Raw genomic sequence first — 101,365 nt, 5'->3', positions numbered from 1 at the left:
GTAGTTGTAGTTGTAGTTGTAGTTGTAGTTGTAGTTGTAGTTGTAGTTGTAGTTGTAGTTGTAGTTGTAGTTGTAGTTGTAGTTGTAGTTGTAGTTGTAGTTGTAGTTGTACTTGTACTTGTATAAACCGTATCGGTTACAACTCGTCAATCGCAAAAGGAGGTTAATCATATGGATACATTGCGTTACCCAAACGGATTGTTCGAACACGAAGGCGAAGTGATGGAGTCTCAGCTCCGTCAGTGGATGGCCGACATTGAGCTGGCGCCAAGCAAGCTGCGTGAGGCTGTGGCTGGGCTCTCAGAAGAGCAGCTGGACACGCCGTATCGTCCTGGAGGGTGGACGCTTCGACAGGTGGTGCATCACGTCGCAGACAGCCATATGAACTGCTACATACGGTTCAAATTGGCACTAACAGAAGACGAACCGACGATTCGGCCGTATTATGAGGAGCGCTGGGCGGAGCTTAGCGATGGGATATCCGCGCCAGTAGAGCTCTCGCTTGCACTGCTAGATGCGTTGCACAGCCGTTGGATGATCCTTCTGCGTGATATGCAGCACGAGCAGTTTGCACGTTCTTTCGTGCATCCAGAGTCGGGGAATACGATTCGTCTGGATTGGCATGTAGGCAACTACGCATGGCATGGCCATCATCACATTGCTCATATCACAAGCTTGCGAGATCGCAAAGGCTGGTAATCACTAGCAAATACAAAACCACGAAAAACCCGCTCTGTCCAAGAGGACGCAGCGGGTTTTCACAGTTTCTATCGAGTCTTGCTATACTCCTCCATTGGCAGTCCCGCTGCAGATCCTCTAGCACTCACGATCCCAGCGTCAGCAGATAAATAGCGACCGACCTTGTCGATCCACTCCTGGACGTAGTGATCAGTGGCCCATTGCGCCATGACGAGTTGTTCGCCAGGCTGTAGATCTATGGTTAGCTGCGGAATACTGCCGGGCGCTTGCCCGTAGGAGTAGAATTTGAGGGTGTTCCCCTCGAAGATGACGAGCATATCATCCATCGGAGAGGTTAAGGCATCCGTAGCTTCCGGCCACGAGGACTTGATATTGCTCCAAGAACAGCAGATATCGTCATGATTGACGACTTTATCCGGCAAGTCGCGTGGGAAATCACGAAGCACATAAGAATCGGGTCTAGATAAACTTGCTTTCGGTGTTTCAGCAACTTTACCAACCCACTGGCCTGGCTCTCGTTTTACTGTCCAGCTCTGCCCAGAAACCTCACCCAACGCATTGTCTCCGACGTTCGTCATCGAGGCAAGTTCATTACTTAAACTAGTGCCAAACACGTCCATAATGGACACATGATTCTTGTCCAATGGCTTTTTGTAGAACTGCATGGTGCGTGCTTCCTTGAGCTGTGGGAGTGTACGCACCCAGAGGCGATCCGCATGATAAGGGGCATTACCATTCCAAGCTGCCTCAGATTCGGCAACGGAGACATATTGGTTGCCTGCAAACAACAGGGTCTCCACACGATTGAACTCTTGGTCCTCTGGCTCTGCGAAGCGTTCTGTCTTGACAGGCTGATCAGCAAGATGAGCTGATAAATAGTAGGACTCCCCCTTGCTCGTTGTATGTTTGAGGGAGTCGATTTTCCAGAAATTTTGCTTGTACGGCATCAAAATGCCTGTTCCTTCGGAAGTTTTCTGCAATTGTCCGCGAACGGGTGCTATAAGCATCGTTCGATAGGTGCTGTAACGAAGCGGCGATAGCGCGCGTCCTTGACCGCTGTTGGCAGGCTCGTGCTCCGTGCGAAGCCCAATAAGCAGCGCTGTGCTGATGGGAGCAGGAGGCGGCGTTGAGACAGTTACAGCCGCCGGCATCAGTTTCCCCTCGAGAGCTGCAGCCTCGCTTTGGGTATGCAAGGTGTGCCAGGGGAATAGAAGTACGACAGCCAAGACAGTTCCCAAACCAGCGACGCAGAGAAATGGCTTTGCCTTGGACTTGTTTCTCTCCTTGTGTCGAATCGTTTCCTCGATGTCATGCTGCAGCTTGGAGGTAAACCCCTTCTGCTGAAGGGGTCCTTCTTCCAATTGCTTCTGGAAGTCATCCGGATCAGGAGTTTTCAAGCGCTTCACGCTCCTTCAGACTAAGAACCTTAAGTCTGGCGTGGTGAAGCCTGGATTTAACCGTTCCTTCCGAAATGGCGAGAATAGCGGCCATTTCCTTGGTGGTCATCTGATAATGCGCGTGAAGAATTAAAATTTCTCTATATTTTGAGGATAAAGACATAACTTTTTGCCAAATCTCACTTGCATATAAATTTTCAACCGCTTCTGTTTCAGCGGAGTTTGCAGTACCACCCGTTTGGACGAAGCCGACGAGGGTTACCTTGCGCCAAAATGCTTTGCGCATATAATCATAAGCGGTGTTGCGGGTTATCGTAAGCAACCAAGTTTTTACCGCAGCTTCGCCACGGAAAGTCGTCAGATTGCGATATACTTTTAAGAAAGCATCCTGTGCAATGTCGTCGGCAGCATCTTTATTGCGACAAATGCTAAATGCGTAATTCCACACATCATTCCCGTAGGTTTCCATCAAATTACGAAGGATCACCTTCTGATCTGTTGTTTCTGCGATGTACTTCAAATAATCAAATACATGGACACCGGTCGTTTCCAATTCTCTCACCTCTCCTATATAGACGCATTCATTCCTGAAAAGTTCATCATTCGAAAAAAATACTTTTACTCACAGCATTCGTAAGCCGCCGACCATTTGAGCCTTATGAGAAAATATTCCACCATCGGTCAGTTCATACCATCATCCAAATAACGATTTTGCTCTAGAGCTAGGTCGTGATTGGCAGGAACTTATGCATAGGAAAGAGAAAAGGTGGGGTAGAAACAGGGAACGTTGCCAGCAGAGATTTAAGAGAAGCGGAACGTATACGGACTAGCTTGACAACGAAGCGCATTAGCACGCAATATTGAAGGAAGGACTAGATCCTTCGGAGAGGAAGAACAGCATGAATTTCGTTGAGCATATAGCAGATCATTTGCGGACCGGACAGATCAGTAATTATCCGCAGCCAATTGCTCTGAACTTAGGTTTAGTGTACACGGTGAAGCTAGAAGACAAGAAGACGAATTTAATTTGGCTTCCTTTTGAATATACAGGTTTAGCTTATATCGATATGGGCCTGCAGGTGAATGTTTACCCTTACTATCGCGGCACCATTATTGAAGAAATTGAACTTTCCCGAGGAACGGATCTTTACAAGCCCCAAACGGAAGAAGCATTCATGAAGACGCTATATGCCAAGGGGTACGAGCTGCACCAACTGCTGCAAGAAGAGCAATACAGTCATTTATATGGGAGTGCACCAGATTATCTAGCTAAAATGATGTACATCGTCGACTGGATGCGGTATTACAACTCTGTCAAAACAGTAGCAGGTACGAAAAGATAAGAATAGAACGTTCGAGATCATGGATCTTGCTTTCTACCTAGTAGAGGGCAGGGTCTTTTTGGCATTTCATATGGCTATAGTCCCAGTTTATGGGGGCACATCCTGCATGGATGAATGGGCTTTTCAGCATGTTCTCAAAGGCTAGTAGAAGGCTTATCCTAGAGAATGGTGAAAGTAAGTGCCGAAAATTTGGATAGAAGTGGAGAAATTGGCGATGATACGATGGAATAAATGGCTGACAATTGCGACGATCGGTTGCCTATTAACAATAGGCAGCTTGCAAAGTAGAAGCGAAGCAGCGGGGTTTAAGGATATTGGCGGACATTGGGCGGAGCAAACGATCGTTCAAATGGTACAGCAGGGCTTATTGGATGGTTTTCCAGATGGAACCTTTCGGCCAGATGAGACCGTAACGGCAGATCAATTTGTGAAAATTGTCCTGCTAGCCTTCACAGATAAGTTCCCGAATGGTGAACGGAAGTGGAAGACAAGCTTTCTACAAACATTAAGTGCGAGCAATCAAAATATTTTACAGCAGGATTACCGGGATTTCACGTTTAAGCCGAACACGGTTGGTTACTGGGCAAAACCTTATTTGGATCTAGCAAGTGACCTTCACTTTATTAGCAAAGGACAGTTCACGGATTACAAAGCTTCCTTGAAGCGGGAAGATGTTGCGGAGATTTTGTACTATTTATTGAAGGAAACCGAATATTTGGAGGATGAGACATATAGTCTTGCTGCTGCATCCCATTTCGGCGATTTGCAGAGCGCAACGAGCAGACAGCAGAAGTTTATCGGGGAGTCGATGACGAAGGGGATCATGGAAGGGTATCCGAATGGTTACTTCGGTGTAGGTCAATATGTGACACGTGCGGAAGCGTTGCAAATTATTACGCGTCTACAGACGAAATCGAAGCGCATAAGCGTAAAGAACGATAACGATGCGTTCATTAAAGTCGTGCCTACCAAGGATGGCAGTTACAAGAAGCTCGTTTTCCCAGATCAACGCATGCTGCAAGCGTATGAAGTGATGGAGGAAGCGGGCAAGCTGCGTGGGACGAATTACGATTTAGAAGAGACGACACTTCGGCTATTTAAGAGTGCTGAAGCCAAAGCACAAGCATTGAGCGGGGCGACGGCGGAAGCGCGTAACAGCAACGAAGCTTCTCTCTGGTTGGATCCACAGTTTGCAACTTATGGAGTCACAGTTCGATTGGAAGATGGGGTGCTTGCCCGGAATACGGAAAGCATTCGCAAGTTCACGGACTTCCTTTTCGGATATGATGCGGACATTTTCAATCGTCAATTTACGGATGCATGCGCGCGTGCTGCAGCGAAAGGTGTTCTTGAAACGACAACGACACAAATCGGCAACTACTCCGTAGAAACCCGGTTGGAGTCGGATGGCAAGACGATCGTCTTCTCGATCATTCATTCTTAAAAAGTTGCAAAAAATGCTGTACATACAAGTTGGATTGCATGTCCAGTAATTGCGAAACGTCTAGCTAACATGTACGTACAAGTGTATAATAAGGGTATCCTATATACATTTTATCGGAAGGTGTTGAGCTCAGGTGCTAGAGAAATTGAGACAGCAAGTATTGGAAGCCAATTTGGATTTGCCCAAATATCGGCTAGTTACGTTCACATGGGGCAATGTCAGCGGAATTGATCGGGAACAAGGACTCGTAGTGATTAAGCCGAGTGGTGTACCTTATGAGGATTTGAAAGCCGAAGACCTTGTGGTCGTTGATCTCCAGGGTAACCTTGTGGAAGGCACAATGAAGCCATCCTCCGATACGCCAACGCATCTGGCGTTGTATCGTGCGTTTCCAACGATTGGCGGCATCGTTCACACGCATTCGCCTTGGGCTACGAGTTGGGCGCAGGCTGGCCGATCCATTCCGGCTTTGGGTACAACTCACGCCGATTACTTCTATGGCGAAGTGCCATGCACGCGTTTGATGACGGAGGCAGAGATTCAAGGGGCTTACGAGCTGGAGACAGGCCATGTGATCATCGAAACGTTCCGCGAGTTGGATCCAGCAATGGTTCCAAGCGTGCTTGTGAACTGTCATGCGCCATTCAGTTGGGGCAAGGACGCACATAATGCGGTTCATAATGCTGTTGTATTGGAAGAAGTTGCGAAGATCGCGTATCGTACGTACAACTTGAATCCATCGATTCAACCTATGGACCAAACGTTGTTGGACCGCCATTTCCTGAGAAAGCATGGTTCGAACGCGTATTACGGGCAAAAATAACATGTTTCGAGGGCAATCAGCTGAATAAGCTGATTGTTCTTTTTTGTTACAGGTCAGTTAGTCCTTGCGAGTGGTTGATCTTCTTTCGCACCCTTTGGCGGGAAGCCCTTCATTTGGTATGATGAAGATAGACTAGGAAGAAGAGGATGATGACACATGTTTGCGAAATCGAGCTACAGTGGGACGAGAGAAGAACAATATACCTTGCTGATTGGGCAAGTCCACGCTTTGATACAGGATGAACCGAACCGTATTGCGAATCTGGCGAATGCATCTGCCTTGCTCGGGCAGTTTCTGGTAGACATAAACTGGGTAGGGTTCTATTTGGTCGATGAGCAGCTTGAACGAAAGGAGCTCGTGCTCGGACCTTTTCAGGGATTGCCGGCTTGTGTGCGAATTCCTTTTGGTAAAGGGGTTTGCGGTACGTCTGCCGAGCGCAGGGAAACCGTTCTTGTGCCTGATGTCCACGCATTTCCGGGACATATTGCCTGCGACGCCGCTTCGCAATCAGAGATCGTGATCCCGATTGTGGTGGGAGGCGAGCTTGTTGGTGTGCTAGACATCGACAGCCCGAGTCTTAATCGGTTCGACGATGTCGATCAACGCTTCCTAGAGCAGTTCGTGCTGAAGCTTGCTGCGGCGATGTAGGATAGGCGTTCCAAGAGCAGTACCAACGTGAGTAAATTTTACGAAGAGTCCCGCGCGACAAATAACTGGAAAAAATCCAGCTAATTATCGCAGTTTTTTCAATATGAGCAGAATAACTGGATTACTTACAGCTAATTTTCCACATTCAGCTCACAAATTGCGGGAATAGGCAGATTACCTGTAGGTTTTCCAGTTGTTTCACGTTTTCTGCCTGAAATAACTGAATTAGCTGTAGGTTTTCCAGTTAGTCGCGGTGTCCACGTACGCAAGCAAGATGGGCTGGCTTGAAGGGTTGATCTCAACTCAGCACTCAATAGCAAAAAGAAACGCCAGCTGCAAAAGCAACTGGCGTTTCTTTTTTTCATTATGAAGGGTAAGCGTCGGTGCTGATAATAGCCGATAGAAGCTTTCGCATCGATCGCGTTCCGACTTTATCCATGATTTTCTCGATGTGTACTTTCACTGTTTTCTCACTGATAAAGCAATGATCTGCGATTTCTTTGTTGCTATAACCCCGCAAAGCGATAAGACTAATGATTTCAGCTTCACGCGTTGTAAGGACATGTCGAGATGCAAAGTGTGTGATAACAGAAGGTAGTTTGGTAGGAAGAAGATTTCTAACAAGGTTCTCTTGAACAGGGGGCATGCTTAAACGACCTCAATATCTCAATAAATGTCTAGCCTATCCTTTATTGTAACAGGGTTAGCTGCCATATGGTGAATGAGGGCGTGTCGAATTTCCAAATTTTTATGCAATTTTGTCGCAGTGCAGGCGCTCCTTAGTCCTTGCTTTGAATGACAAGCATTAGGCCGGATGAGAGCTCGATGAGACCTTCTGGCTCGAGGAGAATGTTACTGATACCAAGCGACATCCCGATTTCAAGCGTTGCCTGCTGAAGGGGATATTGGAAGCCATGCAGGGTGATCCCCTTGACCTCCAGGCTAAGTGGAAGCAGGGAAATATGTGAGTAGGGCCCTCTCCGCACGTGTGTAGCTTGATCAATCACCATAATGAGATTATTGGCGTCCATAATCGCACAAGGAATCCCTTGCGACATGCCCTTGCGCAGCAAATGCACATTGGCAAGCGAGTGATCGAACCGCGTACCTAGCGCGCCAACGAGCAGGATCTGGCTTGGATGTTGAACCAGCGCCCAATTAAAAGCCATCTCCGTATCTGTTAGATCCTTGTATATCGGATCACAGTCTATGAACGCTTTACTAGAAGCTTTAATAAGAGTGAGCTCCTCCGGTGTGACGGAGTCGAAATCCCCCATCGAAATATGAGGTTGAAAGCCGTGTTGAATGAGATAAAGCGCCCCGCGATCAGAGCCCACGAGAATATCATCCGCGCGAATCTCCTCTAAAGCCCAATCGCCAAGTGTGCCGCCTGTAATTATCATTATGCGTGTCATTTCCGTATCCCCCAGGGCCTAATAACCAATATATTCCCCTTAGTATAGCATAGATGAGGGAAAAACCGAGCAGCCCTAGAGGTTGCTCGGTTTCTCTTTGTATCTACCAGAAGTGATGCAAGCTCAGCAAAGCTTATGTGCGTGCATCTACACGCTTGCGCATAGGGTTAAGCTCTGACTGATCATGATCAATCTCCGCCTCATCGGCAAAGCCTTGCAGCTCATATGTGCTGCGCCCAAGAACAAGATCGGCTGGAAACTGATCACCTCGTTTAAGAGTAACCTCTTGCCCAGCCTCATTGGCATAAATACCATCGGTTTCGACAGTATCGCCTGTCATGGGATCCATTGTTTTATCTTTCGACATTCAACCATGCCTCCTTTCCTGTTGCTTATCCTTACCATTTCCAACCGTGCAGGAAATTATGAGGAGAATCATGTAGAATGAGAAGGTCATCATAGCTTGTACACAGAGAGGAATGAAAGGCATGGCTTTATGGGGGACGATCGTGAATGCAGTGGCCATTATTATCGGAGGATTACTTGGCATGCTGCTGCCCCGCATTTCAGAAGGTATGAAAAACACAGTCATGCAGGGCCTAGGGCTCGCAATAACTGTGTTGGGTATTACCATGGCACTCAAATCAGATCAAATCGTGATCGTCATCATGAGTATTGTCATTGGCGGCATTCTCGGAGAGTTGATGCGGATCGAAGCCAATCTAACGAGACTTGGGGACTGGCTTCAGCACAAGATGAGCAAGCCATCGACATCTTCGTATCCCGCGGCGCCTACGAGCATCTCGGAAGGCTTCGTCACCTGTACACTCATCTACTGCATCGGCGCCATGGCGATACTGGGGCCTTTGGATGGCGGCCTGCGGCATAACCACGATATTCTATACACCAAGTCGCTGCTCGACGGGTTCTTATCCATCATTTTCGCATCGACCTTGGGGATCGGCGTTGTCTTCTCAGCGGCATCTGTTTTTGTGATGCAAGGAACGATCGCACTGCTAGCAACAGTGATCGCGATGGCGTTCAGTCAAGCATCGCTGGATGCCATGATTGTACAGATCACCGCGGTAGGTGGCGTTTTGGTGATTGGTGTAGGAATTAATATTTTACAAATCAGAAAAATCAATGTAGCGAACATGCTGCCTGCACTTGTCATTGCCGCGGCTGCGGTGCCTCTTCAGCAACTTATAACCGATTGGTTGAGTCGTTAACGTTAGACGGCTGATCCGTTAAATTTATAGCCAACGCCTCGTACCGTAATGATGTAGCGGGGCTCGGCTGGATTAAGTTCAATTTTTTTGCGTAGATTGCTGATATGTACAATAAGTGTACGCGGGTCGCCCATGCTGTCCAAGCTCCAGATAAGCTCGAAGAGGTGCTCGATTTTATAAACGCGATTAGGTGTCTTAGCCATGAGGGAGAGCAAATCAAATTCTTTGGCAGAAAGGGAGATCGTTTGACCATTTGCTCGTACAATGTGGCTCACTAGATCGATTTCTAGCCCTGGGAATTTAACCAGTTGCGGGTCATCTTGATGCTGCTCACGAATCGAGTTTCGGCGAAGATGGGCTTTGACACGAGCCACAAGCTGACTTGGGCTGAATGGCTTAGTCATATAGTCATCGCCGCCCATGCTGAGACCAAGAATGATGTCAATATCCTCGCTTTTACACGAAATGAATAGGATAGGCGTATTGCTCGTTTTACGGAGCTGTCGACACACCTCTATACCATCAAGTCCTGGCAGCAAAATATCCAGAATAATTAGATCAGGCCTATGTTCTCTTACAATGCCAAACACATCATGTCCATTATTAGCACTGATGACTTTGTAGCCTTCGCGTGCCAGATAGAGTTGAATTAACTGGACAATTTCTTGCTCGTCATCAACGACTAAAATTGTTTCTCCTGCCATGTCTGAAATCCCCCTCAGTAATGAAACAACTCCTAAAGTAAGAAGGGTGTTCCTTCTCTCAAATATTACAGATATTACCTACATTATAGAACGATTCTCTTGGAAATTTCTATCCTTTTATTGCCAAATAGCGAGTTCAGGCTTGTTTTGTTTATGTATGTAGGTACAAAGTTGGTATGGAGTAGGTACGAAGTAGGTGGTAAATAGTTGGTGAATTAGCGAAAGAAAAGTTCATGTTTTTCAAATTACGCATAAAATGACAACAATCGCTATTTTACGACTTTTTGTTGATATAAATTTAGGCATGATTTTATATGATTTTTATGTAATCGTGCTACGCTACCAAAGTCTCTATGTAAGGCATAAGAGAGGGCGGCAGAAGCGATGTGCAATGAAATAGATTCAGATTTTATCCATCAATCCAAGGTATCGAAGGCGTCGCTCGCACGTCAAATCATTGAGCAAGCCTGGGATTTGTATTGTCAGCTAGATGCGCAGGGAAATTTGATTTTTGCTTCACGCGGATTTCACGAAATGATTGGCTATGTACCCGAACATGTAGAGCAAATCATCGAAGCGGTTGATTCCGAGTTTCGCCTAGATGTGTATAAATTGTTTGTGCATACCTTACATACGAAGACTAGCCGTAAATTAGAGTTTCGTGCGAAAGGAGCGGGGGAGGCTCCGCTGTGGATGGAGTGCACGGCGATCCCTTTTTGTGATGAAAAGGGTGAGCTCCTTGAGATTGCTTTCGCTCTTCAAGATCGTACGCGGCACAAAAATCAGGAGAGTCGCCTCCTTGCGATGGCTATGCATGACCCCCTGACGGGCTTGCCGAATCGCCGTTTGTTCAAAGAACAGCTGCATCGGCTGCTGCAGCAGGCCAAACGAAAGAATCGCACGTTTGCGCTCCTTTATGTCGATATCGATGATTTCAAAATCATTAATGATACGATGGGACACGATATCGGGGATGCATTTTTGCAGGAGTTTGTCAGCCGGATACAGGGATGTCTACGAGAAATTGATATGTTCGCACGCATGGGGGGAGACGAGTTTACGATCTTATTGCCGGCTGTAGACTGCCGGGAGCATGTAGAAAGGATTGCTAGGCGCATCCTTGCGAGCGTCGAGCGGACGTGGGAAGTGGAGGGGCAATCTTTTGGATCAACCGTCAGCATGGGCATTACGATGTATCGTTCTGATCAAACAGATGCAACTCAAATGATGAAGGAAGTCGACATCGCCTTATACCAAGTGAAAGGCAAGGGGCGGAATCACTATCAATTTTACAGTCCTGACATAGCGAAAGACACACGATAAATATACCGTTATGCACGAGTCTCACCCTTGTGCCGTAGCGGTTTTTGGCGTTTCACCAGTATTTACTCGTAGCGATTTTGGTAGCTTTCTAGGATGATAGAAGGAATCAAAACGGTAGAATAGGGGATGAGACAAGGTGAGATCCAAAAGTGGATGGCGAAGGCTTGGTGTTACCCTAATCGTAGTCGGTGCGATGTGTCAGGTAACATTCATGCAGAAGCAAGAGGTACTAGCTGGTGGGACGGCAGCTCAAGGGAAATTTAATATGTCTTACTTGTTCTCTGGAGCGCCTAGCTCTTATACGTCACAAGTCAATAAAAGCGGTGAAACCTTAGATGTGGTGTCGCCGAGTTATTATCATATTAACGAAGATGGTAGTTTGGACGTGATCGATCTACAAGCTTCTTTCATCACGGAGATGCACAAACAGGGAAAGCGAGTTGTTCCTTTTCTAAGCAATGATTTCGACCGAGAACTAGGTGAAAAAGCAATCGATCAACGCGACGCACTAGTGAAAGAACTAGTAGCGAGTATCGAGGCAAATCAGCTGGATGGCATCCAGTTGGATATTGAAAATGTAGGTGAGGCCTACCGTGATAAGTATACGGATTTCGTTAGAAAGCTGCGCGAACAGCTGCCGAATACGAAGGAGGTTTCTGTTGCAGTAGCTGCAAATCCAACGGGCACGACGACGAGCTGGATCGGCCTGTATGACTATAAAGCGCTGGCGGCAACCAGTGATTATCTGATGGTGATGACCTACGATGAGAGCTATCCTGGCGATCCTACACCGGGTCCTGTTGCTAGCTTACCCTTCGTCGAGAAATCCATTCAATATGCGCTCTCTCAAGCGCCTGCCAATAAAATCGTGTTGGGAATCCCGTTATATGGTCGTTATTGGAACCAGGATCCCGCATCCAATGGGGCAGGAATCGCTGCTAGAAGCGTTCAGAAGCTAGTAGATCAGTATAAGGGGACAGTGCGTTACGATGCAGCAAGCCAGTCGCCTGTAGCTACGTTCACGATTCAAGCAACGGATGCGAAAGCAAGTGTGAATGGCAAAGAGTTAGTCACTGGTACTTATACGGTTTGGTTCGACAACGAGCAATCTTTGAAAGCTAAGCTGAAGTTAGTTGGGAAATATCAGTTAAAAGGGACCGGAAGCTGGAGCTTGAATCAAGAGACTGACGATACCTGGAGTTATTATCAGCTATGGTCGGATGGTTTTTACTTCACGGATATGCAAAAGCACTGGGCGCAGGCCGACGTCCTGGACGCCGCGAATCGCGGCTGGATGCTCGGCGTAGCCGCAGACCAGTTCGCGCCCGACGCGGCGCTCACAAGGGCGCAAGCCGCGACGATTATCGTGCGCGCGCTCGGCTTAAAGAGCGTGGCGGCTGCTAGCGCCGCCACGTACCATGACGTACCTGCGACCCACTGGGCGTCGCAGGAAATCGGGATCGCGCAGCAGAACGGGCTGATGCAAGGCATCAGCGGCGATAGCTTCGCGCCCGATCAGAGCATGACGCGGGAGCAGATGAGTGTGCTGCTCTCCCGCGCCTTAAAGCTGACCACGCCGGCTAGCGGCGGGGCGAAGAAGTTCACGGACGTGCCAGCGGACAGCTGGTCGGCAGAGGCCATTGCTGCGATGAGCAGCAGGGGCCTTGTCGACGGCTTCGAGGGCGGCACGTTCCGCCCGCTCGCGTCTCTGACGCGAGCGCAGATGGCGGCGCTGCTAAGCCGCGCACAGCCGCTGCTCACGAAGTGAGCCGTACAAAAAGAGGGGCCCGAAAGCCAAGTATGTGGCGGGGGCCCCTCTTCTGCAGTTGTGACATGAAGGCCTTGTTCATGTCGTCAATAACTATGAAGCAAGTGTGAAAGTGCAAAAGTGCAACCTTTTTTAGTGCATTAACCTCTCGATTAGAAATGCTTGCAAAAGTGCAACTATTTCTGCAAGAATCACCTCATTTTGTAGCTTTTAGTGCTAAAGGATGTACTTTTGCACTTTTTCATCTATGTTGAGCTGTTTACCCCAAAAATGAGTGTATTTTAGCATCTTTGACCATTTACGCTTACCCACGCTGTGTTTACTTATCTCTTCCAGACCATTAGGTTGTTGTAGATGTCTGCTGGGTGACAAACACGATACGTGGCGGTTTGTTTTCTGTAGTTGCTGCAGGCTTGGTAGGGATATCTCCAATGACGTCCTCTGTCCCTGTGTAGACGAACGTCGTTTGTCCCTTAGGCCCTGGTTTATTAGTTACGAATTGACGAATGTTCTTGATTCGAGTTTCGGCGGTCGTAACGCGGTTGCTGCCGATTTGAAAGAGGGATGATGCGGCAACCCCAAGAAGACGGACGTTACGAACGGTAATATAGCTTCCTAAGTTATCCACACACATTGTGAAGGGTTCTGGAGGCTGAGAGATAGGGAAGGGGCGTTGGTAGAAAGGGTAAGCTGCAAAGCTGCCCTCATTTCCAAAATAAATAGGCACTTCGCGTTGTACCGCAAAGACCCTATTCTGTAGGTTTGTATACCGATTGTCCCCTACATGCATCGTACTTGCCGAACCCAAGGTATTCATATATACGTTGCCAACGATAGATAAACGAGCCATTGATTATTCCTCCGGAGGAAGTGGAACGAATGGCGAGATGATAACAGATTCAGGCGGCGTATCAAACATTGAAGATAAGGAGATAACCTCCGTATCACCAATCAGGAAGATGGAAGCACTCGCTACCCCGACAATACGGACATCACCTACACAGATTTGTTTGTTTTCCACATGCAAATTAAACATCGCTTACCCTTCTTTCCCTAAAAGATAGAATATGAGGTGCCAGCCATTTATTTGGGCAGACTCGCTATGTAAGTCTCAATCGCGGTAAGGATGTCTTGCTTCGTTTTGTCCATAATGTTATTTGTTACAGCCTCCAACGGTTCTTTGAACCCAACGCCGCGGTATTGATTTACATAGTGCTGAATACGCGTATCCAACTGCTTCCGAATATCATCGATGATCAAATCTTTGTAATCCTCATCGAGAGGATGCTGATATTTATGTTCAAGGTTGTTGATATCGCCCTGTACACCGAACTGTAAATACTGCTCAATGCCGCTAGCGACATCCGCTTGAATGTCTTTTCCTTGCTTTGTGGCTGCTCCGCGCGTCGGCTCTTGACCCGCACCGGCGCCAGCATTGGGCACTGTCCCTTGATATTGCCCGCCTTGGTAAAAAGGATTCATATCCATGGGACCCATGCCGCCACCATTTTCATTTTTGTTCAACGAGTTGCCGTTCACACTGAGATCCTCAATTTGATCGAGTGCGCTTGGGCTGATGCCGATCGTAAGTGTTCCATCCAGCTTTTCAACCTTAAGTTGGTCAAAATTATATTCTATTTTATCAATATGGATTCGTTTCTCATCCTTCATTGCTTTCAGATCCGCCTGCAGCTTATTAACGGTTTGCTCTAACTTATCGATGCGCTGCTTCTGCATCTCGAGGCAGGCGGTGATCTGCTGGGCCCATTGCTGCCACGTGATCGCGTTATTCATCTGGATAAGCACCTCCTTCCGGGTTGCTCAGATATGCTTAGGACGCAGGACACCTTCCTAGCCTGGCTAATCTTGAAGCGTCATAAATAAGCCTCGTTAGAATCTTGTCGCAGGCGGCAAAGGAACAAGGGCTACAGGATTAACTTCACTCGTTCCAAGCTCAGGAGCTGGCTCTACGAAACCGCCTGTATTGTATAGATTAGACAAGGATCGAATGGATCCAGCTGTGCCAATCTGGAGGACGGATGAGTTGGCGACAGAGTTTACTTTTAACTGTTGAATCATAATAGTTTGATGGATGGTCCAGTTCATTTCCGTGGAACACCTCGCTCTAGGCTGACGTTTGTCAGAGGATATTGCCGCTTGCATTCGCATCAATAAAGTCAGAATCGTTGGTTACGGTCGTGCTGTAAGTATTGTAGACCCGTGGAAAATCACCGGTATTAAATGAACCTGCTCCAGCAAATGTTTTGGAGGAACTGGTTGGTGAGATGATGAAGGAATCGCCGAAATGAACGACAGAGCTGGAACCGACACTAATAATTTTCACATTCCCGACGATAGCTGGCATAATCCGATCCCCCTTGCGTTATCACACCTACAGTATATGAGGTATCCGCCTAGAGGTGCTCTGAATTTTCGGAAGGGTGTCACATCGGGATGTAGGCACATATACTGTTAGCAAAATGAGGTGATGGGCTTGAGCGGATTTAATCGCCATCCTTGGCTGAAGTGGGAACAAGTTGAGAAGTTTCTTGGACAAAAGCTGCCGTTCGCCGAAAAAGGGCAGACCTTTCTAGATAATATGACGTGGGCTGAAGGATATGTACAGGACATGCTGAAAAAAGCGATGCCGGGCATGGATGCCAGCATTTCATCCTCTGGAACCATCGGTACAGAAATTTTTGAGACGCATGAGCATGTCATTATTAAGGTGAAAATTGGGAAGGAAGAAGATCCAAGGGCGCTCCAAGTGTTCGTTAAATCAAATCAAATTAAGCTGACAGGATTTTCGAATGGGAAGAATCGTATTGTGAAGGTGCCTACGCTTGTACTACCTAGAACTGCAAATGTAAGCTACAGGCAGCGATTGTTGGAAATTAAGGTTCGTAAGCGCGGTCTGAAGGAGAGCTACCATGAGGCGTACATTCGTTACTAGAGACCGTATTGAAACCAAAGAACCCTCTTGGACCTGAATGGGCTGAGAGGGTTCTGTTTTATTTTATAGCCCCCGGCTACTTCCGCTACGCATCAACTCACAGCGCCGCCGTTGGCTGCCAAACTCATCCACCCCATATACATCCCTACGTCTCTTAAACAAATTAGATGGATTTTAGGTGGTTATTTGAGCGCAATTTGGCATGTTTGTAGGAATAAATGGATTATATGCAGCTAATTTTTGTTGTTCACCCCGAATATGCGATTAATCGAAATTACAACTGAAGAAAATCTAGTTATTTCTATCACGCAAAAAGAGCCCAATTAGATGGATACTTTCCATCTAATCGGACTCTCAGATCATTTGCTAGTTACTACAACACGCGACGTGCTGTCATATAACGGGAAGACCACGTACCGCTGTAAAGATCGGTAACTCGTACGCCACCCGCGCCATAAGTTTGAAGGATTTTGTTATTACCTGCATAAATCCCTACGTGGTGAATAACGCCCGGCTTACCTGGGATCGAGAAGAACACCAAATCGCCAACGCGCAGGTTACCGCGGGATACATACTTACCTACACGAGCTTGTTGTTGGGATGTACGCGGCAGACTTACGCCAACCTTTTTGAATACATATTGCGTGAAGGAAGAGCAGTCAAAGTTACGTGTTTGACCTGCAGTTGCACCAAATTTATAAGGTGTTCCTAGGTATCTTTTACCGATGGAAATAACCTGGCTGCCTCTCGAAGTCGACGTTGCTGACGCTGTAAGCGCTGTAGCATTGGTTACTTCTGCAGATGTAGCCGCTTCAGCTTTACCAGGTGCACCTGTTGCAATTACTGATAATCCTATAGATAGGGACAATGCCGTAACGACTAATTTTTTGTACCAAGTTTTTTGTGGGTTTTTCATGGGGTTTGCCTCCTTAGAGTTTTCGCTGAGTTTTCGCCAAGCTATCTTGCATTGAAGAATAGAAGATACTTCAAATGAATGTTCGCAAGAATCTTGATCAGTTGACTCTTAATTGAGTAACCTTGCGAGGTGGTTGTCCACCTGAGACTCAGTATAGCAGATGAAAATTGCCCTATTATTTACCATGCAACCCTGTAATTCGTGCTATAACAAGGGGAAAGCCCAATTCTGAGAGAATGATGAGAATCCCCTTATAATGTTCTTATTGACAGGATTGTGGAAGCGCTACAATGGCTGTGGAGCCTTGGCCTAGACTACTTTGAAGCTCGATAGTTCCCTGATGTTTTTGCACAATGTGTTGAGCAATAGCGAGCCCAAGACCCGCCCCTCCTTGCTTACGGTTCCTAGCTTTATCGGATCGATAGAAGCGGTCAAAGACGTGCGGGAGATCCTCTTCAGCGATGCCAATGCCTTGATCCATGACTTTGAGAATGACCCGCTTATCCTGCAAACTGATGCGAATATCAACGTGCTTCTGACTATATTTCAAAGCATTGTCTATCAAAATAATAAGCAACTGTCGGATCTGATAGGGATCGCTAGTCATCGGAAGCTCTTTCATATCGAGCTCTGTTTGAACGCGAATCTCGCGTGAGGAAGTTACGCGTAGGGACGCGGCGGTTTGCTCCACGAGTGGAATGAGATCGAAGTCCGTATTCTGCTCACAATTTTCTCGGTTCCTATCGGTGAGCGACAGCAGATTTTGCGTGAGCAGCTTCAATTGGGCGGACTCGGACACGATCGCTTCTAGTGCTTCTTCGCGTAATTGATCATTGCTGGAAGCCCATCTCCGCAAGAGGCTGGCATAACTTTCAATAATCGTGAGCGGTGTTCTAAGCTCATGGGAAGCATCGGCGATGAATTGCTCCTGTTTACGAAACATCTCCTGCAATCTATCAATCATGCGATTGAAGGTCGTGCCAAGCCTCATCAATTCATCATTCCCCTGCTTAGCGGGTAGTGTAATATGACGGAAAGAACCGCTGTTCTCAATGTTTTGCATCGTTGCGATGAATTGATGAAGCGGTCGAAACAGGACATTGGTATAAAAATAACCCCCGGTTAGAGCCAAGATGAGCGCTCCAATGGAAGTCAAGACAAGAATAGAGATCAACATTTCGGAGTACATGCCAAGCCTACGCAGGTTACGGCCGATTTCTAAAAGAGCAACCTGCTTCCCGTCTTTAAACACGGGGGTTCGAACGAAAAGAATGATGCCATCGGCATCGGTTATTAAGGCTTCTGAGGCCTCGGTTGCATAGATGGCTGGATAACTAACAAGATCTGTATCGGAATAGATTTGATGAGCGACCTTCGAGTCAGGTGTAATGTATCGCAGCATTTCTTGCGGGATGAGAAGCTCATCCATTTGCATATTGTTTTTCCAATACTCGGGATGGTTAGGTAGATCCTTCAGCAGCAAGGCGCTAGCTTTATCCTTCAAGAGGTCAATTTCACCCTTCGTTGTCACACGGATAAACATGTAATAAACGAAGGTAAAGCTGAAGAATAAGATCACCATTAATCCAATCGATACCCATAGCGTAATTTTCAGTCTTAGGCTCATACAGACTCCTGCCCATCCGAAGTGGTGGAACTGCCTTCGGATACGGCCTCTTTCGTTTTAATTAAATAGCCGATGCCGCGAATCGTCTGAATCAGCTTTGTGGTGAAGGGCTTGTCCACTTTTTGACGTAAATAGCGGATATACACATCGACAACATTCGTATCCCCGATAAAATCATAGCCCCATACCTCTGTGATAATTTGCTCGCGCGTCATCACCTCATTCTGATGCTGAATCAGGAAGCGCAGCAAATCAAACTCTGTTGGTGTCAGCTCAATAGCCGTGCCCTCACGCGAGACTGCGCGGCTCTTCAAATCCATCGTAAGGTCATCGATTTTCAACAAATGATCCTGCTCGGGTACTTGCTCTTGCAGGCTTTTCTGCCGGAGCAGACTACGAATGCGGGCTAACAGCTCTACAGTTGCAAAAGGCTTCGTGACATAATCATTAGCGCCTAGATCAAGCCCGCTGACACGATCAGGAATGGCATCGCGTGCCGTCAGTAGAATGACAGGCAGGGAGGCATTTACCAGCCTAAGCCGCCTTAGAACTTCAAGTCCGTTGAGTTCTGGGAGCATAACATCAAGAAGGATGAGATCCCATCCTTCTTCACTTAAGGCAGCTTCAAGACCTGACCGTCCATCCCCACAGATAAGCACCTCATAGCCTTCATGCTCAAGCTCTAGCTGCAGCACACGGGCAATACGTTCTTCATCTTCAACCAACAATATGCGGCTCATAGCGGTTCATGTTCACTCCCAAAGCCACTGCTTAGAGGCAGTAGTATTTATTTGTACAAATTCGGTATCCAGAAAACTTCTTCGCATTTGATAAAAGATTGCAGAAATTCCGGTTCAACGGGAATCTGCGATCGATAAGCTAGTAAGGCTTGCCACTTGCAAAAGGATTTAGCCCGTGTCATAGGTCGGCGGATCGGCGGAGGCCAAGCGACATGCAAGGGGTACCTATGTCCCTCAGCAATGTGCGCCTCGAATGGCAGCTCCGGCGTGATGCCGCGTGGCCACGGCCACTGAGATTCCGCACCGCTATGGATCAAATACGTATAGATTGCCCCCGTATAACCAAGTTGTGAGACAGCTTCCATGACGAAAGCATGGGTGGCCGCATGGTCGAGATGGGTATCGGCAGCATCTGTGACATAAATCTCTTTTGGCTGCAGCATCGCGATTAACGCCTTCGTATCGCCGAGTACACATGCTTTACGATAAGGTGCGGGACAGCCGTAAATCTGTGAGTGAAAATCAGGTACAAGCGCACTGTAGGTCGCCTGCCGCTGTGTAAAATGCTGCTGGAAAGGAGGCATCGCTCCAGTTGTGGCGTACACACGACCCAACCCGGCATCGGGATAACTGAGGAATGTTAGATCCTGTGGTCGGAGCCCAATCAGCGCCGCGGCTGTCATAGCTTCATGCTGGCGTATGCGTGCCAGCTCCCAGTAATGCGCCGGCCCGAGCTCCTCTGGAGGCTTATTGAATAAGAGGGTAGCCGCTTCTGGGTAGCCATCTCCATTGGTGAAGAACACAACATGAACCCTTTTGCCGCAGGCAATGGCATCCATGATCGTGCCAGCCGTCCCGAGGATTTCATCATCAGGATGCGGGGCAAATATAAGCAAATCAACGGGATATAGCCCTACTGGTAAGGGGGCACCGTCCCAATTATCCATCTTCAACGCAATTCCTCCCTACATCGCATCAACTAAATGATATCAATGTATGTAGGCAAGGGCGGAAGCGTGAGGAGGTGCAAATGGGATTAATCCATTTCTACTTCCACTCAGGGAATATCGGTTTCGTAGGCTCGGGAAGCCGGAGTCCGCCGATAAAGGCACAGCCGATCCCCCAAGCGATGATCATCCAGATCAGGAGAACAATCGCTTGTTTACGGCTTCCCTTTTTCGACCAATAGGACATTTGCTGGATGGTGAGCAGGATGGATGAAATCGTAAGAGCGGTCATTTTGAGCCACATTATTGACTAATCTCATCCTCTCTTAAGTAATAGGGAGCTCCCTGTACGCCGATTTGTGAGATATTGGCAGTAACCTTCATCTGAACGTCCACTTCAGGAAAAAGATCAGGCCAATCCTTCTCAATTTTTTTCCATAGTTTTGGATATTTGCGATAGACGGATTGTCCAAGACCTACGCTGTCTGTCTTGTAGGTAGTTTGCAGGGTGTGGAAAAGCTGCTGGTAGATCTTCGTTATATGCTCTTGGAAGGACGCGTTGATCTGCTCCATAACAGCCGGATCACTTGGGTCCACCTTTGAGCGACTATCCATGATACGGCCAGTAGCTTTAATATCCAATATAAAATGGGGGTGCTCGTTAGTGACTTCCACGCGTTTCTTAGCTTGTAACGTAGTAACTTTAACAGACAATTCACTTTGCTGATCGGGAAGTGCAATATTCGTGTCGCCAAAGGGCTTCCTTCCTAGCAGACTTGTAAGAGCGACAGCTTGCATATCATCCACATAGCCAACCAAAGTAGTTTTATTAAATAAAGCAATGCTGTTCAGTAGAATTTTACCGTCTATGTCCTTAGAGAAAGCCGCTGCAATGGGCTCAATACCCGTAGCCGCGGAGGCGGCATAGAAATTGCGCAGCATGGAAGGTACCTGCATTTTTCTAACAATCATTTCACGTAAGGCTTCTTCCTTCGTTGCCTCTAAGGGATACTCGGTTTCGATGAGACTTTTGGCATCAATATCCCGAGCAATTACCAAGTAGGTACGCAATCGGTTCTTGGGATTTCTCGAAATATAATCTAACAAGGGAGCCATGCCTTGACGAGCTAATGCTTCTCCGACCATGAAAATTCGCCGATGTGAAGGTAACTCATCCCTTGAAAGCTTACGCTCAAGCTTCATTGTTATAGCCTCTATATTTTTTCCATAATCGACAACCGGCATGTAAGTCTTTTGTTTAGTACCTCCACTTGTGGTCAATTGGCCTGCACCGATCGATTTGGGTATCGCAATTTGAACATAGCCACGGTACATGCCTGTATCCGCCATGAGATCAAATGCAGAAAGCTGCAAGATGGCGATATCATTAATTTCCTTACGATCCCAGCACCCGGTCAATAGGAAAAGAACCATGGTGTACGTTACGAGTAGATTCACTTTTCTTCTCATCATTCGTGCCTCTTTTTATTGGCCTCAGGCGGCGTCGAGACGATGTCGCGATCAATGAGCCAGTGTGGAGCACGGATCAGGAAATCCCTTAGTCCTTTTAATCGCAAGGGTGCAATTGGGGCTAAGTAAGGAACACCCACAGATCGGATCCCCGTTAGATATAGGGCTAGTGTGAACAAGCCGAGTAGGATGCCGACGAAGCCTAGCGTGCCAGCGAGCAAGAGCAGCAGTAAGCGCATAATTCGAATGGAAAAGGTCATGTTATAGCGCGGAATCATGAAGGAGGCAATTCCCGTCACAGAAACGACGATGACCATAGGAGTCGATACGATACCTGCTTGCACGACCGCTTGTCCGATGACGAGGGCGCCGACGATGCTGACCGTTTGTCCCATTACACGAGGTAAGCGAAGTATCGCTTCGCGGAGTGCTTCGAACGTAATTTCCATGATGAGCGCCTCGACCACTGCAGGGAATGGGGAGGCTTCACGGGCCCCAGCAACAGCAAGCAATAAATTCGTCGGCAGCATTTCAGGATGGAAGGTTGTAATGGCCACATAAAGAGAAGGCAATAGAAGAGCCAGAATGATAGACAACGAGCGAATAAACCTGATGAAGGTTGCACTGGAGAACATCAAATAGTAGTCTTCACTCGACTGAAAGGCCGACCAGAATTGAAACGGAGCAATTAAAACGAAAGGGGTATTATTGGTGAAAATGGATACCTTCCCTTCTAAGAGAGCTCCTGCTACTACATCTGGCCTTTCTGTGTACTCCATGGTAGGGAAAATACTGAAGGGGTTATCCCGGATCATTTCTTCGATATAGCTGCTCTCCAGCACCGCATCAATATGAATAGCGGATAATCGCTGGGTAATTTCATCGATAATTTCTTGATCCGCAATGCCTTCCAAATAAATGAGGCGTACTTCCGTTTGGCTAAGCGTACCGATTTCCCAGGTTTTGATTCGCATTTTGTCCGTTTTCAATCGACGACGCAGTAAGGCAACATTCGTCTCCAAATGCTCTGTAAAGCCCTCTCTTGGACCACGTACACCTGATTCTGTTTCAGGCTGCTCAATATTGCGGTGTGGCAGGCAGGCCAAGTTGGCTAGGAGCACCTGCCTCTCCCCTTGCTCGGCGATCATAACAAAGCCAATGAGCAGACTTTCAATCAACGATTCAAAGTGATCGGTATGTTTGACTTCTGGAGCCAGTATGTGAGAGGACAGGGTTTCTGATGTTGGCTGTGCTTGTGTTAAGGGTTTGGTTATTTCTCGTTCTATTCGTTCAACTTCAACCAAACCGCAGATGTAAGCAATAAGTGTAGAGCGTATGTGTATAAATACCAAGTCGGGATCGTGATCAAGCTGTTGATTGATATCAGCTTGTAGCTGAGTTATATCGATGGCTTCATCAACAGGAGTCCGTTGCATCCTATTCTACCTCCTTAGCTCTCTACGCCGCGCTTTCTGAATACGCTATTTAGGATGAACACAAGCAATGGGACTACGACGAATAACGGGAGTTCAATAATCCAAGGGACAACCTTCAGGCCAACAAAAATATGGCTTGCTAAGTTCTTGGCGGTGTAAATAGAAATAAACCAAATGAGGATCGCAACGGGTATAATCACGACGCGATGATTCTCCGTTTTCCACTGTGTGGTGATCATGGAGCAAGCCGCGTAGGCGTACAGAATGATTTTGAACAAACCGCCTGTAATGAAGGTTGTTACTACAAAAGGATCCAAATTGTCGATGAAATCCGCGATTCGGATCAACTGAAAGCTGGTGAGCAGCGGATAGAAGGAACGGTAGAACAGGTCTGGTCCTAGCGTACTAACGGCAATGAGATCAAGTAGGACAAAAACACCGCCGACCAGAAGAGAGGAGTAGAGCGCAGCCTTGCGAAACTTGCTAGGACTGACAGTCAATTTCCAGAATGCGGTGAAGACAATAATTTCACCGAAGGTCGTTGTTAAGCCTAGAGGGAATACCGTTACACCAATGCTTTTCCAATCCGATGCAACAGGCAGCAGCCACGAGAAGTCAATGACATTCGAGAAGATCAGCAGGATGAGCTGGATGCATGTAAACAAAAGAACGATGATTATACTGAGCTCAGCTAACCGAGCAATCCGTTCAATACCGGCATAACAAGCATAAGCAACCAATAGGACTAGAAGCAGCATTAAGAATGGAGCTGGTGTACTTGGGAGTAAAAACGTTCCCATCAACTCGCCCAAATCCCTTAGAATGCGCCCTGCTTCGTAAATAAAGACAAAAATATAAAGTGTGGTTAACAGGTGTCCTACATACTTGCCGAAGGTTATCTGGAGCAGGGAAACTAAGGTTTCACCTGGATTGCGTTCATATATACGTGTAAACATCCAGACTATGCTTATTCCGAGCATGGCACTGATTAAGGCAGCTAACCAAGCGTCCTGCTTAGCACCGCCAGCGAAGCCAAATACAATCGTTGTACCTAACTGGAATAAAAACAAAAGGCAGAATGTTTGCCATGTCGAGAGCACTTGAATCACGCAGAACCCCCCTGACGTGCTAATGCTCTTACTATTTTCAAATTTGGGAAAAAATATCCTTCTATGCCTTAAATCACCTGAAGTCTAAACGAATTGAGGGGGTTAAAATGTCCATTAGCCTAGTCCACCTTACCCAGTTGTGACATAAAATATCCCATAGACGAATGAAGGAGTAGAACCTATGAGTATATCTACGAAAAAGAAGGTGCGCATCAAAGTCAAGCATAAGGTAGCGATTTTACTCAAAGATCACGATGCTACTGCAAAAGTCTATGTGGAGATTTTTGGGGATTTGAAGTCAAGGGAAGTCATGGTGGAAGCCATAAAACGCTTAGAATCTGGACTGATTTATACGGATGAGAAATGCACGATGCTAATTGAGAATGATTATATCGAGGTGTATCCAAAAAAGAATTTCAACCGAAGAGATGGGGAGGACTTCATTTTTCTCATCGATCGGGCCTACGCAGAAAACTATGTGATCTCTGCAAAGATTATCAAGTAATAGTTACAATGCCAAAAACACCCCCTAATCGCACAATCAGGAGATAGATCTTCCTGATCTGGCGAATAGGGGGTGTTGAATTAATCTTGATTATTTTTTGCTTGCTGCTGGGAACGTTTCTACGGAAGTTAAGCGATCATAGAAGTCAGTAAAATTATTTCTTTCTGGTGAATCAAGCAATGCCATTGCTGTGCGAGGGTGCTCATCTAATGCACCAACGATCATGTAAGGAATCAGGTAGCCCCAATCCCATTTCTCGCGCATACCGATCATATGCTTCTCAATAAGTCCAAGAACAGGACGTACATCGTAGCGAGCTCCCTTGAGGTAGCTTAGCAACAATTCTGTTGTACAGTTACCAGCAGCGCGACCCATGCCGTATACGGAAGAATCTAAGAAAGTTACACCTTTGTTAGCTCCTGTAATCGTGTTAGCGAAAGCAAGCTGCATGTTGTTGTGCATATGCAAGCCTAGCTCTTTCTCAGGAAGCAAGCGTTGGAATTTGGATACGAGATAGTCGATATCTTTGCTGTCCATGCTGCCGTAAGAGTCTACGACATAGACAACGTCTACAGCACTTTTGTTGATTTCTTCAAAGGCTTCTGTCAGCTCGTTCTCCATTACGTGGGAAAGCGCCATGATGTTCAGGGACGTCTCGTAACCCATGTCATGGAATTTTTGTACAAGCTCAAGACCTTTATCTACATCCTTGATGTAACAAGCAACGCGGATCAAATCAAGTAAGCTGTCCTCACGAGGCAAAATGTCTTTCTCATCCACACGTCCGATATCAACAAGAGCGGATAGCTTCGTATCTGTTTTTTTGGTAATTACATCACGTAAGAAGGACTCGTTAAGGAATCTCCAAGGGCCAGATGCTCCGCCTTTTAATAGTTTTTCTGAGTTTTTGTAACCAATTTCCATATATTCAACGCCGGCAGCGCTCAAGCCGCGATACATGTCTTGGACAAACTCCACGCTAAAATCCCAATCGTTAACTAAACCGCCGTCTCGAATCGTACAATCCAAAATCTTGTGCTGATGATGCTTTACCATACTCGTATTGCCCCTTTCGACAGCTCTTGTCGCCTTCTGATTTTGCTATATTATCACTTATGAAGAGGTGGCTTGTCAATGCAAGTGTAGGCTTTCAAGCAACTTTCCTAGGTAGGATATGGTAATATAGAAAGGACAGAAGTGATCACGTAAGGGGGATGAACGGCATGAACCGGAACGAATGGACTTTAGCAAGAGAAGTGGCTATAGGTGCAGCTGTAAAAGCAGGTGAATTGGCCAAGAAACGTTTCGGTGGTCAATTCCTCCTTCAGCATAAGGATGAACGCGGTGATCTAGTGACGGAAGTGGATGTGCAGGCGGATCGACTCATCGTGGATGACATCCTGAGCGTGTTTCCAACGCATCGCATCTATAGTGAAGAAGCAGGCGAGGGGGGAGCGGCGAGTGATTGGGTGTGGCACGTCGATCCCTTGGATGGGACGAACAATTTCGCGTTGGGCATTCCCTTGTACGGGGTTTCAATTTCTTTGAGCTACCAAGGACGGATTGTGCTGGGTGTCGTTCATGATTCGGCCATGGAACTCACTTATGTGGCAGTTCAAGATGAAGGAGCTTGGCAAGGTGACAGGCGACTGCTGGCGAGGCCGAGTGGTGCACTGGTGAAGTCTACCGTTTCATGGATTCAGGGACATGCCGTCACGAAGGACGATCAGCGGGCATTAGCGCTTCGACATCATCTGGAGTATTCGGTCAAAAGAGTGATGCGCGTATGGGCCCCTTCGATTGTGTGGGCGATGTTGGCCCGAGGGGATCTGCATGGCGTTGTCTTGTACAATTCGGAAGGGGAAGATTTATACGCTGGGTTATTGCTTGCGCAGGAGGCCGGTGTGACCGTGACGGATTTCGCGGGCAATCCAGTTGCATTGCTCGGAGGCAAGGCAGTCATCCCTGAAGCGGGAACGGACAACGCGATCTATTTGGTCGCTGCTGCGCCGGCCTACCATGCCGAGTTGCTTCAACTCGTTCAGGAAGCGCTGAGAACGGCGGAATAGGTTTTCGAATAGGATAGGAACAATTGGTCAAACCTAATGGCAGACTTTCCATTTGAAGGAAGAAAGGGTGCTGTTAGATGAAGGACTTTGTTCCTATCTTTTTTGAATTCAATCAAACGCGGGATGCGTTGCTTGCATTAGACACGTTAGAAGAGCTCGGTTACAAGCCAGAGCTGCTGGAAGGGGAGCGTGCAACGCTGCACATTCATCTAGATGAGCAGGAGGTTACCTCGGCCATCGAAATTGCCCAGTCGCACGGTGGACGGCTCATAGATCGGCCACAGATGTCCGAACAAGCCACCTTCGCGATGGCGTATGATCTGGAGGGCTCAATCCGCATTCCGGCACACACTGTGAATGAGGATTGGTCTGACAGCTATGCGGCATCTGCCGTGGCAACAGATCGCGATGCGCTGCCTAGTGATGATGAGGCGGCATTCGATCCTTCGGCGGATGACTATAATCACTTTAGCGCCGGCATCCGGATTTAATACGGCATTGGCTGCTTAGCTGCAGCTGGCCAAGGAACTATAGAACTTGAGGTGGGTGTCAGCCTCGGGTTCTTTTGGTTTTTCTAACTTTATTTTGAGCGTAGAGGAATCGGTTGGAACCTTTCGCATCCGACATGCGTTTGGTGTAATAAGGAAACAATTGAAGAAGGAGTGGTTCTCATGGGAAGTAGGAGGAAGATTGCCATTGCTTTGGTTATAGTCAGTTTGGTCAGCGCACTAGCAGGTTGCAGTGCGAAACCAGCCAATCAGGGGGGCACAAGCAGCCCAAGCCCCACGGCGCAACCAACCGCGAGCGTTACTTCGTCGCCATCCCCAGAGCCAACATTGACAGAGTCACCTGTACCCACAACGGTTCCAGCAACAGCTAGCCCGAAGCCCTCGCCAGCAGCAACGCCGCCAAGCTTCACTAGCTCGGCAGATGCCAAGAAAGTCATCGAAGCTCGAGCCCAAGAAGTGGTAGCCGCGCTGAAAGAGCATAATATAACGAAGCTTACCAGTCTCGTGCATCCGCAGAAAGGTGTACAATTCTCTCCCTATTCTTACGTTCACACTGCGACAGACATTCAAGTACAAGGCAGCAATCTTGCTGCTTTATGGGCTAGCCCAAGTCTCACACATTGGGGTACCTTAGATGGATCAGGCGATCCCATTGACCTCACCTTTCCTAATTACTGGGCTAAATTTGTGTATAACGCTAACTTTGCTGCTGCGCCGCAGATCAGCTATAACACGATTATTGGCAAAGGGAATATGATCAACAATGTATTCAGTGTGTATCCCACGACTTCCTATATTACCGTTGAATATCATTTCCCTGGTTTTGATCCGCAGTATCAAGGCATGGATTGGACCAGTTTACGACTTGTTTTTGAGTATTCAGGCTCACAATGGTATGTGGTCGCTATCGTGCATGACCAGCACACGATTTAGGCAATTTGCCAAGGACTTTATATGTAAAATGCCAAAAACCGAATTGTATTCTCCTAAAAAAGGGGAATTGTTCGGTTCTTTGCCATTTCTCAAAAATTAACCATTGACAGTCAATGTGAGTTGTCATATATTTATCACAATTAAACCAAGTAACTTCGTAGGAATAGGGGATGATGAACGTGGAAAACAACCTAGTAACCGCATTTCAAACGAACTGGGTAAGCTTAGTCGTATCAATCGTAATTATTGGTTTCCTTGCTTTTCTAGGGAAAAAGAGAGTCAGTTTTGGTAACCGTGTATTTATCGGTTTGGGTCTTGGTATCATCGCAGGGGTCATTTTCAATCAGGCAGGTCTGCAATTTAAAAGTGTTAGCACGATCGGAACGATTTACGTCAATTTGATCAAAATGCTTGTTATGCCACTGGTATTTATTCTAGTTATTAATAGTATTTCGTCGTTGTCGAACATGGCTCAACTTCGTAAACTGGGTTTCAAAACAATTGGTTGGTTCCTACTTACAACGGGGATCGCAGCTTTGATCGGTCTACTAGTCGCATTGGCGATTGATCCAGGTAATGGTATCGCACAAGCGGTTCCGAAAGATTTCAAAGCGAAAGAAATTCCGACATTCTCCCAAGTTATTTTGGATCTGGTGCCGTCCAATCCAATTAGCGACATGGCGAGTGGTAAAGTTGTACCGGTTCTAATCTTCGCAATTTTCGTTGCAGTAGCTATCGTTTCAGTAGGTTCCAAAAAACCTGAGGCTGTAGCATCCGTGAAGGCGTTCATCTCTTCAGCTGCTGCTGTTATGCACCAAGTAGTTAAGTATGTTATTCGTTTGACACCTTATGGGGTGTACGCGTTGATCGCGGCGATGGCTGCTAAATATGGTTGGGAAACGTTGGAGCCGTTAGCTAAAATTATTCTGACTTCTTACGTGGCCTTAATTATTCACTTTGTAGTGGTATTCGGTGGACTTGTGCTCCTAGTGGCGAAAGTTAACCCGATTAAATTCTTCAAAAAGGCGTATCCGACGATCGCTGTTGCGTTCACAACGCGTAGTAGTTATGCAACGCTTCCTGTGAATTTAGAAGTTATTACGAAACGTCTTCGCGTATCACCGCGTATCGCTAGCTTCGTGGCACCACTTGGGGCAACGATGAACTTCAACGGCTGTGGTGGTGTTTGGCCGGCGGTTGTAGCGATTTTCGTAGCGAAGGTTTACAATCTTCCATTAGGTATTTCTGAGTATTTCTTGTTGATTCTAGTAGCAGTTATTTCCTCCATCGGGGTAGCTGGTGTACCAGGTCCTGCATCAATTTCAACAACAGTAGTATTAACAGCACTTGGCTTGCCGCTTGAAGGTATGGGTCTTGTACTTGGTGTTGAAGCGTTGATCGACATGGGTCGTACAGCAGTAAACGCAACAGGTACAACAGTAACAGCATTGCTTGTAGCAGAGTCCGAAGGTGAATTCGACCGCGCTTCGTTCGATCGTGACGAAGAAGATGAATTGGAATTAGCGACTGCTTAATCGCAGGCGATTAGAAGAGAAAAGACGAGCGACACCGCGGGGTGGCGTTCGTCTTTTTTGTTTAACGAGGTTAAGCAATCCGCACCTACTCCCACATCCAACCACCCTAGGCGTCTTCGAGGAAAATTCGATGCCCATCCAACCGCCTTTGAGGAAAATAAGATCCCCATTCAACGCCCTAGGCGCCTTCGAGGAAAATTCGATGCCCATCCAACCACCCTGGGCACCTTCGAGGAAAATTCGATGCCCATCCAACCACCCTAGGCACCTTCGAGGAAAATTAGATGGAAAACTTACAGTTAATCTAACGAATCTTATACGAAATCACCGTTTAAATGGAAAACCTCCAGCTATTTCCGCAACAATCATCCGATTCGACGGAAATGCGCGAAATTAGCTGGAGGAAATCCAGTTAATCTATTTAAAGGTAACTATTTTAGAAAATTAACTGTAGTTAATGTAGTTAATGACATTTGCGAGTCCAAGACCCACACCGCAAACCCCAAACCCCAAACCCCAAACCCCAAACCCCAAACCCCAAACCCCAAACCCCAAACCCCAAACCCCAAACCCAACACGCTTCCGAAGGGGGGAGGGCAGCCGAACTTGCTTAGTACATTTCCTGCAGAGCAGCATGCGTACCCGCCATGTATCCCGTTGAGAAAGCTGCGGTAATATTGTACCCACCTGTGTAGCCATGGATATCGAGGATTTCTCCGCAGAAGTAGAGACCTTGAACCAGCTTAGATTGCATCGTGCTCGGATCGACTTCTTTGAGCTGAATGCCGCCGCCGGTCACGAAGGCTTCTTCTAAGGATAGCGTCCCTTTGACGATAACAGGGAAGGCCTTCATGAGCTTACATAGCTCGAGCCACTTCTGCTTCGGAATGTTGTCATACGTCAGCTGCTCGTCCAGCTCAGACTTCGCGAGCAGCAGCGGAATGAGCCGCTCGGAAAGCAGGGTCTTGAGCACGTTTTTGATCGCTTTCTTCGCATCGCTTCTCGCAAGCGCCATGCTCTCGTTGTACACCTCGTCGGTGCTTAGATCAGGGAACAAATCCACCGTGACGAGCACTTCCTTACGCTCGGATTTGTTCAGCTCCTTCACCACGAACTGGCTGCAGCGTAGCGCGATCGGTCCTGACAGGCCGAAGTGGGTGAACAGCATATCGCCGCGATGCGCGATGATCGGCTTCCCCTTCGCGTTCAGCACGCTGAGCGTCACGTCGCGCAAGGACAGTCCTTGCAGCTCGCGGCTGCGGATGAAAGCCTCCTTCGAGGTTAACGGAACCTCGGTCGGAAAAAGCGGCGTGATGGTATGACCCCCCGCCTCAGCCCACGCATAACCGTCTCCCGTGGAGCCGGTGTGCGGCACCGAGCATCCGCCGGAGGCGACGATTACAGCGCGGCTACTGATCGTCTCTCCGCCTTGCAGCTGAACGGCGCTTACGCGGTCGTCCGCGTACAACACCTTTTTGACCGGACTGTTGGTCCGGATCTCCACACCCTGGCGCCGTACTTGACCGATTAACGCGTCGACGACGGTTTTGGCCTTGTCGCTGATGGGGAACATCCGACCATTGTCCTCTTCTTTGAGGTGGATGCCGAGATTTTCAAAGAAAGCGATAATATCTTTATTCCCGAAATGGGTGAATGCACTATAAAGAAATCGCCCGTTGCCGGGGATATGCTTAATTAATTCATCCATGTCTTTGTTGTTCGTCACGTTGCATCTGCCGCCGCCAGAAATGCCAAGCTTACGTCCCAGCTTATCGCCTTTATCGACGAGCAGCACTTTTGCGCCGTCCCTGCTTGCGGCAATACTAGCCATGAGGCCAGCAGAACCTCCGCCAATTACGATTACATCATATGTCATTCAATAAAGCCCCTGCCTCGCGTATTTTCTCATATCATAGCATGTAAAGAGCTAGATATTCAAAAGATACACACAGCACGTGGATAACTTGTTGATAAAATAGGTGTTTTTGTGGGTAAGTAATAGTTGGTCTGTGGACAAACCATAGTGAAATGTGGATAACATACGTTTTTTCTAATTTCATCCACAAACGGTCTTCAAATCCAATTTTTTAAGCGAAGCTATCAACATCATCCCTACCATGTCTTTCACTAAAATGAAAATGATCCACACAAAGGTCATGCCATTTCGTATCGAGAGAGGACTTCTGCCCATAGTAGTGAAGCTCATCTTGCGTAGAAAGCACAATAGCTTCACAGGCTGCACTGCGTTTTGCGAGTAGAGACAGTCCAGCCTCCAGCCCGAGTGAGCCTAATAATCGCGCCCAGACGTGGCATTCCACGAGATCTTGGCCAGTAACCGTACATTGCAGCACATCGCTGCTTGCATCAACATGACTGCGATCCTTAAGCGGGCTGTAAGTAGCGAGCGCGCCTTCCATCATGACAACCGCACCTAACTTGGCGTTTTCGTGCCATGGATTTTGGATCCCGATCCGCCATGGCTTCTGCCGCGGGCTGGATTGCCCCCATACCGTCACATCACCCTCGGACAGCATGAGCCCTTGTGGGAACGAAAAGGTTTTCTTCAAATAGTCAGTCAAACGTTTCAGCGACCAGCTTTTCTCGAGTCCTTGCAAATGAATATGCGTATGCTTAGGCAATGTCACGGATTTGGTTAGCGGATTAACCTTCCAACCCTGCGTGGCAGGCACTGGTGTATGCGGTGGAGCTGCCCCCTCTTTATATAGAAGAGGCGTGTAGTTACCATCCGTGATGGCTTGGTACATTTCGGCGAGGAAGAGCACCTCTAGCATGGTATTGGAAACAAGGCAGCTTTCTCCGGCCAATGTATTTAAAAGGTTGATTTCACTGTCAGCGAGCCTAAGACTAAAGCGCCTTTCCTCACGCCCAAACCATTCACGCCCGATCTTTTGAATTCGCAACTGCTGGCGCTCTTCACAGGGGAGCAAGAGTTCAGTGGTTGAATCAAACGTTTGAAAATGAAAAGGGAGGAAGGTATTGTTTGTCATTGTCATCAGGAATTCCTCTTTTCTGTCGAATCCTTACTTATATGCAATCAGTATAGGGGAGCTAACTGAGATTGAAATGATCGTTAGCTGAAAAATGGCTGAAGATTCCGCAACTTTCAGCTAGCTTTCAGCCACTGCTCAGATTGCTTTTAGGCAGGATATGGGATACTGATTGTAGAAGTCGTGTACGAAATGATACTCGGGGGAGACGATACAAGATGCGTCAGCTAAAAGGGATTAAAATTTTACTCGTCGATGACGAGCCACATATCTTAGAATTTTTAGAGCTAGGGCTAACGAACGAAGGCTTCGAAGTCATGACGGCACAGGATGGCATCAGTGCGATCACAGCTTGTAATAAATTTCAGCCGCACATCGCAATTCTGGATGTCATGATGCCGGGTATGGATGGTTTCGAGGTGTGCCGCATGATTAAGAAGACGGACAATATCGCGGTTATTATGCTGACGGCCAAAGATGAAATTGATGATCGGGTAAAAGGGCTCACGCTTGGAGCCGATGATTACATGATCAAACCGTTTAGCTTTGAGGAGCTACTGGCGAGGATCTATGCGCGGATTCGTAACCATTTTCCAAACTTGTTCGGGGAAGTCGTCATTGGACCTCTTCGCATGGACGATCGCCGCAAAGAGATAAGCATGCATGATCGGATCTTAGAGCTGTCGCCAACGGAATACGAGTTGCTTAAATTTATGGCCATCAATCACGGCCTTGTGCTAAGTAAGACGATGATTTTGGATAAAGTGTGGGGCTATGATTTTGGCGGTGAAGAAAATATTGTGGAAGTGTACATACGCTCCCTGCGCGAAAAGCTTGGAGATAAGGAGCATAAGCTGATTCGCACCATTCGCGGCGCGGGGTATCGGATGGATTTGGCATGAAGACGCGTGGCTGGTTTGCCAATAGCTTCGAGACCCGATCCTTAAAGTTTCAAATTCTATCGCGCACGCTGCTGGTCATGTCTGCACTCTTGCTGTTAATTGGCGTTTTTCAATATGTGTTCATGCAGCAGTTCATGTTTCAAAATAAAGCAGAGACGATTCGCAATCAGCTTGCTGCGCTGCCGCCAAACGTGTGGCTTCGGGCCGAGCAAGGTCAAGATAAGGGAACGAGCCCATTCCTGCCTAGGCAGGATTTCATGCGAAATAATCGGCAAGATAACTTCGGCGAAGGTCCGCGGATTTTTGTGCCGGATTTAACGATTGCGCTCATTGATGAGAAAGGGACGTATAAACTCGTTTCCTCACAGGATGAACAGTCAACTTTGGAGCTAGCTAAGGAAGAATATTTGAAAATCCTGCAAAAGAGAACGAAGAAGCAAGAGCATCTGATTATAAAAGACAGCAAAGGGAATGAACAGTTAGTTGTCTTCCATCAAATCGGAGGAGGAGAGCCTGATCGTCCCCGCGGCTATCAAGCACTCATTCAAGCCAGCACAAGCACAGCTCCGATTAAAGATGTTCTTCTAAGGCAGCTGCTCACGTTTTTATTTCTTTCGATGCTCGCGATGGTGATTGGGTTGCTTGGCTTCCTGCCAGTATTACGGCGGACGCTCGTTCCACTCTCTAATTTGGTGGATACGGTGAAGCGTATTGATTCGGGTAACTTGAATGAACGTTTTCCTGCTCATCAGGGGCAGGCGGAGATGGATCGTTTGGCGACCTCGTTCAACAGCATGCTAGAGCGTTTGGAATTTTCATTTGAAGCGGAAAAGGAAGCGAAAGAGCAGATGCGCCGTTTTGCCGCGGATGCCTCGCATGAGCTGCGCACGCCGCTGACGTCCATCCATGGCTTCCTGGAGGTACTGCTGCGCGGAGCGTATCAACAGCCTGAACAGCTGCTGAAAGCGTTGAAAAGCATGCATGGCGAATCCGTACGCATTAATAAACTAGTTGAAGACCTGCTACTGCTCGCTCGGTTGGACCGAACACCGTCATTCCATAAGACGGAGGTAGCGATGGACGACGTGCTGCATGAGATGGAGCACCAGCTGCGTCTGCTCGCAGGGGAGAGAACTGTCACATTCCTTTTGGAGCCTGAGACACTGTGTCACTGTGACCCCGATAAAATCAAGCAAGTGATCCTCAACTTGTTCCACAACGCTGTTCAGCATACACATCCCGAAAGTGGCGAGGTGCGGCTCTCCTTGACGAGAACGGATACAGACGTTGAAATTGCTGTACATGATAATGGACCCGGGATTGCGCCAGAGCATATAGCGCATCTGTTCGATCGGTTCTACCGCATCGATTCCTCGCGTGCGCGACGCAGTGGGGGAGCGGGCTTGGGCTTATCGATTACTCGCTCTATTGTGGAGCTGCATGGCGGAATGATTGGTGTGGAAAGTAAAGTCGGTGAGGGGAGTACGTTTATCGTGCGGTTGCCGAGGTAGCTTGAATGAGAAGAGGCTGGCGCAGATGCGTCAGCTTCTTTGATGTGCTTGGAGTTGGAGCAGCGCTTAGTGAGCTGAATGGATGAGTCGAATCAAGTACTGGGGGCTCCAGTAGCTGGATTTGTGCCGAGTATGCAGTTGCGGTGAAAATAGCTGGATTTTCTCCCGCTATTTTGCCGGGAATTCCTGCTTTCGAGCAAATAGATGGATTTCATGTAGCTAATTTCAGCCGATAGCGCTGATTTCACTGAAATCTACGGAAATAACTGTAGGAAATCCAGTTAAACGTCGATACTGCGGAGCTTTCTGGAAATTAACTGGAGGAAATACAGTTAATCGTTGCAGGGACAGGATGAGAGGGGGACTCGAGGGAGCCAGGAGGGTCTGAAAAGATTTGAAGGGATCTAAAATGATCTGGAAAGATCTGAAAAGATCTGAAAGTTACTCAAACCCATACGTACAAGCCAACATAACATTAAATACAAACAAACTGTAATCGCCGCCTGCAACAAACTAGCTACTCAAACTTCCCTCGCATCCACCAACACAGCATTCAATAGGGCACACAGTTATCTGAGCCATAACAAGCTAATTATTCTAACCCTCGCCACAGCCAACCTAGCATCCCAACGCACACAGTTATTGCCACCGACAACAAGCTAGCTACTCAAACTCTCGCATCCACCAACACAGCATTCAATAGGGCACACAGTTATCTCAGCCACAACAAGCTAATTATTCTAACCCTCGCCACAGCCAACGCAGCATCCCAACGCACACAGTTATTGCCACCGACAACAAGCTAGCTACTCAAACCCTCGCATCCACCAACACAGCATCCCTTCCAGTTCACGCCGCAAGCCTTTGTAGGTAGGCAGTGTGCGGTGTGCCATACGCACACGAACACGTACACAAAAATACTAACCGCGAACGGTTAGCATTTTTGCATCAACAGCTAAGAGATGAGCTTGCGGCTACGCGGGCGAAGTGCCCAAGAGGCCATGACGAGCGCCAGAAACACCAGCGGCTGAGCAGCGACAGCGAGGCTGTCGCCACTCAAAATATGCGAAGCCGCAGCACCTGTAAGCTCGAAGAAAAAGCCGGCGTATGCCCATTCTTTCAGCCTCGGAAAGCCCGGGATCAAGATTGCGATGACGGCCATCAGCTTCCAGAAGCCTAGAATAGTTAACACATACTCGGGATAACCGAGTCCAGTTAACGTGGCGATTTGCTGCTCACCATGCGTGATGAAGAAGAAGCCGCCAATCACGAAGCTTGCAGGCCCTAGGATGGTAGTTACCCAGTAAGCGATCAATTTATTGCGTTCTTTACGATATGACATAGTCATCGTCCCCTTAACTCGAAATAGTGCTCATGTAATCCTTATTCTACCATAAAAAACACTGAAAACGAACACCAGTACGTAATTTCTAAATCCGTAATTTTCCATGCCATTTTCAGCCAATGCTCAGAAAGCTCTCAACCAACCTTCAGTTTACACTCAGATGGGTTTCAGGTAAGGGGTCTATACTAGGTTTTGTAAGTGAAACACAAACACAAATCCAAAGATGAGGTGGAATAACAATTATGAAAAAAATCAGCAAAAAAATTCTCGCAGGTTCACTAGTAGCATCTTTTGTCATCGGAGTTGGCTTAGTAGGAGCCCTACATAATGAAGCGTTCGCAGATACAGCAGTAGGCAATACCACGAGCACGACAGCTCCCAAAGCAGGACAGGGAGGTAAAGACTTTAACGATAGAGGCCGTGGGCAAATGGGAGATCGCGGTGGCTTCCGTGGCGGTAACGTGATCAAAGAAACAGCAACAATCCTAGGCGTTGAAGAAAGTGTTGTGCAGGAAGCGCTAAAGGCAGATAAGACATTAGCAGCGTTTGCTATTGAAAAAGGATTGACGAAGGAAGATTACTTGTCCAAACTGGTCGCAGCCGAGACAGCTACGATTACAGCTGAAGTCACAGCTGGCAAGCTGACACAGGAGCGGGCAGATGAGATTATCAAAGGTTTGAGCGACCAATTAACGAAGCAAATTGACGGCACGGGCTTCAAGGGCGGTTTCCCAGGTGGTAAAGGCGGTCCTGGAGGTAAAGGTGGTCCAGGTGGCTTAGGTGGCGGACATTTCGGCAATCCGGAGGTCATCACGACAATTCTGGGCATTACCCAAGATGAGTTGAGAACGGAGCTGGAATCTGGCAAATCCCTCGTGGATATCGCAACAGCGAAGGGTATCAGCGAAGATGATTTGATCAGCAAAATCAAAGACGGCATGACGGATTCCATCAAGAAGGCGGTAGAGGAAAAAGGTACGGCCCACAAACGCCCTGACGGTGCGCAAGGTCGTCCGGATCGCAACGCATCCAAGGATACAGCAACACCAGCCCCGACAGCTACCAACTAAGGGGATGTCATAGGAAGCTGCTCGCATCGCGAGCGGCTTTTTGTGCTTAAGGCGGAAGTTTTATGGGGGTTTCACTAGGAGAGGAGCTCTTAAAGTAGCTAAGTGAGGGAATATGTCGAGTGAACAACTGGAAAACATACAGCTAATTTCGCATGCATTCTCGTTTTGATTCAACTAACTGCAAAAAGTACAGCTAATTTCGAGCTATTAGATCAAAAACGCCAGAAAGCAAAGAATTAGATGTATATTTTCCATTTAATTTCCAAATTTAATGGAAAACCAGAAGATTAGATGGAGTTTTTCCAGTTATCGAGTCGTCGGGTGGCGGACTGGTAGCAGTCTTGGCGGCAGTCGCAGCAGTCGTATCGGTCGTAGTGGCAACACCAGCAGCAACAGTCTTTGCAGTCATAGTCGCGGTCGCAACAGTCGTAGTGGCAGCAACAGTCTTTGCAGTCATAGTCACGGTTGCAACAGTCAGCGCGCAAAGCAGCTCGTCCACATTTTCAGCAAACACTCAGCTATCGTTCAACCTACTTTCAGCCTACACTCAGACAGGTTTCAGTCGCCCCTAGTAGACTACATCTTGTGAAGATTGTACGACCTAGGCAAAGAGTGTCTAGGTAAACCGGGAGAGGGGTTATGACGGATGAAAGTAGGCAGGAAGAAGAGGTGGCTCATAGTAGCCTTAGCTGCCATCCTTTGCGGGGCGGGTACATACTACTATGTACATAAAAATGCGAAGCCAGCAACAGCGGCAACTCAACAAACTACGATGAAAGTGACCAAGGGAGCCATCTCAATGGCCGTATCGGGTACCTCCCAACTGGACGCTAAGGATAAGCAAAACATTGTGATTCCGATGGAAGGGATCATCAAAACAATGAATTTAACCCAGAATCAAGCGGTCAAAAAAGGTGACGTGCTTGTTGAGCTTTCGGTTCCGTCAACCGAAACGAATCTGAAGGAAGCACAAGTGAGCTTGCAGCAGTTAGAGAGTGATCTAGCGGAGCTGCAGTCTGAACAAGGGAATATGAGCGTATCCGCTCCGATGTCTGGCAAGATTACCTTGAATGCTAATTTCGACGTAGGCAGTCAAGTGAATAAAACGACGAAGATCGGTACGATTTCAGATACAACGCAATTTAAGGTGAAGCTGCCATTCTCGTTGCAAGAGGCCGTGCAATTGAAGAAGGGTGACCCTGTAGAGCTGAGCGTGGATGGATACTTGTTATCCAAGGTTGGAGCCGTCGATACAATTGGTCATGAAATTAGTGCAGACACGAATGGCAATAAAGTGGTGCTAGTCGATGTGCTAGTCGATAATGACGGTACACTTTCGGCAGGGTTGAAAGTCAAAGGCAGCATTGGCAGCGGAAATACCAAGGTAGAGTCTTCTGATCAGGCTGCACTCGCCTATGTGCGGACGGCGTCTATTTTCTCCGAAGCTAGCGGCACGGTGAAAACACTGAAATTCAAAGATGGCGATACGATTAAACAAGGCGATCTGATTGTGACTCTTTTTAATGATGATATTCAAAAGAATATTATCTCCAAACAGTCTGCGATTGAAAGTCAGAAAATACGTGTCAGCGATGCCCAGCAAAAAGTCGATCAATTGACGATCAAAGCACCGTTTGATGGCGTGTTCTCGGCGGATTTTGCCAACAGTAAAAACAATGTCCTTCGAAATTACCCGCTCGGCGCGCAAATCAATGCGAACACGACTCTCGGTGCAGTGGCAAGCTTAAGCACGATGCAGCTCGCAATCGCGGTGGATGAACTGGATCTGACGAGTGTGAAGGTCGGGCAGAAGGTTAACGTAAAAGTAGATGCCATTGCAGGCAAAACCTTTACAGGTGAAGTGACTTCCGTCTCAAATGTGGGTACAACGACGAATGGCGTGACCACCTATGATGCGGTTGTGGCGATTCCAAATACCACTCAGAATGATTTGAAATATGCCATGACAGCGACAGCTGAAATCCTCATCCAAGATAAGAAGGATATTCTTGTGCTTCCTATTCAAGTGGTGACGACAACAAGAGGCAAGTCAACGGTTACGGTGAAGAAGGCCGATGGCACAACCGAAGAGCGTGAACTGCAAGTGGGTATCCGCAGCAAAACGCAAGTTGAAGTCCTAGGCGGGGTAAAAGAAGGCGAAGAGGTCGTCATGCCGGTACGTAGAGCAACAACCACGACGAACCAGCAACAGCAAGGCTTCCCAGGCGGAGGTGCTTTTCCAGGTGGCGCAGGCGGATTCCAGGGCGGTGGCGGAGCTGGCGGTGGTGGTTTCCAAGGTGGCGGTAATGCTGGCGGTGGCGGAGCGCGTCAATAAGGAGCTAGCCTTGCTCGGAAAGGAGCGAATGGGATGAATATCATTGAGCTAAATGAGATAACGAAGAGTTATACCCGTGGTGCTGAGGAATTGCAGATTTTGCGCGGAATTACTTTGCATATTGCAGAAGGCGATTTTGTCGCCATTATTGGTCCCAGTGGATCGGGGAAATCTACGTTGATGAATACAATTGGGCTGCTAGATAGCCCGACGTCAGGTTCATATACATTGGATGGCGTGGCAACTGAGAAAATGTCAGATAACGGACTTGCTCAGCTGCGCAATCGGAAGATCGGTTTTATTTTTCAACAGTTTAACCTGTTGCCAAGGCTGACAGCGACGGAAAACGTCGAGCTCCCTATGATTTATGCAGGTATACCTGCGAAACAGCGGAGAGAGCAAGCGAAGCGCATGCTGGAGAAGCTAGGTATGGGTGAGCGTGGACATCACAAGCCAAGTGAGCTTTCGGGTGGACAGCAGCAGCGGGTTGCGATTGCGCGTGCGTTAGCCATTTCACCGTCGCTTATTCTAGCGGATGAACCAACAGGTGCCCTGGATTCGAAGACGGGTATTGAGGTACTCGAGTTGATCAAAGAGTTAAATCAGCAGGGCAATACGATTGTGTTGATCACCCATGACCATCACATTGCAGACAATGCGAAGCGCGTGGTGGCGCTGCGAGATGGTGAGATCGTCAGTGATACTCGCAATGATGCTTGGTCGGTTGAAGTGCCTAAGCTAGAGGAGGCGCATTCATGAGAATTTGGGAGCTTTTCCAAATGGCAATGAGCACGATTCGCTCTAATCCGTTACGAACGGTTCTGACCATGCTAGGCGTTATTATCGGGGTTGCTTCGGTCATCACGCTCGTATCGATCGGTCAAGGAACCTCCAAAGCCATCGAGAAGCAATATGAGGGACTGGGAACGAATCTTCTAACGGTTAACCTAATGGGGAACGGGCGCGCTACGCAGTTGAATTACGATGAGTTCATGACGTTAGAGGGGACAGCAGGCATCTCGTCGATTGCCCCCACAATGACGCAGAATAGCAGCATTAAATTCGACCGCACAACGGAGAGCTACAATGTGATCGGAACGAATGACCGTTATTTGGAGTTGCAAAAAGGGAAGATGGCCAGTGGGCGTTTCCTCGCACAAGCGGATCTGGATTTCCGCAATCACGTTGCGGTTATCGGGAGTGAAGTGGCTACGAAGTTTTTTGGCAAGGAAGATCCGATCGACGAAGAAATTAATGTGAAGGGCTACATGTACACCATTATCGGTGTTCTTCAAACGAAGGGTTCGAATACGAGCGGAACCTCTTTGGATAGCTCCGTGTTTGTACCGCTGCCAACGATGAGCCGGGATTTCAAGCTAGGCAACATTCGAACCGCCTATGTGGAAGCATCCTCAGGTGATCTCGTCAGTCGTGCACAATTAGCCTTAGAAGCTTACTTATATCAGAAGTTTAAAAGTACAACGGGTTACAACATTTTGAACTCATCCGAGCTCATTAGCGCAAGACAAACAGCGTCTAGCACTTTGACTAATCAATTAGTTGCTGTTGCTGCGATTTCCCTGCTTGTAGGCGGGATCGGGATTATGAATATTATGCTCGTGACCGTGAGTGAACGAACGAGGGAGATTGGGATTCGGAAGTCGATTGGGGCGAAGCGAAGAAATATTTTGCTGCAATTCCTAGTCGAAGCTACTTTAATTAGCGGGATGGGCGGTTTGATCGGTTTACTGGTAGGGGTCGCCTTATCACTGGCATGGCCGTATATCAACCCAAGCCAAGAGACGAGCCTATCCCTCAATATTGGACTCTATGCGTTTTTATTCTCAGCACTCGTTGGTGTCATTTTCGGCTTATATCCAGCTAATAAAGCATCAAAATTAAAACCTATCGATGCCCTGCGTTTCGATTAGGCTACAGGAGGTTTGTAACATGATTCGTCAACTAACATCGATTGGACTTAAATCAAACTCACTTAAACAGACAAGTCTAGCCGTCCTGCTGACGGGAAGCTTGCTGGCTGCCTCATGGGCAGCTCCGGCACCTGATGCACATGCTGCGTCAGAGGGCGTTTTTATCTCGAAGGATTCTTATTTTATGCTGGGTAAAGCAGCGCTATCGTCTTCATCCCTACAATTCTCCGTACTCTTTCATAATGGGGAGAATCAGACGCTTGATTTTAACAAGTATGGTGTACGTGTAACGGATGGTGCTGGACACAGCTACACGGCCAATCTGAGTGAGAAAAAGAGCGGCATCGTGAACGGCGGGCAAGAGGAGAGCTTCCGATTCTACGCGAATTTGCCGGCTAGTGAAAATGCTGCTGATCTGAAAGTGGATGTATTCCGTTGGGATTACAATAAATCAGATTTCATGAATCATCTCGGTGAACTGCCGATTTCCTCCGTCATTCAAGAAGGTCAGCTGGAAGCACCAGAGGAAATTATCAGCTTGCGCACACTAGACAGCACACTCGCGAATGATGCGTCTCTTGCTTTTCAACTAGGGCAGAGTGTACGTGTTACTGAGAATGGCAAATGGTATATGTACACGCAAGTTGCAGCGAAGAACTTAGGTTCAAGCAGCGTTGCGGTGCCGAAAGGTCTGCTCGTTCGCCTAGTGGATGCGGGCGGCTTGAAATACACCTCGACCGTTGCGAGTGGGGCGGACACTTCGATTTTGCCAAATCAGTCAGATACGTTGACACTCAAAACGCTTATCTCCAAAGGCATGCCTACAAGCGGGTTAACGCTGGAATATTACTACTTAAACCAAAGTGAAGATGTTTCACTCGGAACCTTGAATATGAATTCGTCGCTGAATACGGTAGCCTTGGGCGTGAAACAAAGCTATGCCGGGCAGCAGGACGGCGAGAATGTGACAGCGAAAGCAAGCTCATCTACGTATTCGATACAAGCGGACGGTGTTCACGTGCAGACTGTGGTTACGCTAAGCAATGATGGGGAAGTAGTCGCACCTGTGCCTTCATTGGCGGCGTCTTACCAGTTCGGTGACTCGGGCTCGTCCGTATCATCGACAGATAACAGTACGCGCAGCGGCTTTTTAGCGCCGAAGGAGACGGCTACGTATTACTTCAATGCGACATTACCAACTGGCGTCGATCCGAATGCGGCACAGCTCGTGCTGTGGCAAAAAGCATCGGCGAGTACGGGCAGCACGACGGGAAGCGGGACATCGACGGGAACGGCGAACAGTGGGGCGACTTCAACAGGGAATAGTGCCACAACAACTACTGGGCAACAGCCTGTGGCTGTGTTCCTGCTCAAAGGTGCGAGCGAAGCCCAAAACGGCTTCACCACAGCGGTTGACTACGAGCTTGGAACCAAGCTTGTTCTGGGCAGCAGCGTTGTGAACCCTAATCTCGATGTATCGCTTATTGAGCTTCATGCTCATGAGAATGATGATCTCGGCTACAAAACCGCGATTGCCAAATATAAAATTACCAACAACGGCACGAGCACGCTCGCACTGCCTGAGCTACAGAACGAGCTCATCGATAATAAAGGCAACGCCTACACAGGATCTCGTCAAAGCGCGGCAGCCACACAAATTACACCAGGAAGCTCCTATGTTGTCAGCTATTCCTACTTGCTGCCTAACAAGGATGCTGCCGAGGATGATTCTTTCGCACTGAATGTGTATGATAATAAGTCCGTGTCCGAAGGCAACGTGTCCGCAGGAACGTTCAAAGTTGCTCTCCAGGAAGAAGAGCCAGGAGATACTATTGCGATCTATCCATTCTCCCTAAAAATCAATGACAGCTGGATTAACTGGACCTATAGCGGTGGAACTTACTCCTATGTTCTCAGTTTGGATATGGATATTAGCCATGAGGATCAAGTAATTATCGATGCTAATTTCTCCAAAATCCAATTCGAGCTGGTCGATTCCCTCGGTCGTGTCGTTGGCACCCAAGATGCTGCTCTGACAGGTACGGGTAAATTAACGAGCGGCAGCCAAAAGGTAACGATTTCTGGTTTGAAAAATGAGCAAGTGAGTTCCGGAATCGTGGTCAATATGTACGAAGTCATTAACACGCCGAACGGAACGGCGAAGCGCCTTCTGAAGCAATTTAAGTAAAAAGAAGAATAGCTTAACTAATAGAAAAAACAGCCTAAACTGGCCATAGAGCCAAGTTTGAGCTGTTTTTTTGTAAGTGCATTTATTCCCATAATAAGGTGAGTATGCTACAAATTAGGGAAGGACAAGTACATAGCGGTTGGGACACTTTCATCTCACAGGCGATGAAAACATGAAGTATTTTATCACATAAGAATTTAGAAGTTTCCGGTACTCGGAAGAACAAATTCTTATTGGCGATAAAAACAACCTCTAAAACGCGGTCGCTCATCCTCGAAATTCTTCGATAGAAGTTTTTCTCATCGCAGGAGCAATGTTCGCAGTTACTTTGCTAAAAGTTTTGGCAAAAGTTTTGAACGGTTCCCAGGATAAAAGAAAAAAGTAATCCTCCCGACCCTCGACAAGTTGGGGATTACTTTTTCTGAGAGGAACCAGTGAATGACCAATCGGCTGTGTACTTGTCCCTTGCCTATTTATACGCATTATGAGCCAAGTTGACGCAAAATGGAACTACAGTCGGAGTAACGGTGGGGGAGCTGCAGGTTGAAATCTTACTCGAGGCTCCACCGAACTACTTCACATCATACCCCTTAGCGATGGATGGTTCGATCCACCGCTTTTCGGTATGCTCGCGGCGCAGAATAACAACGCGTTCCGGGTATATGTCGACGATCAAGCTCTGACTGAGCAACTGTGTCTCGGGCTCGTTTTTGGCGCTCCATACCTGGCGGATGGAGGCGCTTGAAGCGGCAAGAAACTTCAACTGTTTCACCTGGTTGGTTGTTTCGATGTTCCAGTGGGTGTGCCCACTGAACAGAATGACGTTCGGGTGCGCGTCAAGTATCGCGCGCAGTTCCTGGTGCTGGACGACGCCCAGCTCCAGATCCGTACCATCCAGCGTCCGCGGCAGCGGCTGGTGGAGGAACACGAACACGGGCTTGCCGGCATCCGCCGAGCCCGCGGCTGTGAGCCGCTCGCGCAGCCAGCTGAGCTGCGCGGGAGAGAGGAACGCATCCTCGTTGATGGATGCGTCCACGTCTCTGTACGCTTCTCCGCTAAGGAACAGGAAGCGGTAGCCATCCACGACAAGCTCATGATACGGCTTGTCGTACCCCCAGTTGCGGTTGAACAACGCAACCGCTTTACTACTCGACCACGATGGATTCATCTTCGTGTAATCCATCTGTCCATCCGGCTTGCGCCAGACGCCGTAGTAATCGTGGTTGCCCATGGTCGCCTGCACAGGGGCATGAGGCTGGCGGCTGAGCAACGCCATTAAGCTGCGGTAATCGCCCTCACTGCCATTCGTGAGATCACCGTTCAAGACAAGCAGCTTGCTGTCTGGGCGCAGTTCATGGTGATCCGCTAGCGCTTGCCGCAGAAGCAGCAGAGAAGCCGAGTCTGTCGATACGACATGAAGGTCGCTCATCACCGAGAACGAGAACAATGGTACGGCTGCTGTTTGCGACTCCACATGTACGGCAGCCTGCTGTGAGACGTGAGTAGACTTTATTCGTTCCCCAACAGGGCTAACAACGACCAACCCCAACAAAACCACCAAACTACTCCGTATGAGAAATAGAAACATAGCGAACCTACCTTCCTATAAGGTGCATTCAGAATGCCACGGGTCACTTAAATTAAAATTATTCCCCCCTAGCAACCTTCCACTATTGGTATTCCCCTCAAAAAAGGCAATTATTTAACTACCCATTTTTTGTAATTCAGTTGACTTTCTACTCCATTGGTTGTATGGTTAATTACATGAGTAACTAACCGATGTAGTGACGAAAGTGGTGGTGAGAATTGTGGGATTTATGATGGATGATAGCCGCCCGATTTTTGTGCAAATCGCAGAGCAGATTGAGGATGACATTATCGAATCACGTATGCCGGAAGAATCGCAGGTTCCTTCTACGAATCAATTTGCAGCCTTTTATCAGATCAATCCGGCAACGGCAGCGAAGGGTGTTAACCTGCTAGTGGACCAAGGGATTTTATACAAGAAGCGTGGAATTGGCATGTTTGTAGCGGAGGGAGCGAGGGCTAAGCTGATGGAGAAGCGTAAAGAACTCTTTTATGAGCAATATGTCGTGACAATGGTGAGAGAAGCGGAGAAGCTGGGCATAACGGTAGAGCAACTGACGGAAATGGTGCGGAGAGGGGAGAAAGCGTAATGACGAACGTTGTTGAGGTAAAAGGACTTACGAAGTCCTATGGCAAAGTTAAGGCTGTTGACGGGGTCAGCTTCACGGTAGAAGCGAACAAAATTTATGGCTTGCTTGGCAGAAATGGCGCAGGCAAAACGACCATCATGCATATGATCTCCGCACAGCAGTTCGCGACAAGTGGCGAGCTTACGGTGTTTGGCGAGGAGCCTTATGAGAATAGTCGAGTGCTGAATCAGATTTGTTTTATTAAAGAGAGCCAGAAATATCCGGAAACGTTTCGTATTGTTGATGTGATGGCAGTGGCCAAATCACTTTACCCGAACTGGGACGATGCTTATGCTAACGACTTAATTGAAGATTTCAGACTTCCGATCAAAAGGAAAATAAAAAAATTGTCCCGAGGCATGCTGTCCTCCGTAGGGATTGTAGTAGGGCTTGCAAGCCGCGCGCCATTGACGATTTTCGATGAACCCTATCTGGGTTTGGACGCGGTAGCTCGTGTGCTTTTCTACGATCGCTTGCTGGCTGATTACGTAGAATACCCACGTACAGTCATTCTTTCTACACATCTGATTGATGAAGTAAGTCGTTTGCTGGAGCATGTGCTCGTCATCGACAACGGGAAGTTAATTCTTAATGAGGACGCAGATGCATTACGCGGCCGTGCTTGTACGGTGTCTGGTTTGAAATCAGCGGTAGATGCGTTCACTCGGGGGAAAGAAGTATTGGAGCGATCCGCAATTGGTTCTGCTGCAACAGCGACCATTATAGGTACACTTGGGCCGGAGGATCGGAAATATGCCGAGGAGCTAGGACTGGAATTTGCTCCAGTATCCATCCAACAGCTTATCGTTCATCTGACACGCACACAAGTTGCGGGAAAGGGGGCTGAATCTTTATGAATCGAGTCAACCAAGTCGTAAAGATGCATCTAAGGAACAAGTTCACGTGGTTTCTGGTTCCATGGGCCATCTTGGGCGCTAATTTTCTGATTAATGCTGTAATTGCTACCTCATTGAATGATGGTGAAGTTGTGAATACAGGTGCGATTGCCTCCATTTTTATCTATACATTGATAACTGGCACGCTAACGCTTAAAGAAACGTTCCCATTTGCCATCGGTCTTAGCATTCGGAGAAAGGATTATTTCTTCGGTACAGCATTGACTGTTCTGCTAGTAAACACGATTTCAGGGCTAGCCATAACCATTCTTTCTGCCATTGAGCAAGCAACGGATGGGTGGTATGTGAGTTTACATTTATTTGAATTAGGCTTTCTGAAAGATCTACCGTTCATCGGTATACTGGGGATTAATATCATCCTGTTGATCAATTTGTACTTCCTCGGATTTACTATTTCTAGCTTGCATCGTCGTTTTGGCGGCATGTCCATGTACATCTTCTTTACAGCGGCGCTGCTAATAGGGACGATCATGTCCTATACGATGACGCATTTCGGACTATGGGCTGATATTGCCCATTGGGTAGCCAATAACTATATGGACTTGTTCTGGTGGATGATTCCGATGGTTGGTGTCTACTTGATCATTTCCTACGGACTGCTGCGCAGAGCTGCTGTGTAAATAGAAAAAGAGCCCCAGAAGATAAACTTCTGAGGGCTCTTTTTAGTATCAAGCTTTGAATTAACCTGTGATTTTCGTCAAGTATTCGTCCAATTGATTGAACGTTCCGCCGAAGCCTTCCTGCATAGAACCTTTCATGGAAGCAAAGAAGTTGAGTTCTTCTTCTGTCGCATTGATCGGGCCGCCGCGCATAGTGAGGATTGTTTTGCCATCCTCTTCAACGAACGTTAGGTTATTCATGATCTCAACTGGGAAGATTGGGCTGAATGGTGCGCGAATGATGTTACCCTCTGCATCAGCAAAGGAAGTCACATAGGACAACTTCTCAGGTGCAGCAACTTCGTGGTAAACAAATTTGCCAAACATTTCGAATCCTTCAGGTGACTTCATCCCGTAGTGGAAGCTGCCGCCTGGGCGAACATCTAGAGAAATAACAGTCAGCGCCATGCCCGTTGGTCCCCACCATGCTGCTAAATGTTCAGGTTGCGTCCACACTTGGAATACAAGCTCGCGAGGGGCGTTAACAATGCGTGTAATCACCAATTCTGAACCATCATTTTTCATTTCATATTTGTATGTTGCGTTTTCTTGTGTCATTTTGTTTTCCTCCATTTTTTCTGAAATGTTGTTTGAACTGATCAGCGGTTATTCCGAATCAGTCGGTTTGCTTTCTTTCGCTTGCAGCGCTGCTAGATAGGACTCTAAGCGATCGAATTGCGTTTCCCACAGGCGACGGAAGGAACCCAGCCAGGTTTCAATGGCTTGAAGGGACTGCGGCCGCAGTTTATAGACCCTTCGATTCGCTATGGGCTGTACTTCTACGAGTCCTGCTTCGCTAAGTACACGCAGATGCTTAGAAACTTGCGGCTGACTGAGTCCGAGCCGTTCGACGATTTCCCCTACAGTCAGGGGACCGTCTCGCAAAAGCTCAACCATGTGTAAGCGGTGTGGTTCGGCAAGAGCACTGAATATCGTATTCATGTACACAATATACCTCGAACGGAATATTCCTGTCAAGGAATATTCGAGTAGGGAAAATATCAGAGATTAAATCAATGTTGGATCTTATCAATTGCGGTTGATCCCTGCCATAGGTTAACTATCGTAAACAGTTCAGGGTGGAAATATGCAAGGGCCTAACTAGTTTTCTCGTAATTTCTCTAGCTATCTACCAATAATTTCATAGGAAAGGTATAGAAATTTTACTTTTAGCCGAGTCTAGTAGCTATAACTCTATTAACTTTTCGAGGAGGAAGCTATAGCTATGATGTTTCGTAAAATATGTATGTCGACCTTATCTCTTATCTTGCTGTTTGGATTGTGGTTTATGCAAACGAAGGCCTATTCCTATCCGACGAGCGATGAAGATGTGGAGATGTCACCTGTCTATGTGGCTTCTACGAATGGAAGCTTGGATACCTCGATAGATGAAGTTCCAACCGCAGAAGTCAAGCAAGCTACGACAGCGTACAAAGTAAATCAAGGAGATACCCTGTTCAAAATAGCAAAAAGCTTCGATATCGCCGTTGATGATCTCATCTCCGCAAATTCAATTTCCAATCCCAATCAATTGACAATTGGACAAAGTCTAACGATTCCCATCGTAGCTGCAGGTGCTTCATCATCTGAGGGACAGCCGAAAATTATCAAAAAAGTAATCAATACAACGTTAACCGCATATACCGCGGGCTTTGAATCGACAGGCAAGAAAGCGTCCCACCCCACATACGGCATTACCTATAGTGGGATTAAAGCGAAAGAGGGACGTACGATTGCGGTGGATCCAGCGGTTATTCCATTAGGATCAACCGTGTTCATTGAAGGTATCGGCATTCGGAAAGCAGAAGATATCGGATCGGCGATTCGCGGCTCAAGAATTGATGTCTTCATGAATGATTTGGGCCAAGCGCAGGAGTTTGGTGTGAAGAAGAACGTAAAAGTCTATGTGTTAGATAGAGAAACAGCGTGAGAAGCTAAGCTAAACGCAGGAAAGACCGACAGTCCTAGACGTCGGTCTTTTTTGCATGTTCAAGCATATATCTTGGTTTTTTCAGATGTAAGCATTTGCTGATCCAACCAACCTACTAAATCAGATAGGAAACGATCCCGTCCTAGGTCATCAAAGGGACGATGGCGCATCGTGTCATAAGCATAGCTTTTTTTATCTTGCGAGCCCACGGCTTGCAGGAATTGTTCCAGCTTCTCGGGGGGAGTCATTTTATCCTCTCGACCATATTGCAGGAGGAGGGGGAGTTTAAACGAATGTGCTTGTTTCATCAGCCTTGGAATGGCCTGACTTAAACCAAGTCCTAAACCTGGTGTTACGGTACTATGTCGCAATGAATCTGATTGCAATCTCGCCATCATGTTGGGATCTTGTGTTAGTCCTTCTACGCTGCCTGATTTTTGTATGGTGAGTTGTGGCCTCAGCTTCCCCAGAATCCTAATGAGCCATTTTTCGAAGGTTGTCATCTCATACGAAATAGCAGGGGCAATCAGAATGAGTCCACTAATCCCAGAAGCATGCTCGAGCAGATAGTCGGCACTAATCACGCCACCCATACTGTGGCCGATGATAAATAGAGGCAACTCCGGATTCTCAGACACGACGAGTTCTCTAAACACATGAAAATCTACTAGGTATTCATCCCAGGAACGAATGAATCCACGAATACCTGGGCTTCGCCCGTGACCACGTGAATCAGCGGAATATACGATATAACCGCCCTGTACGAGTGCTTCACACATATTAACTAAACCGCCGCTATGATCCCCATGCCCATGGACAGCGATAATAACGCCTTTGGCTGGTGCCTTAGACGGAGTGGCTCTTCTATAGAAGAGTTCAGCACCGCCAACTCCCTGAAATGTACTTTCTTTAACGTCCACAAGTGAATCCTCCTTACGCAATAAGAGAGATGGTTCAAGCTAAGGCTTATTTTACCATACAGTATGAATTGCGCTCACGATAATTTTGAACATGCCTAGCAGGGGGGATGCCCGTCTATCACAGGTCGTAGACCCACCCCGACTAAGGTCTAGGAGCAAATACCGTCCACGGTCCGTTTTGGAAAGCTGCGATTTTACCTAGAATAAAGACATGAACAAGACAACAGCAAATCACGAAAGGCGGTGACGAAACGATGAAAAGAAATACAGGGTTTGCCGCTCTGCTAATCGCATTCGGCGCACTGATTTTATTCAATAAGCTAGGTTTTCACTTAGGAGACTTTGTAGGCTCGGTGATGGGTTATGTGATTCCCCTCATTATGGTTGGACTGGGTTACCTAGGGATTAAGAATGATAAGAAAATTGGATGGGTTATTGCTGGTATCGGGATAATCATTCTAGTAAGTAAGCTAGCAGGATGGATCATTATCCTTCTTGCGATCGGGTTAATCGGATATGGATTTTCCATGTTAAAAGGAAGAACAGCTTAACGTAAGTAGGACGCGAATCGAATATAGAGTGTGAAAAAGGTGGAGTGAAGATGAGCCTATTTAGGCGGATGAGAGATATAACCGTGGCAACTTTGAATGAGCATTTAGAGAAGTCAGAAGATCCGGTACGCTTGATTGACCAATACTTAGCGGCCCAACGTGAGCAGCTTGTGCAGTCTGAACGGCTGTATCAGCAATGCGTCAGTCACGCAGCATCACTTCGGCAGCAATATTTAACCGCACTTGAAACAAAAGAAAAGCGCGAGCATCAAGCGCTGCTGGCCTTGAAGGCCGGCGAAGAGCACATGGCAAGAATCGTGCTGCAAGAGAAGTTGCAGGCGGAAGAGAAAAGCGTGCAATATCATGATCTTTATGAACAGGCGAAGCAGTCCATCCTTGAGCTTGATGAGGAGCTGCAACAACTGAAGGCAGATTACAAAGAAGTCGCAGACAAACGAAGCTACTACTTGGCTCGTATGGAGTCCGCTCGCTTGCAGCAGCGTATGCATGCTCGCAGCAGTGTCACACAAGATGGGGCACCGCGGATGTTCGGCCGATTGGAAGAGCGCGTATCCGATATGGAGCTGCACGCCAGAACGCTTCGCGATGTAAGGAAGATGGGTCGCGAAAGCTTCTATAGCGGGGGTAACCCAGCTGTAGATGCGGAAATGGAAGCACTTCGCAATAGACTGAAACAGGAGGGAACACAGGATCATGAACAAACTATATCGCTCACGAAGAGATAAGAAATTAACGGGCCTATGCGGGGGACTTGCAGAAGCCATGAATGTAGATGTCACACTATTACGTTTACTAGTCGTGATCACCACGTTTTTCACCGGAGGCACCGTCATTTTCATCTACTTTGTAGCGGCGATTGTTATTCCGAAGGAACCTGGGTTTGATCAGCCCCCATTTGATCCCTATGCAAGCTCGTATGGAGGGGGATCATGGAATCATCATAAATCCCATAACCACCATAACCACCATAATCACCACCGCCAAACACCACAACCGACTAGCAAGTACGCTTCCTATGAAGCGAGCCAGCCAACGAACAACATCGATGAGATGATGAAAGACATTGAGAAGAAAGCTTTGCAAAGAGAAGTAGACGAACTAAGAGCCAAAGTCGCTCGTTTTGAAAAACAAACATTAGATAGTAAAAAAGGAGACGTGTAAACCATGGGTGTATTTACAAGAATGAAAGATATGACGAAAGCTTCAATTCACGAGGTATTAGATAAAATTGAGGATCCAATCGTAATGTTGAACCAATATCTTCGCGATATGGAGCAAGAAATTGCTCAAGCTGAGGTAACTGTTGCACGCCAAATCGCAAGTGAGCGCAAGCTGAAGCAGCGCCTTGAGGAATCCGTTCGTTTAGTGTCTGACCGCGAAGTGAAAGCTTCCGCAGCAATCAAAAACGGCCAAGAAGCGATTGCTCGCCAAGCTGTTGAAGAAAAATTGTACCACGAAGATAAAATTGTTGAGTACACAGATCTTCACGCTGCTGCAAAAGCACATGCGGATGAGCTTACACAGCAATTGCACGAGATGAAAGATGAATTCTACAAAATGCGCAACAAACGCAACGAGCTTGTATCCCGTGCTCAGTTGGCGAAAGCGAAGAAACAAATGGCGCAGGTATCCTACAACGGTGTGATCGAAAGCGGCAGTGCATCCCGCGGCTTCCAGCGTATGGAAGAGAAGATCATCCAGCTTGAAGTTGAAGCTGAGATCGCTCGTAAGCCATACGTACCAGCAGGTACAGTAGGCAGCTACACGCCGATCGACACAGCGAAGCAAGCTAAAGTGGATGAGCAGCTGAACCTGCTCAAAGAGAAATTGAACGGTCAAGCTGCTGAGTAGCAGCTTGAGAACGGAAGGCCCCTCTTGGTGAGGGGCCTTTTTGCGTCTGTAAGTGCTAATTGGCTTTTTCCAGCTTACTCCTCTTTCGTACGGAATCAGAAGATTTTCAACGTTTTTGAAGAGATTTATCCACTCTCATTCCAGCTTCTGGCAGGTAGAATGAACTCATGAACAAGGGACATGACGAACTGGGGTACGAGGTGAGATAGACGATGAGTGATGAAATTTTGCTCAGGATGGAAGGGATTGAGAAGCATTTTCCTGGCGTACATGCGCTGCATCAGTGTCAGTTGGCGTTAGCTGCTGGTGAGGTACATGCGCTAGTCGGTGAGAATGGCGCAGGAAAATCGACGTTGATGAAAATTGCTACGGGTGTGTACCAGAAGGACGAAGGTCGCATCCTTGTAAAGGGCAAGGAAGTGAGCATCCCCCATACAAGAGCAGCACAGCAGTTAGGTATTTCGATGATTCACCAAGAGTTGAACCTGATGCCAGATCTAACGATAGCACAGAATATTTTCATCGGCCGCGAGCCGAGACATGGCATCAAGCTTTTCGTCGATGAGCGTAAGCTGAACGAGCAAGCGCAGCGCCTCCTCGATCAGATGAACCTTCCGCTAGATCCAAGAACGATGGTGGCGGACTTGACAGTTGCCAAGCAGCAGATGGTAGAGATCGCGAAGGCGCTATCCTTCCAATCCGAGGTGCTGATCATGGATGAACCGACAGCCGCGCTAACGCATGCTGAGATTGAAGAGCTGTTCCGGATCATCAACCAGCTCCGCAGCCGCGGTGTTGGCATTGTCTACATCTCTCATCGGATGGAAGAGCTGAAGCGCATCAGCGACCGCATCACCGTCATGCGGGACGGCCGCTATATTGATACGGTGCAGACGCAGACGACATCCATCGATCAGATCATCGCGATGATGGTGGGGCGCGAGCTCTACGTCAGCCCGAATCAACAAACAACAACCACCTCACAGGCGAAGGTGCTGGAAGTTTCCAAGCTAAACCGCGGCTCAGCGGTGAAGGATGTTTCCTTCCATCTGGCCAAAGGCGAAATCCTCGGCTTCGCTGGGCTCATGGGAGCGGGGCGCACGGAGGTGGCGCGGGCGATTTTTGGCGCAGACGCCATCGATTCCGGAGACATCCGCATCCACGGACAGCAGGTCCGTATCCAAGCGCCGCATGACGCGGTGAGGCACGGCATCGGCTACTTGTCCGAAGACCGCAAGCGCTACGGGCTCATGGTGGACATGGATGTGAAAATGAACATCGCCCTGGCGTCCTACAAAAAAGCTCGGCGACTCGGCTGGATGCAAGATGGCATCATCGGAAAGACAGCGCAGCACTATGTGGAAGCGCTTCAGATCAAAACGCCGACCATTCATCAGCAGGTGAAATTCCTATCCGGCGGTAACCAACAGAAGGTTGTTATCGGCAAATGGCTGCACCGCAACTGCGATATTCTCATCTTTGATGAACCGACGCGGGGGATCGATGTGGGAGCCAAAACAGAGATTTACAAGCTGCTCGATGATCTAGCAGCACAGGGGAAATCGATCATTATGATCTCTTCGGAGCTGCCTGAAATACTGCGCATGAGCCATCGCATTCTGGTCATGTGCGAAGGACGCATTACGGGTGAGCTAAGTCAGCAGGAAGCAACACAGGAAGCTATTATGAGATTCGCTACGATGCGGATCGGCTAGGAGGAGTCCCATGTCTACATGGCTTGCACAGAGAAAAATTGTTCCCACCTTGTCCAAACAAAGCGGGGCTGCACAGAAGCTGTTGGCATTCGCCAGCTTGATCATGCTCGTACTGATCTTTTCCTTATCGTCGAGCAACTTTTTCCAATTCGACAACCTTGTCGCGATCATGCTTTCAACCGCCGTTATTGGGGTTCTAGCCTTGGGTTCTACGTTCGTTATCATTACATCCGGTATCGACTTGGCCGTGGGAACGGTCATGACCTTCTCAGCCGTAATGGCTGGTGTGATCATCACGACGTGGCAGCTGCCTATGCCGCTCGGCATACTCGGCGGCATTCTCGCCGGAGCGATCTGCGGACTCATTAGCGGGTTGCTCGTAGCCAAAATGAAAATTCCGCCCTTCATCGCGACACTCGCCATGATGATGGTGACCAAGGGTTTGTCGCTTGTTATTTCAGGTGCGAAACCGATTTATTTTAACGACACACCCGCATTTACCCAAATTTCAATGGGTTCGATCATCAGTGGAATACCGAACGCAATTATCATTTTCTTCGGAGCTGCGATTGTGGCCAGCATTATATTAACCAAAACGATTATTGGCCGATACAACTTTGCCCTAGGGAGCAATGAAGAGTCCACGAGACTTTCTGGCGTCAACGTCGACTATTGGAAAATCGTCATTTACACACTTACAGGTGTATTCAGCGGGATTGCCGGCATTATGATGGCCTCCAGACTCAACTCCGCACAGCCAGCACTCGGATCTGGCTATGAGTTGGAAGCGATCGCAGCCGTTGTTATCGGAGGAACTTCCCTCAGCGGGGGTAAGGGCTCCATCCTTGGAACGGTTATCGGGGCGCTGATCATGAGCGTGTTGACGAATGGACTGCGGATTTTATCCGTGAAGCAAGAGTGGCAGACCGTCATCGTAGGTATCGTGATTGTGTTGGCGGTTTACGCAGATATGATGCGCCGTCGCAAGAAATAACCTTGGTATTTACTCCATAAGGAGTCCTATACAAACCAAATTAGGAATAAGGGGCGATCAACCGTGCAAAAACGGACTAAGAAATTTGCAGTAGTGTCATCGTTAATCTTGCTATCCGCTATCGTTTTGAGTGCATGTGGTTCCACTTCAACGAAAACAGCAACATCAACAGCAGGAACAACGACAACAACTGTGAAATCAGATAAGATCTACATTCCTGTCATCTCCAAGGGCTTCCAGCATCAGTTCTGGCAAGCGGTTAAACAAGGTGCTGAGAAAGCAGCGAAGGAATTCAATGTTGAGATTACGTTTGAAGGTCCTGAAACCGAAACACAAGTCGATAAGCAAATCGAAATGCTCCAAGCGGCACTAGGCAAAAAGCCTGCGGCTATCGCATTCGCTGCGCTTGACAGCAAAGCAGCATCGCCGCTGTTAGAGAAGGCTAAAGCGAGCAAAATCCCGATTATCGGCTTTGACTCTGGTGTAGACAGCGACATCCCAGTAACGACTGCCGCTACGGATAATAAAGCCGCTGCTTCACTCGCTGCTGATAAAATGGCTTCACTTATCGGCAATGAGGGCGAAATCGCACTTGTTGTGCATGACCAAACGAGCCGTACGGGTGTTGATCGCCGAGATGGCTTTGTAAACCAAATCAAAGCGAAATACCCGAACATCAAAATCGTAGATACGCAATATAGCGGTGATCCACTAAAAGCAACAGATTTGTCCAAGGCGATCATTCAGGCTCACCCGAATATCAAAGGAATCTTCGGTTCTAACGAAGGCGCAGCTATTGGTGTTATTAACGGGATTACTGAAAGCAAAAAAGACGGCAAAATCGTCGTTATCGGCTTTGACTCCGGTAAACAACAAATGGATGCCATCCGCAGCGGTAAAATGGCTGGCGCGATTACGCAAGATCCTATCGGCATCGGCTACTGGTCTGTGAAAGCAGCTGTGCAAGCCATCAAAGGCGAAGCGGTTGCCAAGAACATCGATACCGGTTTCCACTGGTATGACAAAACAAACATCGATGCAGCGGATATCAAGCCGCTATTATACGAATAGAACTTAGAGGCTGCGCCCCCACGGGCAGCCTCTATTGCCAGTTCTTGGGACTGCTGTGTACAATACACATAGAGCCTAATTCGATTTCGCCAGAGGTGAACATAGATGTACACAATCATCATGATTGATGATGAGGATGAAGTCAGAGAAGGCATCAAGAAGAAGACGAACTGGGAAGCATGCGGTTTCCAGCTGGTGGGCGATTACGATAATGGCCGGGACGCATATGAGGCAGTTGAGCGGCTGATGCCGGACGTCGTCATCACCGACATTAATATGCCGTTCATGGACGGACTTCAGCTCACGGAGAGGATTGTCGCCAAGTATCGCACCATCAAAGTCGTCATTGTAACCGGTTACGAAGATTTTGAATATGCGAAGCAAGCGATTAAGCTGAAGGTCAAAGACTATTTGCTGAAGCCGATCAATAGTGCAGAATTCACGGAATTTCTGCAGAAGCTATGCCTCGAGTTGGATGAGGAGCGTAAGCAGCGTGAGGACATCACGTTCCTTCGCCACCAATTTCAAGAGAGCATGCCCTTGCTGCGTGAGCGGTTTCTGGAACGGTTGGTGACATCCGGCATGCGGAAAGATGAGATTGAGCGGAAGCTGCCGATGTTTGGGTTGCATTTGAATGGAGCGGGACATACCGTGCTCGCATTGGATATTGATGATTTTCAAAGGGAGCTGTACAGCGACCAAGTGGCGGAAGAGGAGCTGCTGCGATTTGCGGCTTATAATATTTTGCATGAAATTGTAGAGAAGGAGCACGGCGGTACGGTATTCCGAACCCGTGATGATAAGCTTGTCGGGCTCGTTTCGGGAAACGAGGATCAGGTCGAGGTCATCTGCCAAACGCTTGCCGAACAGGCGAGGTTTAGCATTGAGAAATATTTAGGCATGACCGTCACGGTAGGCATTAGCCGCATGTACAAGGGACTGCAGGAGCTGCCGAAGGCTTTTCAAGAAGCGCTTACGGCATTGGATTATCGCTTTCTATTGGGCAATAACCGCGTCATCGCGATTGGGGATATGGAGTTTGGGGCCAGCTTAGACAATACCAACTATGTTCGCATGGAGAAGAGACTGATCTCGGCGATAAAAACGGGAGAGAAAGCGATTATTTCCCAAACGCTGCACGAGTGGATCGACGATTTGAAGAAGTCGGCATGTCCGATGGAGACTTGCTACGGCAAGCTGCACAAACTGCTCGTCGCCCTGATGAATGCTGGGGTGGAGACGGGGCTGGATGAAGGAGACGTTCTTGGCGATCATTCGTTCATGGAACTCTACACACGTAAGACTTTAGATGATGTGCGGCTTTGGCTAGAAGCCATTTGTCTAGCTTTCGTAGAGCGGCTTGCAGAGAAGCGCACGCATGTGTCAGGGGCGCAGTTGGAGTCGGCTGTTGCCTATATACATGAGCATTATGCCGATGAGCAGCTTTCGCTGCAGCAGGTATGCAATCATATCTATATGAGCATGAGCTACTTCAGTGCCTTATTTAAGCCGCATACGGGGGAGACCTTCATTGAGTATGTAACCCGATACCGATTGGAAAAAGCCAAGGAAATGCTAGCCACCACACAGCTCAAAACGTATGAGCTCGCTGCGAAGGTAGGTTATGGTGATCCGCAATATTTTAGTGTCATTTTCAAAAGACATACGGGCATGACCCCGAAGGAGTTCAGAGCCGCCAACAAGGCTGGGTTGAGCTTATGAGAAGTTTACTTCGATCCTTTCAATTCAAAAGCATTCATACGAAGTTCGCGTTGGCCTTTTCTTGTTTAATTTTATGTACAACCGTCATTCTCAGCTATAGCGCTTATCGTCTATCTACAGTCGCCGTAACGGATGCCTCGCTGACATATACGAATCAACTGATCGAGCAAGTGAATAAGAATATCCAAACCTACATTGGCAATATGGAGAGCATTTCTACCCTTTCTTTGAGCAACACGGATCTGAAGCAATATCTCTCTTTGAAAAGTCCGCAAGATACGGAAGCGCAACAGTTGAAGCGCCAGATCAGCAGCTATTTCAGCACAATCGTTGCATCGCGAAATGATATCGCTTCCATTGTGTTTATCGGTTCTAATGGCGCCGTTGTATCGGATCGGGTGTCACCCGAATTTAAGCCCTATGCCGAGCTGATTTCACAGGAATGGTACACGCAAGCGAGCAGGAGAAAGGGGGATATCGTCATTTCCTCCTCCCATGTGCAGCATGTGTATAAAGATGAATATAAATGGGTCGTTTCGATCTCAAAACAGATGCCAAGTCCACAACCAGGCGGCGCAAGCGGAGTGCTGCTCGTTGACCTGAACTTTAACCTCATTAATGATTTATGCAATCAAATTCAGTTGGGCCAGCGGGGGTACGTATTCATCCTCGATCAGAGCGGCGATCTCATTTATCATCCTCAGCAGCAGTTGCTGTATTCGGGCTTGAAGTCCGAGGATATCCGCGCATTGATGCAGGCCAAGGATAGCACGTTCGAGACGGTGGCTACGGATGAAAATAAGATCTATACCGTACGTACAACGAGCTTTGGTTGGAAAATGATTGGCGTAACCTACGCCGGTGACCTCAGCGGGAACAAAAAAGAGATGCAGCTGACATCCGCCATGTGGGGCGGTATTGCGCTTATTATTGCGCTGGCGATTTCGATTTGGTTATCGATCACGTTGACCAAACCGATTAAACAGCTCGAAGTGCACATGAAGCAGGTGGAGAAGGGGAATTTCGATATCCGTGTCGATGTGGAAGGTGCGAATGAGATTAGCAAGCTGTCACGGACGTTCAATCTGATGATTAGCAAAATCAAAGAGCTGATGAGCCAGACGGTGCTGGATCAGGAGGTCAAACGGATTAGCGAGCTGAAGGCATTGCAGGCGCAGATTCAGCCTCATTTTCTATATAATACGCTGGATTCGATTATTTGGATGGCCGAGATGGGGAAAGTGGATGATGTCGTGACGATGACCTCTGCCTTGTCCAAGCTGCTGCGCTCGAGTATTAGCAAAGGGGAAGAACTCGTTCCCATCAGTGTGGAATTGGCCCATATCGAGAACTATTTAACGATACAAAATATCCGTTACCGCAATAAATTTACGTACGACATCGAGGTGGAAGCAGATCTATTGGAGGATCGTAGTTTGAAAATTGTGCTGCAGCCGCTGGTGGAGAATGCGATCTATCATGGCATGAAGCATTTGGCAGAAAGCGGTCATATCCGTATAACCGGGCGGAAGCGGGACGGCGTAATTGAGCTGAAGGTCATGGATAACGGCGTTGGCATGAGTGAGGAACAGTTAAAGGCGTTAAGACTGAAGACGACACATCAATCGCAAACAGGCAAAGGCTTCGGTGTGCAAAATGTGAATCACCGCATTCAGCTGTACTTTGGAGAGCTGTACGGATTGCAATTCGAAAGCGAACTCGAAGAGGGTACGACAGTCACAATTACTTTTCCTGAAATGCCGCCCGTTCCGGATCAAAGTGAAGGCTAGAAGTGAGGTGTTCTTTTGAAAATTAGAGTGAGTGCCGTTGTGATTACGCTTGCTGCTGCTGTTATTCTGATCGGGGGATATCTGATCTTCGCTAACCAGTTCGGTGCCAAGAACAATTCAATTATTGTGATTCCCAAGACGATTGATCCACATGTGGAATTCTGGCAGGTATTGAACCAAGGCGTATTTGCAGCCGCGAAAGAGTATAACGCAGAGATTAAGATCATGGGAACCGCATCGGAATCACAAATCGAGGAACAGATCAAGCTTGTGGAACAAGCGATAGCGGAGAAGCCGAAAGCGATCATACTGGCGGCTACGGATTACAATCGGCTAGTTCCTGTTGCTCAGCGTGTCAGAGATGCGGGCATCACGCTCATTACTGTGGACTCGGGACTAGAAGGCGGCGTGTCCACCAGCTTAATTGCAACAGATAATTACATGGCAGGGCGCAAAGCGGTGGAAACGATGCAGGGCTATGTGCAAGGACCAGCAACCTATGCCATTGTAAGCTTTGTGAAAACCTCGAATACTCAGATGGATCGTGAGAACGGGGTAAGGGATAGCTTGAAGGGTGATACTTCTATTAAGTTGCTAGATACATTGTATAGTAACGGGTCAGAGGACAAGGCGTATGAGCTGACAAAGGAGCTGCTTAGGGAGCATTCAGATATCAGAGGTATATTTGGCTTGAATGAGCCTTCCACCATGGGCGCGGCGCGTGCGTTGAAGGAGTTGGATCAGGATCGCAATATTAAACTTGTGGGCTTTGACAGCTCCATGAACGAAATCTCCTTCCTCGAATCGGGAATTCTGCAAGGGACAATAGTTCAGAAGCCTTTTAACATGGGATACCTCGCTGTCAAAACTGCACTCCAAGCGCATCGTGGCGAAACGGTCAAAAGTAAGATGGATACGGGCTCTGAAGTCATTACCAAGGATAACATGTATACGAATGAGAACCAGAAGCTATTGTTTCCTTTTGTCGGGAAATAGAATGGGGAAGACGATCTCGGTAGGTGTGAACGATCATTCGTAATTTCGAGGGATTTAGACAAACGTTCACGTTCTTCTGCAAAATTTCCCAGGAAATAGTAAGCGTCTTGTCGAAAGTTAAGCGCATTAATGTTATGTTTAGGGAAAAAGAGTCGGAGGTCACCTATGCCTGAAGTGGTACAAATTGGACCGCTGCAATTGCAAGGGAAACTAGTTGCCTTGTTGTTAGCGTGTGTGCTTGGATTTTGGCTGATGCGGCGTGTATTGCGGCAATGGAATCGGGTAGAGCTGGAAGTGTCTGAAGTGCCTACTGCTGCTCGGGTAGCTGTAAAAGGAATGGATGATTTGATTTTAAACGCTGTCTTGATTGTGTTTTTTACATGGCGCTTGGGTAGTCTGCTGACGCAGCCATCCCTGCTATGGGAAAGTCCGATGAAGCTGCTTCTGACAGCAGGCTCTAAGATGGAGATCGTAGTAGGCATTGTATTAGCGTATATCTACCTAACGTATCAAGTGCGTAAGCATAGCATTGCTTGGCTAGCTTTGCTCGATATGCTCGCTATCGGTGCTGCGTCAGCGATGTTTCTCTATGCGGCGTTGACGCCTGATTTCGGACTGCCAACTAAGTTGCCCTGGGGGATTGGTGTGGAAGGCACCGTGTCGAGGTTTCATCCGCATCACGCGTATCTGGCGATCTTGTTGCTGCCGTTACTCGTGTGGCAGCAGCTGTGGACAGCTCGTTCGACAACGGTTCTTGGAACAGGCAAGCTGTTGAAATATACCTTGTTCTATGGCGGTGCAGCGGGAATGATTGCGAGCTATTTTGCTTTGGCGGAGCCAACCGCGGTGTATCTCACCCCTGGGCAGCTGCTGAACCTACTCATGCTGATCATTGGAATGAACCTCCCTATTTTGTCACATACTACGGGCAGAAGGGAGCTGATGGATATGAGTCAGAATGATTCCAAAACGCAAATCCAGCAAGAACAGCAAAACCAAGAACGCACCAAATCACCCGCCGGTAAAGAGGGCTATGTCGATAAAAAACTAGACGGTCCCAACCGCCCATCCACATGAGTCAGGATCATACGAAGTCGAACAAGTCAGCCAAGGAGCAGAGTGATCTCGATCCCTACGAGATTGAATTTCTACCACAGTTTGAACAGGGGCGAGGCCCGCGGCTTCCATTTGTGAATGAGTTTGGTGTCACCATCGGTGATCATGATTATGAATCCGATAACTCTCCCTTGGAGCAGTGGACATCGGATACGAACCCCGAGGTCATGGCGGGAGATCAGTGGGTTCATCCCTTTAAGGATGTCGGCTTCCAAAGTGCCGAAAATCGGGAGCTGTTTGAAGAGGGAATCAAGCCGCAAAGTGGGATTTTTACTCATCCAGATAAAAATGTAGCCTACGAGCCGGGACAAGATATCGAGAATGACAAGGATGATAAAGCGGAAGCCTAACAGCTTTCGCTTTATTTCTATGTCACGGAGCTGGGACATTGGACTTTGCTTTCACCGCTAACGGATGTATAATATAAGTTGTAGTCATTACGTTTTAAGAGTAACTATTAAATCCTAAGGGGTGGCACATATGGCAATGTCTTTTGATTCGTACATGAAAGATATGGTTAAACCGATGAGAGAAGATTTGACTCGTCTGGGTATTACGGAGCTTCTGACTCCTGAGCAAGTAGAGGAAGCAATTGAGAAATCCAAGGATGGCACGATGCTGCTTGTCGTGAACTCCGTTTGTGGCTGTGCAGCTGGTCAATGTCGTCCAGGTGTTGCGAAAGCCCTTCAGAACGAAACTGTACCTACTTACACGTACACAGTGTTCGCGGGTCAAGAGAAGGATGCTACGGCGAAAGCGCGTGAATACTTGGCGCCATACCCGCCATCATCCCCATCCATCGCGTTGTTCAAGAACGGTGAGCTAGCTCACTTCATTCAACGCCACCAAATCGAAGATCGTTCCGCAGACATGATCGCTGGCGATTTGATTGGTGCTTTTGAACAATATTGCAAATAATAAGCAAGGAACCATAAAGGGGCCCTACCTGCTATCGAGCAGGTGGGCTTTTTCTTTTTGGGCACAGCTACTTCATTCCGTCTCATGCTGCACATCGGCTTTCAAACTAGCTATCTCTTCCTCCCTGTACAGCACCTGCGTCATTAGAAAATCCATTTATTCGCTGCAAGTGCTCGATTGGCGTGAAATTAGATGTAGGAAATCCAGTTAATCAATATTTGTGGGGCTCGGAATGAATTTAGCCGAAAAAATCGACTTACTCTCTCTTCGCGAGGCCGTTTTTTCCATTACACTTTGAAATTTGAAGGCCGAAAGTCTATACTAGATCTCAAAGAAGGCATCATTCCAAAATTTAGATAAAAGGTGGAGAGTTGCATGAGCTTGCAAGCAGAAATCATCGCGAAACTTGGCGTTAAACCTGAAATTGATATTGATGAAGAGATCCGTAAACGTGTGGATTTTCTGAAAAATTACGTGCTTGGCGCAAACGCCAACGGCTTGCTGATCGCAATCAGCGGCGGTATTGACAGCGCGGTGGCGGCAGGACTGTGTAAGCAAGCTACGGACGAGCTGACAGCGGAAAAAGGCAAAGAATACAAAACCGTCGGCGTGTTCCAGCCTTATGGTCAGCAAGTCGACATCGAGGATAGCTACGCTGTAGCTAAGGCCTTCGATTTGAAGTATCAAATCGAGAACAACATCGAAGAGTCCGTCGACGAGATTGCCATCGAAGTCGAGTACGGACTCAAGCATATCGGCGTTCACCAGCACGTGAGCCGCGGTGGCAAAGGCAACATCAAGGCGCGTACACGCATGGTCATGCAGTATGCCTTGGCTTTCGAGCTGGGCTTGATCGTCGTAGGCACGGATCACGCCTCTGAAGCGATCACCGGCTTCTTCACGAAGTACGGCGACGGTGCGGTTGACATTACGCCGCTGAGCACGCTGAATAAGCGCCAAGTGCGCTCACTTGCGGCGAAGATCGGCGTGCCGCAAAGCGTGCTGGACAAAGCCCCGACAGCGGGCCTTTGGGACGGGCAAACCGACGAGGAAGAGCTAGGTATCACCTACGGTGATAACAGCGACTACCTCGAAGGCAAGCAAATTGATCCAGCTGCGCAAGAGAAGCTGGAGAAGCAGTATCTGAAAACGGAGCATAAACGGATCCCGATTCCTGGGGTTTAGGCGATAAGGTAAAGAGACTATCTATGTTTAACATGGATAGTCTTTTTTTATTTCTCAAACTACTCAGCTTGACAAGTCTGGATTACAACTGTAATATTCAAGTTGTATTACAGTTGTAATCCAACGAAAGGAGGAAACGATGTGAAGACGGTCCCTCATATTACAGATGCCGAATGGGAAGTTATGAAGGTACTCTGGAACGAATCACCACGCACGGCTAATGAAGTTATTGATGCCATGCAGGAGCGGACAGAGTGGAAGCCCAAAACAATTCGAACCTTGTTGAACAGGTTAGCGCAGAAGCAGGCGATATCATTTACGCAAGAGAACAGAGTGTATGCTTACTTCCCTTTGGTCTCTGAGGGTGAGTGTGTGAAGTCGGAGACGCAATCTTTTTTGAAAAGAATTTATGGCGGGGCCTTTAAGCCGATGCTCGTTAATTTTTTGAAAGAGGAACAGTTGTCAGAGGAAGACATCAAAGAGCTAAGAGATATGCTAGACGGTAAAAGCAAGTGACAAGGAACCCGAGATTGGGCATAGCTTCAGCAAGGTTCCACTTCTAGGAATGAAGGGAGGGGTGAACGTGAACCCAATGAGTGAACTTCTTACTGGTTTTTTTGATTGGATCATATCGGTATCGATCATGGCAACCATTACAGTTGTGTTCATCATGCTGATTCAGCGCATCCTGCATAAACGGATAAAACCTAGATGGCACTATCTCATGTGGTTGTTGGTGCTCGTAAGACTGCTCCTGCCTTGGCACTTGGAGAGCAATTTAAGCATTTATAATTGGCTATCTTACCCTGATACGATTCATGAACTCGATCAAGCAGTAGAGGTAGGAACGCATGAGGAATTGGCAGTTGGTGACTCAATGGCGAATATTTTTTATAAGTATGCCATGTATGTATGGTTGCTGGGGATTGTCCTATTTGCGATATATACGTTAGTTATCAACCGTAAATTTGCGCTGAAAATAACGAAAGAAACGAGACCGATTTCGGACATTGGCATCCTTCAGTTGTTCGCTCAGTGTCAACAGCAAATGTCGATACATAAACCGATCACATTAGTGGTATCAGATAAATTGTCAATGCCGACGCTATTTGGATTCAGGAATCCCTGTTTAGTTATACCGCAGACGGTAATTAACAGTTTAAATCATGAACAATTACGGCATGTTTTTCTACATGAACTGGCACATTGTAAACGAAATGATATTGGCGTCAATTGGCTAATGCAATTTCTGTTGATTATTCATTGGTTCAACCCTGTACTTTGGTACGCATATCAACGTATGCGTGAAGACCAGGAGATTGCAAGCGATGCTTTAGCCCTTTCTTATATAGAGCCAGCCAAAAGAGAAGAGTAAGGATATACACTCATTCAATTATTGGAAAGCTATGTACGTCCCGTAAGTGTGCCAGGCAATGTTCATTTATCCGGAAATAAGTCACAGTTAAAGAGGAGAATTATGATGATTAAACAGTTTCAATTTAATTCGTATCGTTGGTCGTTCCTAGGTTTGGCTGCCATTCTCATCATTAGTGGTTGTTCGTTGACGAATGCTAGTGTAGATAAGAAGTCAGCAACGGAATCGAATTCTACGATTGTTGATCAAAAGACAACAGATACAAGCTCACTAACAACGGGAACGGATAAGAATACCTCCGTGGAAACCGTAGGTGAAACCAAGTCGGCCGACGTAGTGACTCCAACTACTCCAACGGTGGAGTCAAGTCCAACACCAACACTAACACCTGCGCCAGCCCAAGCAACGGAGGGATCAAGATCAGCCCCAGTGTCAGCCCAAGAAGTGAGGAAGCCAGAATCAGCACCAGCAGCAGTCCAAGAAGTGAGGAAGCCGGGATCAGCCCCAGTGTCAGCCCAAGAAGTGAGGAAGTCAAGTTCAGCTCCAGCAGCAGCCCAAGTAGTGGAGGGTTCAAGATCAGCACCTGCAGCAGCCCCAGCGGTGAGGGAGTTACCGTCAGCACCGACAGCTGCACCAGTAAGAAATTAAACCTAACAAAAGAAGACCCGAGGCAAAAATATGCCTTGGGTCTTTTTTGTACACGCCAGCATTTAAATGTTTGTGGTCTTGGGGTAAGCGAAGACGACTTTTTATTCACTAGGGCTGATGATGTGTGACATGTTGGTTGCGAATTGAGCTGGGGGAGTCGAGTAGAAGTAGGAGTAGGAGTAGAGGTAGCAGTAGTAGTAATAGGTAAGAAGTATAGAAGTAGAAGTAGAAGTAGACGTAGAAGTAGAAGTAGGAGTAGGAGTAGGGGAGTGTTCAGTTGAGTAGCTAGCTTTCAAATAGATGTAAAATGTACAGTTATATTGAATGGATTGCAGAGTCAGAAAGGTGAGTAAGTCGGATGGAAGTTTCGTGAAATTTTCCGTGTTCCCGGTGAATAGCTGGATTTTCTACAGCTAAATTTTGAGGTTTTCCTATCAAACGCAGAATAGATGGATAACCTACCGTTAATTTTGACTATTTTACTCGATATGAGCAAAAGATACAGTTTTACCTACATATTTTCCCGTTAAATCGAATTTTAGAGTGAAATTCGCATAAATAGCTGTATATTTTCCAGTTAATGAAAATTATGAAGAGTATTTCCCCCTCCAAACTCCACTAACAACGTCGGATCGCCGGGATCGCGTGCCCGCCGTTGGATCGCCGGGATCGTATCCACCGCTCGACCGGCGATACCCAGTGTCCGCATCGCGAGTCCACATCCCGTGTTCCCACATTGCTTGTCACGTTCTAAGTCCGCATCCTGTGCATCCTTGCCGGCCCGCTCATTTTTTCACCCGCGCCCTCACCGTTAATCCAAAAAATAGTAACCATAGCTGAAATTTGAAGCCTTACATCGTCCGAATAGAAGACCTATAATGAGTAAAGTGAAAGTGCTTACAAGGAAGAAGACACAGGAGGTGCAGCCAGAAATGAAGACGGAGACGGAAATCGCCACTCCGAATCACAAGTCAGTCCCATTCCGCAAATCAGCGTCAAGGCTGCTCCGCATCGTATACGCACAGCGATATTTGCAGGTAATGGCGCTGCTGGGCGTCGCGTGGATGATCATTTTTCACTATGTACCCATGTACGGGATCATCATCGCTTTCAAGGATTTCAATATTATTAAACCCATATCAGCAGCTCCCTGGGCGGGGCTTGAGCACTTCAAGGCATTTCTGGAAGATGACAATTTGGCCAGCGTTATTAAAAATACTGTCGGTATGAGTGTTCTCAAACTCATTATTGGTTTTCCGCTTCCGATCGTGTTTGCGTTATTTCTGAATGAACTCCGTTCTATCCGTTTTAAGAAGCTGGTCCAGACGATATCTTATTTACCCCACTTCTTATCCTGGGTCATTCTCGGTGGTATTCTCGCCACTTGGTTAGCAGACGTTGGGCTTATCAATAAGGTTCTCTTAGCACTACATATCATCCAAGAGCCCATCAGTTACTTGGCAGAGCCGTCGTATTTCTGGAGTATTATCATCACCTCCGATATCTGGAAGGAGCTTGGCTGGTCGGCGATTATCTATCTCGCAGCGATGTCCGGCGTATCTCCGGATATGTACGAGGCGGCTACGATTGATGGGGCAGGACGCTTTCAGAAAATGTTCTATGTAACCCTTCCTTCGATTAAAGGAACGATTACGATCCTGTTCATTCTTTCCGTGAGCGGTATTCTGAACTCCAACTTTGACCAAATTCTCGTACTCAAAAACCAACTAAACGCAAGTGCCAGCAACGTAATCGATGTGTATGTGTATGAGGTAGGTCTTCGTCAAAGCCGTTTTTCCTATGCAACGGCAGTCGGCTTAATTAAGTCGCTCATTTCACTCATCCTGCTGCTTTCAGCGAATTTCATCACCAAGCGGCTCAACAACACATCGTTATTTTAAAATCAGAATGCTTCAATGCTAGGAGGTGAGCCAACGATGCTTTCCCTGAATCGCAGAACCTACAAAGAGGCTGCATTCGATCATTTCAATTTTATATTCATGCTAGTCATTTGCTTCGTAACCATCTATCCGATCTGGTATGTGCTGGTCAATTCCTTCAATGAAGGGAATGACGCCATGCGAGGGGGAATCTACTGGTGGCCACGGGTGTTCAGCATCGACAGCTATAAAGCTGTTTTTGCGAATAATGGCATCATGCTTGCAATGGGAGTAACTGTAGCGAAAACACTGATAGGTACAGTAGTTCACGTGCTTTTCACAGCGATGGTTGCCTACGCATTTTCCCGCAAGGAGTTAATCGGCCGCAACGTCTACATGCTGATCGGTACGGTAACCCTATTTTTCAGCGGAGGCTTAATTCCGTATTACTTGTTAATCCGAGATTTAGGGATGCTCGATAGCTTCCTAGTGTATATCATTCCTGCGATGTTCAGCTTTTTTGATCTCATTATTTTCTTATCCTTCTTCCGAGAAATTCCGGACGCGTTGGAGGAAGCCGCCAAAATTGACGGCGCGAATGATTTCAAAATCTTTTATCAAATCATCCTGCCGGTTTCCATGCCCGTCGTGGCTACGATTGCCCTCTTTCATGGGGTCTATCAATGGAATGATTACTTTACCGGAATGATCTATATTAACAAAAGCGAGCTTCAACCGATTCAGACGTATCTCTACCGTGTTGTTGCGCAGTCCAGCTCTAATCAAATGATGGCTGCAACGACGGGAAGTGTGGCGAAGACGGTATCGTCACAGTCGATTAAGCTAGCAACGATGGTTGTGACCACATTGCCGATTGTGTTGGTATATCCTTTCTTACAGAAGTATTTTGTAAAAGGTTTTATGATTGGCTCCATTAAAGGATAATCATGTTAATCTTTACGTGATCCTGGTGGTCAGCTCTGTTCTAGACAGAGATTGCACATATGACAATGAATTTGAAAAGGGGAAACGCCAATGAGGAAACCACGCAAAACGTTAACAACTTTGCTTGCTTTATTTACAGCTTTTTCAATAACCGCCTGTACCACGGATAAAGAGAGCAACACCAGTACCGCAAGCCCTGAGGCGACAAAGCCAGCAGAAACCGCTGCAGCACAATCCGCTGCGCCTGTGGCTAATGCGAATGAACCGGGATGGAAATCCGATACGAAGCCGATTACATTCGATTGGTACCTTAACTTCTCTTGGTTTCCTAATAAATGGGGCGTTGATGCCACTTCGCAGTACATAACCAAGAAAACCGGTGTGAATATCAACTTTATTGTTCCCGCTGGCAATGAGAACGAGAAGCTGAATACGATGATTGCCTCCGGGAAGCTGCCTGACTTTATCACGCTGGGCTGGTATGAAGATGCTGTCAAGAAAATGATCGAAGGCAATATGGTGCTTCCGCTGAATGAGCTTGCCAAACAGTATGATCCTTATTTTATCAAGGTAGCTGATCCGGCTAAGACATCGTGGTACACACAGAAAGATGGCAATTTCTACGGCTATCCGAACGCTTCCTCCTCCTCTGAGGACTATAAGAAGTACGGGCAAAACTTCGTATCCAATCAAACGTTCCTAGTTCGCAAAGATATGTATGAGGCGATCGGAAAACCGGATATGAGAACACAAGAGGGGTTCTTGAACGCGCTCAAAGCAGCGAAAGAGAAGTTCCCTGATGTGAACGGTCAGCCGCTGATTCCGCTTGGTTTGCATGAGTTCGGAGACTTAGGAAATAGTTCACTTCTTGATGCTGGTCAAAATGGTTCCATGTTGCAGAATTTCTTAGCGATTCCGTACGAAAAAGATAATAAGCTCTATGATCGTTCCTCAGATCCAGAGTTTGTGAGCTGGCTCAAAACGTTCCGTAAAGCCAATGAAATGGGCTTGCTGGCCAAGGATATTTTTATCGATAAGCGCCCTCAAATGGAGGAAAAGATTGCTCAAGGCCGTTATTTTGCCATGTTGTATCAACGTTCTGATTTGGCGAATCAAAATATCTCCCTGTACCAAAAAGATCCAAACAAAGTTTACATCGCAGTAGACGGTCCAGCAAATGCTGCAAAAAGCCCGCCAACCTTAGCAGGTCCTGGTATCTCAGGTTGGACAGTAACCTTGATTTCCAAAGACGTGAAAGACAAAGCAAGAGCGATTAAATTCTTGAGTTACCTCATTAGTGAAGAAGGCAATAAAGATCTGTACCTTGGTGAGAAAGGTGTTAGCTATGACACCATCAATGGCAAGGATCAATTTAAGCCGGAAGTGCTGGATCTGATGAATAAAGACCGAGCTGCTTTTGATAAAAAATATGGCTCGTCCTACACCTTCTGGATGCTAATGGATACGAACATGAACTTGCAATGGGCGCCACCTAGCGTGGAACCAATTAAGCAACCTGAAGAGTGGACGAAAGGCAAGTCGAAGAGCTTCTCGCAGTACGATAACATTGTGCCAACAGGGACATCGGAAGAGGGAATTGCAAATACGAAAATCGCCCAGGCATGGGGCAAAACACTTCCGAAGCTGCTATTAGCCAAAACGGATGCCGAATTCGATCAGTTGCTCGATAAATACCAAAAGGATCGGAAAGCAGCTGGTTTGGATAAGGTGCAGGCCTACCAACAGAAAGAATTTGAATCGAATACGAAGAAAATTGCCCAATCCGCGAAGTAAATCTATAAGATGACCTGAGAGCCCGAATCTATCGGGTTTTCGGGTTTTTCGCTGCAAATAGTTCCCGCATGCTGTGTATTTTAGTTTAAAATAAGAGAACTACCGAATAGAAAGACGGGATATGAGACAATGGGATCCATGCTGGGCAAAGGGAGAATGCGGATTACGCAGATGACGAACCGTATATCGATTCAAACGAAACTAATCTGTGCCTATATCATCATTATTTTGATTCCCATCATATTGATTTCTTGGTATTTATTTAATGAATTTTACCAAAATACGATTCAAGACACCGTGAACAATAATCAATACGCGTTAGAAAGCGAGAAAGCCAGTATTCTCAACAATATTGAAGCGATGGGACGCGCTGCTCAGTTTTCAATAACGGACAGAGAGGTCATCCAATATTTGCATAATGCTCATGAGCTTGAAGTCTCGGAGCTTGTAGATTTTAATATGAATACGTTTTCTAATTTGCAGCGTCTCCTGTTTAACAACCCGAATATTGCCAATGTGCGCTTGTTTACAGATAATCCGAATACGGAAGAGATTTGGCCCATTTTTCTAAAAGAGAGCCGAATTGCGGATCGATCCTGGTATAAGGATGTCCTTGCGCGGAAGGGCGAGGCTCGGTGGGAAATTTTGCAGAATGAAAAAGATATTATGAATCGGTACAACACGGATAATGAAGCTAGCTGGACGTATGTATCCTTGTTAAAAGAAATTTATTATCCGAAGGACACACGCGTTGCCATTCTTGAGGTCGATATGTTGATGGAGAAGTTTTTTCAGAAGCTGTTCAGTCCCATTCAGGATGGTCAGTCGCATATGCTCGTCGTCGATCGACATGGTGGGATGTTCACGGGTAATGGCGATGTGTTTTTTAAAGGCATGAACATGGAGCAGCTGCGCCAAGCGTGGAATGACAACCCGCATCCGGAAGGGGCTAATTTCACGGTTACCATCGGGGATACACCGTACCTGATCTTGTCGACGGTCATCGATAACCTGGATGCTCACTTGCTGAATGTGGTGTCTCTAAAAGAACCCGTGACGCAAATCCATCATACCCGCAATATATTTATCGCTGCTGCTGTTGTGTTAATTGCGCTATTGTCGGCGATTACGTATTTCCTGCAAGGGTTAATCTTGAAAAAATTGCATATCTTACGAGATTCGATGAAAAAGGTGCGCAGAGGCGATCTCAATGTCCAGATTGATATGGACGCTGGCGGGGAAGTGGGCGAGCTTGCCCATCATTTCCGGCAAATGATGAAGAAAATGAATGAGCTCATCGTGGAGGCTGTGAACAAACAAGCGGCGACGAAAGAGGCGGAGCTGAGCTCACTGAAGAATCAGATCGATGCCCATTTTCTATACAACACCTTGGAAAATTTGAAAATGATGGCCGAAGTCGAAGCGCAGTATACGATTTCTAATGCGTTGACTTCGCTTGGCGCCATGATGCGCTACAGTCTGAAGTGGTCCAGCGATCAGGTCCAGCTGCGGAATGAAATCCAGCATATCCAGAACTATATAGCGATTATGAACATTCGATATGATGATAAATTAGAGCTGAAACTAGATATCCCTAGCAGCTATCTAGAGCAGGAAGTGTTGAAAATGTCGCTTCAGCCCCTTGTGGAGAATGCGGTGAAGCACGGCATGAATATCGAGCGGGCTAGACGAGAGGGTGTCACGATCTGGATTCGTGCGAGCCAGAGTGCGGATGGCATGCTCATCGAGGTTGGGGATAACGGCGCAGGCATGTCAACGCATCAGTTAGAGGAGCTTCATGAGAAGATTCATATGGAGGACGCTTATTTTCATAACAAATATGGGAATAGGACTGAGCGTGAGCAGGAAGGCAACGGCATCGGTATGCGCAATGTGACGCAGCGAATCAAAATGTACTACGGGAATGAGTATGGGATTTGGGTAGAGAGTGCGGAGGGGACGTATACCAAAGTATTCATGAAGCTGCCTTATTTGATATTATCTGGAGGAATGTCTACGGATGAGAAGCATACTTATCGTTGACGATGAGAAAAATATCCGACTCGGCTTGAAAGCCATGATTGCACGCGAATTTCCGGAAGCGTATACGTTCGAGTTTGCTGGGGACGGCGAAGAAGCACTGCAACTGTTGCAGAGTGCCGCTATAGACATTGTCATTACGGATATTCGTATGCCAGTAATGGATGGGATTACGCTGATTAATCGTATTCAGGAAATGATTCAGAAGCCTGCGGTTATCATTCTAAGCGGGCACGATGACTTCCCGTATGCGAAGGAAGCGATCCGCTGTGAGGTGAAGGAATATCTCTTGAAGCCCATTATTCGGGATGAGCTGTCCAGCACGCTAGTTCGTTTGGAAAATGATCTGAAGCTGAAAGAGCAAATATCCGAGCAACTGAGCAGCTCCTTCCAGCAGCGGGAAGCTTTCAAGGAGAGTCAGTTAAGTTATCTGCTGAGGCATTCCCATATGGACGGGGAAACCATGCAGAGCAAGCTGCTGCAGATTGATATGGCATGGGTGGAGGCGGGGTTTCAAGTCGGCGTGCTTCACTATCGGGGAACGATAACGGGGATGAAGCACTCCGAATTCCTCGCTCGTATCCAAGATGAGCTTGCCCATGTGCCAGACCACTGCCGTGATCGGCATGCGATCGTGCTAGATAAAGAAAATCAGTTAGTGATAATTGCAGAGCAAGGAGATTTATTTCCATATTTGACGGAGCGGATCACTGGAGCGGGATATTTCATGTACAGCATGGGTTTAAGTGAGTACACACGTGGAGCTGAGCGATTGCAGCCTGCGTATACGGAGGCTCTAGAGGCGCTGAAGTATACGTTCTTGCAGTCGGGGCCAGGCAGTGTTAGTTATGAAACGATTTGTCATAACAATAAGGATTTCACTGTGCCTGTTGCTACGATACAAAGAATCGCCAATATGCTCGGAACGGATCGGAATAAAGAGATGTCTGCGTTGCTGCTGGAAATACTAGACATGAAAATCGTAGCTCGATTCGATATCGCCTATGTAGAGGCTGTGAGCAAGGCCTTGAACGAGCTTGTTTTTGATAAGGTATTTCATGTGTATGGTGGGGAGTCTGTAGAGATCCTTCGGCTGTTCAAAAAGGTCGGGGATATCTCGAATTTTTATTATTTCTCCGATTATTTTCATAGTGTCGAGGGTCTGTTGGATCGACTCAATGCGTATGTGCGCACGATGAAGACGTTCCACATCGATCACAGAGAAATGAAGAAAGCTACACAATACATACAGGAGAACTTTGATAAAGATTTGAATATGGCCATGGTTTCGAATCATGTTTCTTTCAATTACTCCTATTTCAGTCAGGCCTTCAAAGAATACACTGGTGAAAGCTTCGTTCATTATTTGAAAAGACTGCGCATAGAGCGGGCACGCGAGCTGCTCGCCACGACAGACTTTAAGGTATACGAGATCAGCGAGCGGGCAGGCTTCGAGAATGTGAAGCATTTCAGCCGTGTGTTCAAAGAGATGGAGGGGGTTACCCCCCAGGAATATCGGGATCTGCGAGAAGTGATAAGCTGAATAAGGACAAAAAGCCGTCCCCTAGTAGAATCTTCTACTTCGGGACGGCTTTTGTGCGTGGGCACGCAGGCTTACGGCATACGCACGCCGCGGGAACTCTCGAGCAGCGTGTACCACTCTTCGCGCGTCATGGTGTCCGCGATGCGAACTGCATCTTCACAAGCGACAATACGCTTGGCGGAGGAAGTGCCGATGACCGGCTGAATGCGCGCCGGATGCTTCATGAGCCAGCCAAGCACGATAGCTTCTGGCGTTGTTTCTTTCTCAGTGGCCAACTTCTGAACTAGCGTGGCCGTTTTCTTGACGGTCTCAGGCGCATCGGAAATATCGCTGCCAGAGAACTTACCTTTGGCGAGTGGGCCCCATGCCTGAATTTGAACGTCATTCATTTGGCAATACTCGAGGATGCCATCGGCGAAATTAACGCTGGCTCCTACCTTCTGATTCACCAGAATACCTTGCTCGATCCAGTCCACGCGCGCCAAGCTCATCTCCAATTGGTTGACGACAAGTGGCTCAGGAAGTGAGTTTTGAATGAAGCGCATTTGCGCGGAGGTCATGTTGGACACGCCGAAATGGCGAACCTTACCCGCTGAGCGCAGCGTATTGAAAGCTTCCGCGATTTCTTCAGGCTCCATGAGCGGATCCGGGCGATGCAGCAGCAAGATATCGATGTGTTCAACGCCTAGACGACCGAGAATGCCATCGACGGAGCTTAGGATGTGATTTTTGCTAAAATCAAAACGCTGTGGGTGCTGATCATCTTGGAAGCGAATCCCGCATTTCGATTGCAAAATGATTTGGTCGCGCAAATCAGGTCTATTTTTGAGAACCTGACCGAAAACGGTCTCGGAATTCCCTCTTTTATAAATGTCAGCGTGATCGAACATCGTAATTCCGATTGATAATGCGGCTTCTACAGCTTTTTCAGCGGTGATGTAATCTTCCTTGGTTAATGGATTGCCGGCCCAATCTCCGCCTAATCCCATACATCCGAATACAATTCGGCTGTTCGAAATCCCGCGTCTTTCCAGTGGCATGATTTTCACTATGATGGCCTCCCAGCTATAATTTCTAAGCCTAGTATAACGCTTGCTGGAGAATGACATAAGAGCTGAAAATAGAGTTACTTACTTACCTCTACGTAAGCTGTGGAGTTTGTGAGCGTCCATTCTCTTGACCTTGGCCGAGGAATCGGTTAAATTGTACGCAAAGCGTTATTGATAGCAGAAATGAGGCCGGTTGAGCGATGATCATTGGGGTTGGAACAGATTTAATAGAAATTGGGCGGATAGGCAAAATGCTAGAGGGATCTTCAGGCGATCGGTTTCTGGAGCGGATTTTGACACCGGCAGAGCAGGAGTTGGCGTTGAAACGCCGCGGACGACTCGCGGAGTTCGTTGCGGGGCGTTTCGCTGCGAAGGAAGCGATCGTGAAAGCTATTGGCTGCGGGATTGGTAAGCAGATTGGTTTTCAAGATGTAGAAGTGCTGCCGGATGCGCTTGGTAAACCCATCTGCTGTGTGAAAGAGGAGGCTCTGCTGCGCGCAGGACTTCAAGGCAGTCACCGCATCCATATCAGCATTACGCATACAGGCTCTATGGCTGCGGCTTATGCCATAGTGGAGCAGGTGTAAGTAGAGACTTCTACATATGCGCGGCAAAATAACTGGATTTTATGCATCTAATTTGATGGGATGTTGAAGTGTAAAACAAATAGATGGATTTTCTGCCGTTAATTTCAGCCGATTGAGCCCAACTAGCTACTTTCGGCGAAAATAGATGCAGAAAATCCATCTAATCGTTCAAAACCATGAATTTGCTCAAAATTAACTGGAGGTTTTCCAGTTAGTTTGGGTTCGTGGAGCTGGCACTGGTGAGTAGCCACGTGTAGGGTGGACTAGAGCTGGAGCTGGTGCCCGGGCCCGAGTTGAGGTTGACGGGAACTGGAACTGGAACTATCCCACCCCTCGCCAACTATCCCTATCCCAGCCACTGCCACTAGCTCCTTACCGTGCCCATACCCGCAGCATATACCCACTCACGAGCAGGCTGATGCCGCCCATTCCCTCGAGAATCATACCCGAATAACCCAAATACCACACGCCCATCACCGCGGTCAGCGCAAAAAGCCACAACCCCAAATAAATAAGCGGTCTGCCGAGCAGCAGCCCGACCTGAACGAAACCGATCGCGAGTAGAAACGCCCGCAAAATAGGAGCAAACAGCGGATTCACCGCCCCTATCGCCTCCATGAAAGCAACGGCAGCAACGAGCAGTGCTCCGGGCAGCACTAGAAAAATCGGATGCCCCCAGCCACTCTTCACAGTATTATTAGTTGTACTTGTATCCCCCGTGTTAAACAGCTTCCGCATTCCCCAGATCTGGATCAAGCTAGCCACCACGGCCGTGACGAAAGCTGCTTGCTTTAGCCAATCCAAATCGCGCCAGTAAAGGGCGAAATCGATGATTGAGCTAAACACCCACTCTGCGCCCCAAATGAAAAGCAATGCAATGAAGCCTTGGGCTTCGCGCAGCCAATCTTTTCTTTTATTTTCTAATTGTTGTTGCCCTGTTTGAGTCAATTCAGCTTGCTTCGACGTTTGCATACATTCACCTCTAGTTTTATGTTCCGCACTTCTCGTATAATGGTACCATATCCATTCATCCATTATAACTTGAACGTGCCCCATAGAGAAGGAGAGCTCATGTACAGCGAAGAACAGAAGATGTATTTTTCCAAGAATCTCTTGGATTGGTACCAAACACATAAACGTGATTTACCTTGGCGTAGAAGTAAAAACCCTTATTATATATGGATTTCCGAAGTGATGCTGCAGCAAACGCGTGTGGATACAGTGATTCCGTATTTTCATCGGTTTGTTGATCAATTTCCAACTGTCGAGGCATTAGCAACGGCACCAGAAGAAAATGTACTTAAAGCGTGGGAAGGACTCGGCTATTACTCACGTGCTAGGAACCTTCAATCCGCAGTCAGAGAAGTGCACGAACGATACGAGGGCATTGTCCCGCAAAATAAAGAGGAGATCTCCGCGCTCAAAGGCGTCGGTCCCTATACGTCGGGGGCGATCCTGAGCATCGCCTACAACAAGCCAGAGCCTGCGGTCGATGGGAATGTCATGCGCGTACTCTCGCGTTATTTCCTCATCGAAGAAGATATTATGAAGCCATCGACGCGGACGATTATGGAGAAGTTAGCACGTGAGCTGATTTTGGAAGGCACAGCAAGTGATTTTAACCAGGCGCTCATGGAGCTAGGAGCTATGGTGTGTACGCCGAGGTCACCGCACTGCTTAACGTGCCCCGTAATGGCGCACTGTTCGGCGCGCGAGGCTGGCATGGAAGAGGCGCTGCCCATCAAGAAGAAAGCCAAACCGCCTCGTCCAGAGCTGCGGGCAGTGGCTTTCATTGAAGGTACAAGTGAGCATGCAGGCAAATGGTTGATCAGACAGCGCCCGCAAGAGGGCTTGCTTGCCCGCATGTGGGAGTTACCGCATGTCGAGTGGGCGACTGCTGCATGGCAGTCTGACGAGGACAACCAGGCAACACTTCGCCAAGCCCTTGCCGAGCAGGAGCAAATCGGGATTAAGCCCGATGAGTGGTTCATGGATACCGAGCATATTTTTAGCCATATAGTGTGGAAAATGAAGGTATACCGCGCTAAGCTTGGTGACGCCAGTCGGCCAAGCACGGGGGAGGAATGGATCCCGTTCCATTATCGTTGGGTAGGCCCCGAGGATCTCCAGAACTATGCCTTTCCTAACGTTTTTGTGCGGATTATGAAGGAATGGCAGGAGCGTATTGAAGAGTAGATATTAGTACGTGTCGTAGTAGTATTTCAATGATTACCGAATTTCGGCCTGAATGGCCTCGATATTTCTTAACGTTATTAATTTCTTATCAATCTGTATGAGCCCATCATCCAGCAATTCTTGCAATATCTTTGTGACGGATTCCCTTACTGTGCCAACTAAGTTGGCGAGTTGCTGATGAGTCAGCTTAACATCAATTAGAAGACCGTCAGGTGTAGAGATTCCGTGCTGCTCGGACAATCGAAGGATTGTTTTAATAATACGCGAGCGAACCCCAAGGAACGTCAAATCATAGATTTGATCATTGGCATGGCGCAACCGTTGCATCGTCGTTTCCAGGAGCTTTAGGCATAGCCTAGGGCTCTTTTCCATGAATGTAGTGAAATCTGTGCGGTTGAGCACATAGAGGGTGCATGAAGCCATCGTTTCAGCTGTTGCTGAACGAGTCATCCCACTGCTAAGCAGGGACATCTCTCCGAAAAAATCCCCATCACGAAACAAGGCCAGTGTGACCTCTTTCGCTTCGTCCAATCGATATATTTTCACAACACCAGACTGTATGAGGAATAACTCCTCACCAATTTCGCCTTCCTGAAAAAGGATGGTTTCCTTCTTTGCTTTCTTTTCCGTAAATAAAGGGGCAATCCCGATCAGATCTTCTTCCGAAAGCTCTTGAAACAAGGGGACATGTTGAAGTAACGGTACGATAGTCAAGGGCTCGTCATCTCTTTCCGGTTGTAGATTTATTTACCATTATCGTACAACTTCGTTTTATTGGCGTAAAGAGAAAAGCGAAAGGAACCTAGCTGCGATGGAAAAGATGTATGAGATTCTTCAAACTGGAATATGAATGGGAGAATGTTAAATATCCAAGGACACTGTTCGGTGACTACAAAAGAAGGAGTCGTTGCAGATGGAATGGTATTTAAAGGTGCTAACGAATTATGTAGGGTTTTCAGGCAGAGCAAGACGGAAGGAATATTGGATGTTCGTGCTGTTCAATATTATCATTTCTATTGGTATTGCTATCGTCGAGTCTATTATCGGAATAGATAAGCTCTTGTCAGGTCTTTATTCTTTAGCAGTTCTGTTACCTTCTCTAGCCGTAGCCTTTCGTAGACTGCATGACACGGGTAAAAGCGGGTGGTGGTTGCTGCTTAGCTTAATTCCCCTGATTGGTCCCATTATTTTGATTGTATTCTTCTGTCAGGATAGCGACTACAACGATAATCAATACGGACCCAACCCTAAAAGGGAATAAGCGCTCTAAGGATAAGGCCCATAGAACGCAAAAAAGCGACCCCTTAGGGTCGCTTTTTCAATACCAATATTACTTCGCTGCGTCGTAACGTTTGCTAACTTCGTTCCAGTTAACAACGTTCCAGAAAGCTGCGATGTAGTCAGGGCGTTTGTTTTGGTAGTTCAGGTAGTAAGCATGCTCCCAAACATCAAGACCAAGAACTGGCGTTTCGCCTTCCATGATCGGGCTGTCTTGGTTCGGCAAGCTGTACACTTTCAATTTACCAGCTTTGTCAACAGCTAGGAAAGCCCAGCCAGAGCCAAAACGTGTAGTTGCTGCAGCAGCGAAGTCTGCTTTGAATTTATCAAAGCCACCAAGCTCGCTGTCAATTGCAGCTGCTAGTGCGCCTGTAGGTGCGCCGCCAGCTTCTGGTCCGATTGTTTCCCAGAATAGGGAGTGGTTAGCGTGTCCACCACCATTGTTACGAACTGCTGTACGGATATCTTCAGGAAGGCTGTTTAGGTCAGCGATCAGGTCATTAAGGGATTTGTCATGCAGAGCTGGGTGTTTGTCCAAAGCTGCATTTAGATTCGTTACATATGCGTTATGGTGACGATCGTGATGGATTTCCATTGTTTTTGCATCGATGTGCGGCTCAAGAGCGTCGTTTGCGTACGGAAGAGCTGGTAGTTGATGTGCCATTGAATAAATACCTCCTAAAAATTATGTAGTTTCAACTTCATTATGAAGGAACACAGCTAATAAAGCAACATATGTGTTTACTAAGTCGGCAGTTTCTAGGTAGGCACTCAAATGCCGCGCCGCTCCATTTCCCGTGTGATCTGATTATGCATGGCTGTATCTTGCTCATGAAGATAAGGAGATAAGTCGCTCATGGTCCGGTGGAGCTGAAGAAGCTCAATTTCCGTCCATTCTTCAGGTTTTTTGGTGCTCATGAACTGGAAATCCGGAATTTCCCGGGGGTACTCGTGCGCAGTAAGTTCATGATCTAGTTCGTTATCTGACATTGATTTCACCTCTTCCTTTTAGGGATATCCTCCTATAAGATGGTTTTTTTCCATGCATCTCATTCATGCTTCATATGGTTTCACCCATATTCTTTATTTTCGTCTTCACATGAATACGAACTTCGGCTTCTGAGAACGCGTGACCCCACTCATCCTGTACGTTTTCCCAAGCCTTAAATTGATAACCGCGCGCATAAAGGCCAAGACCAATGGGATCAATTTCATGCTTTTGAATATTTTTAACCAGTGCATTCATCTTCGCTTCCAGCTGCTGATTGATCTCCGATTCGAGCCTAGCCGCTTCATGTCTCACATCAATGGTAAAATATTTTTCGGTCAGCTGAATGGGCATCGAGAGCTGGATATCAAAATGAAACTTATTCTGTTCAAATGTGACTTTAATGTCCCTTTTTAGTTGCAAGGCGTAGAAGCTAATGCCTCCTGTATCAAAAAAGGAATCGCCTTTCTCCTTCGGGATCACGACGGTTAGAGTAAGAGAGCCGTGCTTAACTTTTTGCAGCATTTGTAGAAGTTGATTTTCAGCGTGGTCAATCGTGTAAGCATACTTTCCATTTTTATTCAAAAGCAGTGTACCTTTTGCTATGACATCCTTCTCATCTTTGAGCATGCTGGTTAAGTAAGGCGTGATCCCTTTTTCAAACATTTGCCTATGAAGGTCGAATACGGTTGTGATTTGTACTAAACTGCGCATATGAGCGGTATCCACTAGCTTGGCAATATGCATGGATAATCTTCGTTTATCTAGAGGTGCAAAGCGAATAATTTCCTCGACAGACCCTTCAACAGCGATGACTCTGGCCGTTTCGGATGTCTTTGGATCACGATAAAACACATCCATCAGCTTAAACCAATCCTCATGGGCTAAGACGCGTTTTCCGATCAGCACGTTTTGAATTTTGCCTGCACTAATAAGTGCCGACACACGTCCTTCAAATTCATTCCTTGCATCCTTTAAGGTAATCGCTGTCACCTCGGTTACCTCATTTTTTTCCTTAGCTTCTTTGTTAAAGACGGGACTTGATGCATAGATAACGAGGTTATTATCTTTATCTAAGTCAATACCCACCATAAGCGCAAGTGTGATATTTTCTAAGGGCAACTGATCTTTACAACTAGACATGGCAATGATCAGCGCGAATAGGGGGAATAAAATAAGGCTTGTACGCATCGGCCTCATGAGGAGACCCTCCGTGAAATTCGGCCCATACCTACTAGAATGACCCATAGGAGCGGCGGTAAGACAAAAGCAATGCCGATGCCGATATTTTGAATAAAGTTGCTTAATTGCATACTGTCATTCCAGCTGGGTTTCCAAAACCATGTTACACCAACCATAGCGGAAAGCAGGAGGAGGATGTGCAGGCGAGGCTGCCCCTTAATACCAAGCTGCTGGGTGCAAATGACCGTCGCGTACAACATGGGAAGCCATGTTCTCACGACAATAAGTAAGTAGATGGAGAGAATAAAAATATCAAGTCGTTCTAGAAAGCGAAACTCAATAATTTTAAATAAAGAAATGAGCGTATTATGGTATTGCGTAATTTCATCCGGACTGAAGTTGATAAAAGCAAGAATGGTAAACAACATGTACACGAAGAAAGTGATAGAGTTCGCGATAATGATACCGGTGGAGGCAGAATTTTTTTTTTCTAAATAAGGGTATAGAAAGAAGGCAATCTCAAACCCAGTAAACGCTAAAATGGTAGATTTAACAGTCTGTAGTATCGGCATCCAGCCATGTTTCAGAATGGGGAGCAGATGAATCCATTGCGCCTGTTTAAACAAATATAAACCAGACACAATGAGTCCAACGGAAAGGAATAGGATAATTTCAGAATAGCGACCAATGATACGAAAGCCTCCCTTGGTAATCATATAGGCGGGAAGCAGGAAAAGCAGCATGAGGACGGAGGGACTGGTCTGCTGCATAATCCAATTCTGAATGAGAAGGGCCATCCGATTGTAGATTAAATAAATGAAAATAAGGAAGTAGAAGGAAAACACAACCATGCCGATTATTCCAGCCCACTTACCAAAGTAGTGGCTTAATAAGTCAATGATCGTGCCATTGGGGTGCCTTTTCATGATTTGAATGATAAACAGGCTGCTGGTTATCGAAGCGAGCCATCCGATGATTAAGACAATCCATCCGTCCGTACCGCAGCCTTTCGCAAGGTCGCCAGGTAGAGGAATTAGGCCGACGCCTAGCTGGACACTGTGAATTAGCAAAATATACTGAAACAGTGTAATTTGATTGCTCTTGTCGGGCCTCATGATGAATTGTCTCCTTTCTGTTTCGTCTCGCCATATCGGCGTTTTTGAAGTGAACGAACACTTTTTGGTCGATACACCATATTTCTGAGTGGCAGGCGGATGAAGACATCCTTCCAGTCCGCCATGCGTAACGGTGCAATGGGAGAACTATACGGTTCTCCGAGTGATTTTAAGCTAATGAGATGAGCTAGGACGACCATGGCACCCGCCATGATCCCAATGATGCCGTACATGGATGCAATCGTCATCATCGGAAAGCGAATTAAACGAACGGAAGCAGCCATGTCATAATTGGGGAGGATGAAGGAGGCAACCGCCGTGGAGGCGACGACTACGACCATAAGGTTGCTCACAATGCCCGCTTGAACCGCTGCTTGTCCAATGACAATTCCGCCTACAATCCCCACGGTTTGACCAACTGGTGCAGGCAGACGAACACCGGCCTCCCTCAGCATTTCGAGCATAATCTCCATGATGAGCGCCTCTATAAAAGGAGGAAAGGGGACAGCGGATCGAAACTCGCCAATCGATAAAATCAAATCCAAGGGAATGAGTTCATGGTTAAATGAAATACAGGCAATGTAGAAAGCAGGTAGAAACGCTGCGATGATACAAGCGAAGAAACGAAGCAGTCGAAAAAATGTAGCGACGGGCCAACGCGTACTGTAATCATCAATGCCTTGGAAAAAGGCTGCTAGTCCAACCGGCGCAATCAATACACTGGAGGATCGATCCACGACGACACAGTATCTCCCTTGCAGCAGCTGAGATGCGGCAGTGTCCGGGCGTTCGGTAGTAATCATTTGCGGAAATAAGGAAAAGGGGTCATCTTCAATTAACTCCGCAAGCTCGCCTGTATTTAAAATGCAGTCTACCTGCAAGCCTGAGATGCGACGCTCTAATTCATGGCGAATTTCAGGAAGTGCTATATCCTCTAAATACAGGATGGATACTTTGCTTTTGGTTCTGTTTCCGACAAGAAGTTCTTTAATCTTGAGCTCCCGGCTGGAAATGTAGCGACGAATTAAGGCAATATTTTGACTACCTGTTTCAATAAAGCCTTGATGCGCGCCCTTCAACGAGGCTTCAATTTGTGAATCGGAGATCGCGCGTTGCGGCCAGCCTTGTGTTTCTAAGGAATACGCATGGGCTTGGCCATCAATGAAAAGCAGGCTGTAGCCATGTAAAATAGCAGTTTCAACCGCATCCCAAGCAATGAGATGCTGGAGTTCTCCTAACGCGACGGGCAACTCATCGTTGTCTTCGCCTGTGGTGTGAAACATGAGTTGATGCAAAACGTTATTATTGATGGAATTTTTGTCCACCAGTCCCTCGAGATAAGCCAGAGCAGCAGGAGCACCGGATTGTTTATAAGTGAACGTACGAATGATTAGATCAGGTGTGTCGCTGAAAAATGTTTCGAGCTGAGCTATATTTTCCGCTAGGTTAGGCGTAATTTCGACGATTTCAGGTAATGGCGTGTTCGGTTGCTGTTCCGGGTTCTCTTCGATCATCCGAGAAGCTGCTTTAAATAAACGGCGGATCAATTCCATATTCAACCATCCCATAAATTCTCAATTTCACTGTTCTGTCTTTCATTGTTCCTTGGGACGTTTCATTTTATGCGTCTTAAAGGCTAGAGCATAACGAATCGCAAGGAGGTAGAAAGAACTAGAATAATCAGCTATAACGGAGCGCATTTTGTTGAAAACGCTTGCATTTAAGCGCTTTCAAGAGAAATATCGAAAAAAACAAAGTTTTTTGTGAATTTCACCACATTTTCAGCAGGATTTCGTGTTTTTTTGTCGTATTTACTTCTTTACCAGAAAATTAATCTCTACAAATTAATATGGAATTGGGAGAGAACCGTATGCATGTTCGTTCATTTCAACTTGGTGATACCTCTTCGGTTAAAGAGCTTCTAGAAGACGTTCTGTCAGAAACCTGCTATGAGGAGACGATTGAAGCCTTCGCTCGTCAGCTATCGTGGGACACGGAGCTCGTTTTAATCGCTCAAGAAGAAGAGCAAGTCGTAGGCATGATTATCGGCACGATTGATAACAACAATGGCTACTACTATAGGATCGCAGTCGCAACAGCATATCAACGTAAGGGTATTGGCAAAGCTTTGATCGAGGCAATGAAGCAGCGGTTTCTCGGGCGGAATGTTAAGAAAATTATGGTAACAGTGGATGTACACAATGAAATGGTGTTGCCTGTGTATGAGTCCGCTGGTTACAGCGCAGATGACTTTTCCAGAGCTGCTCATCGGCTGAGCATTGTGAAGAAAGTAAGTGTCTAGTCTTTCGCTGGGCACAATAGGAAATAAATAGGTTTGGCTTATAGGAAGCATATCTGTGCCGCCATTGCAATTGGGGGTCAGATATGCTTTTCTTAAAATATAGAAATAATAGGATTCGTATCATAGGGTGACGTTTCGGCAGCAATTTACAGAGGAGCTTTGAACATGGATAATTTCACGCCGTATGTGATAAAAAGCTTCAAACACGACGGGCATCTTCATCGCATGTGGTTGACGAATTGGCGGGTTCCTCCAGATATGCTCCATGAAGAGCATCAGAAACAGGGCATGCTAGTGTTCATCAATAGCCAGACTAAGATTCAAGAAGCGGATGGCAAGGAGTGGGTCAGTCGCATTCCAGGGGTTTCTTTTTTCATTCCGAAAATGTGGTTTAACATCGTTGCACTCATTGAGGAGACAGGGGTTCGCTATTACTGTAATGTGGCCTCTCCTTTGTATGTGAATCAGCAAATATTAACGTACATCGATTATGACTTGGATGTTATTCGGTTGCCAGATCGGACTGTACATATTGTGGATCAAGATGAATACGAGCGTCATAAGCTCGGCTATCATTATTCGTCCCTTGTCGAGACGAAGGTGAAGGAGGGGCTTGCAGCGCTGCTGGCGTTAGTGAATGGGGACAAGCCCCCTTTCCAAGATGACTTAGTGATCTATTATTACGAGCAATGGGAAAAGTATAAGGGTGGAGGCGGTTGAATGAGCTTCTTCGTAGGACGAGAAAATTCCAATAAGGTAGTTGCTGCGCAAGGGCATGTTCAAGAAGTGAAAAGCTTTACGCATGAGCTGTGGGATTGGACAAAATCCATTCTCGTAGCTCTTCTTGTTGTTATCCTTATTCATCAATTCGGCTTCAACCTTTCGACGGTTCGCGGTCATTCCATGGACCCGACACTACGGGAAGGTGAGTGGCTATTTGTGAATAAGGCCATTACGTATTTGAAGGCACCGAAGCGAGGAGACATCGTTATTCTCGAGGAGCCAGAGAAGTTAGCGCTGCCTCAGCACCCGTTGTTGGTCAAAAGGGTCATTGCGATCGCAGGCGATGAGGTGCAGGGCCGGGCAGGGGCTTTATACGTGAACGGTGACAAGGTGACGGAGTCGTATACGGATACGCCTATCGAGGATGGTGACTTCGGACCGACAGCGGTCGGACAGGGACAAATCTTCGTCATGGGCGACAATCGCCATCGATCTGCGAGTGCAGACAGCCGGATGTTCGGAGTGATACCGACCAGTCTTGTCCAAGGTCGGGCAGAGTTTGTTCTTTGGCCGCTCGATATGGCTGGGAAGCTGTAAGTACATAGTTAAATGAGATGAAGAGAGCGAGGTGAGCGGGTTGGCGGTTTCCATTACAGAAAGTAGAGATTGGCGTAAGCTGCAACAAGAGATCGTGGAAGCCGCGCCCTCTCTTGGCATAGATAAGATCGGCTTCACCTCCGCGGAGCCGTTCCACGCATTGAAGGACATCCTTCTCCGCCACAGGGAGAAGGGCTTCGAATCCGGCTTCGAGGAGCCGGATATCGAGAAGCGGGTACACCCCGAGCTGAGCTTCGACGCGCCGCGGTCGATCATTTCCATCGCGGTCGCGTACCCGTCGAAACTGCCGAACCCTCCCCGATCCGAGCCTGGGGCTTATCGGGGCATGATCTCGCGCTCCTCGTGGGGGAGCGACTACCACGATGTACTTCGCGACAGGCTCGCGAAGCTAGAGGCGTTCATCGCCCAGCGCGTGCCGGGGGCGAGATTGCAGAGCATGGTCGACACCGGTGCTCTGGTCGACCGCGCCGTTGCCGAACGTGCCGGTATCGGCTGGAGCGGCAAAAACTGCGCCGTCATCACCCCCGAATGGGGGTCGTGGGTGTATTTGGGCGAAATGATCACGAACATCCCGTTCGAATCCGATATATCTATCATGGACCAATGCGGAGACTGTACAATTTGTATCGATGCTTGTCCTACAGGGGCGCTAGTCGGCCCGGGGCAGCTCAATTCGAGTCGCTGCATCTCTTTCATCACTCAGACCAAAGGGTATGTGGATGATGAATACAAACGCAAAATCGGTAACCGACTCTACGGCTGTGATACGTGCCAGGTCGTCTGTCCGAAGAACAAGGGGATGAACTGGACGCATCATCCCGAGCTTACGCCTGACCCGGAGAAGGTCAAGCCGCTGCTCATTCCCTTGCTCACGATGTCGAACAAGGATTTCAAAGAGCAGTACGGGCGCATCGCGGCATCGTGGCGCGGCAAAAAACCGATCCAGCGCAATGCGATCATCGCGCTCGGCAATTTCAAGGACCGCACCGCGGTGCCGGTCCTTCGTGATCTGCTGCTGAGCGATCCTCGCCCGGAAATCCGGGCTACCGCAGCGTGGGCCTTAGGGCGAATCGGCGGTGAGGAAGCTGTCGCCGCGTTAGGCAAAGCTGCTGCGTCAGAGCAAGAGCCGCAGGTGCAGAAGGACCTAGAGAAGGCCATCGCTGCTGCACAGAACAGCGAAGTGGTGGCCGTACAGGAGGAATAAGATGAAACAACCTCAGGCAGCAGTCTTGCTTGCTTATACCGAGATCGATTCTCCCATCGGTCCTCTTGTTCTCGTGGCATCTCCACAAGGGCTGTGCAAGGTGGAGTTCGGTAGTTATGAGAAGAACCGAGCGCAACGTGAGCAATGGGCTAGTCGTTGGTATGGACAATATGAATTTAGAGAGAATGCCGAGCAATTGGCATCCATCGCGGAGCAGCTTACGCAGTATTTTGGCAGAGAACGAGAGTGCTTTGAAGGAGAACTAGATCTGCAGGGAACGGACTTCCAAAAGCGTGTATGGCAAGCTCTGCGAACCGTTCCTTATGGAGATACAGCGTCGTATAAGCACATTGCAGAAGCTATAGGTTCGCCTAAAGCTGTAAGAGCTGTAGGGGGCGCGAATAATCAAAATCCCATTCCAGTGATCATCCCATGTCATCGCATTATTGGAGCAAGCGGCGATCTTGTGGGCTATGGCGGAGGCCTTCCGACCAAAGTGCACTTATTAGATTTGGAACAACGAACATTGCTATCTTAGACGTTCAACAACTACAACATGTGGAGTGAATCCTATGAAATATGTACATTTGGATTCTGTGGAGCCTGGTCAATATCTGGGACGTACGATTTACGCCAGTAATGGGGCTATTTTGCTATCGGAGAATGTGCAATTAACTGTATTTATGATAAATACGCTGAATCGAATTGGCGTGACGATGATTTATATCAAGGACCCGAACCTGGCGGATGTGGAAATTCCGGAGATACTTTCGGAAGAGACGAAGCGGCTTGTCATGACGCAAATGGGTCAGACGTTCGCGTCCATTCAGTCGGGGAAAGAGTTTAATTCGCGCAGCGTTAGCATGTCCATCAATACACTGCTGGATGAGATCATGAAGAACCGTGATGTCCTTGTACAGTTGAATGATATTCGGTCACAGGACAATCAGATGTATATCCATGCCATGAACGTGTGTATGATGTCCGTGCTGATTGGGATGAATATGGGGATGAATGCGACCCAGTTGAAAGAGTTGGCCATGGGCGCACTTCTGCACGATATAGGAAAAGTGGAGTTGTTAACGGACGATGATTCCTCGGATCCGCGTCGGCATCATACGTGGCGTGGGTTTGAGCTTTTGAAGAGTAAGCGTGAGTTCAGTCTGCTTATAGCGCATGTAGCTTTTCAGCATCATGAGGCGTTGAATGGAGAAGGTGTTCCTAGAGGACTCATGAGTGAGGATATTCATCTCTATGCCAAAATAACAGCCGTTGCCAATATGTACGACAATTTGCTCTTTGATATGTCTGAGGGACGCCGCAAGCTGCCGCATGAAGCCTGTGAATATATGCTGGCGCTCGCGGGGACGAAGCTGGATCGTGATGTATTGATACAATTTCTGAAAATTGTCTCGATCTATCCCACCGGTACGTCGGTTCGGCTGACGAATCGGGAGACAGGCGTTGTGGTCGGTCAGCACAGAGGACTTCCGACGCGGCCGATTATTCGGATCGTGAAGCAGGATGCGACAGACAAAGTGCTGGACATCAAAGAAGTTGACCTTGCGAAGGAAACGACTGTATTCATCGAGCAGGTACTTTGATTTGTAAACCGTGGAACAGTAATGATATGATAGAACAAGCATTCTATTCTAAAAAAGTACAGCAGGGGGCATAGGTTATGTGGAGTTATATCATTCCCATTCTCACATTGATCGTTGGTTTGGTTGGCGGATTCTTTATTGGTGTATTCTATCTAAAGAGACAGCTGGAGTCCATGCAGAACAATCCTGAGATGCTGGCCAAAATGGCGAAGCAAATGGGCTACAACATGAATAAACAACAATTGAATAAAGCACAACAAATGATGAAAAACCAGAACTTTAATCAAAAACGGAAATAAGAATTAGGGTGGAGTGGTAGAGAAGATGGCATCCATCGAATATAAAAATGAATTAGTCGCGGAAAATCGTGAGCAGATCGAAAAGCATGTCCGTGAGATTTTGCGATTGATTGGTGAAGATGTAGATCGTGAAGGTCTATTGGATACACCAGCACGTGTAACACGCATGTATGAAGAAATATTCGCAGGGTATGCAGCAGATCCTCGGGAAGTACTGGGCGTTACATTCGATGAGCAGCATGAAGAGCTGGTTATCATCAAAGATATCATCTACTACAGCCAGTGTGAGCACCATATGGCGCCTTTCTTTGGCAAAGTCCATGTAGGTTACTTACCAAGTGGTAAAGTGGCTGGTCTCAGCAAATTTGCTCGTTTGGTTGATGTGGTTACAAGAAAGCTGCAGGTACAAGAACGCATTACCTCTGAAATTGCTGACATCCTATTCGATGTGCTTAAGCCACATGGCGTCATGGTTGTCGTTGAAGGCGAGCATATGTGCATGTGTGCAAGGGGCGTGAAGAAATACGGCAGTCAAACCGTAACCTCCGCAGTACGCGGCTCTTTCCGTAAGGACGCAACGCTGCGCTCGGAATTTCTATCTTTATTAAAATAATATAAGTACCGGGGAATGTGCACGAAGACAATGGTCTTGTGCATCATTCCCTTTTTTCACTTGTGTACCAAGTTGGGCTTGTTGGGGCATGGAGAATATAGTATTCTTTTAAATTAATAATCCTTCTGCATCGGGAGGTCGAATTGTGACTATCGTACATGCTCTCGCATAAAATGAGAGCAGTGTGAGGAATGACTTGTGCAGCAGGATACAGGTGAGAGCGGCGCCCTACAGCGCTAGAGGGCTAGAGGAGGCAAGCATATGAACAACATACGGAAATATCGGCCTGGTGAGGCAGCTTCCTCAAAATGGAGTGAAGAACGCGATGAATTTGAACGGGATTATGCTAGGCTGATTCAATCGCCAACATTTCGGCGTCTACAGGGGAAGTCTCAGGTGTTCGGAGCTGGCTCGGGAGATTACTACCGGACACGTCTGACGCACTCCTTGGAGGTCGCACAGATTGCGCGAGAAGTAGCGAAGCGCTTGGAACGGACGAATCCCTTTTTGAGCAAAAGAGAGCATCCAGGTCTGATCATCGATCCGACCGTGGTCGAGTGTGCATCGATTGCACATGACTTCGGTCACCCTCCTTTTGGGCATAAGGGCGAGGAAGTACTCAATCATATTCTAATGAAGGATCACGGCCTGAAATATGAGGGCAATGCGCAAAATTTTCGAATCCTCATGTTTCTAGAAAAGCGAGCGGGCAGCGAGAGTGGCTTAGACCTGACGGCTGCCGTCCTTCTCGGTATCAATAAATATCCCTTCCTCATCGAGGAAGAGGGGCGTCTGAAGGGTGTGTACGGGGCGGAGTGGGACGTCATTCGCGAGCTGCGTGACATTTGGAAAATGCCGGAGGGTTGCTCCACATTAGAAGCCCAGTTAATGGATTTATGCGATGACATTGCTTACTCTACGCACGATATCGAGGACGGAATTCGCGCAGGCAAAATCCAAATGAACGCTACCTTCTTCGAAGATCAACGATTAATTCGACATCTCGTGATGGAGATATTGAATGACCCCAATCAGCATAAATTCGGCTGGGAGCAAGTCGATATCGAGCAGATGGTGCGCCGCGTGCTGCATGATTATTTGGAGCAATGGGAGCTCATATTTGCGGAATGCAACCGGGAGGAATCACGGACGCGCAGAGAGATGAAAGCTCGCTGGGTCAGTTCTTTCGCTAGTCGACTCGATATCATCGACGATACGGAACGCGGCTGGAAGAAGGTCGCCCTCGTCAAAGATGGCGCGGAGGACATGGATCTGCTGCGGACGATGGAAATTCTCAAGAAGCTGGCGTGGGTTACGCTGATTAAGGATTTTCGCGTCTTGCGCCTGCAAAAGCGCAGCGAAATCATCGTTGAGCGGCTCTGGGACAGCTTCATTAATAAGGACAAAGGACAGTGGATCATTCCACCGGACTGGATTGATAGCTACGAGCGGAGAAGCAGCAACAGCAATTGGAGCTGGCCGCGCTTCGTCGCGGACTACATCTCGGGCATGACCGACGCCTATGCGGAGAAGGTCTATGCGGAGCTGTTTGCGAGTAAATCGGGCTCGATTTATGAGATGGATTGAGGGTGTGTAGGGCGGAGCTGGCTGGGGGACTGAAGGAAACGACGGAACTGAAGGGACCGACTGAACTGAGGGACCGACGGAACTGAAGGGACTGACGGAACTGACAGAACTGATAGAACTGACAGAACTGACAGAACTGACAGAACTGACAGAACTGACAGAACTGACAGAACTGACAGAACCACCCGACCGTCAACCGCCCGACAGACCCGCGACTTAATCGCCACCCGCGCGAATAGATGGATTTCCTACAGCTAATTTAGTGATTCCCTTCCACTTGGGAGGATTAGATGGATTTCCTACAGTTAATTCATGGCGTTTGAGGGAAATAGGCCGATACCATCTCAATTAGCTGTACTTTTTCCATTTAAATTTAATATTCAAGGAAAATAGCCGGAATTAGCTGTAGATTTTCCAGTTAAGTGCGAGATGCGATCATGAAGTTAAGATGTTGATGTTGATGTTGATGTTGATGCTGGTGTTTGTGGGCCAATTTGATGGAAGGGGTAAGCAATGTTGCTTATCCCTATTTGTTTGTGCTCGCAGGCCGCGAAAAACGCAAAAAAATACCGACCTCATCAGAGGTCGATTTTATAGGGAGGAGGGAATACCAGCGTTAACGTGTTCGGATGTGGCCGATGTGTTGATACTGCCTAGGAAGTCCATCGTGCGGCTCACATACGTTTTAGGCTCAGCACGATACAGAAGCTCATGCTTTGCGTTTGGAAGAATCCATAACTTAGAAGCGGTATTATGCTGCTGCTTGAACATCGATTCAACTAGGTTGTGGGGAGCTTTGTTGTCATTAGTGCCGTGGATCATAAAGATGGGCATCTCGTACGATGTCGTGGTTACTTTAGTGAAGGGAACGTCATGCAAGCTTACGCCATTCAATAAAGGAAAGAATAAACGGACAAGCGGCAGAGAAGGGTATTTAGGTAGGTGTACGACTTGATTCATATTTTGATAAAGGGTGTCCGAGTTCAACAGAAATGTACTGTCTAGGATCATCCCTGAAATATCTCCGTTTTGCTGCAGAGCAGTTTGTAAAGCAGTGCCTGCCCCCATGGAAAAGCCCCAAATAAAGATCGAACCGCCAGTCGACTGTTTGATGTAATCAATGGCCCCGAGCAGCTCTTGGGATTCTTGAACACCGCCCGTCATGAGGCGATCACTGCTTGGATTCACATAACCATAGTCAAACATGAGAACATTATACTGCTTTTTATGCAGCTCGCGGGCTAAGGTGTACAAAGGAACCCACTCTTCTTCGCGATTTCCGCCATAGCCATGTGAGAAAATGACAGTTTTACTCGACTCGACAGCTGGGATGAACCAGCCACCCAAGATGGATTTTCCATTTTGGCTAGGGAAGGAAACATCTGTGTATGGGAGCCGAGCAGCCTTCATCGGGTTTGAATGTAAAGGTGCTATTTGCGGCCGAGCCAAGGTCCAAGCAATGTAAGCGTGGAAGATGAGTACGACGGATGTGCATAGAATTAATAAGGCTAGAAGGGTTGTGGTGATAAGCTTTTTCCTGCGTAAAAAAGGTTGCGTCACCTGATCAAGAGTAGGCTGAAGCGATCCCGTTACAGGATTTAGTGTAGTTGTAGACATCGATGAAGCCTCCCTCCGTGATGATGTGTATATGACTGATGTGATAGTTAGAGGTGTGCGCAGTGAAGGGAGAGTTAATTATTTAAATATTCTGATAAGTGAAGAACTACTTTAATAGTATTATGAATGCGCTTTCAAGTCAATGTAGATGCGGCATTTGTAAGCCTTTTGTAACGGTTCTGTAATAATGGGAAAAAGAGGTGTTTGACCTTTACGGTTCCGTGTAGTTTCGTTATACTGAATATAACAAGGTTTCATATAGTGAAACAGTTTGGCTCATGAAGGTGGTGACTCTTCAATGGAAGATGGCAAGCTTACCGTGCGTGCTGTAGAGCGCGCTTTAGATATTATGCTTTGTTTCACGGGGGCGTCTGAATTGACGTTAACCGAAATTGCTACACGTGTGCAGCTTCATAAAAGCACGGTGCATCGCCTCCTAGCATCGCTAGAAGGCAAAGGCTTCATCATGCGCGATGAAGCGACGGATAAGTACAGACTGGGCTACCGTTTATGGGAGCTCTCTGCTAATTTATCCAAAGAAGGAGACCCCGGCATCATTCTGCTGCCGGAGATGGAACGACTGCGCGATCAGCTCGGCGAAACGATCTCGCTGTACGTGCAAGACGGCCTGGTGCGTGTCCGCATCCAAGCCGTGCAGAGCAACCATGCCATTCGCCGTGTTGCCCCTGTCGGGGCGCGAATGCCGCTTTACGTCGGCGCCTCGAGCAAGGTGCTCGTCGCCTTCGCTGAGCCAGGGCTGCTGGAGCAGCTGCTAACCTCGGCCGACTGGCCGACAGGGTTAGACACGCAGGCGTACCTGCAGCAGCTCAGCGACACAAGACGCGCGGGCTTCGCCACGAGCGTCGAAGAGCGAGAGCCAGGCGCGGCGGCTGTGTCCGCGCCGATTCTTGACCGCGGCGGCCGACTAGTGGCCGCCCTCGCGGTCTCGGGTCCAGCGAACAGGCTCACGCTGGAGCTGATGCAAGAGCAGGCGCCGACGATTATGGAGGCGGCGAGGCGGATGGGAACGATGCTGCGTTAAGCGGCATCGTTGTTTTTCATTCTCATTATCATCAAATAACGCATATTAGATGAAAAAGTTGAGAATACCTGCACAAGTGCAGGTATTCTTTTTCTATTCTTTTCCGTTCTTTCCGTCTCTACATCCAAGCGTGTTACCTTCGCCACTCTGACGGATGCTTTGCCGCTGAAAAGCCATACTAAAAGTGGGAAAGGGAGTGGGGCAAGTCATGAAGAAAACAGCCTCGATGCTGGCGATCTGGATAAGTCTGGCCAGTAACATCGTGCTGACCGCCATCAAAATCATTGTCGGACTTCTGTTCAATAGCCAAGTACTGATAGCCGACGGTATTCATAACGCTGGGGACGTTATCGCGACAGCAACTGCTTACAGCTCCATGAGGGTCTCTTCCAAGCCAGCGGATGTGGAGCATCCCTATGGGCATGGGAAAGCAGAGGTGCTTGGGGCTTTTATCGTCGCGATTATTTTGGGCGGAGCCGCTATTTATATTGGATATCACTCGATTTATGCCCTGTTCGAAACAGCGGGCGAGGCGCATATCATTGCCTTTTGTGCGGCTGTCATTTCACTCGTGTGGAAACAAATCCTTTATGTCTACACGATGCGGATAGGAAAGAAGCTCAACAGCAAAGGGCTGATAGCCACAGCCTTCGACCATTTAGCGGACGTGTACGCCTCTATCGCGGCTTCAGTGGGGATCGGCTTAGCATTGATCGGAGAGCACTACAACATTAGCTACTTGGCGTACGGAGATCCGGTAGCGGGGATCATCGTTTCCTTCCTTGTATTGAAGTTAGCCTACGAAATGGGCAGCGAATCCTTTGACATTTTGATGGAACGAAGCGTCAGTCCCACCTATATCGAGCAGTATGCTGCGTTGATCCGGTGTGTACCAGAGGTCAAGCGGATTGATCGACTTCGTGCGAGGGAACATGGCCATTACATATTAGTTGATGCGAGACTTGGCGTTCCAGGCCAGCTGACAATCCAAGAAGGTCACGATATCAGTCGCAGCATTAAGCGCAAAATTAAAGAGGCACATAGTGATGTGGATGAAGTGCTGGTTCACCTAAATCCATGGTATGAAGAGCAGGCTGACGCATGAGAGGTGCGTCAGTTTTTTTGTTTTGTTTTTTGGTTATTATTTACATTTACTCCGAATCACGTTAGATTAATCATAGCAACTTGCCGGGAGCGTCAATGTTAGAGTCGAGGGAGTGAAAGCTATGAGTCGGAGAGCCAGAGATATATGGTTAGGAATCGCAGTGGCCAATGGATGCGGAATCATCTTTATGCTTTTAACAGCTTATATCATCAAGGTAGCTACAGGAGTGGAAGGGATATTAATCTTGTCAGATTTCGTCCTACTTCCGTTTATCATGGGCATTATTAACGCTTATTTCTGGCGAAAACACCGCGTGACGGCTGGCCCATCCTTTGGGTACGCATTTCTTAATTTAGTTGTGGGTTTAATATATAGTTATTTCATGATGGGTGAGGGTTATATTTGCCTTATCATCGTGGCTCCATTGATTTACCTCTTTATTTTGCTGGGTATTCTGAGCGGCAAATTGATGTTCAAATGGAACCGAACAACGATGAATATCAGTGTTGTCGCGGCTATGATCGGACTGGTCTTAGTAAATGTGATTACCGCCGAGCCTGGTGAAAGTCAGGTCACAGATAGGATCTTGATACATGCTAAGCCAGAAGTCGTATGGCAAAATGTTACTGCATTTTCACCCATTACGTCAGATCCTGACTATTGGTTATTTAAAATCGGATTGCCAAGCCCCGTACAATCCACGGCAGAAGGCCATTATGTCGGCGCAGAACGTAAGTGCATTTTCAGCAACGGTATCGTTTTCGATGAGAAGATTGTAGAGTATGAAGAGAACCGAAAGCTAACCTTCGCGATTACAAAGCTGCCTGATGATCCGGAAATTCTAGGGCACTTAAGCTTGTCCAAAGGACAATTCATCTTAGAAGACAATGGTGACGGTACCACTACACTCGTCGGCACGAGCTGGTATGATTTGAAGGTGAAACCATCCCTTTATTTTGATATATGGACGAAAAGCATTATTCGCAACGTTCATCTAGAAGTTATGGAGCACATGAAAGAGCTAGCGGAACAAGCGTAAACCACAGTTTCTTTGTAACAAAAAAACACCTCTACTTGGCTCGCTTCATCAGCGGCTTCGTTTAGAGGTGTTTTCTACTTATATAACGTGCTCTTCACACGAATCGCATTACTTCGCAAAAATATGATTCCCGATCTGTACGATTTGTTGACGTGTCCAGATCCAAGAGCTAGTCGCTGTTTTCGGGTTGAAATAGTAGAGGGCGCCACCCGTTGGGTCCCAGCCTCTTACAGCTTCTAAGGCTGCTTTATAGGCTTGAGTATCTGGGGTTAAGTTATATTGGCCATCGCTGACTGCTGTAAAAGCACCAACCTCGAACACGATGCCCTGAATGGTAGTCTCGAACTGACTGGATTTTAAACGGTTCATAACGACCGCTCCAACAGCGACTTGACCTTCATAGGATTCGCCGCGTGCCTCACTGTAAATAACCTTAGCTAGCATATCAAGCTCAGCTTGGTTCACGGTGAATTTACGCAAGTATTCCCACGTTTGCGCACCAACAATCCCATCCACGCTAAGTCCATAATTCGTTTGGAATTTACGAACTGCCGCGGCTGTAATCGGACCATATTTTCCATCTATAGAAGGCTCATATATGCCTAAAGTTTTTAGTCGGAATTGTGCGTCCCATACGTCACCATTTTGTGTACCTTGCTTTAAAGTCGTAGCCTCTGCTGCGGATGCCTTCGGGCTCCACGTTCCTGCATTCATTCCTAAACCAAAGGAAGCTACGAGTGCGACTACGACTAGTTTTTTGATTAACATCATCTTCATCTCCCCTTTCGCTTTCCTCAGTATAGGTGCCGATATACGTCGTCTCAACCCGCAGTTTTTGGTAATGTAAGTCAATCCCTTGGGGGAGTAAGGGTTGAGCGGGCTCATTTTTTGATCAAAATAAGCGAATTAAACGTTTATTTTTCCATGAAAAGGAAAAAGCTCGGGACTGCCATGAAGGCAATCTCGAGCTTTTTTGTGTGTGTGTTTTGCTGGATACTTATAATTAGTTTTTGTTTTCTGCAAGAATGGAACGAAGAACGGTTTGCAGGATACCACCGTTACGGTAGTAGTCTACGTCTACCAAGCTATCCAAACGTACAAGTGCTGTGAATTCGAAGCTAGTTCCGTCTTCACGTGTAGCTGTCACTTTTACAGTGGAACCTGGTTGAACGTCATTGCTCAAACCAGTGATATCGAAAGTCTCGCGACCTGTAATACCTAGCGTTTTCCAGCTTTCGCCGTTAACGAATTGAAGTGGAAGAACACCCATTCCAACAAGGTTACTACGGTGAATACGCTCGAAGCTTTCTGCGATAACAGCTTTAACGCCTAGCAAGAAAGTACCTTTTGCTGCCCAGTCACGGGAAGATCCAGTTCCGTACTCTTTACCTGCGATAACGACAAGGTTTTGGCCTTCAGCTTGATACTTCATGGAAGCATCGTAGATGGACTCAACTTCGCCAGTTGGCAAGTAAGTTGTAACGCCGCCTTCAGTTCCTGGAGCCACTTGGTTACGAATACGGATGTTTGCGAACGTTCCGCGCATCATCACTTCGTGGTTACCACGACGGGAACCGTAGGAGTTGAAGTCTTCTCTTTTTACACCATGGTTGATCAAGTATTGGCCTCCAGGGCTGTCTACTTTGATGTTACCAGCAGGGGAGATGTGATCCGTTGTAACGGAATCGCCCATAAGTGCTAGTGTTTTTGCGCTGCGAATATCTGCGATATCATCAAGAACAGTTCCCAAATCTGTGAAGAACGGAGGCTCTTGGATGTACGTGGAGTTCGTGTCGAACTCGTACAGATCGCCTTCTGGAATTTGAATTTGGTTGAAACGCTCATTCGCGCGGAATACGTTGCTGTATTTGTCGCGGAACATGTCAGGGCTCATAGCAATGTTAAGTGCATCTTGAATCTCTTGGTTTGTAGGCCAAATGTCTTTCAAGTACACAGGTTTATCGTTTTGGTCATAACCGATTGGATCAGTTGCAAGGTCAATGTTAACAGTACCTGCAAGAGCATAAGCAACAACTAATGGAGGTGATCCAAGGTAGTTTGCTTTTACTTGTGCATGTACGCGGCCTTCAAAGTTACGGTTACCGGAGATAACAGCAGCAACAGTCATATCGTTGTCGATAATCGCTTTGCTTACTTCGTCTGGAAGCGGACCGGAGTTACCAATACAAGTTGCACAGCCGTAACCTGCAACGTGGAAGCCAAGAGCTTCAAGGGACTCAAGAAGGCCTGCTTTAATCAGGTACTCAGTAACAACAAGGGAACCTGGTGTCAAAGAGCTTTTTACGAAAGCTGGTTTTTTCAAACCAAGAGCTACCGCTTTTTTCGCTACGAGACCAGCACCGATCATAACGCTTGGGTTGGAAGTGTTCGTACAGGAAGTAATAGCCGCGATAACAACTGCGCCAGTACCCATTTTGACAGTTTCGCCACCTGGATAAACAACATCAACAACTTCAGCTACTTTCTCTTCAGTCAAGCCGTAGCCGCCTTTTTCGATCGGTGTACGGATGATAACGTTGAAAGATTCTTTCATGTTTGTAAGCTCAACGCGATCTTGCGGACGTTTAGGACCAGCTAAGCTTGGAACTACCGTGCTAAGATCAAGCTCAAGCACATCTGTGAACACTGGATCTGGTGTGCTGTCTGTGCGGAACATGCCTTGTGCTTTGTAGTAAGCTTCTACAAGCGCAATTTGCTCTTCCTCACGGCCAGTAGCACGCAAGTAGTTCAATGTTTCGTTATCGACAGGGAAGAAGCCGATTGTTGCGCCGTACTCAGGAGCCATGTTCGCAACTGTTGCACGGTCAGCCAAGGAAATGTTGCTTAGTCCAGGACCGAAGAACTCAACGAATTTACCAACAACGCCTTTTTTACGCAAAATTTGAGTAACTGTCAATGCCAAGTCAGTCGCTGTAGCGCCTTCTGCCAATTGACCAGTTAATTTGAAACCAACAACGTCTGGAGCTACGAAGTATAGAGGTTGACCAAGCATACCAGCTTCTGCTTCGATACCGCCAACGCCCCAACCTACAACACCAAGACCATTGATCATTGTTGTATGGGAGTCTGTACCTACGAGGGAATCCGGGTACACGACAGTTTCGCCATCGATTGTTTTCGTTGCTGCAACAGATGCCAAGTACTCCAAGTTAACTTGGTGAACGATACCTGTTGAAGGTGGCACTGCACGGAAGTTATCGAATGCTGTTTGTGCCCAACGCAAGAAACGGTAACGCTCTTCGTTTCTTTCGAACTCTAAGTTAATGTTCATTTCGAGTGCATCCGGGGATCCGAAAGCATCAACCATGACAGAGTGGTCAATTACAAGGTCTACAGGAACAAGCGGGTTAATACGTTTAGGATCTCCGCCTTCACGAGCCATGGTCGCACGCATTGCCGCAAGGTCAACGACGACTGGAACGCCTGTGAAATCTTGAAGAACGATACGAGCAGGGATGAATGGGATTTCTTTGTTCTCATCGCGGCCTTGAGCCCAGCCAGCGATTTGTTTCACGTGCTCACTTGTGATTGCGCGACCGTCAAATTGACGAATAGCAGCTTCGAGCAAAACGCGGATGGAAACAGGAAGATTGTTGATTGTGCCGTGACCTTGGCTTTCAAAGTCAGGAAGGCTGTAGTACTGGAACGATTTCGTGCCGACAGTTAACTGCTTACGCACAGAAAAAGAGTCCTTATTGGACATAGGTAGTTCCTCCTCAAATAATATAATATCTAACCATGCCATCGAATTTCATCTAGTGAAACTCGATTTCATAATTCCCTCTACCTCAAGTATAGCGCTTCGCCACGTGTGAGTAAAGATTAATTTCAATCATTTTTACCGTCAAAATGTCATATATTGAATCAATTCAAAGCAATTCGGGCTTGTCTTAACAAAACTTATAAATACCTTAATTAAAGTTTAAGGAGGGATACCAAGATGTCCTGGAAAACGGCGCTCTATAATTACGTACATGCAAAAAATCAGGCTGAGCTTGAGGGCTCAGCTGCACCCTTGGAAGCATTTGTCTCGGACAGCGCTTATGTACGGAAACAGGATGTCAAGGTGCGAAGGCTCCTGAACAGTTACCGAGATCGCGACGCTAAGCTGCTGCGCGGAGAGACGAAGCTCCGTATGCAAGGTGTTAAGGAATTGCCGTATGGCATTATTGCGGATATCCAGCTGCATCGATTTTTGACCTATCAAATGGGTTCGATAGAACATCAGGAGGAGCGGATAGAGTCAGAGCGTGTGATTATTGAGCAAAACGCATTAGGTTGGAAGGTGCAAAGTGCGGAGCCGTTACAAAGTGAAAAGTCCCAGCCTAGCCGCGGTCGCAGCCTCCATTTGTCAGAGAATGAAACATTCATAGACACATTGCGCAGCTCACCATCTCTTCCTTATATCAATCCTAGTATACGCAATACGAGTGGTCTGGAATCCGCTCCTCGTAAAATCATTTATAATCGTCCCAAAGCCGTCCAATATGCGGAAATGTGGTGGCAAAAACCGAATCCGCGGTACGAGTATTTTGAAGTAGATTGCACGAATTATGTCTCGCAATGC

The 101,365-nt window shown here is 47.4% G+C and carries 101 protein-coding genes (1 of these 101 running past the window's edge); 63 read left to right on the top strand and 38 right to left on the bottom strand.

Annotated elements, in window-relative coordinates:
- Positions 1–171 precede the first annotated feature (171 nt).
- A complete protein-coding gene (locus AC58QG_RS33340) occupies positions 172–699 on the top strand; it encodes a YfiT family bacillithiol transferase (protein WP_497366319.1) in 528 nt (175 codons plus the stop codon).
- Positions 700–767: 68 nt separating this feature from the next.
- On the opposite strand, the gene AC58QG_RS33335 is transcribed toward AC58QG_RS33340, so the two are convergent.
- Both AC58QG_RS33335 and AC58QG_RS33330 read right to left on the bottom strand, forming a co-directional pair.
- Positions 768–2,096 (bottom strand): hypothetical protein, encoded by a 1,329-nt coding sequence (locus AC58QG_RS33335; protein ID WP_497366318.1) that lies wholly within the window; start codon positions 2,094–2,096, stop codon positions 768–770.
- Positions 2,083–2,649, bottom strand: a complete 567-nt coding sequence (locus AC58QG_RS33330; protein ID WP_497366317.1) for an RNA polymerase sigma factor — start codon at positions 2,647–2,649, stop codon at positions 2,083–2,085. Before AC58QG_RS33330 ends, AC58QG_RS33335 begins: the two co-directional genes overlap by 14 nt.
- 346 nt (positions 2,650–2,995) lie before the next feature.
- On the opposite strand from AC58QG_RS33330, the gene AC58QG_RS33325 reads away from it, so the two are divergent.
- From AC58QG_RS33325 to AC58QG_RS33310, 4 genes are all read left to right on the top strand, one after another.
- The gene (locus AC58QG_RS33325) at positions 2,996–3,439 is read left to right on the top strand and encodes a hypothetical protein (RefSeq protein WP_497366316.1); all 444 of its coding nucleotides are present in this window, start codon (positions 2,996–2,998) and stop codon (positions 3,437–3,439) included.
- A gap of 214 nt (positions 3,440–3,653) precedes the next feature.
- Complete coding sequence (locus AC58QG_RS33320) at positions 3,654–4,883, top strand: S-layer homology domain-containing protein (RefSeq protein WP_497366315.1); 1,230 nt, start codon at positions 3,654–3,656, stop codon at positions 4,881–4,883.
- Between the two features lie 133 nt (positions 4,884–5,016).
- Positions 5,017–5,706: an L-ribulose-5-phosphate 4-epimerase gene (araD, locus tag AC58QG_RS33315; RefSeq protein ID WP_497366314.1), complete on the top strand. Its 690-nt coding sequence runs from the start codon at positions 5,017–5,019 to the stop codon at positions 5,704–5,706.
- A gap of 156 nt (positions 5,707–5,862) precedes the next feature.
- Positions 5,863–6,354 carry a GAF domain-containing protein gene (locus tag AC58QG_RS33310; RefSeq protein WP_497366313.1) on the top strand — a complete coding sequence of 164 codons (492 nt, stop codon included), beginning with the start codon at positions 5,863–5,865 and terminating at the stop codon, positions 6,352–6,354.
- Between the two features lie 364 nt (positions 6,355–6,718).
- Here the strand turns inward: AC58QG_RS33310 and AC58QG_RS33305 are convergent, their stop codons facing one another.
- From AC58QG_RS33305 to AC58QG_RS33295, 3 genes are all read right to left on the bottom strand, one after another.
- Positions 6,719–7,000 carry a response regulator transcription factor gene (locus tag AC58QG_RS33305; RefSeq protein ID WP_497366312.1) on the bottom strand — a complete coding sequence of 94 codons (282 nt, stop codon included), beginning with the start codon at positions 6,998–7,000 and terminating at the stop codon, positions 6,719–6,721.
- A gap of 133 nt (positions 7,001–7,133) precedes the next feature.
- Positions 7,134–7,769: a thiamine diphosphokinase gene (locus AC58QG_RS33300; RefSeq protein ID WP_497366311.1), complete on the bottom strand. Its 636-nt coding sequence runs from the start codon at positions 7,767–7,769 to the stop codon at positions 7,134–7,136.
- 133 nt (positions 7,770–7,902) lie between these two features.
- Positions 7,903–8,136 carry a hypothetical protein gene (locus AC58QG_RS33295; RefSeq protein WP_497366310.1) on the bottom strand — a complete coding sequence of 78 codons (234 nt, stop codon included), beginning with the start codon at positions 8,134–8,136 and terminating at the stop codon, positions 7,903–7,905.
- Positions 8,137–8,257: 121 nt separating this feature from the next.
- Here AC58QG_RS33295 and AC58QG_RS33290 point away from each other — a divergent pair, with 121 nt between their 5' ends.
- Entirely contained in the window at positions 8,258–8,998 is a 741-nt protein-coding gene (locus AC58QG_RS33290; RefSeq protein ID WP_497366309.1) for a DUF554 domain-containing protein, read from the top strand.
- A 2-nt stretch (positions 8,999–9,000) separates the two neighbouring features.
- Here AC58QG_RS33290 and AC58QG_RS33285 read toward each other — a convergent pair whose 3' ends face one another.
- Positions 9,001–9,702: a response regulator gene (locus AC58QG_RS33285; RefSeq protein WP_497366308.1), complete on the bottom strand. Its 702-nt coding sequence runs from the start codon at positions 9,700–9,702 to the stop codon at positions 9,001–9,003.
- A gap of 384 nt (positions 9,703–10,086) precedes the next feature.
- Here AC58QG_RS33285 and AC58QG_RS33280 point away from each other — a divergent pair, with 384 nt between their 5' ends.
- Positions 10,087–11,025 (top strand): diguanylate cyclase domain-containing protein, encoded by a 939-nt coding sequence (locus tag AC58QG_RS33280; RefSeq protein ID WP_497366307.1) that lies wholly within the window; start codon positions 10,087–10,089, stop codon positions 11,023–11,025.
- A 136-nt stretch (positions 11,026–11,161) separates the two neighbouring features.
- Positions 11,162–12,793: an S-layer homology domain-containing protein gene (locus AC58QG_RS33275; protein WP_497366306.1), complete on the top strand. Its 1,632-nt coding sequence runs from the start codon at positions 11,162–11,164 to the stop codon at positions 12,791–12,793.
- A gap of 340 nt (positions 12,794–13,133) precedes the next feature.
- On the opposite strand, the gene AC58QG_RS33270 is transcribed toward AC58QG_RS33275, so the two are convergent.
- The 5 genes from AC58QG_RS33270 to AC58QG_RS33250 form a co-directional block, all read right to left on the bottom strand.
- Entirely contained in the window at positions 13,134–13,643 is a 510-nt protein-coding gene (locus AC58QG_RS33270; RefSeq protein ID WP_497366305.1) for a spore germination protein GerPE, read from the bottom strand.
- A 3-nt stretch (positions 13,644–13,646) separates the two neighbouring features.
- Positions 13,647–13,829 carry a spore germination protein GerPD gene (locus AC58QG_RS33265; protein ID WP_497366304.1) on the bottom strand — a complete coding sequence of 61 codons (183 nt, stop codon included), beginning with the start codon at positions 13,827–13,829 and terminating at the stop codon, positions 13,647–13,649.
- 47 nt (positions 13,830–13,876) lie between these two features.
- A complete protein-coding gene (gene gerPC / locus AC58QG_RS33260) occupies positions 13,877–14,587 on the bottom strand; it encodes a spore germination protein GerPC (protein WP_497366303.1) in 711 nt (236 codons plus the stop codon).
- A gap of 96 nt (positions 14,588–14,683) precedes the next feature.
- On the bottom strand, positions 14,684–14,899 hold the full coding sequence (locus AC58QG_RS33255; RefSeq protein ID WP_497366302.1) for a spore germination protein GerPB: 216 nt from the start codon (positions 14,897–14,899) through the stop codon (positions 14,684–14,686).
- 34 nt (positions 14,900–14,933) lie between these two features.
- Positions 14,934–15,158 carry a spore germination protein gene (locus tag AC58QG_RS33250; RefSeq protein ID WP_056610720.1) on the bottom strand — a complete coding sequence of 75 codons (225 nt, stop codon included), beginning with the start codon at positions 15,156–15,158 and terminating at the stop codon, positions 14,934–14,936.
- Positions 15,159–15,287: 129 nt separating this feature from the next.
- Between AC58QG_RS33250 and AC58QG_RS33245 the strand changes: the two genes are divergently transcribed.
- A complete protein-coding gene (locus tag AC58QG_RS33245) occupies positions 15,288–15,746 on the top strand; it encodes a hypothetical protein (RefSeq protein ID WP_497366301.1) in 459 nt (152 codons plus the stop codon).
- A gap of 373 nt (positions 15,747–16,119) precedes the next feature.
- Here AC58QG_RS33245 and AC58QG_RS33240 read toward each other — a convergent pair whose 3' ends face one another.
- From AC58QG_RS33240 to AC58QG_RS33205, 8 genes are all read right to left on the bottom strand, one after another.
- Positions 16,120–16,662 (bottom strand): C40 family peptidase, encoded by a 543-nt coding sequence (locus tag AC58QG_RS33240; protein WP_497366300.1) that lies wholly within the window; start codon positions 16,660–16,662, stop codon positions 16,120–16,122.
- Between the two features lie 262 nt (positions 16,663–16,924).
- Positions 16,925–18,289: a sensor histidine kinase gene (locus AC58QG_RS33235; RefSeq protein ID WP_497366299.1), complete on the bottom strand. Its 1,365-nt coding sequence runs from the start codon at positions 18,287–18,289 to the stop codon at positions 16,925–16,927.
- On the bottom strand, positions 18,286–19,029 hold the full coding sequence (locus tag AC58QG_RS33230) for a response regulator transcription factor (RefSeq protein ID WP_497366298.1): 744 nt from the start codon (positions 19,027–19,029) through the stop codon (positions 18,286–18,288). The genes AC58QG_RS33235 and AC58QG_RS33230 overlap by 4 nt, the downstream gene beginning before the upstream one ends.
- A gap of 47 nt (positions 19,030–19,076) precedes the next feature.
- The gene (locus AC58QG_RS33225; protein ID WP_497366323.1) at positions 19,077–19,976 is read right to left on the bottom strand and encodes a PIG-L deacetylase family protein; all 900 of its coding nucleotides are present in this window, start codon (positions 19,974–19,976) and stop codon (positions 19,077–19,079) included.
- Positions 19,977–20,076: 100 nt separating this feature from the next.
- A complete protein-coding gene (locus AC58QG_RS33220) occupies positions 20,077–20,280 on the bottom strand; it encodes a hypothetical protein (RefSeq protein WP_497366297.1) in 204 nt (67 codons plus the stop codon).
- Entirely contained in the window at positions 20,280–21,449 is a 1,170-nt protein-coding gene (locus AC58QG_RS33215; RefSeq protein ID WP_497366296.1) for a Ger(x)C family spore germination protein, read from the bottom strand. The genes AC58QG_RS33220 and AC58QG_RS33215 overlap by 1 nt, the downstream gene beginning before the upstream one ends.
- Positions 21,446–22,882 (bottom strand): spore germination protein, encoded by a 1,437-nt coding sequence (locus tag AC58QG_RS33210; protein ID WP_497366295.1) that lies wholly within the window; start codon positions 22,880–22,882, stop codon positions 21,446–21,448. Before AC58QG_RS33210 ends, AC58QG_RS33215 begins: the two co-directional genes overlap by 4 nt.
- A gap of 14 nt (positions 22,883–22,896) precedes the next feature.
- Positions 22,897–23,991 carry a GerAB/ArcD/ProY family transporter gene (locus AC58QG_RS33205; protein WP_497366294.1) on the bottom strand — a complete coding sequence of 365 codons (1,095 nt, stop codon included), beginning with the start codon at positions 23,989–23,991 and terminating at the stop codon, positions 22,897–22,899.
- A 181-nt stretch (positions 23,992–24,172) separates the two neighbouring features.
- Here AC58QG_RS33205 and AC58QG_RS33200 point away from each other — a divergent pair, with 181 nt between their 5' ends.
- Entirely contained in the window at positions 24,173–24,496 is a 324-nt protein-coding gene (locus tag AC58QG_RS33200; protein WP_497366293.1) for a hypothetical protein, read from the top strand.
- 90 nt (positions 24,497–24,586) lie between these two features.
- On the opposite strand, the gene AC58QG_RS33195 is transcribed toward AC58QG_RS33200, so the two are convergent.
- Entirely contained in the window at positions 24,587–25,552 is a 966-nt protein-coding gene (locus AC58QG_RS33195) for an aldolase catalytic domain-containing protein (RefSeq protein ID WP_497366292.1), read from the bottom strand.
- A gap of 167 nt (positions 25,553–25,719) precedes the next feature.
- Between AC58QG_RS33195 and AC58QG_RS33190 the strand changes: the two genes are divergently transcribed.
- From AC58QG_RS33190 to AC58QG_RS33175, 4 genes are all read left to right on the top strand, one after another.
- A complete protein-coding gene (locus AC58QG_RS33190; RefSeq protein WP_497366291.1) occupies positions 25,720–26,565 on the top strand; it encodes an inositol monophosphatase family protein in 846 nt (281 codons plus the stop codon).
- Between the two features lie 77 nt (positions 26,566–26,642).
- Positions 26,643–27,056, top strand: coding sequence for a hypothetical protein (locus AC58QG_RS33185; protein ID WP_497366290.1), 414 nt, complete (start codon positions 26,643–26,645; stop codon positions 27,054–27,056).
- 180 nt (positions 27,057–27,236) lie between these two features.
- On the top strand, positions 27,237–28,007 hold the full coding sequence (locus AC58QG_RS33180) for a hypothetical protein (RefSeq protein WP_497366289.1): 771 nt from the start codon (positions 27,237–27,239) through the stop codon (positions 28,005–28,007).
- 179 nt (positions 28,008–28,186) lie between these two features.
- A complete protein-coding gene (locus AC58QG_RS33175) occupies positions 28,187–29,542 on the top strand; it encodes a dicarboxylate/amino acid:cation symporter (RefSeq protein WP_497366288.1) in 1,356 nt (451 codons plus the stop codon).
- Between the two features lie 610 nt (positions 29,543–30,152).
- Here AC58QG_RS33175 and AC58QG_RS33170 read toward each other — a convergent pair.
- Together AC58QG_RS33170 and AC58QG_RS33165 are read right to left on the bottom strand one after the other, a co-directional pair.
- Positions 30,153–31,418, bottom strand: coding sequence for a BaiN/RdsA family NAD(P)/FAD-dependent oxidoreductase (locus tag AC58QG_RS33170; RefSeq protein ID WP_497366287.1), 1,266 nt, complete (start codon positions 31,416–31,418; stop codon positions 30,153–30,155).
- 211 nt (positions 31,419–31,629) lie between these two features.
- Positions 31,630–32,556 carry an FAD:protein FMN transferase gene (locus AC58QG_RS33165; protein WP_497366286.1) on the bottom strand — a complete coding sequence of 309 codons (927 nt, stop codon included), beginning with the start codon at positions 32,554–32,556 and terminating at the stop codon, positions 31,630–31,632.
- A 212-nt stretch (positions 32,557–32,768) separates the two neighbouring features.
- Here AC58QG_RS33165 and AC58QG_RS33160 point away from each other — a divergent pair, with 212 nt between their 5' ends.
- Positions 32,769–33,452, top strand: coding sequence for a response regulator transcription factor (locus AC58QG_RS33160; RefSeq protein ID WP_310501792.1), 684 nt, complete (start codon positions 32,769–32,771; stop codon positions 33,450–33,452).
- Complete coding sequence (locus AC58QG_RS33155; protein WP_497366285.1) at positions 33,449–34,963, top strand: sensor histidine kinase; 1,515 nt, start codon at positions 33,449–33,451, stop codon at positions 34,961–34,963. Before AC58QG_RS33160 ends, AC58QG_RS33155 begins: the two co-directional genes overlap by 4 nt.
- Positions 34,964–35,918: 955 nt before the next feature.
- Here AC58QG_RS33155 and AC58QG_RS33150 read toward each other — a convergent pair.
- Positions 35,919–36,305: a DoxX family protein gene (locus tag AC58QG_RS33150; protein WP_497366284.1), complete on the bottom strand. Its 387-nt coding sequence runs from the start codon at positions 36,303–36,305 to the stop codon at positions 35,919–35,921.
- 245 nt (positions 36,306–36,550) lie between these two features.
- Here AC58QG_RS33150 and AC58QG_RS33145 point away from each other — a divergent pair, with 245 nt between their 5' ends.
- The 5 genes from AC58QG_RS33145 to AC58QG_RS33125 all read left to right on the top strand — a co-directional run bounded on the left by AC58QG_RS33145 (position 36,551) and on the right by AC58QG_RS33125 (position 43,832).
- Entirely contained in the window at positions 36,551–37,378 is an 828-nt protein-coding gene (locus tag AC58QG_RS33145; RefSeq protein ID WP_497366283.1) for a hypothetical protein, read from the top strand.
- 646 nt (positions 37,379–38,024) lie between these two features.
- The gene (locus AC58QG_RS33140; RefSeq protein WP_497366282.1) at positions 38,025–39,713 is read left to right on the top strand and encodes a permuted SH3 domain-containing protein; all 1,689 of its coding nucleotides are present in this window, start codon (positions 38,025–38,027) and stop codon (positions 39,711–39,713) included.
- A gap of 33 nt (positions 39,714–39,746) precedes the next feature.
- A complete protein-coding gene (locus AC58QG_RS33135) occupies positions 39,747–40,472 on the top strand; it encodes an ABC transporter ATP-binding protein (RefSeq protein ID WP_497270762.1) in 726 nt (241 codons plus the stop codon).
- Positions 40,469–41,644: an ABC transporter permease gene (locus AC58QG_RS33130; protein ID WP_497366281.1), complete on the top strand. Its 1,176-nt coding sequence runs from the start codon at positions 40,469–40,471 to the stop codon at positions 41,642–41,644. Before AC58QG_RS33135 ends, AC58QG_RS33130 begins: the two co-directional genes overlap by 4 nt.
- Before the next feature lie 19 nt (positions 41,645–41,663).
- On the top strand, positions 41,664–43,832 hold the full coding sequence (locus tag AC58QG_RS33125; protein ID WP_497366280.1) for a hypothetical protein: 2,169 nt from the start codon (positions 41,664–41,666) through the stop codon (positions 43,830–43,832).
- A gap of 571 nt (positions 43,833–44,403) precedes the next feature.
- Here the strand turns inward: AC58QG_RS33125 and AC58QG_RS33120 are convergent.
- Positions 44,404–45,306 (bottom strand): metallophosphoesterase family protein, encoded by a 903-nt coding sequence (locus tag AC58QG_RS33120; protein ID WP_497366279.1) that lies wholly within the window; start codon positions 45,304–45,306, stop codon positions 44,404–44,406.
- 334 nt (positions 45,307–45,640) lie between these two features.
- Between AC58QG_RS33120 and AC58QG_RS33115 the strand changes: the two genes are divergently transcribed.
- The 3 genes from AC58QG_RS33115 to AC58QG_RS33105 are packed head-to-tail and all read left to right on the top strand — an operon-like array spanning position 45,641 to position 47,585.
- Positions 45,641–46,009, top strand: a complete 369-nt coding sequence (locus AC58QG_RS33115; protein ID WP_497366278.1) for a GntR family transcriptional regulator — start codon at positions 45,641–45,643, stop codon at positions 46,007–46,009.
- On the top strand, positions 46,009–46,905 hold the full coding sequence (locus AC58QG_RS33110) for an ABC transporter ATP-binding protein (protein WP_497366277.1): 897 nt from the start codon (positions 46,009–46,011) through the stop codon (positions 46,903–46,905). The genes AC58QG_RS33115 and AC58QG_RS33110 overlap by 1 nt, the downstream gene beginning before the upstream one ends.
- Complete coding sequence (locus AC58QG_RS33105; RefSeq protein ID WP_497366276.1) at positions 46,902–47,585, top strand: hypothetical protein; 684 nt, start codon at positions 46,902–46,904, stop codon at positions 47,583–47,585. Before AC58QG_RS33110 ends, AC58QG_RS33105 begins: the two co-directional genes overlap by 4 nt.
- 60 nt (positions 47,586–47,645) lie before the next feature.
- On the opposite strand, the gene AC58QG_RS33100 is transcribed toward AC58QG_RS33105, so the two are convergent.
- Positions 47,646–48,182, bottom strand: a complete 537-nt coding sequence (locus AC58QG_RS33100; protein ID WP_497366275.1) for an SRPBCC family protein — start codon at positions 48,180–48,182, stop codon at positions 47,646–47,648.
- A gap of 48 nt (positions 48,183–48,230) precedes the next feature.
- Entirely contained in the window at positions 48,231–48,566 is a 336-nt protein-coding gene (locus tag AC58QG_RS33095; RefSeq protein WP_497366274.1) for an ArsR/SmtB family transcription factor, read from the bottom strand.
- 283 nt (positions 48,567–48,849) lie between these two features.
- Here AC58QG_RS33095 and AC58QG_RS33090 point away from each other — a divergent pair, with 283 nt between their 5' ends.
- A complete protein-coding gene (locus AC58QG_RS33090; protein ID WP_497366273.1) occupies positions 48,850–49,554 on the top strand; it encodes a 3D domain-containing protein in 705 nt (234 codons plus the stop codon).
- A 59-nt stretch (positions 49,555–49,613) separates the two neighbouring features.
- On the opposite strand, the gene AC58QG_RS33085 is transcribed toward AC58QG_RS33090, so the two are convergent.
- Positions 49,614–50,474, bottom strand: a complete 861-nt coding sequence (locus AC58QG_RS33085) for an alpha/beta hydrolase (protein ID WP_497366272.1) — start codon at positions 50,472–50,474, stop codon at positions 49,614–49,616.
- 254 nt (positions 50,475–50,728) lie between these two features.
- Here AC58QG_RS33085 and AC58QG_RS33080 point away from each other — a divergent pair, with 254 nt between their 5' ends.
- From AC58QG_RS33080 to AC58QG_RS32975, 22 genes are all read left to right on the top strand, one after another.
- Positions 50,729–51,025, top strand: coding sequence for a LiaF transmembrane domain-containing protein (locus tag AC58QG_RS33080; RefSeq protein ID WP_497366271.1), 297 nt, complete (start codon positions 50,729–50,731; stop codon positions 51,023–51,025).
- A gap of 50 nt (positions 51,026–51,075) precedes the next feature.
- Entirely contained in the window at positions 51,076–51,771 is a 696-nt protein-coding gene (locus tag AC58QG_RS33075; RefSeq protein ID WP_497366270.1) for a PspA/IM30 family protein, read from the top strand.
- Positions 51,740–52,207, top strand: a complete 468-nt coding sequence (locus AC58QG_RS33070; protein WP_497366269.1) for a PspC domain-containing protein — start codon at positions 51,740–51,742, stop codon at positions 52,205–52,207. Before AC58QG_RS33075 ends, AC58QG_RS33070 begins: the two co-directional genes overlap by 32 nt.
- Positions 52,208–52,210: 3 nt before the next feature.
- Positions 52,211–52,897, top strand: a complete 687-nt coding sequence (locus AC58QG_RS33065) for a PspA/IM30 family protein (protein WP_497366268.1) — start codon at positions 52,211–52,213, stop codon at positions 52,895–52,897.
- A 212-nt stretch (positions 52,898–53,109) separates the two neighbouring features.
- Complete coding sequence (locus AC58QG_RS33060) at positions 53,110–54,612, top strand: sugar ABC transporter ATP-binding protein (RefSeq protein WP_497366267.1); 1,503 nt, start codon at positions 53,110–53,112, stop codon at positions 54,610–54,612.
- A gap of 10 nt (positions 54,613–54,622) precedes the next feature.
- On the top strand, positions 54,623–55,606 hold the full coding sequence (locus AC58QG_RS33055) for an ABC transporter permease (RefSeq protein ID WP_497366266.1): 984 nt from the start codon (positions 54,623–54,625) through the stop codon (positions 55,604–55,606).
- A 63-nt stretch (positions 55,607–55,669) separates the two neighbouring features.
- Positions 55,670–56,677: an ABC transporter substrate-binding protein gene (locus tag AC58QG_RS33050; RefSeq protein WP_497366265.1), complete on the top strand. Its 1,008-nt coding sequence runs from the start codon at positions 55,670–55,672 to the stop codon at positions 56,675–56,677.
- A 105-nt stretch (positions 56,678–56,782) separates the two neighbouring features.
- A complete protein-coding gene (locus AC58QG_RS33045; protein ID WP_497366264.1) occupies positions 56,783–58,399 on the top strand; it encodes a response regulator transcription factor in 1,617 nt (538 codons plus the stop codon).
- A complete protein-coding gene (locus AC58QG_RS33040; RefSeq protein WP_497366263.1) occupies positions 58,396–60,189 on the top strand; it encodes a cache domain-containing sensor histidine kinase in 1,794 nt (597 codons plus the stop codon). Before AC58QG_RS33045 ends, AC58QG_RS33040 begins: the two co-directional genes overlap by 4 nt.
- 15 nt (positions 60,190–60,204) lie before the next feature.
- Positions 60,205–61,185 carry a substrate-binding domain-containing protein gene (locus tag AC58QG_RS33035; RefSeq protein WP_497366262.1) on the top strand — a complete coding sequence of 327 codons (981 nt, stop codon included), beginning with the start codon at positions 60,205–60,207 and terminating at the stop codon, positions 61,183–61,185.
- A 165-nt stretch (positions 61,186–61,350) separates the two neighbouring features.
- Positions 61,351–62,262, top strand: a complete 912-nt coding sequence (locus tag AC58QG_RS33030; RefSeq protein WP_497366261.1) for a hypothetical protein — start codon at positions 61,351–61,353, stop codon at positions 62,260–62,262.
- Positions 62,259–62,651 carry a DUF3905 domain-containing protein gene (locus AC58QG_RS33025; protein ID WP_497366260.1) on the top strand — a complete coding sequence of 131 codons (393 nt, stop codon included), beginning with the start codon at positions 62,259–62,261 and terminating at the stop codon, positions 62,649–62,651. Before AC58QG_RS33030 ends, AC58QG_RS33025 begins: the two co-directional genes overlap by 4 nt.
- 130 nt (positions 62,652–62,781) lie before the next feature.
- The gene (locus tag AC58QG_RS33020) at positions 62,782–63,219 is read left to right on the top strand and encodes a BrxA/BrxB family bacilliredoxin (protein ID WP_236288159.1); all 438 of its coding nucleotides are present in this window, start codon (positions 62,782–62,784) and stop codon (positions 63,217–63,219) included.
- A 375-nt stretch (positions 63,220–63,594) separates the two neighbouring features.
- On the top strand, positions 63,595–64,404 hold the full coding sequence (gene nadE, locus AC58QG_RS33015) for an NAD(+) synthase (RefSeq protein WP_497366259.1): 810 nt from the start codon (positions 63,595–63,597) through the stop codon (positions 64,402–64,404).
- 141 nt (positions 64,405–64,545) lie between these two features.
- A complete protein-coding gene (gene blaI, locus AC58QG_RS33010) occupies positions 64,546–64,920 on the top strand; it encodes a penicillinase repressor BlaI (RefSeq protein WP_497366258.1) in 375 nt (124 codons plus the stop codon).
- A 76-nt stretch (positions 64,921–64,996) separates the two neighbouring features.
- A complete protein-coding gene (locus AC58QG_RS33005; RefSeq protein WP_497366322.1) occupies positions 64,997–65,779 on the top strand; it encodes a M56 family metallopeptidase in 783 nt (260 codons plus the stop codon).
- A 102-nt stretch (positions 65,780–65,881) separates the two neighbouring features.
- Positions 65,882–66,427: a hypothetical protein gene (locus AC58QG_RS33000; protein ID WP_497366257.1), complete on the top strand. Its 546-nt coding sequence runs from the start codon at positions 65,882–65,884 to the stop codon at positions 66,425–66,427.
- Between the two features lie 932 nt (positions 66,428–67,359).
- Complete coding sequence (locus AC58QG_RS32995) at positions 67,360–68,328, top strand: ABC transporter permease (protein WP_497366321.1); 969 nt, start codon at positions 67,360–67,362, stop codon at positions 68,326–68,328.
- A gap of 36 nt (positions 68,329–68,364) precedes the next feature.
- Complete coding sequence (locus tag AC58QG_RS32990; protein WP_497366256.1) at positions 68,365–69,252, top strand: carbohydrate ABC transporter permease; 888 nt, start codon at positions 68,365–68,367, stop codon at positions 69,250–69,252.
- A gap of 90 nt (positions 69,253–69,342) precedes the next feature.
- Positions 69,343–71,046 (top strand): type 2 periplasmic-binding domain-containing protein, encoded by a 1,704-nt coding sequence (locus tag AC58QG_RS32985; RefSeq protein WP_497366255.1) that lies wholly within the window; start codon positions 69,343–69,345, stop codon positions 71,044–71,046.
- A gap of 129 nt (positions 71,047–71,175) precedes the next feature.
- Positions 71,176–73,089, top strand: coding sequence for a sensor histidine kinase (locus AC58QG_RS32980; protein ID WP_497366254.1), 1,914 nt, complete (start codon positions 71,176–71,178; stop codon positions 73,087–73,089).
- Positions 73,067–74,629, top strand: coding sequence for a response regulator transcription factor (locus AC58QG_RS32975; RefSeq protein WP_497366253.1), 1,563 nt, complete (start codon positions 73,067–73,069; stop codon positions 74,627–74,629). The genes AC58QG_RS32980 and AC58QG_RS32975 overlap by 23 nt, the downstream gene beginning before the upstream one ends.
- Positions 74,630–74,700: 71 nt before the next feature.
- On the opposite strand, the gene AC58QG_RS32970 is transcribed toward AC58QG_RS32975, so the two are convergent.
- Positions 74,701–75,678: an aldo/keto reductase gene (locus AC58QG_RS32970; protein ID WP_497366252.1), complete on the bottom strand. Its 978-nt coding sequence runs from the start codon at positions 75,676–75,678 to the stop codon at positions 74,701–74,703.
- A 200-nt stretch (positions 75,679–75,878) separates the two neighbouring features.
- Here AC58QG_RS32970 and acpS point away from each other — a divergent pair, with 200 nt between their 5' ends.
- Positions 75,879–76,265, top strand: a complete 387-nt coding sequence (gene acpS, locus AC58QG_RS32965; protein WP_497366251.1) for a holo-ACP synthase — start codon at positions 75,879–75,881, stop codon at positions 76,263–76,265.
- Between the two features lie 372 nt (positions 76,266–76,637).
- Here acpS and AC58QG_RS32960 read toward each other — a convergent pair whose 3' ends face one another.
- The gene (locus AC58QG_RS32960; RefSeq protein WP_497366250.1) at positions 76,638–77,237 is read right to left on the bottom strand and encodes a hypothetical protein; all 600 of its coding nucleotides are present in this window, start codon (positions 77,235–77,237) and stop codon (positions 76,638–76,640) included.
- A gap of 99 nt (positions 77,238–77,336) precedes the next feature.
- On the opposite strand from AC58QG_RS32960, the gene mutY reads away from it, so the two are divergent.
- Entirely contained in the window at positions 77,337–78,461 is a 1,125-nt protein-coding gene (mutY, locus tag AC58QG_RS32955) for an A/G-specific adenine glycosylase (RefSeq protein WP_497366249.1), read from the top strand.
- 33 nt (positions 78,462–78,494) lie between these two features.
- Here the strand turns inward: mutY and AC58QG_RS32950 are convergent, their stop codons facing one another.
- The gene (locus AC58QG_RS32950; RefSeq protein ID WP_497366248.1) at positions 78,495–79,175 is read right to left on the bottom strand and encodes a Crp/Fnr family transcriptional regulator; all 681 of its coding nucleotides are present in this window, start codon (positions 79,173–79,175) and stop codon (positions 78,495–78,497) included.
- Between the two features lie 199 nt (positions 79,176–79,374).
- On the opposite strand from AC58QG_RS32950, the gene AC58QG_RS32945 reads away from it, so the two are divergent.
- The gene (locus AC58QG_RS32945) at positions 79,375–79,722 is read left to right on the top strand and encodes a DUF805 domain-containing protein (RefSeq protein ID WP_497366247.1); all 348 of its coding nucleotides are present in this window, start codon (positions 79,375–79,377) and stop codon (positions 79,720–79,722) included.
- A 69-nt stretch (positions 79,723–79,791) separates the two neighbouring features.
- Here the strand turns inward: AC58QG_RS32945 and AC58QG_RS32940 are convergent, their stop codons facing one another.
- The 5 genes from AC58QG_RS32940 to AC58QG_RS32920 all read right to left on the bottom strand — a co-directional run bounded on the left by AC58QG_RS32940 (position 79,792) and on the right by AC58QG_RS32920 (position 84,592).
- The gene (locus tag AC58QG_RS32940; protein ID WP_497366246.1) at positions 79,792–80,403 is read right to left on the bottom strand and encodes a superoxide dismutase; all 612 of its coding nucleotides are present in this window, start codon (positions 80,401–80,403) and stop codon (positions 79,792–79,794) included.
- Between the two features lie 107 nt (positions 80,404–80,510).
- A complete protein-coding gene (gene yfhS / locus AC58QG_RS32935) occupies positions 80,511–80,729 on the bottom strand; it encodes a mother cell protein YfhS (protein WP_497366245.1) in 219 nt (72 codons plus the stop codon).
- A gap of 70 nt (positions 80,730–80,799) precedes the next feature.
- Positions 80,800–81,927, bottom strand: a complete 1,128-nt coding sequence (locus AC58QG_RS32930; RefSeq protein ID WP_497366244.1) for a Ger(x)C family spore germination protein — start codon at positions 81,925–81,927, stop codon at positions 80,800–80,802.
- Positions 81,924–83,024, bottom strand: coding sequence for a GerAB/ArcD/ProY family transporter (locus AC58QG_RS32925; protein WP_497366243.1), 1,101 nt, complete (start codon positions 83,022–83,024; stop codon positions 81,924–81,926). The genes AC58QG_RS32930 and AC58QG_RS32925 overlap by 4 nt, the downstream gene beginning before the upstream one ends.
- On the bottom strand, positions 83,021–84,592 hold the full coding sequence (locus tag AC58QG_RS32920; protein ID WP_497366242.1) for a spore germination protein: 1,572 nt from the start codon (positions 84,590–84,592) through the stop codon (positions 83,021–83,023). Before AC58QG_RS32920 ends, AC58QG_RS32925 begins: the two co-directional genes overlap by 4 nt.
- Before the next feature lie 302 nt (positions 84,593–84,894).
- On the opposite strand from AC58QG_RS32920, the gene AC58QG_RS32915 reads away from it, so the two are divergent.
- The 9 genes from AC58QG_RS32915 (at position 84,895) to AC58QG_RS32875 (ending at position 91,974) form a co-directional block, all read left to right on the top strand.
- Positions 84,895–85,326, top strand: a complete 432-nt coding sequence (locus AC58QG_RS32915; protein ID WP_310502161.1) for a GNAT family N-acetyltransferase — start codon at positions 84,895–84,897, stop codon at positions 85,324–85,326.
- Positions 85,327–85,491: 165 nt separating this feature from the next.
- Entirely contained in the window at positions 85,492–86,046 is a 555-nt protein-coding gene (locus AC58QG_RS32910) for a DUF402 domain-containing protein (RefSeq protein WP_497366241.1), read from the top strand.
- Positions 86,047–86,646 (top strand): signal peptidase I, encoded by a 600-nt coding sequence (gene lepB, locus AC58QG_RS32905; RefSeq protein WP_497366240.1) that lies wholly within the window; start codon positions 86,047–86,049, stop codon positions 86,644–86,646.
- A 31-nt stretch (positions 86,647–86,677) separates the two neighbouring features.
- Positions 86,678–87,871 (top strand): tRNA epoxyqueuosine(34) reductase QueG, encoded by a 1,194-nt coding sequence (gene queG / locus AC58QG_RS32900; RefSeq protein WP_497366239.1) that lies wholly within the window; start codon positions 86,678–86,680, stop codon positions 87,869–87,871.
- A 1-nt stretch (position 87,872) separates the two neighbouring features.
- Positions 87,873–88,409: a methylated-DNA--[protein]-cysteine S-methyltransferase gene (locus AC58QG_RS32895; RefSeq protein ID WP_497366238.1), complete on the top strand. Its 537-nt coding sequence runs from the start codon at positions 87,873–87,875 to the stop codon at positions 88,407–88,409.
- A 34-nt stretch (positions 88,410–88,443) separates the two neighbouring features.
- A complete protein-coding gene (locus tag AC58QG_RS32890) occupies positions 88,444–89,475 on the top strand; it encodes an HD-GYP domain-containing protein (protein WP_497366237.1) in 1,032 nt (343 codons plus the stop codon).
- 77 nt (positions 89,476–89,552) lie between these two features.
- Positions 89,553–89,774, top strand: coding sequence for a YneF family protein (locus AC58QG_RS32885; RefSeq protein ID WP_497366236.1), 222 nt, complete (start codon positions 89,553–89,555; stop codon positions 89,772–89,774).
- 25 nt (positions 89,775–89,799) lie between these two features.
- On the top strand, positions 89,800–90,387 hold the full coding sequence (gene folE, locus AC58QG_RS32880; protein ID WP_497366235.1) for a GTP cyclohydrolase I FolE: 588 nt from the start codon (positions 89,800–89,802) through the stop codon (positions 90,385–90,387).
- A gap of 261 nt (positions 90,388–90,648) precedes the next feature.
- Complete coding sequence (locus tag AC58QG_RS32875; protein ID WP_497366234.1) at positions 90,649–91,974, top strand: deoxyguanosinetriphosphate triphosphohydrolase family protein; 1,326 nt, start codon at positions 90,649–90,651, stop codon at positions 91,972–91,974.
- 591 nt (positions 91,975–92,565) lie between these two features.
- On the opposite strand, the gene AC58QG_RS32870 is transcribed toward AC58QG_RS32875, so the two are convergent.
- Positions 92,566–93,591, bottom strand: coding sequence for an alpha/beta hydrolase (locus AC58QG_RS32870; RefSeq protein ID WP_497366233.1), 1,026 nt, complete (start codon positions 93,589–93,591; stop codon positions 92,566–92,568).
- A 298-nt stretch (positions 93,592–93,889) separates the two neighbouring features.
- On the opposite strand from AC58QG_RS32870, the gene AC58QG_RS32865 reads away from it, so the two are divergent.
- From AC58QG_RS32865 to AC58QG_RS32855, 3 genes are all read left to right on the top strand, one after another.
- Positions 93,890–94,633 carry an IclR family transcriptional regulator gene (locus AC58QG_RS32865; protein ID WP_056617559.1) on the top strand — a complete coding sequence of 248 codons (744 nt, stop codon included), beginning with the start codon at positions 93,890–93,892 and terminating at the stop codon, positions 94,631–94,633.
- Between the two features lie 208 nt (positions 94,634–94,841).
- Positions 94,842–95,738, top strand: a complete 897-nt coding sequence (locus tag AC58QG_RS32860; protein WP_497366232.1) for a cation diffusion facilitator family transporter — start codon at positions 94,842–94,844, stop codon at positions 95,736–95,738.
- A gap of 121 nt (positions 95,739–95,859) precedes the next feature.
- A complete protein-coding gene (locus tag AC58QG_RS32855) occupies positions 95,860–96,777 on the top strand; it encodes an SRPBCC family protein (protein ID WP_497366231.1) in 918 nt (305 codons plus the stop codon).
- 108 nt (positions 96,778–96,885) lie between these two features.
- Here the strand turns inward: AC58QG_RS32855 and sleB are convergent, their stop codons facing one another.
- Together sleB and acnA are read right to left on the bottom strand one after the other, a co-directional pair.
- On the bottom strand, positions 96,886–97,554 hold the full coding sequence (sleB, locus tag AC58QG_RS32850; RefSeq protein WP_497366230.1) for a spore cortex-lytic enzyme: 669 nt from the start codon (positions 97,552–97,554) through the stop codon (positions 96,886–96,888).
- Positions 97,555–97,780: 226 nt separating this feature from the next.
- Positions 97,781–100,501 (bottom strand): aconitate hydratase AcnA, encoded by a 2,721-nt coding sequence (gene acnA, locus AC58QG_RS32845; protein ID WP_497366229.1) that lies wholly within the window; start codon positions 100,499–100,501, stop codon positions 97,781–97,783.
- 237 nt (positions 100,502–100,738) lie between these two features.
- Between acnA and AC58QG_RS32840 the strand changes: the two genes are divergently transcribed.
- On the top strand, positions 100,739–101,365 hold the 5' portion of the coding sequence (locus AC58QG_RS32840; RefSeq protein ID WP_497366228.1) for an amidase domain-containing protein. 396 nt of this gene lie beyond the right edge of the window; 627 of the gene's 1,023 nt are visible here — the first part of the coding sequence; the start codon lies at positions 100,739–100,741; its stop codon lies beyond the right edge, outside the window.

The organism is Paenibacillus sp. J22P169 (assembly GCF_059691995.1).
This window is presented reverse-complemented; position numbering and strand designations above follow the sequence as displayed.

Coding starts and splice junctions, on each gene's coding strand:
- AC58QG_RS33095 (WP_497366274.1), bottom strand. CDS start 48,566: ATGAATACGATATTCAGTGCTCTTGCCGAACCACACCGCTTACACATG.
- acpS (WP_497366251.1), top strand. CDS start 75,879: ATGATCATTGGGGTTGGAACAGATTTAATAGAAATTGGGCGGATAGGC.
- yfhS (WP_497366245.1), bottom strand. CDS start 80,729: ATGTCAGATAACGAACTAGATCATGAACTTACTGCGCACGAGTACCCC.
- AC58QG_RS33220 (WP_497366297.1), bottom strand. CDS start 20,280: ATGTGGCTCAAAATGACCGCTCTTACGATTTCATCCATCCTGCTCACC.
- AC58QG_RS33030 (WP_497366261.1), top strand. CDS start 61,351: ATGCCTGAAGTGGTACAAATTGGACCGCTGCAATTGCAAGGGAAACTA.
- AC58QG_RS33325 (WP_497366316.1), top strand. CDS start 2,996: ATGAATTTCGTTGAGCATATAGCAGATCATTTGCGGACCGGACAGATC.
- AC58QG_RS33130 (WP_497366281.1), top strand. CDS start 40,469: ATGAGAATTTGGGAGCTTTTCCAAATGGCAATGAGCACGATTCGCTCT.
- AC58QG_RS32890 (WP_497366237.1), top strand. CDS start 88,444: ATGAAATATGTACATTTGGATTCTGTGGAGCCTGGTCAATATCTGGGA.
- AC58QG_RS33045 (WP_497366264.1), top strand. CDS start 56,783: ATGTACACAATCATCATGATTGATGATGAGGATGAAGTCAGAGAAGGC.
- AC58QG_RS32920 (WP_497366242.1), bottom strand. CDS start 84,592: ATGGGATGGTTGAATATGGAATTGATCCGCCGTTTATTTAAAGCAGCT.
- AC58QG_RS33170 (WP_497366287.1), bottom strand. CDS start 31,418: ATGACATATGATGTAATCGTAATTGGCGGAGGTTCTGCTGGCCTCATG.
- AC58QG_RS33070 (WP_497366269.1), top strand. CDS start 51,740: ATGAACAAACTATATCGCTCACGAAGAGATAAGAAATTAACGGGCCTA.
- AC58QG_RS33020 (WP_236288159.1), top strand. CDS start 62,782: ATGGCAATGTCTTTTGATTCGTACATGAAAGATATGGTTAAACCGATG.
- acnA (WP_497366229.1), bottom strand. CDS start 100,501: ATGTCCAATAAGGACTCTTTTTCTGTGCGTAAGCAGTTAACTGTCGGC.
- AC58QG_RS32975 (WP_497366253.1), top strand. CDS start 73,067: ATGAGAAGCATACTTATCGTTGACGATGAGAAAAATATCCGACTCGGC.
- AC58QG_RS33080 (WP_497366271.1), top strand. CDS start 50,729: ATGAAAAGAAATACAGGGTTTGCCGCTCTGCTAATCGCATTCGGCGCA.
- mutY (WP_497366249.1), top strand. CDS start 77,337: ATGTACAGCGAAGAACAGAAGATGTATTTTTCCAAGAATCTCTTGGAT.
- AC58QG_RS33230 (WP_497366298.1), bottom strand. CDS start 19,029: ATGAGCCGCATATTGTTGGTTGAAGATGAAGAACGTATTGCCCGTGTG.
- AC58QG_RS33225 (WP_497366323.1), bottom strand. CDS start 19,976: ATGGATAATTGGGACGGTGCCCCCTTACCAGTAGGGCTATATCCCGTT.
- AC58QG_RS33180 (WP_497366289.1), top strand. CDS start 27,237: ATGGGAAGTAGGAGGAAGATTGCCATTGCTTTGGTTATAGTCAGTTTG.
- AC58QG_RS32895 (WP_497366238.1), top strand. CDS start 87,873: ATGAAACAACCTCAGGCAGCAGTCTTGCTTGCTTATACCGAGATCGAT.
- AC58QG_RS32855 (WP_497366231.1), top strand. CDS start 95,860: ATGAGTCGGAGAGCCAGAGATATATGGTTAGGAATCGCAGTGGCCAAT.
- AC58QG_RS32930 (WP_497366244.1), bottom strand. CDS start 81,927: ATGAGGCCGATGCGTACAAGCCTTATTTTATTCCCCCTATTCGCGCTG.
- AC58QG_RS33340 (WP_497366319.1), top strand. CDS start 172: ATGGATACATTGCGTTACCCAAACGGATTGTTCGAACACGAAGGCGAA.
- AC58QG_RS33075 (WP_497366270.1), top strand. CDS start 51,076: ATGAGCCTATTTAGGCGGATGAGAGATATAACCGTGGCAACTTTGAAT.
- AC58QG_RS33000 (WP_497366257.1), top strand. CDS start 65,882: ATGATGATTAAACAGTTTCAATTTAATTCGTATCGTTGGTCGTTCCTA.
- AC58QG_RS33235 (WP_497366299.1), bottom strand. CDS start 18,289: ATGAGCCTAAGACTGAAAATTACGCTATGGGTATCGATTGGATTAATG.
- AC58QG_RS33210 (WP_497366295.1), bottom strand. CDS start 22,882: ATGCAACGGACTCCTGTTGATGAAGCCATCGATATAACTCAGCTACAA.
- AC58QG_RS33280 (WP_497366307.1), top strand. CDS start 10,087: ATGTGCAATGAAATAGATTCAGATTTTATCCATCAATCCAAGGTATCG.
- AC58QG_RS33295 (WP_497366310.1), bottom strand. CDS start 8,136: ATGTCGAAAGATAAAACAATGGATCCCATGACAGGCGATACTGTCGAA.
- AC58QG_RS33255 (WP_497366302.1), bottom strand. CDS start 14,899: ATGAACTGGACCATCCATCAAACTATTATGATTCAACAGTTAAAAGTA.
- AC58QG_RS33270 (WP_497366305.1), bottom strand. CDS start 13,643: ATGGCTCGTTTATCTATCGTTGGCAACGTATATATGAATACCTTGGGT.
- AC58QG_RS33305 (WP_497366312.1), bottom strand. CDS start 7,000: ATGCCCCCTGTTCAAGAGAACCTTGTTAGAAATCTTCTTCCTACCAAA.
- AC58QG_RS33300 (WP_497366311.1), bottom strand. CDS start 7,769: ATGACACGCATAATGATAATTACAGGCGGCACACTTGGCGATTGGGCT.
- AC58QG_RS33190 (WP_497366291.1), top strand. CDS start 25,720: ATGAACCGGAACGAATGGACTTTAGCAAGAGAAGTGGCTATAGGTGCA.
- nadE (WP_497366259.1), top strand. CDS start 63,595: ATGAGCTTGCAAGCAGAAATCATCGCGAAACTTGGCGTTAAACCTGAA.
- AC58QG_RS32985 (WP_497366255.1), top strand. CDS start 69,343: ATGAGGAAACCACGCAAAACGTTAACAACTTTGCTTGCTTTATTTACA.
- AC58QG_RS33065 (WP_497366268.1), top strand. CDS start 52,211: ATGGGTGTATTTACAAGAATGAAAGATATGACGAAAGCTTCAATTCAC.
- AC58QG_RS33155 (WP_497366285.1), top strand. CDS start 33,449: ATGAAGACGCGTGGCTGGTTTGCCAATAGCTTCGAGACCCGATCCTTA.
- AC58QG_RS33150 (WP_497366284.1), bottom strand. CDS start 36,305: ATGTCATATCGTAAAGAACGCAATAAATTGATCGCTTACTGGGTAACT.
- folE (WP_497366235.1), top strand. CDS start 89,800: ATGGCATCCATCGAATATAAAAATGAATTAGTCGCGGAAAATCGTGAG.
- lepB (WP_497366240.1), top strand. CDS start 86,047: ATGAGCTTCTTCGTAGGACGAGAAAATTCCAATAAGGTAGTTGCTGCG.
- AC58QG_RS33240 (WP_497366300.1), bottom strand. CDS start 16,662: ATGAAAAACCCACAAAAAACTTGGTACAAAAAATTAGTCGTTACGGCA.
- AC58QG_RS33055 (WP_497366266.1), top strand. CDS start 54,623: ATGTCTACATGGCTTGCACAGAGAAAAATTGTTCCCACCTTGTCCAAA.
- AC58QG_RS32940 (WP_497366246.1), bottom strand. CDS start 80,403: ATGGCACATCAACTACCAGCTCTTCCGTACGCAAACGACGCTCTTGAG.
- AC58QG_RS33165 (WP_497366286.1), bottom strand. CDS start 32,556: ATGACAATGACAAACAATACCTTCCTCCCTTTTCATTTTCAAACGTTT.
- sleB (WP_497366230.1), bottom strand. CDS start 97,554: ATGAAGATGATGTTAATCAAAAAACTAGTCGTAGTCGCACTCGTAGCT.
- AC58QG_RS33290 (WP_497366309.1), top strand. CDS start 8,258: ATGGCTTTATGGGGGACGATCGTGAATGCAGTGGCCATTATTATCGGA.
- AC58QG_RS33285 (WP_497366308.1), bottom strand. CDS start 9,702: ATGGCAGGAGAAACAATTTTAGTCGTTGATGACGAGCAAGAAATTGTC.
- AC58QG_RS32860 (WP_497366232.1), top strand. CDS start 94,842: ATGAAGAAAACAGCCTCGATGCTGGCGATCTGGATAAGTCTGGCCAGT.
- AC58QG_RS32960 (WP_497366250.1), bottom strand. CDS start 77,237: ATGCAAACGTCGAAGCAAGCTGAATTGACTCAAACAGGGCAACAACAA.
- AC58QG_RS33215 (WP_497366296.1), bottom strand. CDS start 21,449: ATGATGAGAAGAAAAGTGAATCTACTCGTAACGTACACCATGGTTCTT.
- AC58QG_RS33145 (WP_497366283.1), top strand. CDS start 36,551: ATGAAAAAAATCAGCAAAAAAATTCTCGCAGGTTCACTAGTAGCATCT.
- AC58QG_RS32875 (WP_497366234.1), top strand. CDS start 90,649: ATGAACAACATACGGAAATATCGGCCTGGTGAGGCAGCTTCCTCAAAA.
- gerPC (WP_497366303.1), bottom strand. CDS start 14,587: ATGAATAACGCGATCACGTGGCAGCAATGGGCCCAGCAGATCACCGCC.
- AC58QG_RS33195 (WP_497366292.1), bottom strand. CDS start 25,552: ATGGTAAAGCATCATCAGCACAAGATTTTGGATTGTACGATTCGAGAC.
- AC58QG_RS33185 (WP_497366290.1), top strand. CDS start 26,643: ATGAAGGACTTTGTTCCTATCTTTTTTGAATTCAATCAAACGCGGGAT.
- AC58QG_RS32865 (WP_056617559.1), top strand. CDS start 93,890: ATGGAAGATGGCAAGCTTACCGTGCGTGCTGTAGAGCGCGCTTTAGAT.
- AC58QG_RS32990 (WP_497366256.1), top strand. CDS start 68,365: ATGCTTTCCCTGAATCGCAGAACCTACAAAGAGGCTGCATTCGATCAT.
- AC58QG_RS32980 (WP_497366254.1), top strand. CDS start 71,176: ATGGGATCCATGCTGGGCAAAGGGAGAATGCGGATTACGCAGATGACG.
- AC58QG_RS33140 (WP_497366282.1), top strand. CDS start 38,025: ATGAAAGTAGGCAGGAAGAAGAGGTGGCTCATAGTAGCCTTAGCTGCC.
- AC58QG_RS33265 (WP_497366304.1), bottom strand. CDS start 13,829: ATGTTTAATTTGCATGTGGAAAACAAACAAATCTGTGTAGGTGATGTC.
- AC58QG_RS33200 (WP_497366293.1), top strand. CDS start 24,173: ATGAGTATATCTACGAAAAAGAAGGTGCGCATCAAAGTCAAGCATAAG.
- AC58QG_RS32915 (WP_310502161.1), top strand. CDS start 84,895: ATGCATGTTCGTTCATTTCAACTTGGTGATACCTCTTCGGTTAAAGAG.
- AC58QG_RS33025 (WP_497366260.1), top strand. CDS start 62,259: ATGAGTCAGGATCATACGAAGTCGAACAAGTCAGCCAAGGAGCAGAGT.
- AC58QG_RS33090 (WP_497366273.1), top strand. CDS start 48,850: ATGATGTTTCGTAAAATATGTATGTCGACCTTATCTCTTATCTTGCTG.
- AC58QG_RS32885 (WP_497366236.1), top strand. CDS start 89,553: ATGTGGAGTTATATCATTCCCATTCTCACATTGATCGTTGGTTTGGTT.
- AC58QG_RS32995 (WP_497366321.1), top strand. CDS start 67,360: ATGAAGACGGAGACGGAAATCGCCACTCCGAATCACAAGTCAGTCCCA.
- AC58QG_RS33125 (WP_497366280.1), top strand. CDS start 41,664: ATGATTCGTCAACTAACATCGATTGGACTTAAATCAAACTCACTTAAA.
- AC58QG_RS33100 (WP_497366275.1), bottom strand. CDS start 48,182: ATGACACAAGAAAACGCAACATACAAATATGAAATGAAAAATGATGGT.
- AC58QG_RS33135 (WP_497270762.1), top strand. CDS start 39,747: ATGAATATCATTGAGCTAAATGAGATAACGAAGAGTTATACCCGTGGT.
- AC58QG_RS32910 (WP_497366241.1), top strand. CDS start 85,492: ATGGATAATTTCACGCCGTATGTGATAAAAAGCTTCAAACACGACGGG.
- AC58QG_RS33110 (WP_497366277.1), top strand. CDS start 46,009: ATGACGAACGTTGTTGAGGTAAAAGGACTTACGAAGTCCTATGGCAAA.
- AC58QG_RS33160 (WP_310501792.1), top strand. CDS start 32,769: ATGCGTCAGCTAAAAGGGATTAAAATTTTACTCGTCGATGACGAGCCA.
- AC58QG_RS33320 (WP_497366315.1), top strand. CDS start 3,654: ATGATACGATGGAATAAATGGCTGACAATTGCGACGATCGGTTGCCTA.
- AC58QG_RS32925 (WP_497366243.1), bottom strand. CDS start 83,024: ATGAGGCCCGACAAGAGCAATCAAATTACACTGTTTCAGTATATTTTG.
- AC58QG_RS33250 (WP_056610720.1), bottom strand. CDS start 15,158: ATGCCAGCTATCGTCGGGAATGTGAAAATTATTAGTGTCGGTTCCAGC.
- AC58QG_RS33310 (WP_497366313.1), top strand. CDS start 5,863: ATGTTTGCGAAATCGAGCTACAGTGGGACGAGAGAAGAACAATATACC.
- AC58QG_RS33040 (WP_497366263.1), top strand. CDS start 58,396: ATGAGAAGTTTACTTCGATCCTTTCAATTCAAAAGCATTCATACGAAG.
- AC58QG_RS33105 (WP_497366276.1), top strand. CDS start 46,902: ATGAATCGAGTCAACCAAGTCGTAAAGATGCATCTAAGGAACAAGTTC.
- AC58QG_RS33060 (WP_497366267.1), top strand. CDS start 53,110: ATGAGTGATGAAATTTTGCTCAGGATGGAAGGGATTGAGAAGCATTTT.
- AC58QG_RS32945 (WP_497366247.1), top strand. CDS start 79,375: ATGGAATGGTATTTAAAGGTGCTAACGAATTATGTAGGGTTTTCAGGC.
- AC58QG_RS32870 (WP_497366233.1), bottom strand. CDS start 93,591: ATGTCTACAACTACACTAAATCCTGTAACGGGATCGCTTCAGCCTACT.
- AC58QG_RS33005 (WP_497366322.1), top strand. CDS start 64,997: ATGAGTGAACTTCTTACTGGTTTTTTTGATTGGATCATATCGGTATCG.